Here is a 113,647-nt window from a genome sequence, read left to right as displayed (position 1 = left end):
TGACCGGATGCGTCCGCTGGCGTTCCTCACCCGGGCACGTGCCACCCACGTCCGCGTGGCGCCGCGCTTCATCGACCTGGCCCGAGCGGAGCGGGTCGGCTCGGCGAACCCCGTCTCGCTCCGGGTGTGGGGGTCGGGTGGCGACCGTCTCTCGCACGGCCAGGCCGAGCACGTCTTCGGCTTCGGTGTGCCCACGCTGGTCAACACCTACGGGACCAGCGAGACGGCCGGTTTCGCCAGCGCCGCGGCGTTCGACCGGTCGGATCACCTGACGTCGCGACATGGCTCGGTGTCCATCGGTCGAGGGAGGGTCGGACCGTGGCGGACCGCCATGGTCCAGGAGGGCGACGGCGACGACGTGACGGAGATGCTCGCCGTCCGGTCGCCGCACCTGGGTGAGGGGTATCTGCTGGGCGGTCCCTCGAACGACCTCGGTGGTGATCCCGTCTATCCGCGGTGGGAGACGGACCGGGTGGTGACGGGCGACCTGGGCTGCACGGCGGGCGACGACCTGGTCTGCCTGGGGCGGTCCGGACGGCTGGTCAAGCGCAGCGGGGTGTTCGTCAACCTCGACGACGTCGACCGGGTGCTGCGCGAGACCACCGGGATGGACGCCATCACCGTCGCGATCCGCACCGGCGAGCTGGTGACCCTGGCGGTGCCGGCAGGAGACGGTGACGTGGACGAGGAACGGGTCGGCGACCTGCTCGCCGCCCACATGTCTCCCGACTCCCGCCCCGACGTGCTGGTGCGCGTCGACGGGATACCGCGGCTGGCCAACGGCAAGACCGACCACGCCGGCGCGCTGCGGCTGGCTGAGGTCGCGGCCGCGGGTTCTTGATGAACTCGCGGAACGATCTGATACCAAATTCTGGCTAAATCACTGATTCCGCCACACTCCTGGGTCTGGTGTGACGTATGTGTTCCGTTTGATGGTGTGCGGCTTTGTCGCGGTCACGGGGTGTGCCTTACTGGCCGGACGGGGATGGTCCACGTTGTCGCACGGAAAGTTGCTTCATGTTCCGACACGAACGTCAGCACGCCCGCACCCGATCTGAGGCCTTGGCGCTCGCAGCTGTCGCTGCACTCGTTGCGGCGGTGACCGTCGAGGCGACGCCGTCGCCGGCGGTCCCCGGCACGGAGCCCCGGGCCGTGGCACCCGTCACTCTGTTCGGTGCCAAGGCGCCGACCAAGGTCGCGAAGGACCCGGACGCCAGGTCGGTGGAGCTGGGACTGCGGTTCAAGGTCCTCCGCAAGGGAAAGATCGCCGGCTCGCGTGTCTACAAGATCGCCCAGGGCGCCGGGACGACCCCGAGGCGGGCCTCGCTCTGGAACGCCGACGGCGAGCGACTCGCCACGGCCCGCATCGCTCCCCGTCGCGGCCCCGGCTGGGTGGACGTGGAGTTCCCGCGCAAGGTCGTCGTCAAGCCCGGCACCATCTACACGGTCTCGGTCTTCGCGCCGAAGGGTCGCTACGCCGTGACCAAGGGCGGACTCAAGAAGCAGCGGTCCAACGACTACCTCCGCACGGTGCGCAAGGCAAGCAGCGTCTATCGCTACGGCGCGAAGTCCACGTTCCCGACGCGCAGCCACCGTCACTCCAACTACTGGGTCGACGTCCTGTTCAGCCCGACGACCATCGGGGAGACGACGCCCACGCCCACGCCTTCGCCGACGCCGACTCCCACCAGCACGGGCTGGCCCGACGCCACCAACACGGGCGTGCCGGCGGGCACGGCGCTGACCACCTACACCGGGCCGATGACCATCACCCAGGCCGGCGCGGTGATCGACGCCAAGACCATCGCCGGCAGCCTCACCGTCGCCGCGCCCAACGTCACCGTCTCGCGCTCCTCCATCGTGGGCACCGTGGGCGTCGCCTCCGGGGGCAGCCTCACCATCAAGGACACGATGATCGACGCCGGCAACAAGGAGGGCACCGGTCTCGGCGAGACCGACTTCGTCGCCGAACGCGTGCACATCGTCGGTGGCAACCGATCGATCAACTGCGCTGAGGACTGCACGGTCAAGGACTCCTACGTCCACGGCCAGTTCAAGGACCTCTCGGGCTACTACCACGAGTCCGGGATCCGCATGGGGATGAACTCCCAGATCCTCCACAACACGATCGCCTGCGACGCCCCCGACGTCCCGCCGGAGGCGGGTTGCTCGGCCCCGCTGACGGGCTACGGCGACTTCGGTCCGGTCCAGAACAACCTCATCCAGAACAACCTGTTCAAGGCGACCCCGGCGTGGTTCTGCGCCTACGGCGGCTCCTCGGCCGGCAAGCCCTACTCCGGCCAGGCCCGCAACATCCGGTTCATCGACAACGTGTTCGAGCGCGGCACGACCGGCAAGTGTGGACGCGGTGGTCCAATCACCGACTTCGACCGCAACGCACCCGGCAACGAGTGGACGGGCAACACCTACGACGACGGGGCGGTAGCCCGACCCTGAGCCCGTCCGACCGCCTCCACCTCTGCGTGCTCCTGCCCAGGATTGGGCAGGAGCACGCGGCGATCCGGCCCTAGGCTGGCGGCATGCAGCCCGGGGTCCTCTGCGTGTCGCGCGGTGTTGCCGCCCCCACTGCCGGCGAGGTGCGCGAGGCGCTCGCGGTGGCGCGCATCGGCGAGGCGGACCTCCAGGAGACGGGTGGCCTGCTCGTCGCGACGTGGGGCGGCCTCCGCCTCGACGGCACCGGCTACGCCGCGCTCGCCCGCGTGGCACGACGGCGCGAGCGCCAGCTCACCGACGCCGACGTCGTCCGCCTGCTCGAGGCCGAGGACCTCGCGGGTCTCGCCGAGATCCTGCCCCCCTTCGGTGCCTTCCGCCGGATCTCGGACGACGAGGCGGTGGCCGTCACCGACGCGCTCGGGTTCCGCCACCTCTACCACGCGCAGTGGGACGGCTGCGCAGCGCTGAGCACGTCGGCTCGCGTCCTGGGGTCGCTGGGGGGGCACGGCGTGGACCGGGAAGCGCTCGCCGTCCAGAGCCTGCTCGGTTGGCAGGTCGGTCAGAGCACCTTGTACGCCGGGGTCACCAAGCTCGCCCCCGGCCACCTCGTACGCCTCCGTTCCGGGCGAGTCGAGCTCGAGGACGGCCGGCCGGCCCCGATCGCGCCCCTGGACCTCGACGATGGGGTGGCCGCTGCCACCGACATGCTGCGCACCCACCTCACGGCCTATGTCACCGATCATCCCGACGCGACGCTGCAGCTCACGGGTGGCCAGGACTCCCGGATCCTCCTCAGCGCGGTCCCGCCGGAGCTGCGCCGCGGGCTGCGCGCCATGACGCTGGGCGTGCCGGGCTCGCCCGACGCCGCGATCGCTGGGGAGATCGCCGCCCGCACCGGGCTCCGGCACCAGGTCGAGAAGCTGGAGAGCCTCGACGGCCTGAGCGCCGAGGAGGCCCACGCGTTGGCGGTCGAGGCGAGCCTGAGACTCGAGGAGATGGCCGATCCGCTCGCGCTGGCGGCCCTGACCGTGGTCGAGCAAGGCTTCGACCAGGGGCACCGCATCGCAGGGCTGGGGGGAGAGGTGGCCCGCGGCTTCTACTACCTGGGGCCCTCGCGGAGCACGGCAGTGACGCGTGCGCGGGTGGCCCGCCTGGCCGGGTGGCGGATGTTCGCCAACGAGGGCATCGATCCCGAGGCCCTGGTGTCACCGCTGCGCGAGGCCGCCGAGGACGTGGCCGTCGACCGGATCCACCGACTGATGTCCGCCACCGGCAAGGAATGGCTCGCCGCCACCGACGACTTCTACCTCGAGCAGCGCATGCAGCGCTGGGCTGGGGTCACCGACACCGCGGTGTGCACGGACCGGTCCGTGGCCAACCCGATGCTGGACGACCGATTCATCGCCATCGCCCAGGCCATGTCGCCGGCGAGCAAGCGGCGGTCGGTGTTCCTCGCCCGTCTCCAGATGTCCCTCGACCCCGAGCTCGGCAGGGTGCCTCTCGACGGCCGGCCACCGCCGGAGGCGTTCGCCAGACCCGGGCTCGCCACCACGGCGCGAGCCGCGCGGACGGTGTCCCGCAGGGCTGTCGCCAAGGCGCGACAGCGCCTGTCGAGCACCACCCGGCCGCCCGCCGGCGGCGTGGTGCTGGCCAGGCGCGTGGTGGAGCACTGGCGCCGACATCCCGATCTGCTCGACACCGCCCGCGAGCACCAGGTGCTCGACGACGCCTGGCTCGACCGGCTGGTCGGCGGCGAGATGGACCCGGCGCCCAGCACCGTGGCGTACGTCCTCAACCTCTCCACGCTGCCGCCTGCATCCGGCTGCTAACGCACGACGGTGGCCGACCACGCCTGCTCGATGAGCAGGCGCGGAGTCGCGTCCGGGGTCGTGTCGACCGCCCAGGTGTCGGTCACGCCGGGCTCGTCGGTGCGCGGCATCCCGTAGAGGATCGTGTCGTCGTCGAGCCACTCGACCTGGTCGTCGAGCCCGCGCGGCCCCTCGACGAGCAGCGTCCGCTCGCCCGTGGCGAGGTCCTGGACCGCGACCTGCCACACGACCCGGCTGCCCGGGTCGACGTCGACCTTGAACGCCACCCGGGTGCCGTCGGGGGAGATCGAGGGGCACTCGGCGTCGGACGAGATCGAGGTCAGCGTGCGCTCGGCGAGGTCGCCCTCGACCAGCCACGTGCGCCCACCCGTCGCGACGGTCGCGTAGAACGTCTCGTCGTCGGCGAAGGTCACCCCCCACACGTTGCGGTCGACCGGGTTGACCCGGCGGCCGTCGACCACGAGCTGGAAGTCCTCCAGGTTGCCCCACCGCTCGTCGCCGTCGACCGCGTGGACCTCGGTGGCGGTGGAGAAGCCGGTCGACATGTAGGAGTGCCCGGCCACGAAGACGGTGGAGGCCACGAGGGTCCCGTCGGGACTGAGCCGCGTGCGGCTCGGGATGCCGGGCAGGTCCTCGCGCCCGACCTCCCGCCAGTCCGCGTCGAACGTGCGCGCCTCGAAGGACGTCGTGACGCCGGGGTCGGTGACCAGGCAGGACGCGCCGGTGCTGCGCGCCGCGACGCGGTCGCACGAGACGTCGGTGAACGCCCGGGGTCCGTCGGGGTCGTCGAGCGGCACGACCGCCACGACGCCGTACTCGCTGTCGGTGCCGGTGTGGCGGAAGACGATCCGCGGTCCCGTGGTCACCGACGTGATCGGCGCCTGCTCGGCGTCGGGCTCGGCCGCGCGCTCGGCGCGCACCTCTCGCCGCTCGACCACGACATAGCCGGTCGCGGCGACCGCGAGGAGCACCGTCAGGGCGACGAACGCCAGCACGCGCGCGCGGACGCTCACGAGGTGACCGCCGCGCCGTCCAGTCGCGCGACGCGGGTGGCGGCGGCGAGGACGGCCACGGTGAGCAGCGCCGCGACGGTCGCCATGGCGCCTGCGGGGCCGAGCAGCAGCCACAGCACGCCGAAGCCGGCCGAGGCGAGCATCCGGGCCAGGGCCACCACGGTCTGGGCCGCGGCGATGCCGCTGGTGCGGGCCTGCACGGGCACGAGCCGCCCGGCGATCGCGGCGATGACGCCGTCGGTCGCGGCGTAGAACGTGCCCAGCAGGACCAGCGTGCCGACGGTGGCGGCGGCGGTCGAGGTCGGGAGCACGGCGCACAGGTAGGCCCCGACGAGGGCCAGGTGTCCCACGACCAGGGTGCGGGCCCGCCCGACCCGGTCGGCCAGGCGCCCGATCGGCACGGCGAGCAGCAGGTAGGCCACGTTGGTGCCGACGTAGAACAGGGGGAACCAGGTGACGTTGATGCCGCCGTGGTCGAGCAGGGCGAGGTAGATGAACCCGTCGCCCACCGTCAGCAGGCCCAGCACCGCGGCGACCGCGAGCAGCGGACGCAGCCGCGGGTCGGTCAGGTCGCGCCATCGGAAGGGCGGCGGCGTGGGCCCGGTCGGGGCCGCGTCGCGCCGGGCGCGCACGTCGGGGCCGAGCAGCCCCAGCAGCGCCACGCCGGCCAGGGCGAACGCGAGGGAGACCACGAGCACCACCGAGTAGCCGTCGGGCACGAGCACCAGCAGGCCGAACGCGATCAGCGGGCCGAGGGCCGCGCCGATCGTGTCGAGCATCCGGTGCACGCCGAAGGCCCGCGCGAGGTGCTCGGTCGGGGCCGCGGTGCTGATCATCGCGTCGCGCGGAGCGGTGCGGATCCCCTTGCCGATCCGGTCGGCGGTCACGACGGCCGCGATCCCGGCCGCCCCGCTGGCGAAGAGCAGGAACACGCGAGCCACCGCCGAGAGGCCGTAGCCCAGGAACGCCACCCACTTGGGACGGTCGGAGGCATCGGCCAGCCACCCGCCCCCGAGGCGCACGAGCGCGCTGACGCCCTGGTAGAGGCCGTCGATGAGCCCGTACGCCACGGGCGTGAGGCCGACGACGACCGTGAGGTAGAGCGGGAGGATCGCCGAGACCGACTCCGACGACACGTCGGTCAGCAGCGAGACGATCCCCAGCGTGACGACGACCCGGCCGACCGGCGGCCGGGTGGTGGCGGTGCCGGTCGTGGTGCCGGTCGTGGTGCCGGTCGTGGTGCCGGTCGTGGTGCCGGTCGTGGTCGCGCCGGCCGCCGGCCGGTCGCGGAGCGAGATGTACACCGGCTCATCCGCGCCCGGCGCGCAGCGAGGCGTGGAGCGAGTACGTCGCCCCCGACCCGCGCGGGGTCACCGTCACGGTCACGATGCTGCCGCCGCGCCGGAAGGCGGCCGCCTGCGAGCCGGCGACGGCCGGCGGCGCGGCCGTCTCGACCAGACCCCGGCGAGCGAGGCGGGTGCGGTAGGCGAGGAGCACCTGGGACGCGGACAGCGCGGTCGACGCGACCAGCCCGACCTGGAGGCGGTCGCCCGAGGGCGAGACGCTGCTGCTCTGCACCGCCGCGGAGCGGGTGGGGCGCAGGGCGGCCGGGAACCGTCGCACCAGGCGTCCCCGCGCGCTCGCCGCCCGCGGGAGGGGCGACGTCACGAGCGGCGCGGGGTCGGCCGGCGGGAGGAGCTCGGCGAGGCCGGTGACCGGAGCCTCGGGCGCCGGCGGCCCCTCGGTCCCGGGGCTCGCGCCGTCGCCGTCGCCGTCTCCGGGCGGGTCGGGTGCCTCGTCGCCGGCGTCGCCGGCGACGCTGCTGTCGCTGTCGCCGGTCGTGGCAGCCCCCGAGCCGCCCGGCCCTCCGCCCGACTCCCCGTCTGCGTTCCTGTCTGCCTCCCCGTCCGCCGTGCCAGCGGACGGCGAAGGCGAGCCGGCCGAGCCCGTCGCGGCCGGGGACGAGCCGGGCGCGTCGTCGGGAGACGTCGCATCGGCGCCGCAGCCGCCGAGGACGAGGACGAGGCAGGCTGCGACGCCGAGCCCGGCGTTGCGCGATCGTCTGGTGTTCATGGACTGGCGACCCCCACGGTCGTTGGTGGAACGAAAGGTCGCGTGATCAGTAGGCGCCGCGGTGCCCGAGCACGGCGCTCACGGTGCGGACGAGGATCGAGAGGTCGAGGCGCAGCGACCAGTTCTCGACGTACTTCAGGTCGAGGCGCACCGACTCCGCCCAGGTGAGGTCGGAGCGACCCGACACCTGCCACAGGCCCGTCACTCCCGGCTTGACCACGAGCCGGCGCCGGGGGTCGACGTCGTACTGGGCGACCTCGCACGGCAGCGCCGGACGGGGACCGACCAGCGACATGTCACCCCGCACGACGTTCCACAGCTGGGGCAGCTCGTCGAGGGAGTAGCGGCGCAGCCGGCTGCCCAGCCGGGTGATCCGCGGGTCGTGGGCGATCTTGAACAGGACGCCGTCCTTCTCGTTGTCGTCGGCCAGCCCGGTCCGCACCGACTCGGCGTCGACCCCCATCGAGCGCAGCTTGAGCATCGTGAACGGCACGCCGTCGCGCCCGATGCGCTCCTGGCGGAAGAACGCCGGTCCCGGCGTCTCGCGGCGGATCGCCACGGCCAGGACCGCGATCAGCGGCAGGGCGAGGACGAGGGCGACGAGGGCGAGCGTGCGCTCGACGAGGTCCTTGAGCACCCGGCGCGGGCCGTGCAGCGCCGGCTTGCCGACGTGGAGCACGTCGAGGCCCGCTGTCGACATGACGCGGGTGCGCTGCGGCTCGACGTCGAGGAGGCCCGTGCCCAGGAAGAGCTCGGTGCCGACCTTGCCCAGTGACCAGTGCAGTCGTCGCACCTCGACGGGTGACAGGCGCGCTCCGGGCAGCACCACGAGCGCGTCGGCGCGGTGGTCGTCCGCGGCCGCCGAGGACGACTCGAGGCCGACGTAGACGGGCACGTCGCCCTCGATCGGTGTCGCCGAGGCCCGGGTCAGGCAGGCGGCGACCACCTCGTGGGTGCCGCTCGCCCGCAGCTGCGCCGCGGCCTCACGGACCGCGCGCGGCTTGCCCGCGAGCACGACGCGGGGCCGGGAGCGTCCGGGGCCGACGAACGGGACGGCACTGGCGACGGTGAGTCCCGCGACGAGCACGCCCAGGGACGCGGGGTGGGCGTCGCCGAGCCACGGCGACGCCGCCAGCGCGAGGACGGCGGTGCGACCGCCGGCGCCGAGCACCACGGCGAGCCGCTCGGACCGCGCGTGGCCCAGGGCCTGGTGGCGGTAGCGGCCCGACATCGCGAGCGCGGCCGGCCACACGACCGCGATGCCCAGGGCGGCGCCCAGCCCGACCCTGCCCAGGGCCGACCAGCCGACCGCGAGGGCCACACCGAGTGCCAGGTCCAGGGCCGGCGCCGGCCACGAGCGACGCCTCGACGCCCGACGGAGGACCGTCTCGGCGACTGGCTCCGCGACCGGGGCCGCCAGGGGCGGCACCATGGCGATGCTGCGCGGGCGGGGGACCGGGCTCGCCAGCACGCCTCCGTCCGGTGTGACCACGTCGGACACGACCTGCGTCATGCTCACCATCCCCCTCCGGGACACCGCCCAAGGCACCCCGTTTGCTGACCTTCCCGTGAGCCTAGGAAGGACCGCCGCCGGGGGCATGCCGCAAATGAGCGAAAGCGGTGCGCGCCCGGGAGATACCCATTCGGAGGGATGGGCACCGCGCCGGGGCCGGCCCTACTCTCGAGGAGGTGCACCAGCACTGGTTCGCATCTCTCGGGCCAGCCCCGCACTGGCCACTCCGGTGGCCGCTGGCGTGACGCGGAACCCCACGCTTCGTCACCTGGAACCGAGCGAACCAGTGGCGGCGGCCGAGGTCCCCCTCCTCGGCCGCCGCAACCGCGCGCACGGGGGGGTCTGCTGGGTCAGGCGCCGAGCTTCCAGCCGACCTGGTTGGCCATGCCCACGGCCGCCAGCTGCGAGGAGACCTCGAGCTTGCCGAGGATCGACTTGACCTGCGTACGGACCGTGGCCTCCGACACCACGCTGTCCTGGGCGATCGAGCGCACCGTACGGCCCTCGATGAGGGCCCCCAGCACCTGCCGCTCGCGCGGGGTGAGCAGGTCGAGGCGGCGGCGTACGTCGTCGTGCACCTGGCGGTCGCGCGCCCAGGCCTCGAGGAGCGACTCGAGCTCCTCGCGGGTGACGACCGGCAACCCCTGGTGCAGTCGTCGCACGGTCGCGAGCGCCTGCTGCAGCGCGCCGCTCTTGGAGAGCACCTTGCGCGCCCCCAGCCGCATGCACGCACCCCACCGGCCGATGTCGTCCGACGCGGTCAGCACGACCACGTTGGCGTTGGCCCGGGCGAGCGGCGCCACGAGGTTCATCCCGTCGCCGAACCGCCCCAGGTCGAGGTCGAGCAGGACCGTGCGGGGGTTGGCCCGCAGGGCCAGCGATCTCAGCGTCGCCATCGAGCCGCCCTCCTCGGGGGGCTCGAGGCGGCGTACGTCGTAGCCCTCCAGCGACAGGGCGAGCTCGAGCGACTCCGCGAACAGCACGTGGTCGTCGATGATCAGCACGCGGTGCTCACCGCGAGATGCGCCCGGCACGGTCGTCCTCCATCCTCAGGTCCGTGGTCAGGCCCTCGGTCAGGTCCTTGGTCAGGTCCTTGGCCAGTTCGTTCGCCAGCCCGTTCTCGGCCGAGCCGCGAGCCGCGGGCAGCGAGATCACGAACGACGACCCGGCGCCCTCGCGCTCGGCGAGCCGCAGCGACCCGCCGGCCTCGGTCATCAGCCGCTGCGCGACGTTGAGGCCGATGCCCTCGCCACGCGAGTCTTTGCCGCGGCGACCCCAGTCGAAGATCTGTGGACGCTGCTCGAGGGGGATCCCGCGGCCGAAGTCGGTCACGGTGATGTCGACGGTGTCCTCGTCGCGGCGCGTGACCTCCACGACGCTGGCGTCGGTGCCGCCGTGCTTGACGGCGTTGTCGACGAGGATGTTGAGCACCTCGGCGAGGGCGTCGAAGCGCGCTCGGACGACCTCGGACGTCGCGTGCAGCTCGACGCGGCGGCCCTTGAGCCGCTGGAGGTCGAGGATCTGGGCCAGCGCGTCGTCGAGGCGCAGGTCGGCGGTCGAGTCGCCGGCGCCGGTCAGCATCCGCTCCATCCGGTCGAGCTCGCGGCGCACCGAGGCCCACAGGCGCTCGCGGGTCTGCGGAGAGATGTCCGCCCGGTCGAGCAGGGCCGACCCGGAGACCAGGCCCGCGACCGTGCTCCGCAGCTCGTGGAGCCGCTCGCGCTGCTCGCGGGTGGAGTCGACGAGCACGTGCTCGAAGGAGTCGAGGCGGCGCCGCTCGTCCTCCAGGCTGCGGCGCAGCCGCGCCCAGGCGATCCCGAGCCAGGCGGCGCCGATGGCGGTGCGCGCCGCCCACAGGGCGGCGTCGAGGGCACCGCCGGCGAGCCCGGCCGGCGGGACCAGCTGGCCTGCGACGACCACGCCGACCGTGGCCAGCAGCAGCAGGCGCAGTGCAGTGGACGCGACCCGCTGCTGGAGCACCAGGACGGCGGCGAGCAGGTGCGTGGCGATCAGCACGCCGATGAGCAGCTGCATCGCCGGCGACGACGGCTGCATCCGCGGGAACTGCAGCAGCAGGTGACCCGCGGCGACGAGCCCGAGGCCCAGCCCGATGACGAACGTCTCGTCGACCACCCGCCGCACCCGCTCGGGTGCCAGGAGCGGCACCACGACGCCGAGCATGCCGACGAGCGCGGCGACGAGCAGGGCGAGGTGCATGCTCGACCCGTGCGGCGGCGGGTCGTGGAGCGCGATCAGCGTGACGGCGAGCGCCTGGCCGGCGACGAGCGCCCCGGTCGCCACGATCCACCCGGCCACCGCCCCGGCGTGCCTGCGCCAGGTGACCATGGCTGCGCACCCGGCTGCGGCGACGAAGACGCCGCTGACGACGCCTTCCCCGAGCGTCGGCACCGTCGTCGCCGACGGCGGTGCCCACCACGGGTGGTCCGACCCCGATCCGATCCAGACCAGCACCAGGAACGAGGCGAGCCCCGTGATCCCCATGCGGACCCAGTGACGCAGATCCCCCCTGCAGAACCCCAACATCGTGCTCCCCCTGCGATACGACTTCGGTCCACGCCGATCGATCACGGTGGGCGTTCCCGGCGCCCTGCGAGATCGACGTGGTTGGTGTGTGAGTGCACTCCCTCCACGAGAGTGCGACTGTGGCGCGAGGGGGTCCGACGATTGTGTGAGCCCTCCCCCATATCGGGCAACGCCGGTCTGGTCCGCCGTTCGCAGGAGTCCTGCAGGCTTCGTCAAGGAGCCGTTCAGGTCGCCGTCAGAGCGGATCCAGCGGGCATGGATTTCCCTTCAAGCGGGTAGGCGTCACCCACGCTGCTTCCCGCCTCCCCAATTCGGTGCACGTTGGGTGGCGAGGGACCTTTCCTCGCCCCGGCCCGGACAGGCTGGGAGGCGCGACCAGCGCGAGGGAGGCGTACATGAGCGTGGCGGGTCCGGTGTGGGTGCTGTCCCCGCACCTCTTGGTGGCGCAGGCGATCACCGCCGCGCTCGGCTCCGTCGGTGTGCCTGCACGCACCCGCCGGTGGGAGTCCGTGGACGGAGAGGCGACCTCCGACGACTCCGAGGAGCTCGGTCCAGCGGTGTTCGTCGCCGTGGTGGACGGTCTTGACAATCCGGAGGTCGTCGCCCATGTCGAGGCGCTGGCGCGCCGACGAGCCGGTCGGGTCGTGGTGGTGACCTCCGCCGAGGCCTCCGTGCGATGGGGTGGACTCCTGGCCGATGACACCGTCGACGTGGTGACCGTGTCGACCTCGGTGACCCAGCTCGCCGACGTCGTACGGCGACTCGTGGCCGGCGACTCGGCGATGGACCCGGACAGGCGGGCGGTGCTCCGCGCCGCCTACGCCCACGACCTCGACCGGCGCCGGCAGGCACGCGCCCAGCTCGAGACGCTCTCGCCCCAGCAGCGGCGCGTCCTCGAGCTCCTCGCGTCCGGGCGGCGGGTGGCCGAGGTGGGCGTCGAGATGGGGGTCGCGGAGGGCACCGTCCGCAGCCACGTCAAGGCGCTGCGCGCCAAGCTGGGCGTGTCGACGCAGCTCAAGGCCGTGGCGACGTTCCACCAGGCCTACCAGTCGTACCCGGGCTCGAACGCGGGCTCGGAGCGCGAGCCGGAGTCGGGCTCGGACTCGGACTCCGGCTCGGACTCGGGGGAGGTGCCGCGAGCCGAGCCGGCCGCCGAGCCCCGAGCGGCGGGGGAGGTGCGCGTCACGGTCGAGGCGGTGCCGGACCCTCGGCGGGGGACTGCGGACCGGGCGCCCCCGGCCCTGGTGCTCCTCCGTCGCTAGGCTTCGGTCCATGACCTCACCCCACGTCGAGCACCGCTCCGCCCCCCTCGCCGCGGGGGCCGCAGCATGATCGACCCCGCCACGCTCGACGACCACGCCTTCGCCGCCTGGGCGGCCGAGCGCGCCGGCTCGGTGCTGCTCGACGTGCGCGCCGGCGCGGCGGCCGAAGGGCTGGAGGGCAAGGCGCTCAAGGACGCCGGCGACGCCGCGGCCCAGGCCGAGCTCGACCGCGTCCTCACCCTGCACCGACCGGACGACGCGGTGCTGTCGGAGGAGGCGGCCGACGACAAGTCGCGCCTCACCGCGCGTCGCGTCTGGATCATCGACCCGCTCGACGGCACCCGGGAGTTCTCCGAGCCGCCCCGCGACGACTGGGCGGTCCACGTGGCGCTGTGGGAGGACGGCGACCTCGTCGCGGGCGCGGTCGCCCAGCCCGCGCTGGGGGAGACGTTCAGCACCGGCAGGCCCAGCGTGGTGCCCCCGCGCACGTCGCAGCGTCCCCGCATCGCGGTCTCCCGCAGCCGCCCGCCCGCCTTCGTCGAGGCGCTGGCCGCCGAGCTCGACGCCGAGCTGGTGCCGATGGGCAGCGCCGGCGTGAAGGTGATGAGCGTGGTGCGTGACATCGCCGACGCCTACGTCCACGCCGGTGGGCAGTACCAGTGGGACAACGCCGCCCCGGTCGCCGTCGCGCGGGCGGCCGGCCTGCACTGCAGCCGCGTCGACGGCTCGCCGCTGGTCTACAACGCCGACGACACCTCGCTGCCCGACCTGATCGTGTGCCGCCCCGAGCTGGCCGACGAGATCGTCGACTTCGTCCGCCGCCACGGCACCGACTGACCCGCTGCCTCGGGTCGAGGGGGTCGATCGGATCGAGGGCGTCAGTGCGCCAGCTTGAGCCCGACGATGCACCCGACCAGCCCGGCCAGCAGCAGGGCCTTGACCACCGAGAACGACTCGGTGCCGGTGAGCATCGCCACGACCACGGTCAGCACGGCGCCGATGCCCACCCACACGGCGTACGACGTGCCGACCGGCAGGGTGCGCATGGCGTAGCCCAGGCCGGCCATGCTCATCGCGAGCGCGACGAGGAAGGTCGCGGTGGGCAGCGGACGGGTGAGCCCCTCGGAGCGGCCGAGCGCGGTGGCCCACACCGCCTCCAGGACGCCGGACAGGACGAGCACCAACCAGGCCATGGCCATCTCCTCGACGGCCGTCTTGTCGCTGTCCGGGTACGGCTCCCTCGTCCGGTCGCCCGCGGTCGGGGCACGGCCCACGGTGTCATGCCGGGGCGAGGCGGGCAACTCACCCCGAAAGCCGGTTGCGGGAGGTCGCGCCCATTGCCAGTGTGGGCGCCCATGACCTCCTTCGTCTCGCACACGACCGTCGACTGTCACGACGCCTACGAGCTCTCCACCTGGTGGAAGGCGCTGCTCGGCTACGTCGACGTGGCCGACGACCCCAACGAGCCGGGCCACGAGGAGTGCATGATCCTCGACCCCGACACCGGCCACAGCATCCTGTTCCTCGAGGTGCCCGACGCCGACCTGCCCCCCAAGCGGACCCACTTCGACCTGCGCCCGCGCACCGGCACCCGCGACGACGAGATCGAGCGGGTCCGTGGCCTCGGCGCCACCGAGGTCGCCGACCACCGCGGCGAGTGGGGGCCGGGCACCGGATGGGTGGTGTTCGCCGACCCGGAGGGCAACGAGTTCTGCATCCTGCGCTCGCAGGCGGAGGCGGACGCCGCGCCACCCCCGCCTGCGTGAGCGACCAGGCTCAGGTGGCCAGCGCGTAGGCCGCGCAGCCGATCATCTCCATGCTCACCGTCAGCCGGTCCATGCTGATGTTCTTGTCGATGGTGTCCTCGGGCGAGTGGTAGGGCGGCTCGAGCAGGGCCGGCGTCGCCTCGCCACGCCAGGAGAAGTTGGCCGAGGCGATGCCGACCTCCTGGAACGACTGGTGGTCGCTGGCCCCGCGCTGGGTCACCGGCGAGATCTGCGGCTCGTAGCCCAGCCGTCGCGAGGCGGCGGTGATCTGGTCGGTGGTCGCGTTGCCGGCGCCCGAGAACGACAGCTGCCAGTAGCGGGTGGCGGGGCTCCAGCTGGTGCCGACCATGTCGTTCTGGAACACGCCGCGGATGCGTCCGCGGTCGGTCGTCGAGAGCTGGGCGACGTGGTGGCGCGAGCCGATGAGGCCCTGCTCCTCCGAGCCCCACAGCGCGAGGCGGATCGTGGCGTCGACCTTGGGCAGCTTGCGCAGCACCCGGGCGAGCTCGAGCGTGAGCACGGTGCCCGAGCCGTCGTCGTTGGCTCCGGGGGCGCCGATCACCGAGTCGTAGTGAGCGGAGATGTAGACGAGCGGGCCGCCGGCGCGGGCGCGACCGGGGATGTCGGCGAGGACGTTGTTGCTGGTCAGGCCGCGGTGCGAGGTCGTGCGGATCGTCAGGCGCAGCGGGCGCACCGCGAGCTCCTCGCGCAGCAGCCGCTTCTGCACCTGCGCGACGCCCAGCACGGGGATCGTCGCGACGGGCGTCCACGGCGGGGCGCTCGACCCCGTCGTGGGCACCAGCCGCGGCGAGGAGGCGGAGGCGCGGCGGGGATACTCCAGGTCGGCGGGCAGGAGGATCACGGCCGCCGCGCCGCGTCGCTGGGCCTCGAGCACGAAGGCCGCGCGCAGCTCGACGCGAGTGGCGGGGGTGGCGTCCTGGGCGTCGTCGGCCAGCACGACCGCGCCGGTGATCGCCGCCGGGTCGGCGGGCCACGCGGGTGCGGTCGCCGCCTTCACGTCGACCACGCGGCCGGTGACCGGGGCGCGGTCGAGGCCGGCGTCGGGGGACGCGCCGGCCTGCCAGCTGATGTCGTCGGCCAGCTGGCGGTCGGGGTCGCCGATGTCGGCGAGGAACTTGTCGGCGACGGCGAACGGCTCGAGGCGTACGTCGCGGCAGCCGGCGCTGCGCAGCGAGGTGAGGGCGAACTCGGCGGCGGCCCGCTCCGAGGCGGTGCCGCCGATCCGCGGGCCGATGCGCTCGGAGAGCACCCGCAGGTCGGACAGCGCGCGGGAGGGGCGGATGCCCTTGACGACGAGGCGGTCACGGACGGCGAGGGAGGGGCCGCGCACCGCTCCGGGGCGGGTGGCGTCGGCGGCCCAGGCGGGCTGACCCGCGGCGACGATCGCGACGCCTCCGGCGGCGCCGGCGAGGAGCTTGCGCCGTGTCAGCGCCGCGGCGGGCTGGCCGGACGGGGTGGGCTGGGTGGGCTGGGTGGGCAGGCTGGACTGGTCTGATCCCGAGAAGTGGTTCATGGAAGGCGAACCTATGTGTCCGACAGTCGAACGGTAAAGGCACGATCCACGATCCGCGCCCGACGGCGCGGCACGGGGGTCAGGAGACCCAGGTGCGCCAGCGGAAGCTCGCCGGGAGGTAGGCGGCGTCGCCCTTGGTCTGGAACGACCAGAACCACGTCCCCTTGCGACGGGGGAGGTCCAGGCGGTACCTGCCGCGGTCGTCGGTCCGGATGACCCGGTAGCGCGTGTAGCCGGAGTACTGCTTGCGCGAGACCTTGACGACGATCTTCTTCTGCACGTAGCGGGGCCGGACCTTGCCCGTGATCGCGAACCCGCCGGAGGGGCGGGTGATGGACCGGGCGACCTGGACGGTGAACTCGTCCGACTCGCTGGAGGTGTAGCCGTCGTCCTGGGAGGAACCTGCCTTGTCGCCGTCGTAGGCGACCTTGTACGAGGTGTTCATCCGCGGCCTGACGCCGGTGAAGTCGAGCAGGGGCGAGGAGTTCGTCGCGATCTCGCGCCACTCGTCGGACGTGGCCCGCTTGGCGAGGAGCGTCGTCGTGCCGTCGGTCGGCGCGGAGCCCGACTCGCTGTCGACGTCGACGTCGACGTCGATGTCGATGACGTCCCCGAAATCGATCACCGTCTCGCTCGGCACGGCGACGGTCGTCGTCGACTCCGGGTCAGCGGCGGTGGCGGGGGCGGCGACGGCGGTCATCGTGCCGACCAGCGCTCCTGTGACGAGGAGTCGGGCGGTGCCGCGGTGGGAGGACATTCTCGCGCCCCTCGGTGGTTCGGGATGGGCCGCGAGCCAGCGCCGCCCTCGACGGGCGACGCTGGCTCACGTGGTGAAGCTGGGCGGTCAGGCCCGCTCGGCGACGGTGCGCGCGAGAGGAGCCTTGTAGCTGTAGGTGTACCAGACCTCACTGTAGGCGAGGAACTTCGAGTTCCCCGGCACGGTGATCTTGAAGTAGAGCCGCTTGCCGCGCTTGGCAGCAGGCAGGCGGACCTGGAACTTGCTCTTCTTGTCGGTCTTGACCGTCTTGAACTTCTTGTACTTCTTGCCCTTCTTGATCTGGATCTTGACCTTGCTCTTCTTGTAGTCCGGCTTGACCTTGCCCTTGATCGTCAGGCGGGCCTTGGCCTTGCCGATGGTCACGTTGCGCGCGACGCCGATGGTGAAGGGCGCGGACTCGGCGGCCGCGTAGTTGTTCTGGGAGGTCGAGGTGGCGGCGTAGCCGTTGTAGACGACCTTGTACTGGGTGTTGGCGGCCGGCTTGACGTCGTAGAAGGAGCTCGACGCGTAGGTGCCGGTGGCGACGGGCACCCACGCGGCCGCGCCGGCCTCGAGGGCGTAGAGGGTCGAGTTGCCGTAGCTGACGCTGCGGCCGTCGGAGCCGGTGACGGTCACGCTGACGGACAGGTCGTCGCCGTACTTAACGGCGTTGGTGCTGGGCGTGGCGGTGACCGTGGCGGTCAGGTTCTCGGTCGCGCTGCTGGGTGCGGCGACGGCGATGGGCGCGAGGCCGAGAAGGCCGGCCGTGACCGTGCCTGCGATGAGACGAGTGATGCGCATGTCCCCGTGTGTTCCTCTCAGGTGAAGTGCTGACACGCCCGGCAACGCCGGGCGTTGACGTGCTTGCTACCCGTGGGGCGTACGGGACAAACCCCTCTCCCCGTCCGCGTGTCCGGCAGCCCCCGTAGACTTTCATCCTCCCCCCCCCTCTCGGACCACAGGGGGGCTCTTACGCGTGCTCTCGAAGGGATCTCCGGTGTCGTCCACGCCCCTCGCCGCCGTCGCCCGGCGCGTCGTCGCCGCTCCCACGCTGGGCGGAGCACTGGCCGACGCCGGGGTGCAGTCCGCGCTCGACCTGACCGGCCCCGCGGCGGTGCGGCCGTTCGTGGTGCACGGGCTGGTGGAGCGCGGGCGCACGGTGCTCGCCGTCACGGCGACCTCGCGCGAGGCCGAGGACCTCGTCGAGGAGCTGGCCGACCTCGTCGACCCCGCCTCCGTGGCCTACTACCCGAGCTGGGAGACGCTGCCCCACGAGCGGCTGAGCCCCCGCAGCGACACCGTCGGACGCCGCCTCGCCGTGCTGCGGCGCCTGCGCCACCCGGGCTCCGACGTCGCCAACGGCCCGCTCAAGGTCGTCGTGGCCCCCATCCGCAGCCTGCTCCAGCCGCAGGTCGCCGGCCTCGCCGACATCGAGCCGGTCGAGCTGGCGCCGGGCGACAACCGTCCGCTGGAGGAGGTCGTGCGCGGCCTGGCCGACGCGGCCTACTCCCGCGTCGACATGGTCGAGCGGCGCGGGGAGTTCGCGGTGCGCGGCGGCATCGTCGACGTCTTCCCGCCCACCGAGGAGCACCCGCTGCGCGTGGAGTTCTGGGGCGACGACGTCGAGGACATCCGCGCCTTCTCCGTCGCCGACCAGCGCACCCTCGAGACCGTCGAGCGGCTGTGGGCGCCGCCGTGCCGCGAGCTGCTGCTGACCGACGACGTACGCCGGCGCGCCGCCGAGCTCGGCCAGGCGCACCCCCAGCTGGTCGAGCTCACCGACAAGATGGCCGCCGGCATCGCGGTGGAGGGCATGGAGTCGCTGGCGCCCGCGCTGGTCGACTCGATGGAGCTGCTCGTCGACCTGATGCCGGCCGACACCACGGTCCTCGTGCTCGACCCCGAGCGCGCCCGCACCCGCGCCCACGACCTGGTGGCGACCAGCGAGGAGTTCCTCGGCGCCTCGTGGGCCGCGGCCGCCGGCGGTGGCACGGCGCCGATCGACCTCGGCGCGGCCTCCTACCGCGAGGTCGCCGACGTCCGGCTGCACGCGCTCGGGCTGGGCCACGCGTGGTGGACGGTGAGCCCCTTCGGGATCGACACCGACGACGTGGTGCCCGACGCCGCGACCGCCGGGGTGCCGAGCCGCACCCTGCCGGTGCATCCCGCCGAGGCCTACCGCGGCGACCTCCAGCAGGCGGTCGACGACATCCGCGGCTGGGTGAGCGACGACGTCGACGTCGTCGTGGTGCACGCCGGCCACGGCCCGGCGCAGCGGTTCGTCGAGCTGCTCGGCGAGAACGACATCGCGGCCCGCCTCGTCGAGGAGGAGGAGACGGCGGGGCCCCACGTGGTCACCGTGACGTGCGGCCACCTCGTGCACGGCATCGTCGACGACGAGGCGCGCGTCGCGGTCCTCACCGGCGACGACCTGTCCGGGCAGAAGGCCTCGACGCGCGACATGCGCAAGATGCCGGCGCGGCGCAAGAAGCAGATCGACCCGCTCGAGCTCAAGGCCGGCGACTACGTCGTCCACGAGCAGCACGGCGTGGGCCGCTTCGTGGAGATGAGGCAGCGCGAGATCAGCGGCGCGGTGCGCGAGTACCTCGTCCTGGAGTACGGCCCCAGCAAGCGCGGCGGCCCCAACGACATGCTCTACGTCCCGGCCGACACCCTCGACCAGGTCACCCGCTACGTCGGCGGGGAGAACCCCAGCCTCGACCGCCTCGGCGGGGGCGACTGGACCAAGCGCAAGAACAAGGCGCGCCGTGCGGTCCGGGAGATCGCCGCCGAGCTGATCAAGCTCTATGCCGCCCGCCAGGCCACCAAGGGCTACGCCTTCGGGCCCGACACCCCGTGGCAGCGCGAGCTCGAGGACGCCTTCCCGTTCACCGAGACCGCCGACCAGCTGACGACGGTCGAGGAGGTGAAGGCCGACATGCGCCGTGTCGTGCCGATGGACCGCCTGGTCTGCGGCGACGTGGGATACGGCAAGACCGAGATCGCGGTCCGCGCGGCGTTCAAGGCGGTGCAGGACGGCAAGCAGGTCGCGGTCCTGGTGCCCACGACCCTGCTCGTCACCCAGCACCTGTCGACGTTCTCGGAGCGGATGAGCGGCTTCCCGGTCGAGATCCGCGCCCTCTCGCGCTTCCAGACCGACAAGGAGGCCAAGGAGGTCGCCGCGGGCCTCGCCGACGGCTCGATCGACATCGTCGTGGGCACCCACCGCCTGCTCAACCCCGACATCGTGGTCAAGGACCTCGGGCTCATCATCGTCGACGAGGAGCAGCGCTTCGGCGTCGAGCACAAGGAGCAGATGAAGCGGATGCGCACGTCGGTCGACGTGCTGTCGATGAGCGCGACGCCGATCCCGCGCACGCTGGAGATGGCGGTGACCGGCATCCGCGAGATGTCCACGATCACCACCCCGCCGGAGGAGCGGCACCCGGTGCTCACCTACGTCGGCGCCTACGAGGACCGCCAGGTCGTCGCGGCCGTGCGGCGCGAGCTGCTGCGCGAGGGGCAGGTCTTCTACATCCACAACCGGGTGCAGTCGATCGAGAAGGCGGCGGCCCGCATCCGCGAGCTGGTGCCGGAGGCGCGGGTCGCGACCGCGCACGGCCAGATGAACGAGCGCCAGCTCGAGCAGGTCATGCTCGACTTCTGGGAGAAGCGCTTCGACGTGCTCGTCTGCACCACGCTGGTGGAGTCGGGCCTCGACGTGTCCAACGCCAACACGATGATCATCGAGCGTGCCGACACCCTCGGCCTGTCCCAGCTGCACCAGCTGCGCGGCCGGGTCGGCCGCTCGCGCGAGCGCGCCTACGCCTACTTCCTCTATCCCGCCGAGAAGCCGATGACCGAGACCGCCCACGAGCGGCTCGCCACCCTGGCCCAGCACTCCGACCTCGGCGGCGGCATGGCCATCGCGATGAAGGACCTCGAGATCCGCGGCGCGGGCAACCTGCTCGGCGGTGAGCAGTCGGGCCACATCGCCGACGTCGGCTTCGACCTCTACGTCCGGCTGGTCGGCGAGGCGGTCGCCGACTTCAAGGGCGGGGGCGAGGAGGAGCTCGCCGAGGTGCGCATCGAGCTGCCGGTCGACGCCCACCTGCCCCACGACTACATCCCCAGCGAGCGCCTGCGGCTCGAGATCTACAAGCGGCTGGCCGAGGTGCGCACCGACGCCGACGTCGACGAGGTGCGCGCCGAGCTGGTCGACCGCTACGGCACCCCGCCGGAGGTGGTCGAGTCGCTGCTCGTCGTGGCCCGGTTCCGGGCGCGCTGCCGCCAGGCCGGCGTCCGCGAGGTCACGGTGGCCGGCAAGTACGTCCGGTTCGCGCCGGTCGACCTGCCCGAGTCGCGCGTCGTACGACTCCAGCGGCTCTACCCCCGCAGCGTCGTCAAGGCCCCCGTCAGCACGATCCTCGTGCCGCGCCCGCAGGGCACCGGGTTCCCCGTGCGTCCGGTGGCGGGCGTGGCCCTGCTTGAATGGGCCCGAGGCGTGATCGACGAGGTCGTCGCCCCGCCCGCGCCCGCGGCCAGCGGCGCCGCCCCCGCAGCATCGACCAAGGAGTGACCCCGTGAGCAAGACCCGCCTGATGACGGCCGCGACGACGGCCCTCGCAGGACTGCTGCTGACCGGCTGCGGCGGGATCAGCCCCGGCGTGGCCGTGCAGGTCGGCGACGAGGAGATCACGACCCGCGAGGTCGACCGGGTGACGGCCAACTACTGCACCGCGGTGGGCGACCTCGACACCGAGGTGCCGATGGGCTTCGTGCGCCAGTACGTCGTGCAGCTGCTGACACTGCGCGCGCAGGTGTCGCAGATCGCGGACGAGTACGGCGTCGAGCCGGGCTCGGGCTACTACAACGACGTCGCGCAGCGCCAGGGCACGGCCGCCACCAAGCCCGAGGAGGTCCGCGACGACTTCGTCGAGCTGGCGTCCGCCTCGGCGTACGCCCAGGACGTCCTCGAGCAGGTCGGGCGCGAGGTCCTCGAGGACGAGGGCACCGAGGACCCGTCCGTCGAGCAGGCGACGGACGCCGGCATCGAGGTCTTCAACGCGTGGCCCGAGACCCACGACCTCGAGATCGACCCGCGCTACGGCCTGCGCAGCGTCGAGGGGGTGCTCTCGCCGGTCGACACCAACACCTCCGTGGCGGTGGGCGACTTCGCGAAGTCGGGGCTCGCGACCGAGCCCGACCCGGCCTTCGCCTCGTCGCTGCCGGTCAACCAGCGCTGCGGCTGAGGCCATGACGGGCGGCGCTCCCCAGGGCACCGACGGCGCCGAGGGCTCCGCGCTGGAGGCCTTCGCCGACCAGATGCGGGTGCTCCAGCGCGAGTGCCCCTGGAAGCGCGAGCAGACCCACGCCTCGCTGATCCCCTACGTGCGCGAGGAGGCCGAGGAGGTCGTCGAGGCGATCGAGTCGGGCGACCCGGCCGCGCTGTGCGACGAGCTCGGCGACCTGCTGCTGCAGGTGGTGATCCACGCGGTGATGGCCGAGGAGGCCGGCGAGTTCACCCTCGACGACGTGGCTCGCGGGGTGATCGCCAAGATGGAGCGCCGCAACCCGCACGTCTTCGGCGACGCCGTCGCGACCGACACCGCCGAGGTGATGCGCCTCTACAACGCCGCGAAGGCGGCTGAGAGGGCCGAGAAGGCCGAGTAGGCCAGTCAGGGCGCGGTGGTGAGCCGGCGGGCCACGAGGCGGCCGGCGACCCCGATGGCCAGGACCGCCAGCCCGGCCAGGACCGAGCCGAGGGGGAGCGCGGCGGCCATCGCGACGCAGCCGGCCATCCCGGCCACCTGCAGGGCGCGCGGCCAGCGGCGGTGCTCGGCGGGCTGGCGCAGGGCCGCGAGGTTGGCGACGGCGTAGTAGACGAGCACGCCGAACGACGAGAAGCCGATCGCGCCGCGCAGGTCGACGAGCAGCACCAGGGCGACCACGGCGGCACCGATGACGACCTGCGCCGTGTCGGGGACCCGGTGTCGCGGGTCGACGGACGCCAGGTGGCCGGGCAGGTCGCGCGGCGGTGGCGTCGGCGACCGGCACCGCGGACGTGACCAGGGCGGCGCCGAGGACGTGCACCAGCGCCAGGGCGACCAGCAGGTAGAGCACGACGGCGGTGCCCAGCGCGACGAGGATGGCCCGGCCGAGGACCTCGGCGCAGAGCGTAGGCACCCCCGGCCGACGCCGGCCACCCGTTCGGACGCCCCGGCGACGTCGGGGTCGGGCGCGACTAGGCTGGCGGTCGAGCACGACGTTCACCTACCGACGTTCCCCTACCGACGTTCCCCAGGAGTCCTCCATGTCGATCATCGCTGCTGTCGGTGCCCGTGAGATCCTCGACTCGCGCGGCAACCCCACCGTCGAGGTGGAGGTGCTGCTCGAGGACGGTGCGTTCGGTCGGGCGGCCGTGCCCAGCGGGGCGTCGACCGGCGCCTTCGAGGCGGTGGAGCTGCGCGACGGCGGCAAGCGCTACCTCGGCAAGGGCGTGCAGAAGGCCGTCACCGGTGTCCTCGACACCATCTCCGGGGCGATCGTCGGGCTCGACGCCGACGACCAGCGCCTCGTCGACCAGACGATGCTCGACCTCGACGGCACGGCCAACAAGGCCAACCTCGGCGCCAACGCGATCCTCGGCGTCTCCCTCGCGACCGCCAAGGCCGCCGCGGAGTCGGCCGGGCTGGCGCTGTTCCGCTACGTCGGCGGCCCCAACGCGCACCTGCTGCCGGTGCCGATGATGAACATCCTCAACGGTGGCGCCCACGCCGACTCCAACGTCGACGTCCAGGAGTTCATGATCGCGCCGATCGGCGCGCCGACCTTCCGCGAGGCGCTGCAGCACGGCGCGGAGGTCTACCACGCACTCAAGTCGGTGCTGAAGAAGAAGGGCCTGTCCACCGGGCTCGGCGACGAGGGCGGCTTCGCGCCCGACCTGGCGAGCAACCGCGCCGCGCTCGACCTGATCGCCGAGGCGGTCAAGGCCGCCGGCTTCACCCTCGGCAAGGACATCGCCCTCGCGATGGACGTCGCGGCCAGCGAGTTCCACGACAAGGGCTCCTACACGTTCGAGGGCAAGAAGACGACCACGGACGCGATGGTCGACTACTACGCCGACCTCGTCGCCGCCTATCCGATCGTCTCCATCGAGGACCCGCTCGACGAGGAGGACTGGGACGGCTGGAAGGCGATCACCGAGGCCCTGGGCACCCGGACGCAGCTGGTCGGCGACGACCTCTTCGTGACCAACGTGGAGCGCCTGCAGCGAGGCATCGACGGCGGCCAGGCCAACGCGATGCTGGTGAAGGTCAACCAGATCGGCTCGCTCAGCGAGACCCTCGACGCGGTCGAGCTCGCCCACCGCGCGGGCTTCCGCAACATGATGAGCCACCGCTCGGGCGAGACCGAGGACACCACGATCGCCGACCTGGCGGTGGCCACCAACTGCGGCCAGATCAAGACCGGTGCGCCGGCCCGCTCCGACCGCGTCGCCAAGTACAACCAGCTGCTCCGCATCGAGGACGAGCTGGGTGACGCGGCTCGCTACGCCGGCCGGGGTGCCTTCCCGCGATTCGGCGGCTGAAGCAGGCACACTGGGCGCCATGCCTTCCCAGCGCCGTACGCCTCGGGGCGGGCCCGGCGGCCGCAACGGGTCGCGCGGACCGAGGCAGGGCAACAGCACGCGCCCCGGGTCCCGCGGCTCGCGCCCGCGCGGCGCGGCGGCGCGGACGACGTCCGCCCGCCCGGGCGAGCCGGGCGGTGCCGCGGCGCGCCCGGGCCCGGCGCGGCCGGCCGCGCGGCGTCCCCGCTTCACCGGCCGCGCGGCGGTGCTGGTGCTCGTGCTGGCGGTGCTGACCGTGTCCTACGCGTCCTCGCTGCGGGCCTACCTGCAGCAGCGCTCCCACATCGGCGACCTCAAGGCGCAGATCGCCGAGCGGGAGGCCAGCATCGACGACCTCGAGCGCGAGAAGAAGCGCTGGGACGACCCGGCCTACGTCAAGGCCCAGGCCCGCGCCCGGTTCGGCTACCTGATGCCCGGCGAGGCCGGCTTCGAGGTGACCGGGCCCGACGGCAGGCCGCTCGAGGCGCAGGCCTCCCTCAACGACCCCGACGACGTGATCAAGACGGTGCCCACGGCCTGGTGGACGACCGCCTGGGAGTCCATGGAGCTCGCCGGCAACCCGCCCCCGCCCGAGCAGCGCCCGGCCGACCTGGTCGACGGCACCACCGACGGAACGAAGCAGTGAGCGACGACGCGCCGACCCCCTCGCCCGAGCAGCGCATCGACCCGGCCGACGAGGCCGCCATCCGCGCCCAGCTCAAGCGCCGCCCGCGCGGCATCGACTCCGTGGGCCACCGGTGCCCCTGCGGCAACCCCGACGTGGTGACCACCGAGCCGCGGCTGCCCAACGGCACGCCCTTCCCCACGACCTTCTACCTCACCTGCCCGCGGGCTGCCTCGCGCATCGGCACCCTCGAGGGCTCGGGCCTGATGAAGGAGATGCAGGCCCGCCTCGGCACCGACGAGGAGCTGGCCGCTGCCTACCGCCGGGCGCACGAGCGCTACCTCGAGGCCCGCGCCGAGGTCGCCGAGCGGGCCGGGCTCGACGTGCCCGAGATCGAGGGGATCACCGCGGGCGGCATGCCCGACCGGGTCAAGTGCCTGCACGTGCTCGCCGCGCAGTCGCTGGCGATGGGTCGCGGGGTCAACCCCCTCGGCGACGAGGTCCTCGACCTCCTCGGCGACTGGTGGTCGGCCGGGCCCTGCGTGAGCGCCGACTGACGCGAGCCGCCGGACGCCCCGATCCGGGGCGGCACAATGACGCCATGACCGATCCCGGGCTCGTCGCCGCCGTCGACTGCGGCACCAACTCGATCAAGCTGCTCGTCGGACGCGTGCTCGACGGCGGCCGGCTCGACGTGGTGCTGCGCGAGTCGCGCGTCGTACGCCTCGGGCAGGACGTGGACCGCACAGGCGTGCTGGCCGACGAGGCCCTGGCTCGCACGCTCGCCGCCATCGACGACCTGGCCGCGATGGTCCGCGGCCAGGGCGTGGCCCCGGAGCGGGTGCGCTTCTGCGCCACGTCGGCCACCCGCGACGCCGCCAACGCGGGCGTGTTCGCCGACGGCGTGCGCGCGCGGCTGGGTGTCGAGCCGGAGGTGCTGTCGGGCGACGAGGAGGCCGCGCTGGTCTACGCCGGCGCGATCGCCGCCCAGGACCCGGTGCCGCCGGCGCCCGTGCTCGTCGTCGACATCGGCGGCGGGTCCAGCGAGCTCGTGCTGGGCGGGGGCGAGGAGCGGCAGGCGGTGTCGATGGACATCGGCTCGGTGCGCCTGCACGAGCGCCACCTCCACAGCGACCCCCCGACCGCGGCCGAGGTCGCCGCCTGCGTCGCCGACATCGACCGGCACCTCGACGACTGCGGCGTCCCGCTCCAGCGGGCGCGCACGGTCATCGGCACCTCGGGCACCATCAAGACGATCGCGTGCGGCGTGCTCGGCCTGGCGGGCTACGACCGCGACGGCTTCGACGGGGCGGTGCTGCCCAACGCCACGACGACCTCGTTCGTCGACGACCTGGTGGCGATGACGGTGGCCGAGCGGCGCACGCTGCCCTACATGCATCCCGGTCGTGCCGACGTGATCGGCGCCGGTGCGCTGATCTGGAGCCGGATCCTCGACCGGGTGCCGGTGACCGAGCACGTCGTGTCCGAGGCCGACATCCTCCACGGCATGGCGGCGGCGATCGGGCGATGAGCGAGCCGGTGCTCCTGCCGCACCCCGTCGTGGGCGGCGCGTTCTCCAGCCCGGTCGCGCCCGGCACCGGATGGCCCGACGACCCCGCCGCCCCCGACACCCCGGTCGCGCGCGACGCCGACGACGTACGCCGTCTCGCGAGCGACGTGCCGCTGGCCGAGCTCGACGCCCGGGTGAGCGTCTGCTCCGCGTGCCCGCGCCTGGTCGCCTGGCGCGAGGACGTCGCGGTGGCGAAGCGGGCCTCGTTCGCCGACCAGCCCTACTGGGGGCGGCCCATCCCCGGCTGGGGCGACCCGGAGCCCGCGCTCCTGGTCGTCGGCCTGGCCCCCGCGGCCAACGGCGGCAACCGCACCGGACGGATCTTCACCGGCGACCCCAGCGCCGACTGGCTCTTCGCCAGCCTGCACCGCACCGGGTGGGCCGCGCAGCCGACGAGCGAGCACGCCGGCGACGGGCAGCGGCTGCTGGGCGCCCGGATGGTCGCGACCGTGCGCTGCGCACCGCCGGACAACAAGCCCACCGCGGTCGAGCGCGACACCTGCGCGCCGTGGATCGCCGCCGAGCTGGCGCTGCTGCCGACGGTGCGGGTGGTGGTGGCGCTCGGTGGCTTCGGGTGGGACGGCGCGGTGCGCTCGCTCGTCGCGGCCGGTGCGCCGGCGCCGGCGCAGCGCCCGCGGTTCGGCCACGGTGCCGAGGTGGTGCTGGGCGGCGTGACCCTCCTCGGCTGCTACCACCCCTCGCCCCACAACACCTACACCCGCCGGCTCACCCGCGAGATGACCGACGAGGTCTTCGAGCGTGCCCGCGAGCTGACCGACGCCGCCGGCTGAGAGGATGCGCGGCGTGACCCTCCACGCCATCACCGTCCTCGGCCACGACCGCCCCGGCATCATCGCCGAGACCACCGGCAGGCTCGCCGGGCTGGGCCTCAACCTCGAGGACTCGACGATGACCCTGCTGCGCGGCCACTTCGCGATGATGCTGGTCTGCGAGGGCTCGGCGCCCGACGCCGAGATCGAGCAGGCGCTCGCGCCGCTCACCGCCGACGGCAGCCTGACCGTGACGGTCCGCGAGGTCCCCACCGAGCACCGGGCGGCCGGCGACGGCACGTCGTGGGTGCTGTCGGTCCACGGCGGCGACCGGCCCGGCATCGTGTCTGCCGTCGTCGCGGTCATCGCGGGCGTCGGGGGCAACATCACCGACCTCACCACCCGGCTGGCCGGCGACCTCTACCTGCTCGTCGCCGAGGTCGACCTCCCGTCCGGCGCCGACGCCAGCGCCGTGGAGCGCGAGCTCTCCCGGGTCGCGGCCGACCTCGGTGTGGGGGTCACCCTCCGCGCCGCCGACACCGACGAGCTCTGAGCACGCGAGCGATGGTCGTCAACACCCGGGTCCTGGAGTGGACCGAGACCGACCTCGGCGTGGCCGGGGAGCTCCGCGAGGTCGTCCGCGCGCCCGCCGCCGTGCTGTCGACGGTCGGCGAGAGCGTCGACCCGACCTCGCCCGACGTCGTCCGGCTCGCCGCCGACCTGGTCGCCACCATGCGGGTCTCGCCCGGCTGCGTCGGCCTGGCCGCGCCGCAGGTGGGGGTGGGCGCCAAGGTGTTCTGCGTCGACGTGTCCGCGCACCCCAAGACCCGGGCGCACCACGGCACCTTCGTGCTCTGCAACGCCGAGGTCGTCTCGGGCAGCCGCAACGAGAAGGCCCGCGAGGGGTGCATGTCGGTGCCGGACCTCACCGGCGACGTCAAGCGCGCCAGCCGGGTCGTCGTACGCGGGCAGCTGCCGGGCACCGGCGAGGAGGTCGAGATCGAGGCCGAGGCGTTCGAGGCGCGGGCGCTGCAGCACGAGATCGACCACTGCGACGGGCTGCTCTTCCTCGACCGCGCGGCCGGCGCGCACGCCGTCTACGCTCGCAAGACCTACCTCTGACCTGGCTCCAGGTCGCCGCCCCGGTATCCCAACCGGTAGAGGAAGCGGTCTTAAAAACCGCACAGTCTGGGTTCGAACCCCAGCCGGGGCACCACCAGGTCGCGATCGGGCTCCAGGTCGTGCCTGCGGCGGATCACCGGCGGAAGCGGAGCCAGACCAGCGCGGCGACGTACGCCAGTCCGCCGATGGCGCCGAGGGTGACGTAGGGCTGTCCGTCCCGCCCGAGGGCGACCTCCACGACGAATCCCACCAGGACCGCGACGAGGACGACCATCCCGCTGACGAGGGACGCGTCGCGGTCGATGCTGTTGATGCGTTCGTCCCGGCGATCGAGCAGTCCCTCGACGGTCTCGCTGCGCATGCTGAGCAACCAGGCCCCGACGGCCACCGCCGTCATCAGGGCCAGGCCGCCCCACGCGAAGGCCGTGTCGCCGCCCATGAGGCCTGCGACGAGGTAGGCCACACCGATCGCGACTGCGACGGTCGGGATCGTCCAGCGCCTGCGCTGCGTGACGTCAGTCGTCGTCATGGAAGAGCTCCTCTACTGCGGTGTCGAAGAATCGGGCGAGGCTGACGGCCAACGGGAGGGACGGGAGGTAGCGCCCCGTCTCGATCGAGATGATGGTCTGACGCGAGACGCCCATCGCCTCCCCGAGCTGGGCCTGCGACAGGCCGCGCTCGAGCCGTACCTCGCGGACGGTGTTGCGCACGACGTAAAGGGTGCTTGACATGACCAGAGTTGTCAAGGTCGCTTGACATCGCGCGCCAACCTGAGAAGTTGCTGTGAGGGGAACACTGCGGTCCGTGCCCGCGTTTCAACCGATGTCACCCCGGCTAGAGTGGCGTGACACCACAGGCGTCGTCACCGCGACGGCGCCCACCCTCCGGAAGCTCCGGGGGCGGCCTCCAAGGAGAGACCATGAAGAGCAACAACCCTGTTTTCGCCCGTTCCGAGGAGTTCAACCGCGCCTCGTCGAACGCCTACGGCAACCAGACCTACGCCGGCGGCGGCTCCGCCTACCCCGGCTACGGCGACGCCGGCACCGACCCGTCGACGTGGGGCACCGGCGCGCCCGGTCAGGTCGACCAGGGCCGGATGACCGTTGACTCGGTGGTGCAGAAGACCGCCATGTCGGTGGGCCTCGTCTTCGTGACGGCGTTCCTCACCTGGTGGTGGATCGGCGACATGGTCACGACCGACTCGTTCGGCCGCACCGTGGCCGACAGCGACGCACTGGGTCAGGCCAGCCTGCTGGCCATGCTCGGCGCGGGCGGCGCGTTCCTGCTGTCGCTGGTCAACAGCTTCAAGCGCGTGATCAGCCCCGCCCTGGTCCTGGCCTTCGCTGCCGCCGAGGGTGTCGCCCTCGGTGCGATCAGCAAGGTGTTCGACGCCCAGTTCGGTGACGGCATCGTCACCCAGGCCGTGCTCGGCACCTTCGCCGCCTTCATCGGCACGCTGGCCGCCTACAAGTTCTTCGACATCAAGGTCGGCGCCAAGTTCCGCACCTTCGTGGTCGCGGGCATGCTCGGCATGGTCGGCCTCGGCCTGCTGTCCCTGGTGCTCAGCCTCTTCGGCGTCCAGACCGGCCTGTTCGGCTTCGGCACCCTGGGCCTGGTCATGTCGATCGTCGGCCTGACGCTCGGTGTCTTCATGCTGATCCTCGACTTCGACTTCGTGGAGAACGGCGTCGCCGCCGGCCTCCCCGAGCGCGAGTCGTGGCGCGCGGCCTTCGGCCTGACCGTCAGCCTGGTCTGGATCTACACCAACCTGCTCCGGATCCTCGCGATCCTGCGTGGCGACTGATCCGCTGAGCCGCACCACCTGAACCACACACCACGGCCCGCCCGAGCACAGCTCGGGCGGGCCGCGGTGCGTCCGGAGGCTCAGTCCTGGCCGGCGGAGCTGCTGCCGGCTCAGCCGCTGGCGGGGGAGGTGCCGGCGGGGGAGACCCCGGCGGTGTCCTCCTCCTCGTGCTCGCCCGGCGACTCCGCGTCGGGGGTGGGGCGGCGCCGGCGGTGCCGCAGCTCGACCCAGCGACCGCGCAGGCCGCGCTGGGTGCCGCCGACCTCGGTGCCGTCGACCTCCGTGCCGGGCGTGCGCGCGGCACGCACGGCCGCGGCCGCGACCGGGAGGATGCCCTCGCGACGCCGCGGCTCGGGCATCGCCTCGTCCTCGGGCAGCAGGTCGAGGGCGGCCAGGCACGAGGGGACCAGCACCGACGCGAGCTGCTTGTAGCCGTCGGCCGAGGGGTGGAACCGGTCGGGACCGAAGAGCACCGCGGGAGCCGCGTCGAACTCCGGGCCGAGGATGTCGCCGAGCGAGACGGACCGGCCGCCGTTCTCCACGACCGTGATGGTCTGCGCGGCCGCGAGGCGCCGCGACCACTCGCGGGCGATCTGCTTGAGCGGCGGCGGGATGGGGCGGATGGTGCCGAGGTCGGGACAGGTGCCGACGACGACCACGATGCCCGCCTCGCGCAGGCGGCGTACGCCCTCCGCGAGGTGGCGCACCGACGCGGACGGCAGCACGGTGTTGGTGACGTCGTTGGCGCCGATGAGCACGACGGCGAGGTCGGGGTGGGTGCCGATCGCGGCGTCGACCTGCTCGCCCAGCGCGCTCGACTGGGCGCCCACCACGGCGAACGAGCGCAGGTGGACCCGGCGGTCGGCCTGGGCGGCGACGCCGGTGGCCAGGTGGGCGCCGGTCGTGTCCTCGACCCGCTCGACGCCGTAGCCGGCAGCGGCCGAGTCGCCCAGCAGGGCGATGCGGATCGCCGGCCCGGGACGGCCGCGGCCGTACCAGCCGGTGGCGTCGGGCGGGATGTCGGTCGCGTTGCCGATGATCCGCCGCGCGAACCTCGCCTCGGCGACCAGGACCCCGTAGAGCCCGGCGCCGAGCACGGACAGCCCGCCACCGCCCAGGGCGGCGGCCGATGCCAGCTTGCGTGCTGCTCCTGTTGCCCCCACACCCTGATGCTACGCAACGGCAGTGACGGTCTCGGGCGAACGGCGGGCTAGATTGGCCGGGTGCAGTACGTGAACTCGCTCCTCGACCTCATCGGCAACACTCCGCTCGTCCGGCTCGGCCGGACCCTCGACCTCCCCGAGGGCGCGGCCGCCCCCCTGGTGCTGGCGAAGGTGGAGTACCTCAACCCGGGCGGCTCGGTGAAGGACCGCATCGCGTCCCGGATGATCGAGGCCGCCGAGGCGTCGGGGGAGCTTCAGCCGGGCGGCACGATCGTCGAGCCGACCTCGGGCAACACCGGCGTCGGGCTGGCGATGGTGGCCCAGCAGAAGGGCTACCACTGCATCTTCGTGTGCCCCGACAAGGTCAGCGAGGACAAGCGCAACGTGCTCAAGGCCTACGGCGCCGAGGTCGTGGTGTGCCCGACCGCCGTCGCGCCCGAGCACCCCGACTCCTACTACAACGTCAGCGACCGCCTCGCCTCCCAGCCCGGGGCGTGGAAGCCCGACCAGTACTCCAACCCCCACAACCCGCGCTCGCACTACGAGACCACCGGCCCGGAGATCTGGGAGCAGACCGACGGCCGGATCACCCACTTCGTGACCGGCATGGGCACCGGCGGCACGATCAGCGGGGTGGGGCGCTACCTCAAGGAGCAGAACCCCGACATCCAGGTCGTCGGCGCCGACCCGGCCGGGTCGGTCTACTCCGGCGGCACCGGCCGTCCCTACCTCGTCGAGGGCGTGGGCGAGGACTTCTGGCCCGACACCTACGACCGGGGCGTGGCCGACCGCGTCATCGAGGTCTCCGACGCCGACTCGTTCGCCTTCACCCGGCGCCTGGCCCGTGAGGAGGCCATGCTCGTCGGCGGGTCCGCCGGCATGGCCGCCTTCGCCGCCCGCCAGGTCGCCCACGAGCTGGCCGCCGAGGGGCGCACCGACGCCGTGGTCGTGGTGCTGCTGCCCGACTCGGGCCGCGGCTACCTCACCAAGGTCTTCAACGACGACTGGCTCGGCCAGTACGGCTTCGCCACCGGCGCGCAGGCCGACCACCGCACCGTCGGCGAGGTGCTGCACGGCAAGGCCGGCCGGCTGCCCGACCTGGTGCACACCCACCCCGGCGAGACGATCGCCGAGGCCGTCCACATCCTGCAGGAGTACGGCGTCAGCCAGATGCCCGTCGTCCGGGCCGAGCCGCCGATCGTGGCGGCCGAGGTCGCCGGATCGGTCTCCGAGCGCACCCTCCTCGACGCGCTCTTCACCGGCAACGCCAAGCTGACCGACCAGGTCGAGGACCACATGTCGGAGGCGCTGCCGACCATCGGCTCGACCGAGGCCGCCGCCGACGCCGTCAAGCTCCTCGAGCACGCCGACGCGGTGCTGGTGCAGGAGGACGGCAAGCCCATCGGCGTGCTGACCCGCCAGGACCTGCTCACGTTCGTGGCCTCCTCGTGAGGCGGCTCGCTGCCACCGTGCTGTCCCTCGCGTGCCTCGGCGCGCTGGGCGCGTGCGGCGACGACGTCAACACCGGCACCGACCCGGTCGAGGTCGAGGTCGGCGAGGCCTTCACCTGGAACGGCTTCAGCGTCGAGGAGGGCTGGAAGCTCACCGGCGTCAAGCGGTCGACGGGCGCTGAGGAGGTGACCACCCCCGAGGTGAGGGGCACGATCACCAACGCCTCGGACGAGGAGCGGGCAGCGCTCTTCGAGATGGTGTTCTCCGCCGACGGGGCGCCGGTCGCGACCCTCAACTGCTCGGCCGCCACCATGGAGCCCGACCAGTCGCAGGAGTTCGTCTGCCCCGGCCTGAGCGCCACCATGCCCGAGGACTACGACGCCGTCGTCGTGCAGGAGTTCAGCCGAGACACCACCTCCAGCTGACGTGGGGGCTCGACATGGGTGACCTCTCCGCCGAGGTCGTCCTCTTCCTGGTGCTGGCGGCGCTGGTCGCCGGGTTCGTCGACGCCGTCGTCGGCGGCGGTGGCCTGGTGCAGCTGCCCGCCCTGCTGATCGGCCTGCCGGGCGCCTCGGTGGTCCAGATCGCGGCCACCAACAAGCTGGCCTCCTTCTGCGGCACGTCGATCAGCGCAGCGACGTACGTGCGGCGCATCCGGCCCGACCCGCGCACGTTCCTGCCGCTGATGCTGGCCGCCGGCCTCGGGTCGGCGGGGGGAGCGCTGGTGGCCTCGATGCTGCCGCGCAGCGCCTTCGACCCGATCATCCTCGTGGTGCTGGTGGTCGTCGGCGGCTACGTCCTGATGCGCCCCAGCGTCGGCGAGCTGACCCGGCTGCGCTTCCAGCAGGGCCGACACCTCGCCGTCGTGGCCCTGACCGGCCTGACCATCGGGTTCTACGACGGCGCCATCGGCCCCGGCACCGGCTCGTTCCTGGTGTTCGCGCTGGTCGGGCTGCTGGGCTACAACTTCCTCGAGGCGTCCGCCAAGGCCAAGCTCGCCAACTGGGCGACCAACCTGGCCGCGTTGGCCGTCTTCATCCCCCAGGGCGCGGTCATCTGGGACCTCGCGCTGGTCATGGCGGCTGCCAACGTGACCGGCGGCTACTGCGGCGCCCGGCTGGCGATGGCGCGCGGCGCGCGCTTCGTCCGGGCGTTCTTCCTCGTCGTGGTGTCGGGGTTCGTCGTGCGACTCGGCGGACAGCTGCTCGGCTGGTGGTGACGGGATCGGCGGATGCGCCCGGTAGCCTCCATCAGGTGGGAGCGGTCTCGGCAGTCGACGGGTTCCAGCGTCGGCATCCCGTGCTGGGCTTCCCGATCGCCGTCGTCTACAAGTTCTTCGACGACCAGGGTCCCTACCTGGCGGCCGCGCTGACCTACTACGCCTTCATCGCGATCTTCCCGCTGATGCTGCTCGGCACCTCGATCCTCGGCCTGGTCCTGCGCAACGAGCCGCAGTGGCAGGAGGCGATCCTCAACTCCGCGCTCTCGCAGTTCCCGATCATCGGCGACGAGCTCGGCCGGCCCGAGGGGCTGCAGGGCTCGGTCACCGGTGTCGTCGTCGGTGGGCTCGCCGCGCTCTACGGCGCGATGGGGCTCGGCCAGGCGCTGCAGAACACCCAGCACGTCGCCTGGTCGGTGCCGCGCAACAGCCGTCCCAACCCGTTCTACGCCCGGGTCAAGACGCTGCTGCTGCTCCTGACCGCCGGCCTCTCGCTGCTCGCGGTGACGATCGTGTCGACCATCGCCAGCACCACCGACCTGTTCACCGAGGTCATCGGCGGCGCGGTGAAGGGGCTGCTCCCGCTGCTCACCGTGCTGCTGGTCGGCACCGGGTTGACCTACCTCTTCCGCTTCGCCGCCACCGGCCAGCACTCGTTCTGGCGGGCGGCGCCGGGAGGGTTCACCCTCGCGGTGATGTGGCAGCTGCTCCAGATCGGCGGCGCGGCCTACGTCGACCGCACGCTGGTCAACACCACCTCGATGACCAAGACGTTCGGCCTCGTCCTCGGCCTGATCGGCTTCCTGTGGATCGGCGCGGTGATGGCCGTGCTGGCCACCGAGATCAACGTGGTGCTCTCGCGCCGGCTGTGGCCGCGGGCCCTGCTCACGCCGTTCACCGACAACGTCGAGCTCACCGATGCCGACCGCACGGCCTACGCCCTCTACGCGGGCATGCAGCGGCACAAGGGGTTCGAGGAGGTGGTGGTGCGCTGGAAGCCCGGCCCCACCGAGAGTCCTGCCCAGAATCCCACCGAGGGTCCCACCGAGAGTCCCGCCGCCGAGCCCGACACGACCGACGAGCCGTCGCAACGCCCGGCGTGACGTCCTACCTCACGATCGCGCGCGACGCGAGCGCGATGGTGGAGGACCGCGGCTCGCGCTTCCTGTGCACGCTGCGCCGGGTGTCCACCGAGGACGAGGCCCGCGCGCTCGTGGCCGCCCTGCGCCGCGAGCACTGGGACGCGCGCCACCACTGCTCGGCGTTCGTGCTCGGTCCGGACGCCGCCGTCCAGCGCTCCTCCGACGACGGCGAGCCGGCGGGCACGGCGGGCGCCCCGATGCTGGAGGTGCTCCGCGGGGCCGGGCTGAGCGACGTCGCGGCGGTGGTGACCCGGTGGTTCGGCGGCACGCTGCTGGGCGCGGGCGGCCTGGTCCGGGCGTATGGCGACGCCGTGCGGGGTGCGGTGGCCGAGGCCGGGGTGCTGCGCCGCTCGCTGCTGACCGAGCTGGCGGTCGACCTCGACCACGCCGACGCGGGCCGCGTGGAGGGGGAGCTGCGCGCACGGGGCGTCGCGGTCCTCGACGCGACGTACGACGCGCAGGTGCGGCTGCTGCTGGCCGCCCCGCCCGGTGAGGTCGAGCGCCTCGACGAGCTCGTCGCCGCGGCCACGGGCGGCCGGGTGCGCCCGGTCGCGGTGGGGGAGCGGTGGGTCGACGTCAGCGCGTGACGTCCCGGTCGATCAGCGAGTCGCTGCGGTGGGGTCGCCGAGCCACGCGGCCTCGAGCAACGCCGTCAGGCTGGCGGTGTCGGTCGGACCCGGGTGGTTCTGGATCAGCCGGGTGACCCCGCTGGCCATGTCGGCGAACCGCGGCAGGTCGGCGCGCTCGACGCCGATGTCGGCCAGGCTGGCGGGGATGCCGATGTCTGCCAGCAGCTGGACGAGCCAGGGCACGAACGCGTCCGCGGCCTCGCTCTCCGAGGAGCCGTCCACCTCCAGTCCGCACACCCTCGACAAGGTGGCCAGCCGGTCGCCGATCACCTCGCGCGCCGCGACCAGGGCGTAGGGCAGCAGCAGTCCCACTCCGAGGCCGTGCGGCGTGTGGGTGGCTGCGCCGATCGGGTACTGCAGGGCGTGCGGGGCGCCGTTGCCTGCGTGCGAGAACGCCAGCCCGGCGAGCACGGACCCGTAGGACATGTCCGCCCGGGCCACCACGTCGTTGCCGTCGCGGACGGCGCGGCGCAGGCTGCGGGCGATGCGCTCGGCGCCCTGGAGCGCGTAGTGGTCGGTGATCGGGTTGCGGCCGAGGAAGACCTGCTCCACCAGGTCGCGCGGTTCGTGGGCACGGGGGGCGGCGATGTAGCTCTCGACCGCGTGGCAGAACGCGTCGATGCCGGAGTACGCCGTGGCGGTCGCGGGGCACGAGTAGGTGAGCTCGGGGTCGACGACGGCGAAGTCGGGCACGATGTGGACGCTCGAGACACCGACCTTCAGCTCGCGCTCGGGGTCGGTCAGCACGGACACGGGGGTGAGCTCGGAGCCTGTGCCGGATGTCGTGGGCACGGCCACGAGGGGCATCGTCGGTCCGGGCACCCGGGACTCGCCGTAGTAGTCGCGCGGCGCTCCGCCGTAGCGGTGGATGACCCCGACGATCTTGGCGAGGTCGATGACCGTGCCGCCACCGATGGCGAGCAGCACATCCGCGTCGACCTGGGCAGCGGCGGCCACCGCGAGGTCGACGTCCGTGAGGGGCACGTCGGGCGTCGCGTCGGCGAAGACCGCCACCGTGGCGACCCTGGCCTGCACGGCGGCGATCAGCTCGGCCACCCGCGGCTGGGCGAGGAGGACGCGGTCGGTCACGATGAGGACGCGCGAGCCGCACTCGGCCACCACCCGCGGGACGTTCTCCGCGACTCCCTCGCCCACCATCAGCTGGCGTGGTCCACGAACGGTCTCGAGCATGTCAGTGCCTTTCGGAGAGGTCGGCTGCGATCTGTTGGGCGGTCGCCCAGGTCCCCTGGGCGACCGGGACGCCGGCAGCGAGGTTGGCGGCGCGGGTGGCCCGGGCTCGGTCGCCGGGGACGAGGACCCGGTCGTGCCCCGGCGCCGGCGTGGTCTGCCGGAGCGTGGCGAGGTAGTCGGCGACCGGAGCGGTGCCGGACCCGAAGACCGCCGGGTCCATGGCGATGAAGAGGTCGCCCTTGGTGGACGGATCGGTCGGGTCGAGGGTCCCGCGCACGTCCTGGCCGAGCGCCGTGCGGGTCAGGGTCGCGACCAGCACCTCGAGCATGACGCCGAGGGCGTAGCCCTTCGGGCCCCCGAACGGACTGATCGCCCCGTCGACCGCGGCGGCGGCGTCCGTGGTCGGCACGCCGTCGGCGTCGACAGCGTCCCCGGGCGCCAGCGGCAGGCCGCGGGCGGCGTGGTCGAGGACCTTGCCGCGCGACACCTGGCCGGTCGCCATGTCGAGGACGAGCGGGTCCTCGCCCGGCACCGGCACCGCGACGGCGAGCGGGTTGGTGCCGACCAGTGCCTGGGTCCCGCCCCACGGGTGGACCAGGGCCTCGCTGGTGGTCAGCGCGATGCCGACGACTCCTGCCGCGGCCATCGCCTCGACGTAGGGCGCAAGCATGCCCAGGTGGTTGGCGTTGCGGACGGCGGCGACCGCCACCCCGCTCTCGGCGACCCTGCCGAGCAGCTCCTCGGTGGCGCGCCGGGCGATCGGGGGACCGAGCCCGCCGTCACCGTCGACGACGAGGACCGACTCCGTGACCCAGGTGCTCGTGGGCCGGGCGTCCGCCCGTGCGGCACCGCTGCGCAGCCGTTGGGCGAGCATGTCGAGGCGGCGGAGGCCGTGGGAGGCGTGGCCGCGGAGGTCGCCCTCCAGCAGCAGCTCCGCCTGCTCGCGCGCCGCCGCCTCCGGCACCCCGAGGGCGGTGAGGACGCGCGTGGACACGTCGCGGTGCTCGCTGACGGGCACCCGGAGCAGGTCGGTCACGGCAGGTCGACCGCCGCGTAGGTGACCTCGAGGTACTCGAGGATGCCCTCGTGCGACCCCTCCTTGCCGATCCCGGACTGCTTCACGCCGCCGAAGGGGGCCGACGGGTCCGAGATCAGGCCCCGGTTGATGCCGAGCATCCCGGTCTCCAGGCCCTCGGTGAAGCGGAGCGCGCGCTGGAGGTCCCGGGTGAAGACGTAGCCGACCAGGCCGTGCTCGGTGTCGTTGGCCTTCGCCATCACCTCGTCGTCGGAGGTGAAGGAGATGATCGGCGCCACCGGGCCGAAGATCTCCTCCTCCAGCAGCCGGGCGTCCTCGGGGACGTCGACCAGGACCGTCGGCGGGTAGAAGTACCCCGGGCCGTCCGGGCGCTCGCCGCCCACCAGGACCTTGGCGCCGCGCTCGACGGCGTCGGTGACGAGGCCGTCGATCTTGGTGACCGAGGCCTCGTCGATCAGCGCCCCGACGTCCGTGCCGTCCTCGAGCCCGTGGCCCATCGACAGCGCGCCCATCCGCTCGGTGAAGCGCGCCGTGAACTCCTCGCGCACCGGCTCCTCGACGTAGATGCGGTTGGCCGCGATGCACGACTCGCCGATGTTGCGCATCTTGGCCACCATCGCGCCGTCCACCGCCACGTCGAGATCGGCGTCGGCGCACACGATCAGGGCCGCGTTGCCGCCGAGCTCCATGGAGGTCCGCAGCACGTTGTCGGCCGCCTGACGCAGCAGCAGGCGGCCGACCTCGGTCGAGCCGGTGAACGAGACCTTGCGGGTCCGCCGATCGGCGAGGAGCGCCGAGACGACCTCGCCGGAACGCTCGGTCGTCACCACGTTGACGACGCCCGGAGGGACGCCGACCTCCTCCATGATGCGGGCGAGGAGCAGCATCGTGAGGGGCGTCTGCCCGGCAGGCTTGGTGATCGTCGTGCAGCCAGCGGCCAACGCCGGAGCGATCTTGCGCGCCCCCATGGCCAGGGGGAAGTTCCAGGGTGTCACGAAGACACACGGGCCGACCGGCTTCGGCACGGTGAGGATGCGGTAGCCCCCGGCGGGAGCGGTGCTGTAGCGGCCCTCCACGCGCACCGCCTCCTCGGCGAACCAGCGGAAGAACTCCGCGCCGTAGGCCACCTCGCCACGGGCCTCGGCGAGCGGCTTGCCCATCTCGAGCGTGATGAGCCGGGCGATCTCCTCGGTCCGGTCGGTCAGGGCCTGGTAGGTCGCGGTCAGCAGCTCCGAGCGCTTGCGCGGCGGTGTCGCTGCCCAGGCCGCCATCGCCTCCGTCGCGGCATCGAGGGCGGCGAGGCCGTCCTCGGGGCCGGCGTCCGGGACCTCGGCGATGATCGCGCCCGTGGCCGGGTCCTCGACGTCGAACGTCGCCCCGTCGGCGGCGGCGCGCCAGGTGTCGCCGATCCGGAGCCGCCGGTGCTCGGCGGCCAGGACGTTCATGGGGTCACTCATTGCCGTCTCCTGTGAGGTGCTGGTGGTGTGCGTGGGTGCCCGGGTGGTGTCACCCGGGGCAGGGCAGGACTGGGGATGCGGGTCACACGACCTTGCCGGGGTTGAGGAGGCCGAGCGGGTCGAACGCTTCCTTGACCCGCCGCTGCAGGCGCAGCCCGACGCTGCCGATCTCCTGCTCGAGCCACGGCCTCTTCAAGGTCCCGACGCCGTGCTCGCCGGTGATGGTCCCCCCGAGCTCGAGCGCGAGCTGCATGATCGCGCCGAACGCGGCCTCGGCCCGGGCTGCGGACGCGGCATCGCCGCGGTCGAAGACCACGTGGGGGTGCATGTTGACGTCACCGATGTGTCCGGGGCACAGGATCCGGACGTCGTGCTCGGCGGCGATCCCGGCGATGCCGTCGAGCAGGTCGACGAGCCTGGCCCGCGGCACGGCGACGTCGTCGACGAAGCTCGCCCCGACGTGCTCGACCGCGGGGTTGATCATCCGGCGCGCGGCGAGCAGCATCTCCGACTCCTCCGCGTCGCTCGCGACGGCGACGTCGGTGGCGCCGAGCCGCTCGCACAGCTCGCCCATGGCCGTGACGTCGTCGGCGGCCAGCGGCCCGCGGTCGGACTGCAGCAGCAGCATGGCCTGCGCCGACTCCGACAGGCCCATGTCCCGGTAGGCCTGGATGGCGGCGATGGAGGGGCCGTCGAGGAACTCGAGCAGGGAGGGCCGGATGCCCGACGACATGATCTGCATGGCGGCCTCGAGCGCAGGTGGCACCGCGTCGAAGAGCGCGACCATCGTCAGCGCGTCCTCGGGAGCCGGTCGCAGCGACACGGTGGCCTGGGTGATCACGCCGAGCGTCCCCTCCGAGCCCACCAGCAGCTTGGTCAGCTCGTAGCCGGCCACACCCTTCACCGTGCGCCGGCCCGTGCGGATGACCTCACCGTCGGCGAGCACGACCTCGAGGCCGCGCACGAAGTCGCCGGTGACGCCGTACTTCACGCAGCACAGGCCGCCGGCGTTCGTGGCGATGTTGCCGCCGATCGTCGACTCCTCCCACGACGACGGGTCGGGCGGGTAGTAGAGCCCGGCGTCGAGGGCAGCACGCGACAGGACCGCGTTGACGACACCGGGCTCGACGACGGCGACCTGGTCGAGCGGGTCGATCTCGACGATCGCGTCCATCCGGGCCAGCGAGAGCAACAGGCAGCCGTCCACGGCGTTCGCGCCACCGGAGAGGCCGGTGCGCGCTCCCTGCGGGACGACGGGCACGCGGTGTCGGGTCGCCCACCGCATGACGACCTGCACCTGCTCGGTCGTCCGTGGCCGCACCAGGGCCAGCGGCGTCCCGGCCGGGCACAGGTCCGCGCGGTCGCGGCGATGGTTCTCGACGGTCACCGGTTCGACGACCACCACGTCGGCGGGCAGCGCCGCCATCAGCTCGTCGAGCGCCGCGCCGCTCATCGGGCGTCGTCCCACGGAAGGGCGAGGAGGTACTCGTCTCGCAGCCGCTGGTAGATCCGGCCGTTCTCGCGCAGGCCCTCGACCTTCTCCTCGTCGAGCTCGCCGCGCACCTTGGCCGGGACACCCGCGAGGAGGGACCGCGGAGGTGTCTCCCGGCCCTCGAGCACGACTGCTCCCGCGGCGAGGAGCGACTCGGAGCCGACCCGCGCCCCGTTGAGCACCCGCGAGCCCATGCCGACCACGACGTCCTCGCCGATCGAGCATCCGTGCAGCACGACGCCGTGGCCGACCGAGGTGTTGCGGCCCACGGAGAGGTGCAACCCGTCGTCGGTGTGGAGGACGGAGTTGTCCTGGATGTTGGCGTCCGGTCCGACCTCGATCGTGCCCTCCTCCGCGCGGAGGACGGAGCCGAACCAGATGCTGGCTCCGGCGCGCACCGTCACGCGGCCCACGAGCACCGCGGTGGGCGCGACCCAGGCGCCCGGCTCGACCACGGGCGCCACGCCGCGCAGCGTCACCAGCAGCGGACCGCCCCTCATGCGCGGGTCCCGGTGACGGCGGGGGCGGTGGGGTGCTCGACGAGGTCGGGGGCCAGCTCGGCCAGCAGCCGCAGGACGAGCTCGGCCCGGCGGACCCGCTCCCGGCCCAGGTCCACCGCCACGCGGGCGAGGTGTGCCCCGACGGGGTAGATGTGGGGGGCGTTGCGCACCCCCAGCTTGAGGTAGACCGGCGCGGCCACCCGCACGACCTCGGCCACCTCGTACATCCGGACGCTGCCGCCCTGGTCGTCGGGGACCTCGAGGTACATGTCGATGGGTGCGGTCGTCGCCGCCCGGATCTCGGCGAGCTGCGCGATGGTGAGGTCGGTGGACACGTTGAGGCTCGTGGCGCCCGCCCGCTCGTAGAGCGCCGCCGTGGGTCCGTTGCCCAGCGGCATCAGCACCGAGGTCTTGAGGACCAGGTCGGCCGGGAGGTCGCCGGCGGCCTTCATCCGGCCGAGCAGCTCGAGGACGCCGAGGTCACCGACGAGCAGGCTGCGCACGCCCAGGTCGCAGGCGCGGACGGCGTCGGCCAGCGAGGCGCCGACCGCCGCGTTGCCGCGGGCGGCGCCACCGACGGCGGCCGAGACCTTGGCCTGCGCGCCGGTGTCCCAGGCGCCGCGCGGACCGAGGAAGAGGCAGACCTCGACGTCGTGGTCGCGGGCGAGCTCCACCATCGCGGTGATCTCGTCGTCGGTGAGCATCATGATGCCGCTGCCCTGGGAGATGCGGTCGATGGGGACCCCGCGGGTGGTGGCCTCCTCCAGCACCGCCGCCATCACGGCCGGCCCTTCACAGCTCGGGATCTCGATGCGGTACCGGCGCCCGTCGGGGAACCGGCCCGCCGACTCCGGCTCGCCGGTCACCACCGGGTGCCCGAGGCCGGCCACCAGCGTCCTGATCTGGTCCAAGGTCATGCGTTGCTCCCTGAGGGGTCGTCGAGCTCGATCGTGGCGGCGCCGGTCGTCGTGATGTCGCCGTCGCCGTTGCGTGTCCAGAGCGAGAGCTCGACCGTGGAGCCCTCCCGCCGAGTCACTTCGCCGCCGCAGGCCACCGCCTGGTCGCGGAAGTCCATCCCGCGGTAGGAGACCTCGAACGAGGTGACCCGGCCCCGGCCTGCGAACCAGTCGTCGACGAGCTGTCCGAGCCATGCCGCCTTCAGCAGCCCGTGGACGGACAGCTCGGGGTGGCCGCGCTCGTGCGCGAAGGGCAGGTCGTAGTGCATCTCGTAGAAGTCACCGCTGGACCCGGCGTACTGGACGAGGGTGCGCAGCGAGGCGGTGTGGGCGCGTTCGAAGCGCTCGGGCGTGGCGTCGGTCATCGGCGGATCCTCGTCCCGATGTGGCGGACGGCGACCGTGTCGTCCGGGCGGACGAACTCGGTCTCGAAGGTGAGCACGGCCAACGTCCCGCTGCGGCCGTGCTTCTCGCTCACGGCCGTGAAGGTCAGGCGAGAGCGCAGCTCGTCCCCGAGGGTGAGCCGCGGCCCGGCGTACTCGAAGCGGTCACCGCCGTTGATCCAGCCGAGCCCGTAGGCCTCGGCCGCCGGCATCGGCGGGGGCTCGGACAGGAAGCAGGCGCAGATCGTCAACGGGACGTCGGTGCCTTGTGGGTCCAGGCCGAGGGTGCGGCGGTAGTCGGCGAGGTGTCGTCGTTCGATCACGTCGACGCGCTGGGGGCCCTGCCAGCCCACGGCCTCGCGGAGCCGGGTCAGCGCGGGACTGTCCGTGCCCGCCTCCGCGGGCCTGCCGGCCGCCATCACGCGCCCTGCCCGGGAGCGTCGTCCGGCGTGTCCGGAGCGTCCTGAGCGGACGACTCCAGCTGCGCGCGGACCTCTGCGAACCAGGCCTCCGACTGGGGCGAGTTCCCGCCGAGGAGCTCCTCGGCATCGAGGAGGAAGGTGCGCTGGCCGTGGTCGCGGAGCACCTCGAGCAACCCGTCGCGGTCCCCGGCCACCGCGAGGTCGAGCAGGGGTCGGTGTCGGACGGCATCCTCCGCGATGGACTCCAGGCCGGCCCGCGCGCGCCGGTTCATCGCCATGCAGAGCTGCATCTGCAACGACAGGGACCGGTAGGTCTCCTCGATCCGACTGTGGCCCGCCAGCCCCACGAGGGCGAGGTGGAACGCGAACGCGTGCCTGGTGTGCTCCTCCTGGTCGACGCCGGTGGTGGCCTCGAGGTCGGCGTAGGCGGCGCGCAGCCGGTCCAGACGGCTCTGCTCCACCACGGGGACGCCGAGCTGGACGGCGAGCGTCTCGAGCTCGGCGCGCAGGGTGTAGATCTCGTAGATGTCGTGGGCCGTGAGCGGCCTGACGATCGCACCGCGCCGGGGCGCCTGCACGATCAGACCCTCCTGCTCGAGCACGGCCATCGCCTCCCGCAGGGGCGAGCGACTGACGCCCAGCTGGGCGGTCAGGGTGTTCTCCGGGAGTCGGTCGCCGGGCAGCAGCTCACCGCTGAGGATCATGGAGCGGAGCGCCTCGGCGGCGAGCACGGACATCGTGGGTGGCGCGGCGATGCGCCGTTCGGCGCCCGCAGGTTCCTGGTGTGGACTCATGACTCACCCTCTCGCACGATCCGGTCGGCACGGCGGTCCGACCGTGTGCCGCAGCCCGGCCGCGACGGTCGCGGCAGTGCGGCATTTCACATGAATTCCCTTGTGATGCTTGCCACAGCGGCTGATGTTCTGTAGACAGTATTCCGTCGCGGGTCGACAAGGCAAGGCCTCTCGCGGGCCGGTCGGACACCCGGACGCCAGGATTCCGCCGCTTCCAGAAGAGATCGGACAGCCGATGACCACCCCCGCATCACCACCCACCACGAAGGGATCCGGGCCGCTCGACGGCATCGTTGTCCTCGAGGTGGGGGCATTCATGGCTGCCCCGTTCGCCACGATGCACCTCGCCGACCTCGGTGCCCGGGTGCTGAAGGTGGAGAACCCGGCCACGGGCGGCGACCCGGTGCGTGCCACCGGCCCCTTCGTCGCCGGTGAGAGCTCCCCGTTCGCCCGGCTCAACCGCAACAAGGAGTCGGTCGGCCTCGACCTGAAGCATCCCGACGGGCTGGCGGCGTTCCGCCGGCTGGTCGAGGGCGCGGACGTCCTGGTGGAGAACCTGCGGCCGGGCACGATGCAGCGGCTCGGTCTCGGCTACGACGAGCTGCGACAGCTCAACCCGCGCCTCATCTATGCCTCCGCCTCGGGCTGGGGGCAGGACGGACCCCTGGCCATGCTGCCGGGGCTCGACATCATGGCGCAGGCCCGCGGCGGGCTGATGAGCATCACCGGGACCGCCGACGGTGACCCGGTGAAGATCGGGGTCCCGATCTGCGACCTCGTCTGCGCGATGTACGTCTCGATGGCCGTGCTCGCCGCCCTCCGGCAGCGCGACATCGACGGCGAGGGCCAGCACCTCGACGTCTCGCTCCTCGAGGCCGGGGTCTCGTTCGCGATCTGGGAGGCGGGCAAGTACTTCGCGACCGGCGAGGTCGGTGCCCCGCTGGGGTCCGCCCACCAGAGCACCGCCCCCTACCAGGCCGTACGCACGTCCGACGGCCACGTCACGGTCGGCGCGGTCACTCCCAAGACCTGGGAGGCCTTCTGTCGCGCACTCGACCTCGGCGCGCTGCTCGAGGACGAGCGCTACGCGAGCGCGTCCGACCGGCACGCGCACCGACCCACCCTCATCCCGTCCATCGAGGCCGTCACCGCCACCCTCACCACCGACGAGGTCATCGAGCGGCTCGACGCGGCCGGTGTGCCCTGCGCGCCGATCGCGAACTACGAGCAGGTCTTCAACGACGACCACCTCAACCAGCGTGGCTACTTCTGGGACGCCGAGCACCCGGTCATGGGATCGGTCCGGCAGCTCGGGTCACCGATGCGGATGTCTCGGACACCGGCACGGCGCGGCAACGCCGGGCCCCTCCTCGGCCAGGACACCCGCGCCGCGCTCGAGGAGGTGGGGGGGTTCTCGGCCAGCGAGGTCACCGCACTGGCCGAGGCGGGCGTGGTCGTCGACCCCATGCGCCCCGGCCCCCCGCCGCACCGCCCGGCCGGCTCGCCGCAGCCGCCGACCGACTGATGCCCTGCCCCCGCCGACCTTCCCGCACCCACGCCCCGACCCACACGAGGAGAACGACCCGATGACAGAGCTTGCCCCCGGCACCGAAGGCGTCCTGGTGCGCACCGTCGAGACGCAGCACACCACCCGGCGCGGCCGCTTCGACATCTTCTCCACCCCCAACCTGGTGCTCCTCCTCGAGGAGGCCGCGATCGAGGCGCTCGCGCCGTACCTGCGCGACGACCAGGCCAGCGTCGGCACCAAGGTCGAGCTCGCACACACCGCGGCCACGCTGCTCGGGCAGACCGTGACGGCGACAGCCACCGTCACCGAGGTCGACCGCCGTCGCGTCGTCTTCTCGATCAAGGTCGTCGACGACGTCGAGGAGATCGGCTCGGGGACGCACGAGCGTTTCATCATCGACGTGCCCGGTTTCGAAGACCGCCTCGCCCAGAAGTCCTCCCGTCTCGGCTGAACACCACCCACCCCTCTCAGCGTCACCCATTGAAGGAGCTCCACGTGAAGCCCACCATCCGTACGACCTTTGCGGCCGCCGCCGTGCTCAGCCTGCTCACCGCCTGTGGCGGAGGCGGCGGCAGTGACGCCGACGGGGAGTTCACCCTCGACGGCGACGTCACCATGCTCATCCCGTTCGCCGCCGGCGGCGGCAGCGACCTCGCCGGCCGGGCCACGGCCGCCGCCATGGAGGCGGCCAACGACGACCTCAACATCAACGTCGAGAACCGCGACGGAGGCTCGGGCGCCGTCGGGTACGCCCAGCTCCAGGGTCAGTCCGGCAACGAGCAGTACCTCCTCGCCTCGGAGACCGCGTTGCTCGCGCTGCCGCTGAGCGGCGTCGTCAAGTGGACCTACGAGGACTTCACGCCGATCATGAAGATCGCCGACGACTTCACCCTGATGGTGACCCGTGCAGACGCTCCCTACGAGACCTGCGCCGATGTCGTCGACGCGGCCAAGAGCGACCGGATCGTGGCCGGGATCAGCGGGGCCACCGGCCTCGACAACGTCGTGTTCACCCTGACCGAGCAGCAGACCGACGTCGAGTTCGACCGGGTCTCGTTCGAGTCCGGCGGAGAGCTCACCGCCGCGCTGCTGGGCAAGCAGATCGACATCGCCTCCCTCAACCCGGGCGAGGTGATCGGGCAGCTCGAGTCCGGCGACATCAAGGCCCTGTGCGCCTACGCCGACGAGCGCTACGAGTACGACGAGCTGAAGGACATCCCGACCGCGAGCGAGCAGGGCATCGACGTGTCGTTCGCGCAGTTCCGCGGCGTGCTCGCCCCGGGGGACATCAGTGACGCGGCCAAGGACTACTGGGTCGAGCAGATGGAGGCGGCCATCGAGACCGACGAGTACACCACCTACATCGAGGACAACTTCCTCCAGGCCAACGCCGCCGGTGGCGACGAGTTCTCCACCTACCTCGAGGAGAACAGCTCCCAGCTGGCAGAGGTCATGGGCGAGTGAGCGCTCCAGCACGCCGGATCGCGGTCGAGGAGGCCGTCGCGTACGGCTTCCTCACCGCGATCGGCGGCTACGCCACGTTGACCGCGTTCGACTACCCCGCCTTCACCGAGGGCAACCGGATCGGACCGGGCCTCCTGCCGGCCGTCTTCGGCGGTCTCATCACGCTGATCTCGGCCGGGCTGCTCGTCTCGACGTTGACCGGACACCGGACTCGGCACGACCACGGCCTGGCCGAGGTCGCCCAGTCGGTGGCTCCGGACAGCCTTCCCGCGTCCGGGCCGGCAGCCGACACCGGGTCCGACGTCGAGAGTGCCGACAGTGGCGTCGACATCTTCGGTCGGACGGCGGCGCAACGGATGCGACAGCTGCAGATCGTGACCGTGGCGTTGGTGGTCGCACTCCTGCTCGTCCCCGTGGTCGGCCTCCTGGGCGCCCTGGGGCTGTTCAGCCTCTTCGCCTCGATCGTGGTCGAGCGCCGTCCCTGGCTCTCGTCGGTCATCATCTCGGCGGTGTCCGTGCTGGTGATCTACCTCGTGTTCTCGGTCGTCCTCAACGTTCCCCTCCCAGCCGGCGCTATCGGGATAGGTGGTTAGCAGATGCTCGACAACCTCATGCTGGGCTTCCAGACGGCGCTGACCCCCGAGAACCTGCTCTGGTGCTTCGTCGGGGTCTTCATGGGCACCGTGATCGGCGTCCTCCCCGGACTGGGATCCACCACCGGCGTCGCCGTGCTGCTGCCCCTGACTCTCGCCTTCGAGCCAGTCACGGCGGTGATCATGCTCGCCGGCATCTACTACGGCTCGCAGTACGGCGGCACCATCACGTCCGTCCTCATCTCCACACCGGGCGAGGCGGCGAGCGTGGTGACCACGCTCGACGGCTACCAGATGGCGAAACAGGGACGCGCCGGAGCAGCGCTGGCCATCGCGGCCATCGGCTCGTTCGTCGCGGCGATCATCTCGCTCGTGCTGCTCATCCTGCTGGCTCCGCCGTTCGCCCAGTGGGCGTTGAAGTTCGGCCCGCCGGAGATGATGGCCGTGATGGTCCTCGGCCTCGCGACGATCATCAGCTTCGCCGGCGACAACCGCCTGCTCGGCCTGCTCATGGCGCTCGTGGGACTCCTCATCGCCTGCGTCGGCGTCGACACCGGCAGCGGCACCGCCCGCTACACGTTCGACTCCATCTACCTGCTCTCGGGCATCCCGTTCGTGGAGGTGATGATCGGTCTCTTCGCGGTCGGCGAGGTGTTGAACCAGATCCATGAAGGAGCCGCGCGGCCCATCCGGGCGGGCTTCAGGGAGCTGATGATCACGAAGGCCGACCTGCTGCGGTCCCGTGGCGCCATCCTCCGCGGCAGCTTCCTCGGCTTCGCGTTCGGCGTCCTGCCGGGTGCCGGCTCGACGCTCGCCTCGTTCATGGCCTACGGCATCGAGAAGAACGTGTCGAAGAACAAGGCCGAGTTCGGCAAGGGCGCGATCGAGGGCGTCGCCGCCCCTGAGGCCGCCAACAACGCCGCGGCGAACGCCAACTTCGTGCCGACGCTGACCCTCGGCATCCCCGGCGGTGCCACGACTGCCGTGCTGCTCGGTGCGTTCCTGATGAACGGCATCCGGCCCGGGCCGCTGCTCTTCGACGAGCAGCCCGAGCTGGTGTGGGGCCTGATCGCCTCGTTCTTCATCGGCAACGTGATCCTGCTGCTGCTCAACCTGCCCCTGGCGCCGGTCTTCGCGCAGATCCTGCGCGTGCCCTACGGGTACATGTACCCGCTGATCCTGCTCACCAGCTTCATCGGCGCGTACTCCGTCACCAACAGCATGTTCAGCGTCTGGGTCGTGCTGATCTTCGGGATCGTCGGCTACTTCATGAAGCGGCTGGACCTGCCGATGGCGCCGCTGGTGCTCGGCCTGGTGCTCGGCCCGCTGTTCGAGAAGGCGCTGGTGCAGACCTCCGCCATGGGTGACGGCAGCCTCGCCATCATCTTCGAGCGGCCGATCGTCATGGTCGTCCTCGGCCTGGCACTGCTCCAGGTGGTCGCGCCGGCCATCTTCTCCCGTCTGCTCCGTGGCCGCCGCGCGGCGGCCACCGAATCCGTCCAGTGACCCCGGAGGTACCCCCCGACATGAACGACGCCCCGCAGCTGCTCGTCGAGCAGGACGGCCCCGTCCTCACCGTCACGTTCAACCGCCCGCGCCAGCGCAACGCGATGACGTGGGAGATGTACGAAGGACTGTTCGACGCGTGCGAGCGCGCCGACGCCGACGCCGAGATCAGGGTCATGGTGCTGCGCAGCAGCAGCGACAAGGCCTTCATCGCCGGCACCGACATCAGCCAGTTCGCCGACTTCACCGAGGGTGAGCAGGGCGTCGCCTACGAGGAGAAGATCGCTCGCATCACCAACCGGCTGGAGGACGTGGACGTCCCGACCGTGGCGGCCATCCAGGGCTTCTGCGTCGGTGGTGGCCTCGGCCTGGCGAGCGTCTGCGACCTCCGGATCGCCACCCCCTCGGCGCGGTTCGGGCTGCCCATCGCCCGGACGCTCGGCAACTGCCTGTCGATGAACAACTACTCGATCCTGATCCAGCAGGTGGGTCCGTCGGTGGCCCTCGACCTGTTGCTGCGGGCGCGGCTGCTCACGGGCGAGGAGGCGCACGCCTCGGGATTCGTGGCCGAGCTGTGCGGCGAGGACGAGCTGTCCTCTGCGACCGACGGCGTGGTGCAGACCCTGCTCGGTCACGCCCCGATCTCGATGTGGGCGGCCAAGGAGGCGGTCCGCCGGTTCCGCCGGATGACCATCCCGGAGGGCGACGACATCGTCGCGCGCGCCTTCGCCAGCGAGGACTTCCACCGTGCCGTCGCGGCCTTCGCCGCCAAGGAGCAGGTCGAGTGGCAGGGCCGATGACGACCGAGGTCGCCGGCCCGCTGGCCGGCACCGTGGTGCTCGACCTGTCCCGGGCGCTCGCCGGTCCACATGCGGCGATGATGCTCGCCGACATGGGGGCCCGGGTGATCAAGGTGGAGACGGCGACCGGTGACGACTCCCGAGGCTGGGGGCCGCCGTTCGTCGGGCCGGAGGACGACCCGGTGTCGACCTACTACCTCTCGGCCAACCGCAACAAGGAGTCCGTCCGCCTCGACCTCAAGACCCCGACCGACAGCGCGACGCTGGCGGCGTTGGTGGCCAAGGCCGACGTGCTCATCGAGAACTTCCGTCCCGGCGTGCTCGACCGGCTCGGGTTCCCGGTCACCCGCCTGGCCGAGATCAACCCACGACTCGTCGTGCTGTCCATCAGCGGGTTCGGGCACGACGGTCCGGAGGGTGGCCGCGCGGGCTACGACCAGATCGCCCAGGGTGAGGGCGGGCTCATGTCCCTCACCGGGCCGGACCCGCAGCACCCCACCAAGGTCGGCGTACCCATCGCGGACCTGCTGGCCGGGATGAACGGCGCGTTCGGCGTCGCGACCGCCCTCGCCGCGCGGGAGCGGACCGGACGCGGCACCGTGGTCCGGACCTCGCTGCTGGCGGCCATCGTGAGCGTCCATGCCTTCCAGGGGACCCGGTGGACCGTGGCGGGTGAGGTGCCGCAGGCCAGTGGCAACCACCACCCGGCGATCGCGCCGTACGGGTCGTTCCGGGCGGCCGACGGCATGATCCAGGCCGCTGTCGGCAACGACCAGCAGTGGCGCGTGTTCGCGGGCTGCCTCGGCCTGGACCCGGACGACCCGCGCTTCACCACCTCGCGGCTCCGCGTCGACCACCGCCCGGAGCTGATCGAGGCGATCGAGGAACGGCTCGCCACAGCGCCGGCGGACACCTGGCTGGCCCGCCTCGACGAGGCGGGCGTCCCGGCGGGCCGGATCCGCACGATCGACCAGGTCTACGAATGGGACCAGACGATCAGCCAGGGCCTGGTGGTCGAGGTGGACCACCCCACGCTCGGACCCGTCCGGCTGCCCGGGCCCCCGCTCCGCTTCGAGAGCCCGGAGGGGGAGCCGGCGGGCCGGACCAGCCACAGCCCGCCCCCGCTGCTCGGCGAGCACGACGACGCGATCCGCGCCTGGGCCGCCGAGAGCCCCTCGGTCGGCCAGTGACGGACGGACCTCTCCCATGCACCTGATCCGCTACGCCGAGCGCGCCACGTGGCGCGAGCGCGTCGGCGTCCTCGTCGACGACGACGTGCTGCCGCTGCCCGACGTCTCGGGCTTCGCCGAGCTGCTCCGGCGCCCGGTGGCCGAGATCCAGAGCCTGGTCACCCGACCGCCGGCCGGCGAGGCCTGCTCGCGTGACGACGTCCTGCTGCTCCCGCCGGTCGACGGCCGCATGGAGGTGTGGGCCGCGGGGGTGACCTACGAGCGATCGATGGATGCCCGGATCGAGGAGACCACCGCGTCCCAGGACGTCTACGCGCGGGTCTACGACGCCGAGCGGCCGGAGCTGTTCTTCAAGGCCCCCGGCTGGCGCACGGTCACCGACGGTGAGCCGATCGGCGTCCGGCCCGACGCCGCTCTCACCGTGCCCGAGCCCGAGCTCGCGATGCTCGTCACGGCCGGCGGCGAGATCCTGGGCTACACGATCTGTGACGACGTCTCGTCGCGCGACATCGAGGGCGACAACCCGCTCTACCTGCCGCAGGCGAAGATGTATGACGGCTCGTGCGCGATCGGGGCGCTCGTCCGGCCGGCCTGGGAGGTGCCCGATGCCCACGCGCTGGGGATCCGCCTCGTCGTCCGGCGAGACGGCCGCACGCTGCTGGACGAACGCACGAGCACCGCGCGCATGCACCGTCGGCTCGACGACCTCGTCCTCCACCTGGGCCGGGCCCTCGCGCTCCCGGACGGGGCGGTGCTCGCGACCGGCACCGGCATCGTCCCGGACCTCGACTTCACGCTCCGTCCCGGGGACCTCGTCGAGATCACGATCGACGAGATCGGCACCCTCAGCAACCCGACGGCCCCGTCCTCCACGATCCAGTGGCTCTCGTCGGCCGCCGACGACCCCTCACGCAGGGAGGCGCTGAGCCGCACCGGACGTGGTGGCGACGACGCTTCTCGGATGCACTGAACGCTTGACGACACGCGACGCACGATGACCGAGGAGACCAGCATGACCATGGCCCCGCCTTTCGGCACGACCGGCGCTGCCTCGGCGCAGGCGCCCCTGGCCCCGGGGGAGGACGCCGCGCAGGCAGCCGTGCTGCGCTCGATCTCGCAGCGCGTGCTGTGGCTCTCCGCCGCCATCGTCGACGCGGCCAACCGCGGCCGGCCCAACAGCAGCGGCGTGAAGGTCGGCGGGCACCAGTCATCCTCGGCGTCCATCGTCGACATCATGGTCGCACTGTGGTTCCACACCCTCGGTCCCACCGACCGGGTCTCGGTGAAGCCCCACGCCTCCCCGGTCCTGCACGCCATCAACTACCTGCTCGGCGACCTCGACCCGGCCTACCTGACGACGCTGCGGTCGAAGGGCGGCCTGCAGAGCTACCCGAGCCGGCTCAAGGACCCCGACACCGTCGACTTCTCGACCGGATCGGTCGGCATCGGCGCCACCGCCGCGTTGTGGGCGGCCGTGTCCCATCGCTACGCGCGCTCACACTTCCCGGACACGCCCGAGGCAGGCCGCTTCGTCAGCCTCCTCGGGGACGCGGAGCTCGATGAGGGCGCCATCTGGGAGGCCGTCGCCGACCCCCAGGTCGCCTCGCTCGGAGAGCTGCTGTGGGTCGTCGACCTCAACCGCCAGTCGCTCGACCGGATCGTGCCCGACATCCAGATCGAGCGGTTGCACGGCATGTTCGCCGCCGCCGGGTGGCAGGTCGTCACCCTGAAGTGGGGTCGGTTCATCTCCGAGCTCTTCGAGCGTCCCGGGGGACAGGAGCTGCGACAGCGACTCGAGGCGATGCCGAACGAGGAGTACCAGCGGATGCTGCGCGTCCCGGACACCGGCGTCGCCGAGCGCATCCTCGCCGCGCAGGAGTCGCCGGCACTGCGCGACCTCGTCGAGAGCCTGAGCCCCGAGGACCTCGCTCACGCCGTCCGAGATCTCGGCGGGCACGACCTGTCGCTGCTCGTCGACACGTTCGACGGTGCCGACGACCACCGCCCCACGGTGGTCTTCGCCTACACGATCAAGGGCCGCGGGCTGGCGACCGAGGGCCACCCCAACAACCACTCCGCCCTGCTGACCGAGCCGCAGATGCGGCAGCTCGCCGAGGCCTGCGGCACCGACCTCGCCGACCCCTGGGCGACCTTCCCCAGCACCTCCGACGCCGGCCGCCTGTGCGCCCGGCGTGCCGACGAGCTGCGCCGCCCCGCGCTGGCCAGCACCCCCGCGATCGCTGTGCCGACCTCGCTGGGGCACCCGCACCGCAAGCCGGTCTCCACCCAGGCGGCGCTGGGACGCCTGCTCGCCGACCTCGTCCGCGACGCCCCCGACGTCGCCGCCCGGATGGTGACCTGCAGCCCGGACGTCGCCTCGTCCACCAACCTGGGCGGGTGGATCAACAAGACCGGCGTGTGGTCCGTGCGGGAGCGCCATGACTGGTTCGCCGACGACCGCGAGCGCGTGCTGCGGTGGTCCGAGAGCGAGGCCGGACAGCACATCGAGCTCGGCATCGCGGAAGTGAACCTCGTCGGACTCCTCGGCGAGCTGGGCACCACGTGGTCGCGCTGGGGCGAGCGACTCATCCCGATCGCCACGATCTACGACCCCTTCGTCAGCCGCGCGCTCGAGCCGTGGTCCTACGGGATCTATGCCGGCGGGCAGTCCATCCTCGTGGGCACTCCCTCGGGAGTCACGCTCGCGCCGGAGGGCGGGGCGCACCAGTCCATCACCACGCCTTCCATCGGCCTGGAGCAGCCCGGCTGCATCGCCTGGGAGCCGGCGTTCGCCTCCGACCTGGAGTGGACGTTCCTCCACGCCGCCAGCCGGGTCGGCATCCCCGGCGGGACCTCGTCCTACTTCCGCCTCTCCACCAGGCCGCTCGACCCGGCGCTCGCCCGGCTGCCCGAGGAGCCGTCGCTCCTCGAGCGCCGCCGACGCCAGGCCATCGCGGGCGGCTACCGCCTCAGCGCCCACCCCGCCGGTCGCGACGACGTCACCCTGGTGGGCGTGGGTGCGATGATGCCCGAGGTCATCGCGGCAGCCGAGGTGCTGGCCGACAGTGGGGTCACCGCCGGCCTCGTGTGCCTGACCAGTCCGGACCTGGTCTTCAGGTCCTTCCAGCAGCACGGTGTCCGCGAGGCGGGCGACGGCGACATCGTCGGGGAGATCTTCCCGGCGCACGCCCCGGCACCGCTGGTCACGGTCCAGGACGGCCACCCCCACACCCTGTCGTTCCTCGCCGGGGTGCGTGGCGACCGCATCCGTTGCCTGGGTGTGACGGACTTCGGCCAGTCGAGCAGCCTGGCCGAGGCGTACGCCCTGCACCAGATCGACACGTCCGACATCGTGGACGCGGCCCTCGGCATCGTCGGCAGGTAGGGCCGACGCGGCGTCGCCTCCGCAGCTCGCCGCCCCCGCCGTGGTCGGCGTCAGCGCGTGACGTCCCGGTCGACCTCGCCGTCGACGTAGCACCACCGGCCGGCCCGGCGCTCGAACCGGCTCACCTCGTGCACCTGCCCGCCCTCGTAGGTCGCGACGAACTCGACGGTGTCGCCCTCGGCGGCCACGACCCGCAGGCCGGTCCACCGCGTGCCGGGGTCGGGACGGACGTCGTCGGGGCGGGTGCGCGGGTGCCAGGTGCGGAAGAGGTGGTCGGCGTCGCCGGTGACGAAGGCGGTGTAGCGCGAGCGCATGAGCTGCTCCGGCGTCGCCGCCTGGGCGACGTTGGCGAGCAGCGGACCGCAGCAGGCGTCGTAGGTCGCTCCGGACCCGCAGGGGCAGGGGGTGGGCAGCACGCCGCGAGGATATCGACATCGTTTGACTTGCGGTGTAATCATGTAATGCATGAAGAACGATGAGAGCCGTCGCGGTCGCCGCGGCGGGTGGCAGGTCGCGGACCTGCCGGACGCCTCCGACGCGTCCGAGTGGTTCCACGGGCGGCTGCCCGAGGCATGGTTCAGCGCGGTCGACGTCACCGTCGACCGCGAGGAGGTCCTCGTCGTCGGCACCCTGTCCGGTGCCGACGACCTCAGCGGTGCCGAGGCGGAGGGCCGCATCGGCCGCTTCCGCGCCGAGACGAAGGAAGAGCGCATCGAGATCGCGCGCGAGGCCCAGGCCCGCTACCAGCGCAAGGTGTCGTGGGGGGTGCGGATCGGCGACACCGAGGCGCTCTTCACCCACGTCGCCGCGCCGGTGATGACCCGGCTGCGCCAGCCGGAGCGGCGCGTGCTCGACACGCTCGTCGACGCCGGCGTCGCCCGGTCCCGCTCCGACGCGCTCGCGTGGTCGGTGCGGCTCGTCGGCGAGCACGCCGAGGAGTGGCTCGAGCAGCTGCGCGACGCGATGGCCGAGGTCGACAAGCTGCGCGGCGAGGGACCGGTGCTCTGAGCGGCCGCTAGGGTCGCGTGCCATGACGATCGAGCGGCCCGACCCGCCCTTCAGCGCCGACGAGACCACGATGCTGCGGTCCTTCCTCGACCACTTCCGCGCCACGGTCCGGCTGCAGGCCAGCGGGCTCACCGACGCGCAGCTCGACCAGGCGCTGGCGCCGAGCGACCTGACCCTGGGTGGGATGCTCAAGCACCTGGCCTACGTCGAGGACTGGTGGCTCTCCTACCACCTCGCGGCCAACGAGCCGGCTCCGCCGTGGGACACCGCCCCGTGGGGCGACGACCCCGACTGGGACTGGCACAGCGCAGCCGGCCAGACCCACGCCGAGCTCGACGGACTGCTCGCCGCGGCCATCCGGCGCTCCGACGCCTGTCTCGACGCCGCGCTCACGGCTGACCCCGACCCGGGCCGCCCCGTCGCCCGCCGGCGCCCGCCCGAGAAGGGCGAGACCGTCACGATCCGCTGGGTCCTCGTGCACATGGTCGAGGAGTACGCCCGCCACGCCGGCCACGCCGACCTCATCCGCCAGTCGATCGACGGCGCGACCGACGTATGAGCGTGCCCACCGGCGTCCGCGAGGCCACCGACGCAGACTGGGCCGCGATCTGGCCGATCTGGCGTGAGGTCGTCGAGGCCGGCGAGACCTATGCCTACCCGCTCGGCGCCACCTCCGAGCAGGCGCGGGGCTGGTGGTTCGACGGCAGCCGGGTGACCGTCCTCGAGGAGGGCGATCGCGTGCTCGGATCCGCCAAGATGGGCCCGAACCGCCCGGGGCGTGGCGCGCACGTCGGCACCGCGTCCTTCATGGTGGACGCGGCGGCCCGCGGCCGCGGCATCGGGCGGCGGCTCGCCGACGACATGGTGGCCTGGCACCGCGGGCAGGGCTTCGCCGGCATCCAGTTCAACGCGGTCGTCGAGACCAACGTGGCCGCCGTCCGCCTGTGGCAGCAGCTCGGCTTCGAGGTCGTGGGCACGGTGCCGCGTGCCTTCGACAGTGCCAGCCACGGCAGGGTCGGCCTCCACGTGATGTACCTCGACCTGGCCCGGCCCCACGTGTCATCGCGTCCCTGAGACGCCGCGGACCTCGGCGTCGGGGGAGACCCGCACCGGGGTGCCGTCGACGTCGACCGAGTTGCCGGTGACCTCGATCGCGCGTCCGGCCTCGACGTCGATGCCGTTCGCAGGGCCGGTGACCCGGTTGCCGGCGATCAGCACGTCGGTGGCGACGCCGGCGCCCCGGCCGTCGGTGCCCTCGTCCTCGGTCACCACGATCGCCCAGAAGTCGGCGTCGCCCCCGGCGACGGAGTTGTCGCGCACGACCGTCCCGGGTGCGTTGCGCAGCTCGATGCCCACCGCGGAGCCGCGGCTGCCGACGATGTCATTGTCCTCGACGAGGGTGTCCGGGGTGCCGAGGATGACGAGCACCCCCTGGAGGTTGCCCACCAGCCTGTTGTCGTGGACCCAGTTGCCCTCACCGCTCGCGTCGTGCCGGTGCTTCTCGCCTCCGGAGTTGCCCAGTGCCACCGCGGCGGCGGGGACGTCGGTGACCGTGTTGTCGCGGATCTCGTTGAGGTACTCGCCCTCGCCGTGCAGGTCGATCGCGTCCAGCACACCCCCGTCGATGGTGTTGCCCGCGATCAGGTTGTTGTGCGTGGGGAACTGCAGCAGGATGCCGTGCCGCAGGTGCGTGCCGTCCAGGTGGTTGTCCACCACCACGTTGTGCCGTGAGTCGTCGCCGGCGTCGGGGTCGCGCTGGTCGGCCATGCCCTCCACGGCGATGCCGTAGCCCGACCCGCCCGGGCCGACGCTGGTGGCGTCGGCGACCCGGCAGCCGGTCACCGTCACCTCGCGGGTGCCCTTGAGGGTGATGCCGTGGCGCTGGAACAGCTCCACGGAGACGTCCTCGACCAGGATCCGTCGGCTGCCGTCGCCGATCTGCACGCCATACATGGGCCCACCTCCCGGGCCCTCGTCGTCGGGGTCGGTGCCGAGCGCCCCGGTGTGCTCGGAGCTGATGGTGAGACCCGCGACGGCGGCGTCGTGCACGCCCATCGCACGGACGACGGCGCTGTCGTCCTCGCCGTCGAGCGACGTGCGCAGCACGGTGGCGCCCTGCCCGGCCCCGCGCAGCCGCACGCCGTCGGGGAGCAGCAGGTTGGCCTCCGCGTCGTCGGGGTCGGTCGACCGCAGGTCGTAGACCCCGGCGGGGAGGACGACCTCGTCGCCCGCCCCTGCGGTGGCCAGCGCCTCCCGGATGGCCGGGGCGTCGTCACCGGTGCCCGGCTCCGGGTCGGCGTCCAGCTCCGTGACGTCGTACGACGATCCGGTCGGCGGGTCCGGCACCGGGACGTCGACGGGCGTCCCGTCGGTGGCGACCAGCCCGGCCCGCGGACCCGTCGGGGAGCCGGTGGTCGCCTCGGGCGTCGGGCGCGCGGGTGCGGGAGCGTCCCCGGTGCAGGCGCTCAGGGTGAGCACGAGCAGCCCCAGGGCGATCCCGCACCGGCGACGCATCGGCACAGCCGGCCCAGCTCGTTCCCGCTCGTCGCCGGCCTCTGCGACTACCTCCTCCTGGCCTTCTTGACCCGGATCACGAGCGTCCGGGTGGCTCGCTGCGAGACCTCGGACCCGAGGTAGACGAGCTTGACCTTGCGCTTGCCCGCCTTGAGCCGCGAGATCCTGACCTTCGCGATTCCGCGTCGGTCGAGGGTGGCGCGCCCGATCACGCCCCCGCCCTGCCGGACGCGGACCTTGCCTGCGGCGGGCTGTCCGCCCGAGACGACGGCGAACTTGATGCGCGCCCGGGTCTTCGTCGTCACCCGCTTCGGGCGCACGGTCGGCTTCTTGATCCGCGACGGCGCCTTGGTGCTCGAGGGGGTGGTGGCCAGGTCGCGGAGATCCACCGTCCGTCGCAGCGGGAGATCCTCGGACGAGCCGCCGACGAAGATCGTGAAGTCGCCGTCCGGCGTCCTCCACTCGCCTTCCGCCCACAGCTTGAGGTCGTCGGGATCGTCGGGCACGTAGTAGGAGAACGGGTGATTGGACGCCTTGGCGTCCAGGACCACCGTGACGCGGTTGCTCTCACCGGGGGCGAGGCTGACCTTCTGGAACTCGACGAGGCGGTTGAAGTTCTCCCGGGCCTCACGTGGCAGCCTCAGATAGACCTGCGAGGCCTCCTTGCCGGCGACGTCGCCGGTGTTGGTCACGGTGTAGCTGACCCTCAGGCCGGTCGTACGCCGGTCCTGGCGGATCTTGGCCACGTCGAGGTTGCTGTAGCCGAAGGTCGTGTAGGACAGCCCGTAGCCGAAGGGGAACAGCGGCTGGGTGCCGGTCGCCTGGTACCACCGGTAGCCCATCTTGAGCCCTTCGGTGTAGCGGACCACCCGCTGCGGCGCCCCGGGGATCGGGTCGCGACCGATGCCGCCGTCGACTCCCGTGTCCTCCTGGTAGCCCGGGTACTGCTCCTTGGTCTGGTAGGCCGCCTCGCGGTCGGTCCGCCCGAAGGTCACCGGGAGCTTGCCGGAGAAGTTGGTGACCCCGAAGAGCGCGTCGGCCACGACGTTGCCGTCCTCCTGGCCCGGGTACCACGCCTCCACCAGGGTGTCGACCTTGTTGATCCAGGGCATGTTCACCTGCCCCTGGGTCTTCAGCACCATCACCGTGTCGGGGACCGCGTCGAGCATGCGGGGGATCAGCTCCTGCTGGTCGGTGCCCTGCACCGTGGGCAGGTCCAGGTCGGGGATCTCGTTGCCGGCACCCGAGACGTTGCCGCCCGGGTTCTCGTCCTGGTAGTTGCTGTTCTTGTCCCACGTCTCGCGGGCGACGTCGCCGACCATCAGGATGGTCACGTCGGACCTCTGGGCCAGGGCGATGGCGTTGCCGATGTTGGTGGCGTTGTTGTAGGTGACCGTGGCGTCTCCGGCGCCGAGGCTGCGCAGCGTGTTCTGCAGGCCCTCCTGGGGCGTGACCTCGTACGGCGCGTTGACGGAGATGTTGCGCGTCCGGTCACCGCTGCGCGGCGGCAGGGTCGCCTCGCCGGCGAACCACTTGGGGCCGATCAGCGCCACGGAGTCGATCGCCCTGGCGTCGAGCGGCAGCTGCTTGCGCTCGTTGCGCAGGAGCACCAGGCTCTCCGCGGCAGCGTCCTTGGCGACCTGCGCGTGCGGACCACCCTTGGCCAGCTCGTCCTGGAGCTGGTCCCAGCCGAAGGACGTGGCCGGGTCGTCGAAGTCGCCGAACTGGAACATCTTGATGTAGCGGTCTCGGAGCATGTCGTCGATGTCGGCCTCGGTGACCTGGCCGGCGGCGATCGCTGCCTTCACCAGGTCGGGCGCGTACCACTCGGGTGCCTCGTCGACCTCGACGTCGGTGCCGGCGAGGATCGAGGGCACCGTGCTCTGCTGGGCGCGCCGGTCGGAGAACACGTAGCCGTCGAAGCCCCAGTCGTCCCGCAGGGTCTGGCGCAGCAGGGGCGCGCTCTCGCAGTTGTAGCTGAAGTTGACGTAGCCGTAGGCGCACATCACGGAAGCGACCTTGGCGTCCTTGACGGCCATCTCGAACGGCAGCAGGTAGAGCTCGTGCATCGCCCGTGAGGGGACCCGGATCGCCGCGGTCCACCGCTCGAACTGGAACTCGGAGTCGTTGGCGACGAAGTGCTTGGCGGTCGCCTGGCTCACCCCGCGCGCCTGGATGCCGCTGATGATCTTCGACGCGAGCACGCCGGTCAGGTAGGGGTCCTCGCTGAAGAACTCGTTGTTGCGCCCGCCGTAGGGCGTGCGGATCAGGTTGAGCACCGGTCCCCACAGCACCTGGTGGGCCCAGGCCCGCAGCTCCAGGTCGAGCACCTGGCCCCAACGGTCTCCGAGGGGTCGGCTGAACGTCGCCGCCGACGAGATCTGGGCGGGCAGTGCCGTCGCGGTCGGCTCCGGGAGGCAGTCGCCCCCGCGGATGCCGGTGCCGCCGTTGGCCATCCGGAAGTCGGGGATCGCCAGCTCCGGGATGCCCTCGATGTGGCGGCCGATCTGGGTGAAGTCGCACCCCTTGCCGTTGTCCGGGACGCCGTCGTCGAGGTCGTCGTTGTAGAAGGGCTGGTTGAAGATCTGCTGGAGCTTCTGGTCGAGCGTCATCGCGTCCAGCAGCAGCTCGGTGCGCTGCGTCGGTGAGAGCGCGGTGTTCATCCAGGGGAGGTCCGCCTGTCCCGCAGCCGACCGTTGGATGCCGAGGGTGGCCCCCGTGGTCACGACCACGAGGGCGAGCGCGGAAAGCGCGCTGATGAGTGTCTTCTTCATGAGCTACGTCCCCGATCGTTGGCGTGACGTGGATCACTCAGCATGCGCCCGCCCCGGAGGGACAACAAGGACGCCCACGCAGCGTCCGGCACGGTCCGGAGGAGACCGTCCGTGACCTCAGGAAGACAGTGGGAAACTGGGCATCACGGGCGCAGGAGTACGCAGGCCGAGGCTGCCTCAACCACTCGCGGGGGGATCTTGTCGAGGTGGGTCGCCCCGGCGCTCACGGGTCCGGCCAGCGTACGTGTGTGTGGTCCGCGCCGCGCATCTGGTGGAATGTCCGCATGTCCGAGCCGATCCGCGTCTTCCTCCTCGACGACCACGACGTCGTCCGTGAGGGTCTGAAGTTCCTCCTCGAGCAGCAGGAGGACATCGTCGTCGTGGGCCAGTCCGCGACCGCGACCGAGGCGACCGCGCGGATCCCCGCCCTGCGGCCCGACGTCGCCGTGCTCGACGCCCGGCTGCCCGACGGGTCGGGCATCGAGGTGTGCCGGGCCGTGCGGGCGGTCGACCCGTCGATCAACGCCCTCATCCTCACGTCCTACGACGACGACGAGGCGCTCTTCGCCGCCATCATGGCGGGCGCGTCCGGCTACGTCCTCAAGGAGATCCGCAGCTCCGACCTGGTCACCGCCGTGCGCCACGTCGCCTCGGGCCGGTCCCTCATCGACCCGGCCATGACCGCGACCGTGCTGGAGCGGATCCGCAAGGGCCCCGACACCCCCGATGAGCTGAGCTCGCTGACCGACCAGGAGCGCATCCTGCTGGGCCACATCGCCGAGGGCCTGACCAACCGGCAGATCGCCGAGCAGATGTTCCTGGCCGAGAAGACGGTCAAGAACTACGTCTCCAGCATCCTGTCCAAGCTGGGCCTCGAGCGGCGGACGCAGGCCGCCGTGCTGGCCTCCAAGCTCCTCGGTGGCGCCACGCCCTGAGGTCCCTGGGTGGTGGGGACCTTGGTCCCGGCCGATCATGGACGTCCTCCCCTCCACGCGACCCCGCCCCTCGGCGGACAGTAGAGGTACCGGAAGACATCCGGAATCGTGAACCGAGGAGGAGATGACGATGAGCGTCATCCACCGCCAGCACCACATCAGCACCGAGGGCGTCACCACCTCCGAGACCGAGGAGGTCACCCGCCCGGGCTTCGCCCGCGCCCTCGCCGTCCTGCGGATCGCCTTCGGAGTGACCTTCCTGTGGGCCTTCCTCGACAAGACCTTCGCCCTGGGCTTCCACACCGGCTACGACCAGGCAGGCAACCTCGACCGCTTCGGCCCCGCCGCCTGGATCAACGGCGGCAGCCCCACCGAGGGGTTCCTGTCCTTCGGCGTCCCGGCCGACAACCCCTTCCACGGGTTCTTCACCTCCCTGGCCGGACACGCCTGGGTCGACTGGCTCTTCATGGCCGGCCTGCTCGGCATCGGCCTGACCCTGCTGCTCGGGATCGGGATGCGGATCGGCACCGCTGCGGGCGCCCTGATGTACGCCTTCATGTACCTCGCCGCGTTCCCGCTGGAGAACAACCCCATCGTCGACGACCACCTCATCGGCGTCATCGTGATGGTCGTCCTCGCCCTCGGCGCGGCCGGCATGACCTGGGGCCTGGGCCGCTGGTGGAGCAACACCGCACTGGTCCGCAGGTTCCCCATCCTCCGCTGACACCCACCCACACCACACAACCCGGACCCGGCGCCCACAGCGCCGGGTCCTCTCGCGTGTGGGTCACTGCAGCGGCACGCGCCACACCAGCAGCGTGCCGCGCTCGCCGACGCGGGACAGCTCCAGCGTGCCGCCGAGGTCGGCCGCGCGGCGGCGCGCGTTGCGCAGGCCGCTCTCGATCATCTCGTCCGGCAGGCCGACGCCGTCGTCGGTCACCCGCAGCTCGAGGCGGTCTCCCGCGACGACCACGTCGACCTCGGCGGCATCGGCCAGGGCGTGCCGGGCGACGTTGGAGACCGCCTCGCGGAGCACGGCGACGAGCTGGGAGCCGATCTCCGGCGGGACGGCCGTGTCGACGGGCCCGGACGTGCGGACCACCGGGGTGAAGCCCAGCACCGGGACGTACTCCTTGACGAGCTTGCGGATCGCGGCGCGCAGCGAGTCGCCGCGCCGGTCCTGGAGCTCGAAGATGGTGCCGCGGATCGCCTTGATCGTGTCGTCGAGGTCGGCCACCGACTTGTCCAGCCGCTCGGCGATCGCGCTGCCGCCGTTCATCGCCGCGATGCCCTGCAGCTGCAGGCCGGTCGCGAAGAGGCGCTGGATGACGATGTCGTGCAGGTCGCGGGCGATCCGCTCGCGGTCGGAGATCAGCGCCAGCTCCTGACGGTCGGCGAGCGCCTGGGTGCGGTCGAGGGACAGCGCCAGCTGGTCGGCGAACCCGGCGAAGAGGTCACGCTCCTGCACGTCGAGCAGGCTCGAGCCGGGCTCGGCGACCGCGACGAGCGCAGCGACGGGGGCGAGGTGGGAGCGCAGGGGCACGACGACGAGGGGCACGCCGTCGGCGCCGGTCGTCACGACCGCGGCGCTGCTGCCGGGCTCGACGGCCGCCCGCGCGGCGGACATCATGTCGGTGATCCGGTCGGCATCGGCCGTGGCGTCGGGCGCGAGGCTGATCGAGTCGTGCTCGGGGTCGAGCGAGGAGAGCAGCGCCACCGCCCGCGCGCGGGAGACCTGGCGTGCGGTCGAGACGATCTGCGGCAGCACGGCGTCGAGGTCCACGGGCGGCTGGAGGAGCTCGGCGAGCTCGGCCGAGGCCTCCAGCCACTGCCGGCGACGCTCGCTGACGGCGAACGAGCGTGCGTTGCTGATGACGTAGCCGGCGGTGCGGGCGAGCTCCTCGACGAGCCGCTCGTCGGCCTCGGTGAAGGGGCCGCTGCCGGCCTTCTCGGTGAGGTAGAGGTTGCCGAACACGGTGCCCCGGATGCGCAGGGGCATGCCGAGGAACGTCTTCATCGGTGGGTGGTCGGGTGGGAAGCCGACCGACGCGGGGTGGGCGCTCAGGTCGGCCAGCCGCAGGCCCGAGGGGTCCTCGATGATCACCCCCAGGATCCCGCGTCCGCGGGGCAGGTCGCCGATCAGGGCGCGGGTGCGCTCGTCGATGCCCGTGGTGATGAACTCGGCCAGGTCGCCGTCGCTGCTGAGGACGCCGAGCGCACCGTAGCGGGCACCGGTCAGCGCGGTCGCCGCCTCGATGATGCGGGTGAGCACGCTCGTGAGGTCGAGGTCGCTGGAGATGGCCGTGACGGCCTCGAGCAGCGAGCGGGCGTCGTCGCCGAGGTCGGAGGAGGGTGGGGTGGGGGTCACGGGCCCCAGTCTGCCGTCAGGCGAGCCGGCGTACCGGCAGGTGCTGCCACGGGTCCCATCCGTCGCCGAGCTGGCGGCCCGTCACCTCGGTCCACGCGATCCGGACGATGAGGTTGCGCTGGCCGGTGGCCCACGGGCGCGGCTGCCACGACCGGGCGATCTCCGCGAGCTCGTCCTGGTCGTCGACGAATCGTCCGCGTCCGCGCACCACCACGCTCCAGCCCCGCTTGAGCTCGTAGTCGAACTGGTCGACCTCGAAGCACAGCTGGGCGTCACGACCGTAGGTGCCGAGCAGGCTGTAGGCCGTGGTGCGGATCAGGATGGACTCGTGGTCCACGGCGTAGTTGACCGGCAGGATGTGCGGCCCGGTCGGAGTCGTGACCGCGACCCGGCCTGCGACGCCGGCAGTGAGCAGGCGGGTGCAGTCCTCCCGGGACAGGTCGTGCGTGGTGTGCATGGGTCCTCCTTCGGCTCGACTCCCAGCCTCGCCCGGCCGGGTCGTCCTCAGCAGGGCCGAAGGTCCCGCGCGTCAGGGTCCGGAGTTGGTGATCAGCGCGCCGGTCGTCGGCTGGTAGGGGTTGAGGCCCTTGTCGATCGCGTACTGCCGCAGGTAGCCCTCGCGGCCGAGCACCTTGATCCGCTCGGCGATCTTCGCCGCCTCGGCGCGCTCGACCTCGACCTGCGCCTGCGCCGCCTTCACCTGCGCCGCGGCCTCGGCCTCCTTGGCCTTCGCCCGCGCGACCGCCTCCTGCTGGGCGACCAGGGCCGCCTTCACCGACTCCGGCGGGACCGGCTTCTGCAGGGTGATGGCGAAGTTGGTGAAGAACTCCTCGTCGCCGTCGATCTGGCGCCCGACGAGGTCGGGCATCTGCTCGAGGACGTCCTGCTCCCACTGCGCCTTGACGTTGGGGTCGGTGTAGAGCTCGGTGTAGGTGTAGTTCTGGCTGGCGCGGTCGATCGCGGTCTCCAGGGGCCGGCTGATGTAGACGCTGAGCATCGCCAGCCACCCCGCCGAGCCGTTGCCGTCGGAGGAGTCCATGTAGGCGGCGTAGCGGTTGCCGATGAGGTCGTGGAACTTCTGCAGGGTCCGGCAGTCGGTGTTGAGCAGGAACGCGGCGACGCCGTCGACCGACATCTCGATGCCGTCCTTGCTCACGAACGTCACCGCAGCGCGGTCGCCCTGCTGGCCGAAGACGTAGTTGCGCTGCGAGGACGGGTAGGAGTAGTGCTTGTCGCCCGGTCCGTGCCAGGCCCGCTGCGAGCTCTCCACGCAGTCCTGGAACCGGCGGGGGGTGAAGGCGCCGTCGCTGTAGTGCAGCGCCACCTGGTCGGGGCCGGTCGAGACGGTGGTCGGCCGCACGACGACGAGCACAGCGAGCAGGACGGCGACGACCAGCCCGAGGCCCAGCAGGACCTTGCCGGCGCGGCCGACACGCTGTGAGACGGGGGCGATGGAGGGCATGGCGGTCCTTGGGTGCGGTGGGTGGGCGATGGGCGGGCGGTGCGTGCGTGGGTGGGTGGGCGAGCCGGGGTTCAGGCGCCCGGGCCGGGCAGGCCGCGGCCCTTGCGGTGCCGCTGGGCGATCTCGTCGATGACGATGGTGGACAGCTCGGGGGAGACGTCGCGGTGCTGCCAGGCGAGCTCGCGCAGCTGCTCGATGAACGCGTCGCGCTCGGCGAGCTCGGCCGGGTCGGTGGCGAGCGGCGCGGCGGGCGCCGACGTACGACCGAGCCAGTAGGCCACCGGCACGGCCACGACGACCAGCAGGACGAGCAGCGTGACCGCGGGCATGGCGGCATCCTGCCCTGTCGCGACCGGTTCGACCCTCGGTACGCGCCGATCGGGGGAGCTTCTTCCGGGCGTCTTCGAGCGCACTCGACGTTGACGGACCTGCGTAGCGTGGAGGACGTGACGCACGCAGCCCAGCAGACCAGCCAGCACCCCGAGCCCAGCACCCTCGGCCAGCTCCGCGAGAGCGGCCACCGGCTCAAGCCGCTGCGCCAGGAGCTGCGCGACAACCTCCTCGCGCGGCTGCGCGCCGGCGAGGACCCGTGGCCCGGGCTGCACGGCTTCGACGACACGGTGATCCCGCAGGTCGAGCGGGCGCTGCTGGCCGGTCATGACATGGTGCTGCTCGGTGAGCGCGGCCAGGGCAAGACCCGGCTGCTGCGCTCGCTGGTGGCGCTGCTCGACGAGTGGACACCCGTGATCTCCGGGTCCGAGCTGGGCGAGCACCCCTACGAGCCGGTCACGGTGACGTCCCAGCAGGCGGTCGCGACCTACGGTGACGACCTGCGCATCTCGTGGCGTCACCGCGACGAGAGGTATGCCGAGAAGCTGGCGACGCCGGACACGTCGGTGGCGGACCTGATCGGCGACGTCGACCCGATGAAGGTCGCCGAGGGACGCCACCTCGGCGACCCCGAGACGATCCACTTCGGCCTGATCCCGCGCAGCCACCGTGGGATCGTGGCGATCAACGAGCTGCCCGACCTCGCCGAGCGGATCCAGGTCGCGATGCTCAACGTGATGGAGGAGCGCGACATCCAGATCCGCGGCTACGTCCTCCGGCTGCCGCTCGACGTGCTGGTGGTCGCCAGCGCCAACCCCGAGGACTACACCAACCGCGGACGCATCATCACCCCGCTCAAGGACCGCTTCGGCGCCGAGATCCGCACCCACTACCCGCGGCAGGTGGAGGAGGAGATCGCTGTCATCGAGCAGGAGGCCGACCTCGTCGCCGCCGTCCCGCCCTACCTCCTCGAGGTGCTGGCACGGTTCACCCGCCACCTGCGCGACTCGCAGTCGGTCGACCAGCGCTCCGGGGTCAGTGCGCGCTTCGCGATCGCGGGCGCCGAGACCATCGCCGCCGCGGCCCTGCACCGCGCCACCACGCAGGGCGAGGACGAGGCCGTGGCTCGCGTCGTCGATCTCGAGACGGCGGTCGACGTGCTCGGCGGCAAGATCGAGTTCGAGACCGGCGAGGAGGGCCGGGAGACCGAGATCCTCACCCACCTGCTCCGCACCGCGGTCGCCGAGACGGTGCGCGCCCACCTCGCCGGCATCGACCTGCGCCTGCTCGTCGAGGCCATCGAGGAGGGGGCGATGGTCAGCACCGGCGCCCGGGTGGGGGCGCGCGACTTCCTCGCCGGTCTCCCCGTTCTGGGGGAGTCCGACCTCTACGACGCGGTGTGCGACCGGCTGGGGGCCACCAACGACGGCGAGCGCGCCGCCGCGATCGAGCTGGCGCTCGAGGGCCTCTACCTCGCGCGCAAGATCGGCAAGGACACCGAGGCCGGGGAGACCGTCTATGGGTGAGGCGGCCGGCGAGACGCGGGGCGACGGGTTCATCACCCACGTCATCACCCACGACATCAGGCTGCGCCCCGGCACGACGGCCGACATCCCCGCCTTCCGCGCCCTCGGCGAGGCGGTCGTGCCGGCGACCTACGGCCCGATCGACGCGGCGTACGCCCAGCGGATGCTCGACGAGTGGTGGGTGCCCGAGGTCTTCGAGCGGTCGCTGGCGCGCAACGCGCACCTCGTCGCCGAGGTCGACGGCCAGGTCGTCGCGATGGCCGCCTTCGGCCGGCTCTCGCAGTCGCACCGGGACTTCCCCCACGTCACCGGCGACCGCGAGGTGATGTGGAAGCTCTACGTCCACCCCGACCACCAGGGTCGCGGCATCGGCGGCCGCCTGCTGGCCGAGGTCGAGGCGATGGTCGAGGGCGACGTGCTGTGGCTCGAGGTCGTCGACGGCAACCAGCAGGCCTACGACTTCTACCGCGCCCACGGCTTCACCGAGGTCGAGCGGGTCACCGACCGCGACTGGCCCGACGACGTGTGGCTCCGCAAGGAGCTGGGCAGGGGACCGCGGTGAGCCGCTTCCGCAAGTACGACGGCGGCGACCCGCTGGCCCCGCCGGTCGACCTGGCCGAGGCGCTCGACGCCATTGGCCAGGACGTGATGGCCGGCTACTCGCCCGAACGGGCGATGCGTGAGTTCCTGCGCCGCGGCGGCACCGACCGGGCCGGGCTCGACGAGCTCGCCCGGAAGGTGGCCGAGCGTCGGCGCGAGATCCTGCAGCGCAACGACCTCGACGGCACGATGCGCGAGGTGCGCGAGCTCCTCGACCGGGCGGTCCTCGCCGAGCGCGGCCAGCTGGCGCGCGACATCACCATGGACGACGGCGACCGGGCCTTCCGCGAGCTCATGCTCGACAACCTGCCGACCTCCACGCCGGCGGCGGTGAGCGAGCTGTCGTCGTACGACTGGCAGTCGTCGGAGGCGCGCGAGGCCTACGAGGAGATCAAGGACCTGCTCGGTCGCGAGCTGCTCGACCAGCGCTTCGCGGGCATGAAGCAGGCGCTCGAGGGCGCCACCGACGACGACCGGGCAGCGGTCAACGAGATGCTCTCCGACCTCAACGACCTCCTCGAGAAGCACGCCGCCGACGGCGTCACCGACGACGAGTTCCGCGACTTCATGGACAAGCACGGCGACTTCTTCCCCGACGACCCGCAGGACATGGACGAGCTGCTCGACTCCCTCGCCCAGCGGGCCGCGGCGGCGCAGCGGATGCTCAACTCGATGACGCCCGAGCAGCGCCAGGAGCTGATGGAGCTCTCGCAGCAGGCCTTCGGCTCGCCGCAGCTGATGGAGCAGCTGGCGCGGATGGACGCCAACCTCCAGGCGTTGCGCCCCGGCGAGGACTGGTCGGGCTCGGAGAGCTTCGAGGGCGACCAGGGAATGGGCCTCGGCGACGGCACCGGCGCGCTGCAGGACCTCGCCCAGCTCGACGCGCTCGCCGACCAGCTCGCCCAGTCGCACCACGGCGCGCGGATGGACGACGTCGACCTCGACGCGCTGGCCCAGCAGCTCGGTCCCGACGCGGCGGTGGCCGCCAGGACGCTGCAGGAGCTCGAGCGCGCGCTGCGTGACAGCGGCTACCTCAAGCGCGGCTCCGACGGCGAGCTGCGGCTCTCGCCCAAGGCGATGCGCCAGCTCGGCAAGGCGCTCCTGCGCGACGTGGCCGAGCGGATGAGCGGGCGCTCCGGCGCCCGCGAGACGCGCACGACCGGCCTGGCCGGCGAGCCGTCGGGCGCGTCGCGGCGCTGGGAGTTCGGCGACACCGAGCCGTGGGACGTGCCGCGCACGATCACCAACGCGGTGCTGCGTGACGGAGGCTCGTCGCCCGTGCGGATCCAGGTCGACGACATCGAGGTGGTCGAGACCGAGGCGCGCACCCAGGCGGCGGTCGTGCTGCTGGTCGACACGTCGTTCTCGATGGCGATGGACGGGCGATGGGTGCCGATGAAGCGCACCGCGCTGGCGCTGCACCAGCTCATCCGCTCCCGCTTCCGCGGCGACGACCTCCAGCTGATCGCGTTCGGCCGGCACGCCCAGGTCATGGAGATCGAGGAGCTCACCGCCCTCGACGCCCGCTGGGACAAGGGCACCAACCTCCACCACGGGCTGCTGCTCGCCAACCGGTTCTTCCGCAAGCACCCCAATGCCCAGCCGGTGCTCCTCGTCGTCACCGACGGCGAGCCGACCGCCCACCTCGAGCCCGACGGCGAGGTGTGGTTCTCCTACCCGCCCCACCCCCTGACGATCGCCCACTCGGTGCGCGAGCTCGACGCCGCCGCCCGGCTGGGCGCCCAGGTGACGTTCTTCCGCCTCGGCGAGGACCCCGGACTGGCGCGCTTCATCGACTCGATGGCGCGCCGGGTGGACGGCCGGATGGTCAGCCCCGAGCTCGACGACCTCGGGGCCGCGGTGGTCGGGTCCTACCTGGGCTCGCGGGCTCCCGGGTCGTCCTACCGCGAGCAGTTCGGCGAGTGGTACGGCGGCGGGCGGGGCTTCTGGGTCTAGCCGCCCGCGGCCTCCAGCATCCGCAGCAGCTCGGCGCCCATCTGCTCGATGACCGCCTGCAGGGCCTTGGCCGGACGCACCATGACGGTGAAGTCGACGATCTGCCCGGCGTCGTCCCAGGTGATGATGTCGACGCCGGAGACCTGCAGGCCGCCGACGTCGGTGCGGAACTGGAGCACCGCGGAGTCCGCGCCGAGCCACTCCCGCTCGTAGGTCAGTCCCGGACCCAGCACGGTGAACGCGGCCGTGAGGTAGCCGACGACCGTGTCGCGACCCTCCTGGGGCGTGTGCACCGCCGGACTGCGGAAGACCGCGTCCTCGGCGATGAGGCCGGGGAGCCCGGCGGGGTCGCGACTCTCGACGACGGCGTGCCAACGGGCGAGGGCGGCGGCGGCATCCATGCGCGTCATGGTGCCACCCGGTCACGCGATCCGGGCCGATCGCGCGGCGTCAGTCGTCGAAGCCCGGCAGCGACTCCTCGAGGATCTCGCGGAAGGGCGCCGTGGCGCCGAGCTGGCTGAGCAGGCCGATCGCGCCGAGCCAGGTGCGGTGGATGAGCAGGTAGGACGACGGCAGGTTGAGCCGGGTGGCCAGCGAGAAGGACTCGGCCTGGGAGTCGTTGATCCGCTCGAACTGCTCGCGCATCCAGTCGCGGGTGAAGGCGAAGCGCTCCTGCGCCGCGGGCTCCACGAACGGCCCGAGGTAGTCGAGCAGCATCGCCGGGTCGACCTCGATCCCGTCCTTGATGAACCCCTCCTCGCGCAGCCCCGCGACGAGCGACGCCTCGTCGGAGTCGAGCGCGATGCGGATGAGCCGGCCCATCGCCTCGGGGAGCTGGCCCTGGGGGAGTCGGGCGACGGCGCCGAAGTCGAGCACACCGAGCCGGCCGAGTCCGCCGTCGGGAGCCGGGATCACGCGGAAGTTGCCCGGGTGCGGGTCGGCGTGGAGCATGCCGGTGCGCTGCGGTCCCTCGAAGAGGAAGCGCACGAAGAGCTCGCCGTAGTGGTCGCGCTCCTCCTGCGTGCCCACGCGGATGACGTGGGCGAGGGAGTGGGCGGAGTCGAGCCACTCGGTCACCAGCACCTCGGTGCCCACGGCGACCACGGCCGGCACCACGATGTCGGGGTCGTCGGCGAACGCGTCGGCGTAGGCCGCCTGCGCCTGCGCCTCGAGCTCGTAGTCGAGCTCGTCGGCGGCACGCTCCTGGAGCTCGGCGACCAGCGGCTTGACGTCGATGCCGGGGAAGACGGGCGCGACGCCGCGCGCCACGCGGGCGATCTGGCGCAGGTCGGACATGAGCGCCTCGCCGGCGCCGGGATACTGCACCTTCACCGCGACGTCGATGTCGTCGTCGTCCGGGTCGTCGCGCCAGCGACCGCGGTGCACCTGTCCGATCGAGGCTGCCGCCGTGGGTGCGCCGTCGAGCCAGACGAGGCGGTCGGACCAGTCGGGGCCCAGGTTGGTGGTGAGCTGTTCGCGCACGGTCGCGGTGGGCATGGGCGGCGCCGAGTCCTGGAGCGCGGTGAGGTGCTCGCGGTAGGGCGCGGCGACGTCCTCGGGAAGGGCCGACTCCAGCACGCTGAGCGCCTGGCCGAACTTCATCGCCCCGCCCTTGAGCTCGCCCAGCGTGCGGAACAGCTGCTCGGCCGTGCGCTGCTGCACCTCGGTGAGCACCGCGTCGGCCGACTTGCCCCCGAGCCGCTTGCCCAACCCCATGGCCTGGCGGCCGGCATACCCGAGCGGGAGTGCGGCGAGGCGGGCCGTGCGGGCGGCGGCCTTGCGGGGGAGGTCGGTCATTCCCCCATTGTCCCCGGCCGCGCAATCGCGTTGCGCCGTGACCTGCCGCCGGTCCGCTCGTTGACACAGGTGACGAGAGCGCGACCCGTCAGGAGGAAGCCACCGCGGCAGGGGGGCGGTGGCGGAGTGCGGGCGAGGGCCGTGGGGTCCCCCGCCCGCACCCCACCTTTCCGCCCCGGGACGGCCGGACTGCTGGCAGGGTGGGGCGATGGAGATCGACTTCGCCGGCGAGGTGGTCGAGTGGCGCGGCCCTGCGCCGTTCGTGTTCGCGGCCCTGCCTCCGGACGCAGCCGGGCTCGTCGACGAGGTGAAGGCCGACGTCGTCTACTGGGGCGTGGTCCCCGTCCGCGCCCGGATCGGCGACACCGGCTTCGCCACCGCGATGTTCCCGCGAGAGGGCACGTGGTTCCTGCCGCTGAAGGTGGCCGTCCGCCGCGCCGAGGGCATCGAGCTGGGGGAGGTCGTCGAGGTGCGGCTGCAGGTCGGCCGCGACTGAGCCGCGGCCGCGGGGGTGCCGCCGGGGCGCCGGGCACGTAGCCTCGATCGGGTGCAGCGACTCGTGCTCGGCGTCGTCGTGGCGGTGCTGGCCACCCTGGTCGCACCCGCCCCTGCCCAGGCCCGGAAGGATCGCAGCGACGCGATCCCGTACGGCGTGATTCCCTACTCGGGCGTGCTGATCGGCGTCAGCGAGCCCTCACTCGTCGACCATCGCGTCCGCGTGAAGTTCAGGCGGGTCGGTGGGCGGGGGCAGCGCCATGTGCGGGTGGGCGAGCGGCACAAGCTGCCGGGCACCTTCCGGTGGAGTCGCTACCGCTACACCGACGTCGTCGAGCTCGGCGTCGGTGAGAAGTTCATCTTCACCACCGAGGGCGCGCTGCCCTGCGCGCCGGCCAGGGATCCGCTCGGGATCGTGGTCGAGATGAAGGTCAAGATCCCCGGCAAGCCCTGGCCGAGCTGGCGGGTCTACAGGCGTGCGGACCACCTCCTCCACGACTGCGCGGTGTCGTCCTCGTGATCTCGGACCGGCGCTCAGCCGGCCGGGCTCACCGAGCCCCACGCGGGGCGCACCCGTCCCTCCTCACCGATCCGACCGTCGCCTGGTGACGACGCTGCTCTCGCCTGCCGCGGCCTGTGCGGGTCCCGGCTCGTGCCTAGCGTCGTGGGCTCGAGCAGCTGAGCGGAGGAGCGTGAGGTGGAACGACTAGCGCGAGCGTGTGCGCGCCGACGGTTCGTGGTGCTGGCCGCGTGGGTGGTCCTGGTGGTGGCGGTGTCGGTGCTCTCGGGAGCGGTGGCCGGGGAGACCAGCGACGACTACGCCCTGGCGGGCTCGGAGAGCGAGCGTGCCGCCCAGATCCTGCAGGAGGCCGGGTTCGACGTGGGCGCCGGGACGCAGGCGCAGCTGGTGTTCCGCGTCGACCAGGCGGACGATGACGGCCTGCGCGCCGAGGTCGACGCGGTCGCCGACCGGGTCCGGGACGAGGTCCCCGAGGCGCGGGTGGTCAGCCCGTACGAGCCGGAGGGGGCCCGCCAGCTCTCGCCGGACCGGTCGATCGGCTACGTCGCCGTCGACCTCCCCCGCATGGACGCGGCGGAGCTCGCCGACGTGCAGGAGACCCTCTCGGGCATCCGCGAGACCTCACCCGACCTGCGCCTCGAGGTCGGCGGGATCGCGGTCGAGCAGGAGGCCGAGGGCGGCCCGCCGAGCGAGCTGATCGGCATCCTCGCCGCCGTGGTCATCCTGCTGTTCGCCTTCGGCTCCGTCATCGCCATGGGCCTGCCCATCCTGGTGGGCGTCATCGGAGCGGCGAGCGGCATCGCGGCCGTCGGCATCGGAGCGCGGTGGGTGGACATGCCGAGCTTCGCGGCACCGGTGAGCGCCATGATCGCGATCGGGGTGGGCATCGACTACGCGCTCCTCGTCGTGACGCGCTACCGCGAGGCGCTCGCCGGCGGCGAGGAGCCGGCCGAGGCCGTCGTGTCGGCGCAGGCCACCGCCGGCCGGTCGGTGCTCTTCGCCGGGGTCACCGTCGTGATCGCGTCCCTGGGCCTGGTGCTGATGGGCCTCGAGCTCATCACCGGGGTGGCGCTGGGCATCGCGGTCTCCGTGCTCCTGACGATGCTGGCCGCCGTGACGCTGCTGCCGGCGATGCTGGCCGTCGTCGGGCGCCGCATCGACCGGTACTCGATCCATCTCCGCAGGCGGGGTGGCGCAGCGGCGGACGGAGCGGCCGACGGAGCGATCGCGCGGAGGTGGAGCCGGCGGATGCAGCGCCACCCGCTGCCGTGGGCGTTGGCGTCCACCGCCGTGCTGCTGGTGATGAGCATCCCGGTCCTCGACATGCGCCTCGGCTTCTCCGACGCCGGCACCAAGCCGCCGAGCGACACCGCCCGGCGTGCCTACGACCTGATGGCGGAAGGGTTCGGCGCGGGCTCCAGCGGCCCCCTGGTCGTCGCGGTCCGGACCGGCGAGGGGTCCGGGCCTGCGGTCCTCGACCAGCTGCAGGAGGAGCTGGCAGGCACGCCCGGCGTCGCCGCCGTCAGCCCCCCGGCGGTGGGGGAGGGCGGGGACGTGGCGGTGCTCCAGGTCGTCCCCGGGACGGGACCGCGAGACGAGCGCACCACCGACCTGGTCCACCGCCTGCGGGAGGACGTCGTCCCCTCGATCGTCGCCGGGGAGGACGTGGAGGTCGCCATCGGCGGCACGACAGCGGCGGCCGTCGACTTCGCCGACTACACCGCCGAGCGCCTCCCGGTGTTCCTCGCCGTGGTGCTCGGTCTCGCCCTCCTGCTCCTGGTGGCGGTGTTCCGCGGGATCGCGGTCGCCGTGAAGGCCGTCGTCGTCAACCTGCTGTCGATCGGCGCTGCCTTCGGGGCGACGGTCGCGGTCTTCCAGTGGGGGTGGGGGGTGGAGCTGCTCGACCTGGGGGCCAGCGCGCCGGTGGAGGCCTGGGCACCGATGATGCTGATCGCCATCGTGTTCGGCCTCTCCATGGACTACGAGGTGTTCCTCCTCTCGCGCATCAAGGAGGAGCGTCACCGCACCGGCGACAGCTCCGCAGCGGTCGTGGAGGGCCTGGCCCGCACGGCACGGGTGATCACGGCTGCTGCTGCGATCATGATCTGCGTCTTCGGCAGCTTCGTCCTCGGCAGCAGCAGGGAGCTGCAGCTGTTCGGCTTCGGGCTGGCCTTCGCCGTCCTCGTCGACGCGACCCTCGTGCGGATGGTGCTCGTGCCCTCGGTGATGCAGCTGCTGGGCGACCGGGCCTGGTGGCTGCCGCGACCGCTCGACCGCGTGCTGCCCACGCTCGACATCGAGCCGCCGGAGCCCCGGCAGGGGGAGCCGGCATGACCGGCGTCCCCGTGCCCGAGGTGCGCCCTCAGTCGACGGTGGGGTCGACCAGGCCGGCGCGGTGGGCCAGCACCACGAGCTGGGCGCGGTCGCGCGCGCCGAGCTTGGTCATCAGCCGGCTCACGTAGGTGCGGGCGGTCTCGGGGCTGAGGAAGAGGGCGCGGCCGATCTCCTCGTTGGACAGGCCCAGGCCGACGTGGGTGAGGATCTCGAGGTCGCGCTCGGTCAGGCCCGCCAGCTGCTCCTCGCGGCTGCGCCTCGTCGGGAGCCGCGCGATCCGGTCCATCATCTGCCGCAGCACGCCGGGCGCCATGTCCGCCTCGCCGGCCGCCGCCCGCCGGACGGCGCGCCGCAGGTCCTCGGCGTCGATGTCCTTGAGCAGGTAGCCGTCGGCCCCGGCGGCGAGCGCCGCCACGACGTCGTCGTCCTCGTCGAACGTCGTCAGGACCAGCACGGCCGCGCTCTTGAGGGACGGGTCCCGACGGATCTCGCGGATCGCCTCGTGGCCGTTCATCGTGGGCATCTGGAGGTCCATCAAGAACACGTCGGGGGAGTGCTCGCGCCCCAGGGTGAGGGCCTCTCGCCCGTTGCGGGCCTGTGCCACCACGGTCAGGTCGTCGGCCACGTCGAGGATGGCCCGAAGCCCTTCGCGCAGCAGTCGCTGGTCGTCGACCAGGAGCACCTTGATCACGTCGCCGCCTCCCAGGGGATCGTGGCGTGGACGCGCCAGCCGCTGCTCGCGGTGTCGACGGTCAGGACGCCGCCCAGGTCCGCGACCCGCTCGCGCATGCCGCTCAGCCCGTGTCCCAGCTCGACCGGCGCGGTCCGGTGGCCGGCGCCGTCGTCGCAGATGCTCACGTCCACCGTGTGCGAGCCCGCGCAGGAGACGCGGACCTCGATGCGGCGGCCGGAGGAGTGCTTGAGCGCATTGGTGATCCCCTCCTGGGCGAGGCGGTAGATCGCCGCGCCGACGGGCACCGGCACGGCGACGTCCGGCACGTCGACGCGTACGTCGTAGCCGGCGGCGCGCGGTGCCTCGGCGAGGTGACGGATGTCCTCCAGGCCCGGCCCGGCCAGGCTGGCGTCCTGCTCGCGCAGCACCCGGACCGTCCGTCGCAGGTGCGACAGGGCCTCCGAGACCGCCGTCCTGACCATCGTGAGGCTCTGGTCCCTGCGCTCGGGTCCCACGTCGCGCTCGAGGGCCAGCCCCGCGTAGATCGACGCGACCGTCAGCGAGTGACCGATCGAGTCGTGCAGGTCGCGGGCCAGCGTGAGGCGGTCGTCGCGCTTCGTCACCTCCGCGTCGAGGTGGCGCTGACGCGCCAGCAGTCGGGTCACCTGGTCGCGCCTCAGGCGCAGCTGGCGGGTGGTGCGCAGGCTGTGGCCGAGGGCGATCACCGCGGCCATGAGCGCGACGTGGGACGCGAGCTCGTAGGCGAGGACGTAGGCCAGGTTCTGGTTCGAGGCGACCCGGTAGCCAGTGGACCCGAGCAGGGTCACGGCGCCGGTCGCCACCGCGGCCCGCGTGTGCCCCATCTCGGCCGCGGAGAAGAGGGCGGCCGCGACCGGCACGGCGACGCCCATGGCGGGGAATCCGGCCGCGTGATAGCTGAAGTAGCCGATCGTCGTCAGCACCAGCACGAGCAGCGGGTGGGCCCGCCGGATCAGCATGAGCAGCCCGAGGCCCACCGTCCACACGTAGGCCAACGGGTTGATCGGTCCCGTGAATCTGCCGCCCTGCCCCGAGGTGACGATCGTGGCCAGGATGACGATCACCCCGACGGCGAGCAGCACGTCGACCTTGCGGGCGTTCACCTCGCACCGTCCATTGCTCGATGCTAGGACGACATCGCGTCGCGCGGCGTCGCTCGCAGGCGACTCTCTCGATGGACACGAGCGGACGGGTGTCGCCTCCCGTCGATGGGCGCCCGTCCTCGGCGTTCCTACGGTGGGGGACGTGAAACCATCCCCCGCCTCACCAGCGGTCGGACGCCTCGCGCGGGCCGAGCGGAGCGCGGCCGTCGACCTCGTCGCCCGAGCGATGGTCGACAACCCGCTGCACGTGGCCGCCTACGGCGACGACCCGGACGTGCGCCTCGTCGCGCACCGCAGGCTCGTCGGCGGCGCCATCGGTGTGATGGACGCGCTGGACGTTCTGGCGCTGAGGTCCCGCGGCCGGGTCGTGGGGGTCGCCGGGATGGTCCCGGCCGGTCGCTGCCGGCCCACGGCGCGACAACGGCTCCGGCTGCTGCCGGTCCTGGCGAGGCTGGGACCCCGGGCCGGACGTCGGGTGGCGGGCTGGCTCGGGGAGTGGTCCCGGCACGACCTGCGCGAGCCGCACGTGCACGTCGGTCCCGTCGCCGTGCATCCGGACCTGCAGGGACGCGGGCTCGGCACCCGCCTCATGGCGGCCGTCTGCGCGGAGCTCGACTCCTCGGGGCTGCCGGGCTACCTGGAGACCGACAAGGCCGCCAACGTGCCCTTCTACGAGGGCTGCGGCTTCGAGGTGGTGGGTTCGGCCTCGGTCATCGGGGTCGAGAACTGGTTCATGCGTCGCCCCTCCGCGGCGCCGGTCCAGACCGCCTGACCTCCCGGGGGCAACCTCGGGGCCGGACCGTGCGTCTCCCTCTCGTCCCGCCCGGGCACCTGACATGAGAACGGACACCCCATGCGTACGACCCTCCTGAGCACCGCGGCCCTGGCGGTCGCCGCCCTCGCCCTCAGCCCGCTCGCCCCGGCCGGCGCCGCGGTGATCGACGTCACCGACCCCGCCGACCTCGGCCACGGCGTCGACCTCCGCGCGGTGCGGGTCGAGCACAAGGCGCGCAACATCGTCGTGACGACCACCCACGCCAACCTGCGCAAGACCTGGCGCAGCGGCTCCTCGGGATCGGTCTTCCTCGACACCGACCCCGCCGACCCGAGGCCCGAGTACGTCTTCGCCAGCGGCTACTTCGACGGCACCGACTACCAGCTGCTGTCGGTCGACGGCTTCGCCGCCAAGAAGTGGGGCGAGCCGGTCGAGGGCAGCTACCGGCTGCGCATCGACTACGACCGCGAGCAGGTGCGGATGCGGGTCGCCCGCGCGGCGCTCGGCTCGCCGGATCAGGTCCGCGTCGCCGTGCACGTGGCAGGGACGCGCCCCGACGGCTCGAACGCCGGCACGGACTGGCTCGGCGAGCCGCGCAGCTTCACCGACTGGGTCGCTCGGTAGCCGGCGCTACGTGACGACGCGGACCTCCTGGGGCCAGCCGCACCCCTCGGCGATCTTGCCGGCCCACAGCTTGGCCGCATCGATGTCGGGCACGTCGACGATGGTGATCCCCCCGAGGTATTCCGTGCTCTCGGTGTAGGGCCCGTCGGTGATGGTGATGGTGCCGCTGGTGGCGTCGGCAGTGAACGCCTCGGCCATGTCCTCCTCGAGGCCGCCGGCGAAGACCAGGACCCCGGCGTCCTTCATCTCCTCGATGACCGCCTTGCTCGGCGCCACCCGGCCCTGGAACCACTCGGCAGGGTGGTCGCCCACCCAGTGCTGCTGGAAGTAGATGGCGTACTTCGTCATGTCGATCCTCCTCCTGCGGCCGCCCCGTGCGGCCGGTCACCACTCTGACGGACGAGCAGGGCCGAGATCGACAGGCGTCAGTCGGCCAGGAGCGCGAAGGTGGCGAGCGCGTGCACCAGCGTCCTCCCCTCCTGCTCGACGTCGGCCTCGCAGACGGTGAGGCTGTCTCCGCGCTTGCGCACCCGGGCGGTGACTTCGAGGGGCCCGGGCCTGCCGGGGCGCAGGTAGGTGAGGGTGAGCTGACTGGTGGCGGGGGTCTCGCCGTCGACGGCGCTCCGGATCGCGGCGCCCATCGTCGCGTCGACCAGGGTGGCGAGCATGCCGCCGTGGACCGTGCCGGCCGCGTTGAGGTGCCGCTCGTCCGCCTCCACCGTGAGCGTCGAGCGTCCGTCCGTCGCCTCGGGGGTGTCTGCGCCGATCGTCGCCAGGAAGTCGTGCTGGGTGTGGGTCACGTGTCGCCGTACCCCTGACCCGGCGCTTGATCCCCGCCCCCCGCGCGCGCGGGCGCCGGGCTCAGTGGTCGTGGTCGGCGCCTCCGAGCTCGACCGGGTCGTCGTCGCCCGGCTCCACCACGACGAACTGGCCCATCATGCCGTCGTCCTCGTGCAGGAGCAGGTGGCAGTGGAACATGTAGGGGCGGGTGGGGTCGGCGTAGTCGTCGAAGCGCATGATCAGGTCGTAGGTGCGCAGCGGCTCGAGGTAGACGGTGTCCTTGAGCCCGGCCAGCTCCGGTGGCGGCGGTGAGCCGTCGATCGCGAGCACCTGGAACTGCACATCGTGCACGTGGAAGTTGTGGGGGAACAGGTTGCGGCTGTGCACGCTCCAGACCTCGACGGCGCCGAGGTGGGCGGTCACGTCGACGCGATCCATCTCCATCTGACGGCCGTTGATGTCACGACCCTCGAGCTCGAACGTGCGCCGGACGTCGGCACTCGACTCCTCCAGCCGTTCGATCGCGGCCAGGGTGCCGGGGACGAAGACCCCGGCGTCGGGCCGGGCGGCCACCCGGAACTCCACGAGGTCGGCCTCGTCCTCGGCCCCGAACGCCTGGGGGGCGGCGACGTCGCCGAGCTCGGCCCCGAACGTGCGCAGGTGCACGGTCTCCCCGGCCTCGAAGGTGACCACCAGCTCGGCCCGCTCGCCCGGCGAGAGCCGGACGGTCTCCACCGCGACGGGCGCCTCGAGCAGGCCGCCGTCGGAGGCGACCAGCTGCACGGTGCGCCGGTCCGACATGCCGATGTCGTAGGTGCGGGCGGTCGACCCGTTGAGCAGCCGCAGCCGGGTCCGGGCGGCGGAGACGGTGAAGGTGGCGCCCGCGACGCCGTTGGCGAGCATGAGGTTGCCGAGCAGGCCGATCTCGTTGCCCCCGTCGTCGAAGACGAGGCGTCCGTCGACATCGATCAACTTGTCCTGCACGATGATCGGGACGTCGTCGACCCCGTACGTGCTGGGCAGCGCGGGGCCCTCAGCGCCCGCGTCGTCGAGGACGAACAGCCCGGCGAGACCGCGGTAGACGTGCTCCTCGGTCTCCCCGTGGGGGTGCGGGTGGTACCACAGGGTGGCGGGGGCCTGCCGGACCTGCCAGGACGGGCTCCACGTCCCGCCGCCGGCGGCGATCGGCTGGTGCGGGCCCCCGTCCATCTCCGCCGGCAGGTGCATGCCGTGCCAGTGGACGGTCGTCTCGACGTCGAGCTCGTTCACCACGTCCACCCGCACGTCCTCGCCGACGGCCGCCCGGAGCGTCGGCCCGAGGTAGCTGCCGTTGAAGCCCCACGTCGGGGTCCGCACGCCCGGGCGGAACTCGTGGGTGCCCTGCTGGATCGTCAGCGAGAAGACGCGCGTCCCGTCCTCCAGCCGGGAGTCGGCCAGGGGTGGGATCGGGAGCGGGGTGTCAAACTCGACGGGCGGCTCCCAGACGTCCGGTCCGCCGCACGCGCTGGCGAGGGTCGTCACCGCGAACCCCGCGAGCCCGGCCTCGAGCAGCCGCCGGCGGGTCAGGCGGACCGGCCGCCGGCCGGGGAGGCGAGGGGGACGGGACGGGCTGGGGCGGTGTGGACGCGACATCTCCTCGAGGCTAGGGACGACCGCGCCCGCGGCCATGCGGGCAGGGGCGACACCTGCCTCGCTCCCGGGCGACTGTCCAACCGCGGGTCCCGTACGCGTCGCGTCCCGGCGTCCGTGGTCACGCTCTGCGGGGACTCCGCCGCCCGCTCCCGCTCCGTAGCGTCGCCCCATGAGCCCTGCACCCACTCCCTCGCGCTCCGCGCTCGTCGTCGGGGCGGGCGTCGGCGGCCTGACGGCGGCCGTCGCCCTGGCCGCCCGCGGCTGGCACGTGCGCCTGGAGGACGTGCGCGACACCGTGGACTCCCGCGGGGCCGCGCTGGGCCTCTGGCCGGCGGCCTGGCGTGGCCTCGAGGACGTGCACGTCACGCCCGGACTCGGCGAGGCCCACCCCTACCGGGCCGCCACCATCCGCTCGGTGGACGGGCGGGTCATGGGCCACCTGCCGCTCGGGCGCATCGAGAAGAGGGCCGGCGCGCCCGTGCGCCTGGTGACGCGGCCGGCGCTGATGGCCGAGCTCGTGTCCCGCGCCCGGGCCGCAGGTGTCGACCTCGCCCTCGGGACGGCGTTCGGCGGACCCGACCGGATCACCGGCCACGACGTGGTGATCGGGGCCGACGGCATCAACAGCGTCGTACGTGGTCACGTGGCGGGTGTCGTGCGCCCGCGGAGCCTGGGAGCCGAGGTGTGGCGGGGGTCCTGCGACGGCACCGTCGGGCACTGGGGCGAGATCTGGGGGCGCGGGATGTTCGCCGGCGTCACGCCGGCCGGGACCGGCCGGACCAACTGGTACGTGCCCGTCGCCGACAGCGCGCCCGTGTCCTCCTTCCGCGACCTGCAGGACCGGCTCGCCGGGTGGCCGGCAGAGATCAGGGACGCCGTCGCCCGGACCGACCCGCCCGCCCTGCTGCGGCACCCGCTCCACGACCTGCCGCCCCTGCCGGCCTACTCGCGCGGCCGGCTCGTCCTGGTCGGCGACGCCGCGCACGCGATGGCGCCCAGCCTGGGCCAGGGCGCGTGCCAGGCCGTCCTCGACGCCCTGACCCTGGCCAGGCTCCTCGACGAGGACGACGTGGTCCCGGCGCTCGTGCGCTACGACCGGGTGCAGCGGCCCGTCGGCGAGCGGCTCGTGCGCCGGTCCAGGCGGCTGCTGGCGCTCCAGCTGTCGCCGCGGTGGTCACCGGTGCGCGACCTCGCGCTCCGCGTCACGGCCCCGGTGAGTCCGCGCTGGGCGTGACGGCGGAGTCGATCCACGGCGTCACGTCCGTCCTCCCCAGTGGATGGTCCGGGTCGGTGCGCCCTCCCTACGGTGCCGTGATGGATGACCAGCACCTCCACACCCACGATGACGAAGGAGCACGATGATGCGCGCGACCTACCGGATCCTGTCCGCCGCCCTCCTCGGGTCGGTGGCCGTCCAGATCTTCCTTGCCGGGCGCGGGATCGGCACCGGCTCGTTCGCGCCCCACCGGGGGTTCGCCTACGGCGTCCTGGTGCTCGCGCTGGTGACGACGGTGGCGGGGCTGGTGGCCCGGGCGCCCCGGCGCGCGGTGTCGTGCACCGCCGGCGCGTTCGCCCTGATGTTCCTGCAGCCGGTGCTCGTCCACCTGGGCAAGTCGGCGGGAGCCGACGCCGGCGGCGGCCTCTTCTTCGGGCTGCACGCCCTCAACGCCGTAGTGATGGTGTCCCTGCTCGTCGTCGCCCTGCGCCAGCCGTCGCCCCGGGGGCGGCCGACCGAGGAGAAGACGGCCCGGGCGCGGGAGGGTGCCGCGTCGTAGCCACTTGTCAGGCGTCGTCCTCCCGACGGGGGCCGGGCGGGAGCCGCCAGAAGTCCCCGTCGAGCCCCCGCTCGTCCAGCAGGGCCTGCTGGTGCTCGCGTGTGGGGCGCCGGAAGTCGGGGTCGAGCCGGTCGGCGTACCAGTCGCGGGCGAGGTCCCACACCGTGACGGCGGACACGACCCGTCCGCGGCCCGGTGCGTGGGCCGCCGTCCACCGGTCGGCGTGGTCCCGCGAGCAGAACATCCGGATCGCCGAGCACGTCGCGACGACGTCGTCCCACCACTCGGGCGCCGGTCGCGGGAAGCGGACCACGAGGTGCTCCGGGGGAGGGGTGGCCGGGCCGGCCGGGACGGACAGGGAGGCGGAGCAGTGCGGGCAGGTCGTGTCGACGCGTACGTCGAGGCCGAGGGCGGCACTGATCCCGAAGGAGTCCCACGCACATCCGCCCCACCACCGTCGGTCGTCCCCCTCGCCGAGGGGGGTGACGACGAACCCCATCGGGGAGGCGGCGAACGGGTGCGCCATCCGGATGGAGTCGCCGGCCCCGTCCAGGACCAGCAGGTGGGCGTCCGCGAGGTCGCCGAGCAGCTCTCGCACCTGGCCGGGCGGCGCAGCGGTGCTGCGGGCGAGCTCGGCAAGCGTCGGGGCCCGCCCCTCCCGCGCGAACGCCTCGAGCGCGAGCAGGCGCAGGCGGCGGCCCTCGGCGCTGCTCGTCGGGTCGGGTCGACCGTGCTGCTCCATGGACGGTCCTGCGCTTTCGTCGTCGTTGCCGGTCTCACGAGCCGACCCCGCCGACGCTAGGTCGTCCGCACGACTCCCGGAGTCGTCGTGGGGCGACCTGCGCGTCGCAGCCGCGCGTCCCTGCGCTTCGTCGGGACCGACAGCCCTCGGCATTCGTCGTTCCGGGGTGAGGCCGCTCCAGTACGTTCCGGGCATGAGAGCGATCGTCCAGAGCGGCTACGGATCTGTCGACGACCTCACCCTGGGCGAGGTGCCGGTGCCGGAGCCGGCCCCGGACGAGGTGTTGGTCAGGGTCCGGGCGGCGTCGGTGCACCCGGACGTGTGGCACGTCGTGGCCGGCCGACCCGCGGTGCTCCGCCTCATGGGCTCCGGGATCAGGACGCCTCGCGAGCAGGTGCCGGGGACCGACGTCGCCGGGGTGGTGGAGGCCGTGGGCAGCGCGGTGACCCGGTTCGAGCCGGGCGACGAGGTCTTCGGAGAGACCGTTCGCGGTGTCCAGTGGCGCAACGGCGGGGCGTTCGCCGAGTACGCCACCGCCCCTGAGGAGGGGGTGGCGCTCAAGCCGTCCAGCGTCAGCTTCGAGGAGGCGGCCGCCGTGCCGACCGCCGGCCTCATCGCGCTGAGCAACCTGCCCCGACGTCGGGTGCCGGCCGGGTCGAGAGTCCTGGTCAACGGCGCCGCGGGCGGCGTCGGCGCGATGGCCGTGCAGCTCGCTAAGGTGTACGGCGCCCACGTCACCGGGGTCGACCACACGAGCAAGCTCGCCCTCGTGGGCTCCCTCGGCGCGGACCGGGTCATCGACTACACGTCCGAGGACTTCACGCGTAGCGGCGAGCGGTGGGACCTCGTCTTCGACGTGCCCGGAAACCACTCCTTCCGGGAGATCCGCCGCGCACTCGACCCGCGAGGCAGCTACGTCCTGATAGCGCACGACGCGTTCGGCGCGACCGGGCACCGCTGGCTCGGCAGCATCCCGCGCGTGCTCGGACTGGTGGCACGCTCGGCGGTGTCCCCCCAGTTGCGCGGCGGGTCCTTCGCAGCACCCGACAAGAGGGCGCTGATGGGCACGCTCGCGGGCTACCTGGAGGCGGGCCAGCTGCGGGTGGTGGTGGACCGGACCTTCCCCCTGGACCAGGCGGCCCGAGCGATGCGCCACCTCATGTCCGGCCAGCCGGTGGGACGAGTCGTCCTCCGCATCGACGACTGAGGCACGGCGTCGATCGCCGCAGCTGCTCCTCAGGCGGTCTCGGGGAACTTCACGCCCGTGTTGGCGTGGCAGCGGTAGCCGAAGGGGTTCTTGGCCAGGTACTGCTGGTGGGGGTCCTCGGCGTAGTAGTACGGCGTCTCGCTGGCGGGGCGGATCTCGGTGGTGATCTCGCCCAGGCCGCGGCGGGCGAGCTCGTCGCCGTAGACCTTGGTCAGCTCGCGGGCAGTCTGCTCCTGCTCGGGGGTGGTCCAGTAGATCGCCGAGCGGTACTGGGTGCCGACGTCGTTGCCCTGGCGCATGCCCTGGGTCGGGTCGTGGATCTCGAAGAACTTCTTCAGCAGGTCGGCGTAGGAGACGACGGAGGGGTCGAAGACGACGCGGATCGCCTCGGTGTGGCCGGTCTGTCCGCTGCAGACCTCCTCGTAGGTCGGGTGGGGGGTGCTGCCGCCGGCGTAGCCGACCGACGTCGACCAGACGCCGGGGATCTGCCAGTAGACCTCCTCCGCGCCCCAGAAGCAGCCCAGGCCGAGGATCGCGACCTCGTGCCCCTCGGGGACCTCGTCGCTGACGACGGGGGTGTGCAGCACCACGTGCTCGCCCAGGGTCCAGGGCTGCTGCTCACGCCCCGGGAGCGCCTGGTCGGGGGTGGGCAGGGTGGTGGGCTTGCCGAAACCGAACATGGCTCCAGTGTCGCTCGCGAGGCAAGGGCCGCGCTGTGGCAGGCGGCGCGTACGTGGTTCTACGCGGTCTAGACGTCGTGCTGTCCCCGATGTGCCCTCCCGCGCCGGGGGAGGACCGTGAGGTCTCCCAGCTCATCCTGCGCAAGGGAGATCCCTGATGTCCTCACGTCGATCAGTCAAGCAGCTCCTCGTGGGCGCCCTCGTCGGTGTCGTGGTCGGGGGCGGCCTGATGGCCGTCACCCCCGCCGGCGCCGAGGTCAGCAGCGCGGTCGCCACGCAGTGGAAGAAGGTCTGGAAGAAGGAGCTGCGGCCCCTGGCCGACAAGCGCTACCGCACCAAGAAGCAGAGCGACGCGGCCTACCAGCCGAAGGGCTCCTACGAGCCCGCCGGCTCGGGCTACTCCAAGGGTGAGAGCGACGCCAGGTACGCCGGCGCGGGGGCGTCCTACACGAAGGCGGAGAGCGACGCGCGGTACGCCGCGGCGCCCGGCCTCCTCCGCGGCGTCTACCTGCACCAGGTCGCGCCGGGCACGACCCTGCTGAGTCAGTCCGTCGACTTCGGCTTCACCCTCGCCACTCCGCCGGAGGCGCACTACATCGGAGTCGGGGCCCCGGTGCCGGCAGGCTGCTCGGGATCCGTGGCGGCCCCCAACGCGGCGCCCGGCCACCTGTGCGTCTTCGAGAGCGGCTCGGCCAACGTGGGCGGGAAGGACGTCTTCAACCCGGGGACCGTGACCGCTGGGTCCGCCGCCTACGGGGCGACGATCGTCGGCTCGCAGACGAACAGCGCCACCACGGCGTGGTTCCGCGGGACCTGGGCGATGCGCCCGGGCTCGCCCGTCGTGAGCGCGGGCTTCGCTGCGTCGGCGCCCGCAGCGGTGAACCGCGGCGTCGAGGGCGACGCCGCGGCTCCCTGAACGACCAGCAGGACGGCACCACACCCAGCTCCGCAGTCCCCGGGCGGGGCCCCATCCCCGCGCGGGGACTACGCTCGCCGGGTGACCCAGGAACGCGCCAACAAGGCCGGGTTCGAGACGCGTGCGATCCACGCCGGCTACGAGCCCGACGCGATGACGGGGGCGGTCAACCCGCCCATCTACGCCAGCAGCACCTACAAGCAGGACGGCGTCGGAGGACTGCGCGGCGGCTACGAGTACAGCCGCTCCGCCAACCCCACGCGTACGGCACTCGAGGGCGCGCTCGCGGCCGTCGAGGACGGCGAGCGGGGCTTCGCCTTCGCCTCCGGCCTCGCCGCGGAGGACGCGATCATCCGGGCGCTGACCCGGCCCGGCGACCACGTCGTCATCCCCGACGACGCCTACGGCGGCACCCACCGGCTGTTCGACAAGGTCGCCAAGGTGTGGGGCACCGACCACAGCTCGGCGTCGGTCGCCGACACCGAGGCCGTGGCCGCGGCGATCGAGCCCGGCCGCACCAAGCTGGTGTGGGTGGAGACCCCCACCAACCCGATGCTCACCGTCGGCGACATCGAGGCGCTCGCGCGGGTCGCCCACGACTCCGGCGCGCTGCTGGTGATCGACAACACCTTCGCCTCGCCCTACCTCCAGCAGCCCCTGACGCTGGGCGCCGACGTGGTGGTGCACTCCACGACCAAGTACGTCGGCGGGCACAGCGACGTCGTCGGGGGAGCGGTGGTGGTGCGCGACCTCGAGCTCGCCGAGAAGATCGGCTTCCACCAGAACGCCATGGGTGCGGTGGCCGGCCCCTTCGACGCGTTCCTCACCCACCGCGGCCTCAAGACCCTCGGCGTGCGGATGGACCGCCACTGCGACAACGCGGAGCGGATCGTCGACTTCCTCGACGGCGACGAGCGCGTCGACCAGGTGATCTATCCCGGTCTCGCCGCGCACCCCGGCCACGAGGTCGCGGCCCGCCAGATGAGGCGCTTCGGCGGGATGGTCTCCTTCCGCGTCGCCGGCGGCGTCGAGCGGGCCCTGGCCGTCTGCGAGCGCGCCGAGGTGTTCACCCTCGGGGAGTCCCTCGGCGGCGTCGAGTCGCTCATCGAGCACCCCGGGAGGATGACCCACGCCAGCGTCGCGGGCACCGACCTCGAGGTGCCCGACGACCTGGTCCGGCTGAGCGTCGGCATCGAGAGCGTCGACGACCTGCTCGCCGACCTCGACCGCGCCCTGGGCTGAGGCGTGCCCCCTCCCGACGCGGCGGAGACCCGCGTCGTCTGCGTCGACTTCGGGTCGACCTTCACCAAGGCGGCGCTGGTCGACGCCGCGACGGGGGAGCTGCTCGCGACCGCGAGCCACCCCACCACCCTCCCCGACGCCGGGGGTGACGGCGACGTCCTCGACGGCTACGACGCCTGCCTGGCGGCGCTGGCCGAGCAGGACCCCGGTGCCATCGATGCCGACGTCCTCGCCTGCTCGTCGGCCGGCGGCGGGCTGCGGATCGCGGTCGTGGGCAACGAGGAGCTGGTCACCGCCGAGGCGGGCCGGCGGGTCGCCCTCTCCAGCGGCGGCAAGGTCGTGCTCGTCCTGCACGGCGGCCTCGACGCCACCGGGCTCGAGCGGCTCCGGGCCGCCGAGCCCGACGTCGTCCTGCTGGTCGGCGGCACCGACGGCGGCAACGCCGAGGTGCTGGAGGGCGACGCCCGGTTCCTGTCCGACGTCCCGTGGCCGGGACCGGTCGTGGTGGCCGGCAACGTCGAGTCGCAGCCGGTGGTCGCCGAGCTGCTCGCCGCCTCCGGCACGCCCCACGTCCTCGCCGACAACGTCGTGCCGCGCATCGGGGTCCTGGCTCCCGACGGCGCGCGCCGCGCCATCCGCGAGATCTTCCTCAGCCACGTCATCGGCGGCAAGCACCTCAGCAGCCGCACCGACGCGCGCGGGCGCACCTTCACCGACATGGTGCGCGGCGCCACGCCCGACGTCGTGCTCACCGGCGTCGAGCTGCTCGCGCGCGGCCTCGACGACGAGCACCCGGGCGCCGGCGACGTCGTGGTCGTCGACGTGGGCGGCGCGACCACCGACGTCCACAGCGTCGTCGAGCTCGACCCGGAGGACAGCGGCCTGGCCCGCGAGGTCGTCGCGACCACCCCGGTGACCCGCACGGTCGAGGGCGACCTCGGCATGCGCTGGTCGGCGATCTCGACGGTCGAGGCGGCCGGCCGCGACGACCTGCACGAAGCCGCCGTACGCCGTCGCGAGCGCCCCGACCTCCTGCCCGACAGCGACGCCGAGCAGGAGGCCGACCTCGCCATCGCCGCGGCCGCGGTCCGGATCGCGCTCGAGCGCCACGCGGGGCGGAGCAAGGTCGTGGTGAGCCCCGAGGGCCGGGTGGTCGAGCGCAGCGGGAAGGACCTCCGCGAGGTCGACCTGCTCGTCGGCTCGGGCGGGGCGCTGCGCCACGGCGGGCCCGACGCCGTACGACGCGTGCTGGTGCCGGCCACCGGCGACGCCTTCGAGGGCGGCTGGCAGCTGCCCCGCGCGCCACGCGTCGTGGTGGACCACGACTACGTCCTCGCGGCCGCCGGTCTGCTCGCCGCGGACCACCCGGTCGCGGCACACCGACTGTTGGGTGGTCTCAGGGCCACGGGGGGATCGGTAGCGTGAGCGACGTGAGCGATCACGGCAGGCCCGCGTCCGACGTCCCCGGCGACACCGAGGTCGAGTCGGGGCGACGCCGCTTCTTCGCCGCGCTGGCTCGCGAGGAGGACGGTCTCGCCGAGCGCATCGTCAGCCAGTGGGCGCAGGGACGCGCCGAGCGCCGGTCCGAGCCCGCCTTCACCACCGGGCCGTCCAACTTCAGCCGCGCCCAGGTGCCGTGGGGGCTCGACCTGGCCGCGGCGTGGTCCTGGCGCCTCATCGTCATCGTGGTCGCCGGTCTCGGCCTGCTCTGGACGCTGCGCTACTTCGCCGTGATCACCCTGCCGATCGCGATCGCGCTGCTGTTCGCGGCGATGGCGTCGCCGCTCGTCGTGTGGCTGCGGCGGGTCGGGGTGCCACGTGGGCTCGCGACGGGCATGGTCATGATCGTCGGGATCGGCACCGTCGCCCTGCTGCTCACCTTCGTCGGCCAGCAGGTCGCGCAGGGCGCCAGTGACCTCGCCGACTCGGTCGTCACCGGCCTCGGCCAGGTCCGCGACTGGCTGCGCACCGGGCCCCTCAACGTCTCCGACTCCCAGCTCGACGGCTACATCAAGCAGGTGCAGTCCGCCGTCTCCGGAAGCACCGGCGCCGACGGCGTGGTCACCCGCGCCACCGAGGTCGGCACGGCACTCGGACACGTGGTCGCGGGCTTGTTCATCGTGCTGTTCTCCACCTACTTCTTCCTCGCCGACGGCGAGCGCATCTGGTCGTGGCTGGTCCGCCTCGCCCCGCGGGCCGCGCGCGAGCGCGTCGACGCCTCGGGACGGGTCGCCTGGGTGTCGCTGACGCAGTTCGTGCGGGCCACGGTGCTGGTGGCGCTCGCCGACGCCATCGGCATCATGATCGTGGCCTACTTCCTGCAGGTGCCCTTCGTCGTGGCCATCGGCGTGCTCGTCTTCCTCGGCGCGTTCGTGCCGATGATCGGCGCCACCGTGGCCGGCACGGTCGCCGTGCTCGTCGCGCTGGTCGACCAGGGCCCGTGGACGGCGCTGCTGATGCTCGGCGGCGTGATCCTGGTGCAGCAGGTGGAGGGCCACGTCCTGCAGCCGTTCCTGATGGGCCGCTTCGTCTCGCTGCACCCCCTCGGCGTGATCGTGGCGATCGGGTGCGGCGTGCTGGTCGCGGGCGTCGCCGGCGCGCTCATCGCCGTCCCCCTCGCCGCGGCCGGCAACGCGGTCGCCCAGCACCTCGCGTCCTACACCGAGATCGGTGAGGAGGACCACGACGAGGCCCTCGACGAGGACATCGGGCCACCGCCCACCGAGGCCGACGAGGTCCCCGACGACGACAGCCCGCTCGCCGGCCCCGAAGCGCCCGACCCCGACGAGAAGGACCCGTCATGACCGCCCCGCAGGTCTCCCTCGCCGACATCGTCGCCGCGCGCGAGATGCTCGACGGCGTCACCGTGACCACGCCCATGGAGGAGTCACGCTGGCTCTCCGCGCTGGTCGGCGGCCCGGTCGCGCTGAAGTGCGAGAACCTCCAGCGCACGGGCTCATTCAAGTCACGAGGGGCCTACGTGCGGATGGCCCGCCTGTCCCCGGAGGAGCGGGCCAACGGCGTCGTCGCGGCCTCCGCCGGCAACCACGCCCAGGGCGTGGCGCTCGCCGCCGCCAAGCTCGGCATCCCCGCGACCGTCTTCATGCCGGAGGGGGCACCGATCCCCAAGGAGAACGCGACCCGCGGCTACGGCGCGGCGGTGGTGTTCCACGGCCGCTACCTCGAGGACTCGCTCGTCGCAGCCCGCCGGTTCGCCGAGGAGACCGGGGCGGTGCTCATCCACCCCTTCGACCACGCCGACATCGTGGCCGGGCAGGGCACCCTCGGGCTCGAGGTGCTCGAGCAGGCGCCCGACGTACGCACGGTGCTGGTGCCGACCGGCGGCGGCGGGCTGCTCGCCGGGGTCGCGATCGCGATCAAGGCGCTGCGCCCCGACGTCCGGGTGGTGGGGGTGCAGGCCGAGGGGGCGGCCGCCTACCCCGGGTCGCTCGCGGCCGGGTGCCCGGTGCCGCTGGAGTCGATGAGCACGATGGCGGACGGCATCGCCGTCGGGATGCCCGGCGACATCACCTTCGCGGCCGTGCGCGACCACGTCGACGAGGTCGTCACGGTCTCCGAGGAGTCACTCTCGCGTGCGCTGCTCGCGCTCGTCGAGCGCGCCAAGCAGGTCGTCGAGCCGGCCGGCGCGGCCGCCGTCGCGGCGCTGCTCGACAACCCGGTCGGCTTCGAGACGCCGGCGGTGGCGGTGCTCTCGGGCGGCAACATCGACCCGCTCCTGCTCGGCAAGGTGATCCGCCACGGCCTCGCCTCGGCCGGGCGCTACCTCTACCTGCGCGTGTGCATCCCCGACCTGCCGGGCGGCCTGGCGTCCCTCCTCTCCGAGGTGGGCGCCGAGGGTGCCAACGTGCTCGAGGTGGCGCACGAGCGGCTCTCACCCTCGCTGCACCTCAACGAGGTGGAGGTGCGCATCCAGCTCGAGACGCGCGGCGAGCCGCACGCCGCGCACCTGGTGCAACGGCTGCGCGAGCGCGGCTACCGCGTCGACTCCTGAGCGGGCCGGTCAGGCCCTGTAGGGCTCCGCGTCTTTCCTCGGCGTGGGTCGGTCGGAGTCCCCGCTCGAGCGGGGACTCCGACACCTGGAGGCGGTTGCAACCCCCTCCAGGTGTCGGACTACCCCACGGAGCTGGCCGGAGCACGTGCGGAGCGCAGCAGCAACGACCGCAGTGCGGCCGGGCCGCGGCAGCGGGCACCACGGGAGTACGCGCCACCGCCCGCCTCGGTGCGCCGGGGTGGCGGGCGGTGGCGACGCGCTCAGGCCTTGTAGGGCTCCGCGTCCACGATCGTGACGCTGAGCTCCTTGCCGTTGGGCGCGGTGTAGGTGACCTCGTCGCCGCGCGAGCGGCCGTTGATCGCCGCGCCCATCGCGGACTGCGGGGAGTAGACGTCGAGCTCGTCGCCCTCGCTGAGGTTCTCGCGAGCACCGAGGAGGAACTTCTCGTGGTCGCCGCCACCGAAGTCGACGGTGACGACCATGCCGGGCTCGACCACGCCGTCGTTGGGCGGGGTCTCGCCGACCTCGGCCTTGCGCAGCATGTCCTCGAGCTGGCGGATGCGGGCCTCCTGCTTGCCCTGCTCGTCCTTGGCGGCGTGGTAGCCGCCGTTCTCCTTGAGGTCACCCTCGTCGCGGGCGGCCGAGATGCGCTCGATGATCTCCTGGCGCTTGGGTCCCTTGAGGTCCTCGAGCTCGGCCTGCAGCTTGTCGTAGGCCTCCTGGGTCAGCCAGATGGTGCCCTGGTCGGTCATGTCGGTGCTCCTGCTCACGTGGTAACTGGACGAGGGTGTGCCTCAGCCGCCCTGCATGGGGTCGGTGTGGTGGGTCTTCCGTCCGATCGGAGTGGGCGCGGCGACGGACGTCGGCCAGCGCACCCGGACGGGCAGAACGCTCAGGTTAGCAAGACTGGCGCAAAAGTGCAGGCCGACGGTCAGCGCGGCCGGGGCTGGCCGGGCGCGGTGCAGCCGAGCTTCTCGACCGACGTCGCCCGGCGCTCGGTGCGGATCACGACCTCGTTGACGCCGTCGACGGGGGTGAAGGCCAGCTCGCCGACGGCCGTCTTGTCCTCCGCGAGCGCGCGTACGCGGCAGCTCGCCTGCACGCCGTCCTCGAGCTCGACGTCGACGCGGGCCCGCACCTCGTGGTCGTCGGTCACCTCGAAGGTGACGACGTCTGAGCGGACGTCGGGGCTGCCGTGGAACCACGCCGCCCACCCCAGCCAGGTGAGCCCGACGACCGCCAGGACGACCGTCAGCGCGATGGCCACGGGTCGTCCCCAGCGGGCCGGGGCGCCATAGCGATCGCTGAGGTCGGTGAGGTCGGTGGTCACGCACAGAAGGGTAAGTCCCCCCTCCTAGACTCCTCGCATGGCCCAGCCCCCCGCAGACCGGCACCCCCGCGAGACGCCCCGCGCCGGTCTCCGACTCATGCACGTGCACGCCCACCCCGACGACGAGTCGAGCAAGGGCGCGGCGTCCACGGCGAAGTACGTCGCAGAGGGTGTCGACGTCCACGTCGTCACCTGCACCGGCGGCGAGCGCGGCTCGGTGCTCAACGCCAAGATGGACCGCCCCGAGGTCTGGGACAACATCACGGAGATCCGTCGCGAGGAGATGCACCGCGCCCGCGACATCCTCGGCATCCGGCAGGACTGGCTCGGCTTCGTCGACTCCGGCTGGCCAGAGGGCGACCCGCCGCCGCCCCTGCCCGAGGGCTGCTTCGCCCTGGTGCCGCTGGAGGAGGCGACCGAGCGGCTGGTGCGCCTGATCCGCGAGTTCCGCCCCCACGTGCTGACGACCTACGACGAGCGCGGCGGCTACCCGCACCCCGACCACATCCGCTGCCACGAGGTCTCGGTGGCCGCCCACCGCGCGGCCGGCGACCCCGACCGGTTCCCCGACGCGGGGGAGCCGTGGCAGCCGATGAAGCTCTACTACCACCACGGCTGGAGCTGGGCGAAGACCAACGCCCTGCACGAGGCGATGCTCGCCCACGACCTCGAGTCGCCCTATGCCGAGCGGCTGGCCACGTGGAAGCGCGAGCCCGACTGGGACGACCGCATCACCACGCGGGTGCCGTGCGGCGACTACTTCGGCGTGCGTGACCAGGCCCTGCTCGCCCACGCCACCCAGATCGACCCCGACGGCATGTGGTTCGCGATCCCGCGCGAGATCCAGCAGAAGGTCTGGCCCACCGAGGACTACGAGCTGGTCGAGTCGACGGTCGAGACCTCGCTGCCGGAGGACGACCTGTTCGCGGGGATCCCGACACCCGCTCCCTAGGGGGGAGGTGGGACACTGGGGGCATGCTCGACCTGCTGATCGTCCTCCTCGAAGACCCCACCCCCGAGCCGACCGAGGTCAAGGCCGGCCCGCTGGGCTTCGCGGTGTGGATCTTCATGATCCTCGCGGTCGTCGTCATCGCGTTCAGCCTGGTCAAGCAGCTGCGCAAGGCGCAGGCGGCCAAGGACGCCGGCGTCTACGGCGACGAGCCCGCGCAGCGCGACGCGACGGACTCCTCCGCCGCCACCGACGAGCGCTGACCCACCCGGCCGCTCACCCCTGCCGCCGACCCGACCGTCGGCTCGGCAGCCACCAGTTCCACTGCCCGAGCAGGGTCATCGTCGACGGCAGCAGCAGGCCGCGTACGACGGTCACGTCGAGGAGCACGGCCACGCTCATGCCCACGCCGATCTCCTTGACCGCGACGAGCTCGCCCATCGCGAAGCCCAGGAAGACGATGCCGATCGCGACGGCGGCCAGTGTGACGATCGGGCCCGAGGCCGTGATGCCCTCCAGCACCGCGCGGTCGTTGACCGTGCGCGGGTCGACGGGCCGAGCGCGGCGGCGCGTCGGACGCTCCCCGGCGGCGGCGTCCCACGCCTCGCGGATCCGGGCGACCAGGAACACGTGGTAGTCCATGGACAGCCCGAACGCGAACATGAACAGCAGCAGCGGGGTGGTGACGTCGAGGGCGCCCCACGGCTCGAAGCCGAGCACGGAGGAGCCCCACCCCCACTGGAAGACCGCGACGACCACGCCGAGGGTCGCGCACAGCGAGAGCAGGTTGAGCAGCACCGCCTTGACCGGCACGACCACCGAGCGGGTGAGCAGCCCGAGCAGGAGCGCCGTGAGCAGCACGACCACGGCGACGGCCAGCGGCGCGCGCTCGGCGAGGGCGTCGCGGGTGTCGACGAGCTCAGCGGTCGGACCGCCCACCAGGACGTCCGAGCCGAGGTCGGCGGCGCGCAGCCGCCGGACCAGGTCCTGGGCGAGGGGCCCGTCGTAGTCGCCGGCCCCGTCGGGCTCCGGCTCCACGACCAGCCGGCTGAGGTCGCCGGGCACGGGGTCGAGCAGCATCACGTCGGCCACGCCCGGCAGGCCGACGATGCGGGCCATCGCGTCGGCCGTCTCCTGGGACGTGTAGGGCGCGTCGACCAGCACCGTGACCGGTGTCGCGACCTGCTCGGGGAAGCCGCGCTCGATCGCCGACTGGACCTGCCGCGGCTCGCTGTCCGCGGGCAGTGAGCGGGCGTCGGAGTTGCGCAGGTCGAGCGACAGCAGGGGTGTGCTGAGCAGGAGCAGCAGGGCCGTGGCGCCCAGCAGGACCGGCCACGGTCGGGCCAGCGCGAGCCGGGCCAGCCGCGGCAGGAGCGCGTGCGCGCTCGGGGTCCCGCCGAGCACCCGGCGGGGCGCCGGGGCGGCGATCCAGGGGTGGGCGACCGCGACCAGCGCGGGGGCGAGGGTGAGCCCGGCCAGGGTCGCCGCCGCGACGGCGACGAGACCGCCGACGGCCATGGGGGAGAGCGCCGGATCGCCGACCAGCAGCAGGCCCGCCAGCGCCGTGCCGACCGTCAGGCCCGAGACGAGCACGGTGCGTCCTGCCGTGGCCAGGGTGGTGCCGAGCAGGTCGGCGGTGCCCGTGCGTCCCGGCGCCGCGGCCCGCTCCTCGCGGAAGCGTCCGAGCACCAGCAGGGCGTAGTCGACGGCCAGTCCGAGGCCCAGCAGCGTGACGACGTTGACGGCGTACTCGCTCACCGCGCTGACCCGCGCCAGGCCGGCGAGCGCCAGCAACGCGACGGCGACCGTGCCGAGCGCGGTGACCACCGGGAGCAGGCCGGCCACGAGACCGCCCAGGACGAGCGCCAGCACGACGAGCAGCACGAGCACCGCGACGCCCTCGCCCCGCGCGGCGTCCCGGATCGCCTGCTCGGCGAAGGCCTCCTCGGCCAGCAGTGGGCCGCCCACGAGCACCTCCGGCACGGCGACCTTCCGCAGCGTGTCCTCCACCCGCTGGACCGCCGCCCGGGCCCGCTCGTCGTCGACCGTGGGATCGATCTCCACGGTGACGACCGTGCCGGTGCGGTCGGGCGCCACCAGGTCCTGGGCCCCGGTGGTCCACGGGTCGCGCACCTCGACGACGTCGGGCAGGTCGCGCACGTCGTGCAGGACGCGGCTGGCCTGGTCGATGAGGTCGATGCCGTAGATGTCCGCCCCGGACAGCACGGCGACCACGAGCTCGCCCTCCGGGTCGTCGGCCGCGAGCCGCCGCTCCAGCTGCGCCGACTCGGCCTCGGCGCGCAGCGGGTCGGGGGTCCGCGCGAGGTCGAAGACCGATCCCCCGAGGACCGCGCCCGCGACGGCCAGGGCCGCCCACGCCGCGAGGACGACACGTCGCCACCGGTGGAGCAGCCGTCCGAGGTCCGCGAGCACGAGCGCGACTGTAGCCACCCGCCGCGCTTCTGACGATTGCCGGTCAAAAGTTGTTCACAAGGCGTCGGATGCGCCCTAGGGTGAGCCACGTCACAGCTCTCCCGGCGTGCGTCGTGCCGTCGGGCTCCCAGGAGGTCCCGGTGTCGAAGTCCGTCGTGCTCCACCCGCGCTCGCGCGCCGCCCGCACCGGCTCACGTCGCCGTTCCCGCTGGGGCGCCGGCGCCCTGGCCGTCACCGTGGCGGCCGGCCTCACGGCCGCGATGCCGAGCGCGTCGGCGGTGCCCCCGGGCGACGAGGCGGGGGTGACCATGCGCGCCTTCCAGCTCGGCCAGTCGATCTCCGAGCTGTGCACGCTCAAGTCGGGGCAGACCCCCAACGTCGACCAGCTCGAGCCGGTCGTCGACTGGGCGAGCCCGGCCGACTTCGGGGGCCTCGAGGACAACTTCGTCGTCGAGGTGCTGGCCAACCTCTCCATCGAGGAGCCGGGGACCTACGAGTTCCGGCTGGTCAGCGACGACGGCTCGCGGCTCACCATCGGCGACCAGGTCGTCGTCGACCACGACGGTCTGCACGGCGACACGGCCAAGGACGGCTCGATCACCCTGGGCGCCGGGGCCCACCCGCTGCGGATCGACTACTTCGAGGCCGGCGGCGGCGAGCGCCTGACGCTGTCGTGGCGCAAGCCCGGCGAGCCGGGCTTCACGGTCGTTCCCACCTCCGCCCTCAGCACCGAGGCCAACGTGACGCGGGTGACGGCCCCCGGCTTCAAGTACTGCGAGGGCCAGAGCGACTCCGCCGGCGACGGGCTCCAGCTCGACGGCCTCAACCCCGCCTACGACCTCGTCGACCTGCGCCCCGCCGGCTTCGAGCCGCAGGTCACCGGCCTGGAGTGGGACGGCGACGACCTGCTCGTCCTCACGTGGGGCGGCAACGGCAACGACCAGGGCAACGTCGAGCTCGGCGAGCTCTGGCGCCTCGAGGGGGTCGAGGACGCGACCTCCCCGGCCGACGTCACCCGCACCCGGATCGCCGGCGAGCTCAAGGAGCCGCAGGGCATCGCGGTCGTCGACGGCGAGATCTACGTCTCGGAGAAGACCGGCCTGGTCAGGCTCACCGGCGAGGACCCCCAGGGCGTCTTCCAGACCCGGGACGAGATCGCGGACTACCCGTTCGACGGCAACTTCCACGAGTTCGGCTTCGGGATGCTCTACCGCGACGGCAAGTTCCACGTGAACCTGTCGGTGTCGATCAACCTCGGCGGCGCGACCACGGTGCCCCAGGGCTCCCACGACCGCGGCACCCACATCACCATCGACAGGGAGACCGGCGCGATCGACGTCGTCGCCGGTGGCCTCCGCACCCCGCACGGCATGGGCTGGGGTGCCGACGGCGAGATCTTCGTGACCGACAACCAGGGCGGCTGGCTGCCCGCGTCCAAGCTGCTGGAGATCAAGCCGGGCGAGTTCTACAACCACTACACCACCGAGCCGGACGGCAGCCCGGGTCGCTTCGACGACCAGCCGGTGACCAAGCCGGTGCTGTGGATGCCGCAGAACGAGATCGCCAACTCCCCGAGCACCCCCATCGTCGTGGAGGAGGGCCCCTACGCCGGCCAGATGTTCATCGGCGACGTGACCTACGGCGGCCTGCAGCGCGCCGACCTGGAGAAGGTGGACGGCCGCCACCAGGGCGCGCTGTTCCGGATGACCCAGGGACTCGAGGCCGGCGTCAGCCGCGTCCTCGCCGCCCCGGGTGGCTCACTCATCGTCGGAGGCCTCGGCGCCGGCGGCAACTGGGGCCAGACCGGCAAGCTGCGCTACGGCCTGCAGAAGCTCGACCTGAGCGGTGACGTGCCCTTCGACATGGCGTCGATGGACGTCGTCGAGGGCGGCTTCGAGATCACCTACACCGAGCCGCTGTCGGCGCAGACCCTGACCGACCTGGCGTCGAAGTACCAGCTCGAGCAGTGGCGCTACCGCGCCACGGCGCAGTACGGCGGCCCCAAGCTCGACGAGGAGAGCCTCATCGTCACCAGCGCGACGGCCAGCGACGACGGCCGCACGGTCACCCTCCAGGTCGAGGGCATGAAGCCCGACCGCGTCGTGCACCTGCGCTCGCCGCGCCCCTTCGACTCGGCGTCCGGCGAGACGCTGTGGAGCACGGAGGCCTGGTACACCCTCAACAGCTACCCCGGCTACGTCGCGCCGGACCCGGAGCCCGCTCCGGACGGCATCTACGAGCTCGAGGACGGCGACCTGTCCGGCACCGCCGGGGTCGCCACGGAGCACGCGGGTTACACCGGCTCGGGCTTCGTCGACGGCATCCAGACGGTCGGTTCGGGCACCGCGGTCGAGGTGGTCGCCCCGAGGGCCGGCGCCTACGACCTTCAGATCCGCTACGCCAACGGCCCCAACCCGCAGCCCAACCAGGCCAAGAAGATGAGCCTCTACGTCGGCGAGGAGCGCCAGCAGATCACGCTGCCGCCGTTCGCGGACTGGAAGACCTGGGGCACCCTCACCACGCGGGTGACCCTCCCGGCCGGCGCCACCCGCGTCGAGCTCGCCTACGAGCAGGGCGACGACGGCAACGTCAACCTCGACCACCTGAAGGTTGTGGACCCGACCGGGGGCCGCGTCGAGGCGGAGGACGGCACCATCACCGGTGACGGCAACCGCGTCCAGACCGAGCACGCCGGCTACAGCGGCACGGGCTACGTCGGCGGCTTCGAGAACGACGGCACGGCCGTGACCTTCGACGTGATCGCGACGCGGGCCGGCTACCACGCGATCAAGCTCGGCTACGCCAACGGACCCAACCCGCAGCCCGACCAGACCAAGGCGATGTCGCTCTACGTCGACGACGTCTTCGTCAAGAAGCTGTCGCTGCCGCCCACCGGCATGTGGAAGGACTGGGGCAGCATCGAGGACCAGATCGAGCTCGAGGCCGGGCTCAACGTCGTACGCATCCAGCGTGACGCGGGCGACAACGGAAACGTCAACCTCGACTACCTCGACCTCGGTGCCCGCTCGGCCTGCGCGCCGGGCGAGACGCCCGGTGCCGACGACGAGTTCGACGGCGACACCCTCGACACCTGCCGGTGGAGCACCGTCCTCAACAAGACCTCGAGCGGCGTCGCCGTGACCGAGGGGCACCTGCGCATCAACGCCCAGTCCGGCGACCTGTCCAGTGGCGCGGTCGACGCCAAGAACGTGATCCTGCAGGACGCCCCCGCCGAGGGCAGCTGGGCGGCCACGACCCAGTTCACGATGACCGGCACCGACGACTACCTCCAAGGTGGTCTGGTCGCGTGGACCGACGCCCGCAACTACGCCAAGCTCGTGGCGATGGAGAAGCCCGAGGGCACGTGGGTGCTCGAGCTGGGCCGCCGGATCAACGGCGAGATGGTCTACGCCAACGCCGACCTCCCCGGCGGGACCGCACCCGAGGACCTGCAGCTGCAGATGGTCTCGACCGGCTCCGCCGTCCAGGGCCGGTGGTCGACCGACCAGGGCGCCACCTGGACGTCGATGGGCTCGGGCTACCCCTCGACCGGTCTGGTCGACCCGAAGATCGGTGTCGCCGCCTACAACGGCACCGGCAGCCAGGTCGGCGAGTTCGACTGGTTCCGCGTGAGCGGCGACCCGGTCGTCGAGCCGGACACCTGCGCGCCCACGACGGCCGACCCCGGCTACCGGATGCTCTTCGACGGCACCGCCGAGAGCCTCCAGGACTGGGACATGGCCGGTCCCGGGCTGTTCACCCGCGAGGCCGACTGCTCGCTGAAGACCAACGGCGGGATGGGACTGCTGTGGCACTCGGAGCCGCTGGAGGGTGACTACTCCCTCCAGCTCGACTGGAAGCTGACCAAGGACGACAACGGCGGCGTGTTCGTCGGGTTCCCCGATCCCGGCAACGACCCCTGGGTCGCGGTCGACAACGGCTACGAGATCCAGATCGACGCCTCCGACCTGCCCGACCGCACGACCGGTGCCGTCTACACGTTCCAGGGCGCCAACGCCCAGCGGGACTCGGCGCTCAAGGGCCTCAACGAGTGGAACCACTACGAGATCCGGGTCGAGGGCAAGCGGATCCGCGTCTACCTCAACGACGTGCTCGTCAACGACTTCACCAGCCCCGAGGCGGAGGACAACCGCCTGACGTGGCCCAGCTACTTCGGGCTGCAGAACCACGGCGGCGGCGAGAACGTCTTCTACCGCGACGTGCAGGTCAAGGAGCTCGCCGACCCGGAGAACGTGCCGTCGACGGTGACAGTGACGGCACCCGCGCAGGTCGAGACCGGCGCGAAGGCGCGGGTCGAGGTCGCGGTGACCTCGGCCGCGCCGGAGGCCCCGACCGGCGAGGTGGTGCTGTCCGTCAACGGCAGCGACCTGCCGCCCGCGCAGCTCAAGGAGGGGAAGGCGACCATCGAGGTCGGCCCCTTCCAGGCCGCGGGCACCGTCGAGCTGGTGGCGTCCTACGCCGGTGACCTGGCGGTCGACGCCGGGCGCGGCAGCACCCGGCTCGAGGTGGTACGGCCGACCCCGCCCGTCGTCCCGCCCGTCGTCCCGCCCTCGGTCGATCCCGTGGTCGCGGTGAAGAAGGGCGGCAAGGTCGACGCGACGCGCGACCGTCGCCGGGCCAGGATGGTGCTGAGCTGCGGGTCGGCTCCCTGCGAGGGCAAGGTCGTGCTGCGCACCCGCGGCGCGACGGGCACGCGCCTCGGCGCCGGCGCGTTCGACCTGGACGCGCGGGAGAAGGGCACCGTCACCCTCCGGCTCACCCAGCGGGCGCGTGCGCTCCTGGGCAAGAAGGCGACGGTGAAGGCCGTGCTCGTGGTCCGGCACGAGGACGGCTCCACGCAGCGCGTGAAGGTGCGCCTGACGCGGTGAGCGTGCCGGGTGGTCGGGCGCGGATCAGCGCCTGACCACCCGCACCAGGCAGTCGCGCGCCGTGCGGCGATCCTCCCCGCGGTGGGCCTCCGCCGTGGTCACCGCGCGGTCGACACGCTCGGCGCGCACCACCTCGACGTCCAGTCCGGAGAGGTCGTCGACCACGTCGGCCGCCGTCATCAGCACCGCCGGGTCCTGCGGCCCACCGGTCCCCTCGGTGAGGTTGGTCGAGTCGTGGGCGACGAGGAGGAACGTCCCGCCGGGCCGCAGCATGGTGACCGCGTTGCGCACCGCCCGGCGGCGGTCGGCGGCCGGGAGCTGGAGGTAGGCCACGACCACCAGGTCGACCGGGGCGGGCGGCTGCCAGGTGGTGGCGTCGGCGCAGACCCACGTCACGTCGAGGCCCTCGGCCAGCCGGGCGCCCTTGTCGAGGGCGACCTGCGAGAAGTCCACCGCGGTGGCCGACCAGCCGTGCGACGCGAGCCAGATCGCGTTGCGCCCCTCACCGGCGCCGAGGTCCACCGCGGTGCCGGGCGGCAGGTCGGCGAGCTCGGCGGCCACGAGCCGGTTGGGCTCGCGTGACCACACCAGCTCGCTGGCCGCGTACCGCTCGTCCCACGCCTGTGCGTCCATGGGGTCAGCGTAGATCCGTCGGGCCTCTCGTCTTCTGCGGCCGCCACGTGAAGCACCCGGTCAGCGAGCGACCGTGGTCGCCACCCGCAGCACCCGCGCCTCCTCCGGGCCCAGCACCGGCAGCGCCACCCCCGCCTCCTGTAGCGCCCTGCCGGGCAGCTCGACACCATCGGGCGCCCAGGCGTCGGTGAGGTCCGCCCCACCGGGCGGTGGCGGGAGCTGCTCGGTGAGGCGGTAGATGCGGGCAGGGTCCAGGCCGGTCGGCCGCAGCGGCGCGAGGTGCTGGGTGGCGGTCGCGCCGACGGTGGCCACGACGTACCACGCCTCCGAGCGATCGGCGGCGACCACGCCCGTCACCATCACCGACGGGTCGGGGTGGTCGGGGTGCACGAGCGTGCCGGTGCCGATCAGCGGGCGGACCTGCTTGTGCAACGAGATCCAGGACCGGAGCTCGGCGAGCCCGGCGTCGTCCACGCGGGTGAGGTCCCACTCGACACCGAAGGAGTGGAGGAGCGCGGTGGCCGCCCGGTAGCGCAGCGCGTGCGTACGCCCGGTGGTGTGCGAGGTCGGCCCGCCCACGTGTGAGCCCATCAGCTCCGGCGGCACCAGGAGCGAGGTCCACCGCTGCAGGTGCTGGCGTTCGAGCGGGTCGATGGTGTCGCTCGGCCAGATGCGGTCGGCGCGCGTCAGCACCTCGGCGTCGACCCGGGCGCCGCCGGACGAGCAGGACTCGATCTCCAGGGCCGGATGTGCCTCACGCAGCTCGTCGAGCAGCCGATAGGCCGCCACGGTCTGTCCGTGCACGGCGGGACGGCCCTCGTGGGTGGCGTCGGTGAGGTCGCGGTTGTGGTCCCACTTGAGGTAGGCGATGTCAAGCTCGTCGAGCAGGGCCAGGAGGGCGGCGCGGAGGTCCGCGTAGGCCGCGTCGTCCTGCAGGTCGAGCACCTGCTGGTGGCGCCACTCGGGCGGTGGCGTCGAGCGGCCGCGCAGCACTCGCTCCGGGTGGGCCTGGGCCACTCGGGAGTCGAGGTTGACCATCTCCGGCTCGACCCACAGACCGAACTCCATCCCCGCCCCGGTGACGTGCTCGACCAGCGGCCCGAGCCCGTGGGGCCACACCGCCGGGTCGACGCTCCAGTCCCCGAGCGCGGCGGTGTCGTCGCGACGTCCGAGGAACCAGCCGTCGTCGAGGACGAAGCGTTCGACGCCGACCGACGCGGCCACGTCGGCCAGCTCGGTGAGCCGGCCCAACGACTGGTCGAAGTAGACCGCCTCCCAGGTGTTGGCGATGACCGGCCGCTGGCCGCGGGCTCGCGGCGTGACGGCGCGGAGGTGGGCGTGGAGCCGGTGGCTGAGCGGGTCCAGTCCGGCACCGGACCACGAGGCGAGGAGGCGGGGGGAGTGGTAGGTCTCACTCGGCGCGAGGACCACCTCGCCGGGGCTGAGCAGCTCGCCGCCCCCGAGCAGGCACTCGCCTTCGGGGGTGCGCTCGGCGTACGTCGTGTGGTTGCCGCTCCAGGCCGTGTGCACCGCCCACACCTCCCCGCGACTGAACGAGAAGCCGGGTGTGCCGGCGACCATCAGCAGCGTCGCGTCGTGCCCGGTGCGCCCGCGACGGCCGTCGCGGCGGTGCGTGCCCTGGACCCAGGGGTGCCGTTGTGGCGTGCGTTCCCGGCACCAGCGGCCGGTGAGGTCGAGGAGCTCGCCGGCGCGGGCCGGCACGGGCAGGGACGTCAGCACCGACGCCAGGTGGAGATCGCCGTCGGCGGTGTTGGTGACGCTCGTGCGGGCGTGCAGCAGGCCGGCGTCGTCGAGGACCAGGTCGACCGTCACCGACCACCCAGCCTCGTCGTCGGTGGAGGTGCAGACGAGCCGCCCGTCGGCGAGGCCCACGTCCCAGGCGACCAGGCTCGGAGCGGCGGCCGTCGCGCTGCCCCCGACGCGGTGCCCGCTCAGGCCGGGGGTGCCGGAGAAGCCGCGCGTGCCGTCGGGCACCAGTCCGGTGCGGCGCGGCAGGTCGTACGACGATCGCGGGACGCCCGGCGCGCCGGCCGCCACCAGCGCGGACAGGGCGGCGGCGTCGAGATCGCCCAGGGCGGTGCCCCAGTGCAGAACGGCCGGAATGCCTCCGGCGTCGCGGCCGACCACGACGCTGACGCCGCCACGGCTGAGGTGGACCGGGCCGTCGCCGGGCTGATCGGTGGGTGGGAAGTCGTCGCTCATCGGTGGCCGGCTTCCAGGTCGTCGGGGTCGGCTGGGTCCACGACGACGACCTCCGCCACGTGGTCGGCGAGGGCGGCGCTGGCGTGGGCGGAGAGGCCGGAGTCGGTGACGAGCACGGCCGCCTCGGACAGGGCCGCCATGCTGCTGAGTCCCACCACGCCCCACTTGCTGGAGTCGGCGAGCACGATGAGCCGGCGCGAGCGCTCGATCATGGCGCGGTTGGTCTCCGACTCCAGCAGGTTGGGCGTGCTGAAGCCGGCCCGGACGTCCATGCCGTGCACCCCCATGAAGAACGCGTCGACGTGGAGGCTGCGCAGCGAGGAGACCGCGACGGGACCGACCAGGGCGTCGGAGGGTGTGCGGAGGCCGCCGGTGAGCAGCACCGACGTGGTCGCCTCTCCGGTGCGGTGCAGGACGTCGGCGACCCACACCGAGTTGGTGACGACGGTGAGGTCGGGGACGCGCGCGATGTGATCGGTGAGGACGTGCGTGGTGGTGCCGGCCGACACGGCGATCGCCATCCCCGGGTTGACCAGGCCGGCCGCGGCGGCCGCGATGGCCTCCTTCTCGCTGCGGCGCTGCACCGACTTGGCGGCGAACCCGGGCTCCGCCGACGAGGGCTCGGCCACCGCCAGGGCACCGCCGTGCACCTTCTCCAGCAGGCCGTCGCGGTGCAGCGCGACGAGGTCGCGCCGGACCGTCATGTCGGAGACCCCGAGGAGCTCGACGAGGTCGGTGACGCGCACCGTCCCGTCGCGGCTCAGCTCGGCGAGTATGCGTCCGCGGCGCTGCGCAGCCAGCATCAGGCGCCTCGTTCCCGTGCGGTGGTGTCCTCCCGCACGACGGCGACCCCTCCGGCGGGCACCACGAGGCTGCCCGCGACCGGTGTGCCGGTCAGCAGCTCGACGCCGTGCACCGGGACGTCTGCCCGGTCGGGGCCGTGGTTGAGCACGAACAGCCACTGCGCGTGGTCGCCGACGCGCCGGGTCACCTCGACCAGCGGGCCGGCGCCGGGCAGGCGCTCGATCCCGGTCTCGGTGACCAGCCGCTCGACCAGGCGATCGGTGCCGTCGGCGTCCAGGCGGGTCGCGACGTACCAGGCCGAGCCGGCGCCGACCTCTCGCCGGGTCACCGCGGGCAGGCCGGCCGCTGGACCGCCGAGGTGGGTGGCGACGGCCTCGGCCCCGACCAGCTCGAGGTCCTCCGCCCAGGTGTCGGCGGTGACCGTCCCGGTCCCGAGACCCTCCACCTGCACCGTCTCGCCCGACAGCAAGGGGAGGAACTCGGTCGTACGCACGCCGAGCAGGTCACGGAACGCGCCGGGGTAGCCCCCCAGGCGGATGTGGTCGTTCTCGTCGACGATGCCGCTGAAGTAGGTGATCACCACGGTGGCGCCGGCCTCGGCGGTGGCCGCGATCGCGGCGGCGTGCTCGGCGGAGACGAGGTAGAGGGTCGGCACGACCACGAGGCGGTAGCCCGACAGGTCGGTGCTCGGGTGGACGACGTCGACACCCACGCCGTACGCCGACAGGGCCCGGTGGAGGTCCTCGGCCCGGTCGCGGTAGCTGACGTCGACGCTGGGGTGGGAGTCCAGCTGGCAGCCCCACCACGCCTCGTAGTCGAACAGGATCGCGGTCTCGTTGCGCGGGGTGCTCCCGGCGGCCTCCTCGATCGCATCGAGGACGCGCGAGAGCTCAACGACCTCCCGCCACTGCCGGGTGTCGGTGCCCGCGTGCGGGAGCAGGCCGGAGTGGAACTTCTCCGCTCCCGCCCGCGAGGCCCGCCACTGGAAGAACAGCACGGCGTCGGCACCGTGCGCGACGTGGGCGAGGCTGTTGCGGATCATCTCGCCCGGTCGCTTGGCCCGGTTGCGCGGCTGCCAGTTGACCGCGCTCGTGGAGTGCTCCATCAGCAGCCACGGCCGTCCGTGCGCGGTGCCCCGGGTGAGGTCGGCGCTGAAGGCCAGCTCGCGGTGGCCGCCCTCCTCGGCGGCGATGAGGTAGTGGTCGTTGGAGACGACGTCGAGCTCGCGGCCCCACCGCAGGTAGTCCATCTCCATGGTCTGACGCATCACCATGAAGTTGGTGGTGACCGGGACGCCGGGGGAGAGGCGATGGAGCACGTCGCGCTCGACGACGAAGTTGTCGAGGAGCTGGTCGGAGGAGAAGCGCAGGAAGTCCAGCTGTTGCGTCGGGTTGGCGTGGGCCGGGGCCAGCCGCGGAGGCAGCACCTGCTCGAAGTCGTCGTAGCGCTGGGACCAGAACGCCGTACCCCAGGCGTCGTTGAGGCGGGCCACGTCGTCGGCGTAGCGCTGCCGCAGCCACGTGCGGAACGCCGCCGCGCTGACGTCGCAGTAGCAGCGGGCGTTGTGGCAGCCGAGCTCGTTCGAGACGTGCCACAGCGCCAGCGCCGGATGGTCGTGGTAGCGCTCGGCCAGGGCCGTGCAGAGGGCGACTGCGTGCTCGCGGTAGACGGGCGAGCTCGGGCAGAAGGCCTGTCGTCCGCCGGGGAACAGGGTCCGGCCGTCGTGGGTCACCGGGAGCATCTCGGGGTGCCGGTGCGTCAGCCACGGCGGGGGCGACGCGGTGGCCGTCGCCAGGTCCACCGCGATCCCGGCGGCGTGCAGCGCGTCCATCTGCTCGTCGAGCCAGGCGAAGTCCCACGTGTCGGGGCTCGGCTGCAGCCAGGCCCACGAGAACACGCCGAGGGTGACCAGGTCGACCCCGGCCTCCCGCATCAGGCTGCGGTCCTCCTCGTGGGCGGCCACGGGCCACTGCTCGGGGTTGTAGTCGCCGCCGAATGCGAGTGGGGGCAGGGGTGTCGGCATGCGGCTACTGTGACGAGGCTCACGCGGCGAAGTCAACGTCCGTCGGGGTGGATATCGGTTCGGAAATGTTCGAAGCGGTCCGAATCGGACGGACTTCGGGGTTGACGGTGCTGTGTCGCTCGTCACATGCTGTGGCTCCTTGTTGGGTATTGTCTCGAGGAGGCCGTCGTGTCCCGCACCCCGTCCAGCGCCGTACCCCGTTCCGCCGTCGCCACCATGACCGCCACCCGGCGCTCGATCCTGCGCGGTCTGGCGCTCAGCGGCCTCGCGGTCGGTGGGGCCAGTGCGCTCGCCGCCTGTGGCGGCGACGACTCCGGGCCGTCGAGCGGCTCGGGTGCCACGGTCAAGTTCGGCATCAACGAGGCCGAGGGCGTGGGCCCGGCCTACGACCGGCTCGCGGCCATGGCCGAGGCGTACACCAAGGAGACCGACACCAAGGTCAGCCTCAACGCGGTCGACCACAACACGTTCCAGGAGAGCATCAACACTTACCTGCAGGGCACCCCCGACGACGTCTTCACCTGGTTCGCCGGGTTCCGCATGGCGCAGTTCGCCGAGAACGGGTTGATCACCGACCTCAGCGACCAGTGGCCCATCGACGGGCTCAACGACTCGTTCAAACAGGCGGCGACGGCACCCGACGGCAAGCAGTACTTCGTCCCCGTGCAGTACTACCCGTGGGCGGTCTTCTACCGGAAGTCGGTCTTCGACAAGAACGGCTGGGCACCGCCGGAGACCAACGACGACTTCATGGCGCTCATGGAGGACATGCAGGGCAAGGGCGTCACCCCGTTCGCGTTCGGCGACAAGGACGGCTGGCCCGCGATGGGGACCTTCGACATCCTCAACATGCGGCTCAACGGCTTCGACTTCCACATGAGCCTGATGGCCGGTGACGAGGCGTGGGACGGTGACGAGGTCAAGCAGGTCTTCGAGACCTGGCGCACGCTGCTGCCCTACCACCAGGCCGACCCGCTCGGCAGGACCTGGCAGGAGGCGGCCACCGCCATGGGCAAGGGCGAGTGCGGGATGTACCTCCTCGGCACGTTCGTCGTGGACGCCCTCGGCGAGAACGGCGAGGACCTCGACTTCTTCACCTTCCCCGAGCTCGACGCCTCGATCGGCTCGGATGCCCTCGACGCCCCCATCGACGGCTTCTGCGTCGCCTCCGCCGGCAAGAACCAGGAGGCCGGAAAGGCGATGGCGAAGTGGCTTGGCAGTGCCGCCGCCGCGGACGCGGCCAACAGCAACGCTGACGCGCCGTTCATCGCTGCCAACGAGGGCGCGAGCACCTCGACCTACAGCGACCTGCAGAAGAAGTCCGCGGAGGTTGTGGGAGCCGCGGCCAACATCGCGCAGTTCATGGACCGCGACACCAACGCCGACTTCGCCAACACGGTGATGATCCCCTCGATCCAGGCCTTCCTGAAGGACCCGGACGACATCGACGGGGTGACGGCCAGCATCCAGGAGCAAGCCACGTCGATCTTCGGCTGAGTCATGACCCACATCGACGAGGCGCCGCCGCCGGCGCAGGCTGGGGCCGGGGCGCCACCCCGGGGCCGGGAGAAGAAGCTCCGCGGCACGGACAGGGCGACCGTCATCGTGATGGTGACGATCCCGCTGCTCCTCGTCGTGCTGCTGGTGTGGGTGCCGGCCCTGCTGTCGGTCGTGCTGTCCTTCGGGAAGTGGAACGGCTTCGGCGATCTCGACACGATCGAGTGGGTCGGCGTCCAGAACTACCACGACATCTTCACTATCTACCCCGCGTTCTGGCCGGCGATCCGGCACAACCTGATCTGGCTGGGCTTCCTGTTCGTCTTCCCGACGATCCTCGGCATGGTGCTCGCGGTGGTCCTCGACCGGGAGATGAAGGGAAGCCGGTTCTACCAGACGGCGTTCTACATGCCCGTGGTGCTGTCGCTGGCCCTGATCGGGTTCATCTGGCAGCTCTTCTACTCGCGCGACCAGGGCCTGATCAACCAGGTCTTCAACAGCCAGGTCGACTGGTACGGCGACCCCGACATCAACCTGTGGGCCGTGCTGGTCGCCACCGCATGGCGACACACCGGCTACATCATGCTCATCTACCTCGCGGGCCTGAAGGGAGTCGACGCCAGCCTGCGTGAGGCGGCCGCGGTCGACGGCGCCGGCGAGGTGAAGACCTTCTTCCACGTCATCTTCCCGGTCATGCGTCCGATCAACCTGGTCGTGGTGGTCATCGTGGTCATCGAGTCGCTGCGCGCCTTCGACCTCGTCTGGGTGATCAACAAGGGCCGCAACGGGCTGGAGGTCATCGGCGCCCTCGTCGCGCAGAACGTCGTCGGCGAGGCGACGCGCTACGGCTTCGGCTCGGCGCTCGCGGTGATCATGATGGTCATCTCCTCGGTGTTCATCACCCTCTACCTGCGGACCGTCTTCCGCGAGGAGCGCTCCCGATGACCTACGAGACCCCGGTCGCCACCGCGCCCACCCCGCTCGGGTCCGTGCCGGCCCGCACGGAGGGTGGGGTGTTCAGCAAGCGCCGCGGTGCCGTGGCGACGGTCATCGTCGCCGTCCTGGCCCTCGTGTGGCTGTTCCCGCTGCTCTGGGCGCTCATCAACTCGTTCCGGGAGTACGAGTACACGCAGGCCAACGGCTACCTGTCCTTCGGGGGGTGGACCACCAGCAACTACGAGCAGGCGTGGGAGCAGGGCAACTTCGGGCGGCACATGCGCAACTCGCTCCTCATCACCGTCCCGGCGGTGGTCCTGACGTTGTGGCTCTCGTCGATGGTGGCCTTCGTGCTGGCCCGGTTCAGCTATCGTTTCAACCTCGCGATGCTGGGCGTCTTCCTCGCCGCCAACCTGCTCCCGCCGCAGGCGTTGCTCATCCCCGTGTTCCGAATGTTCCGCGAGATCCCGCTGCCCTACTTCATGAGCGACTCGGAGTCGATGCTCAACAGCTTCTGGGCGCTCATCCTCGTCAACACCGCCTTCCAGCTCGGCTTCTGCACGTTCGTGCTGAGCAACTACATGAAGACGCTGCCCCACGAGATCTACGAGTCGGCCGAGCTCGACGGGGCGAGCGTGTGGCGGCAGTACTGGCAGCTGACGATGCCCCTCGTCCGTCCCGCGCTCGCCGCGCTGGCCACCTTGCAGGTCACCTGGGTCTACAACGAGTTCTTCTGGGCGACCGTGCTCATCCAGCAGGGCGACAAACTGCCCGTGACGTCGGCGCTCAACAACCTGCGCGGGCAGTTCTTCACCGACACCAACCTGGTCGCGGCGGGGTCCATCATCGTCGCCCTGCCGGTGCTGGTGGTCTTCTTCGCGCTCCAGAAGCAGTTCGTGTCCGGGCTGACGCTGGGTTCCACCAAGGGCTGACCACCCTCCGACGGTTCATCAAGGTATGTCGCTGGACCTGCACCTCCCATGGTGAGCTCGCCGAGGGAAGTGCGGGTTGGGCTGCATACCTTGATGAACCGTCAGCACGGGTCAGCGGGTCAGCGGCGCACCCAGGCGCCGGACCGCATCACCCGGACCACCCCGAGCCCGGCGTCGAGGACCACGAGGTCGGCGCGGCGGCCGGGCGCGAGGGCGCCCACGTCGTCGAGCCCCCACGCGGCGGCCGGGACGGTGCTGGCCGCGCGTACGACGTCGACCAGCGGCAGGTCCGCGGTCCGGACGGCGAACCGCACCGCTGCGTCCATGGTGAGCGTCGAGCCGGCGATCGCGCCGTCGCCCGTGCTGTCGGCCAGCCGGGCGATGCCGTCGCGCACCTCGATGTCCATCGGGCCGAGGCGGTAGTCGCCGTCGGGTGCCCCCGCCGCCGCCATCGCGTCCGTGACGAGGATGCAGCGCCCGGGCGCCGCCGCGAAGGCGGCACGCAGCACGGCGGGGTGCAGGTGGACCCCGTCGGCGATCAGCTCGACGGCGGCGGTCGAGTCGAGGAGCGCCCCGGCGGCCCCGGGCTCGCGGTGGTGGAGCGCTCGCATGGCGTTGAAGAGGTGCGTGCCGACACGTGCACCCGCGTCGAGCGCGGCGCGCGCCTGGTCGTACGTCGCGTCGGTGTGCCCGATCGCGACCACCACCCCCGCCGCGTCCAGCCGGCGCACGGCGTCGAGCCCGCCGGGCAGCTCGGGGGCGAGGGTGACCATCCGGACGGCTCCGTCGCCGGCGGCCAGCAGCGCCTCGACGGCGGCGGGGTCGGGGTGCGCGAGGGCACCGGGCTGGTGGGCGCCCGAGCGTCGCGGGCTGAGCCAGGGGCCCTCGAGGTGGATCCCCGCGAGGTGGCCGGCCGCGACCAGCCCGGCGAGCTCGCGTACGGCGGCCGCCATCCGGTCGGTGGTGTCGGTGACCAGGCTGGCGGCCATCGAGGTGGTGCCGTGGGCGAGGTGGGCGGCTGCGACGACCTCGGCGGCGTCGGGCGTGCCCGCGTCGAACGACGCGCCGCCCCCGCCGTGCACGTGGATGTCCACGAAGCCGGGCGCGACGGTGACGTCGCCGAGGGCGACGTCGGGGGAGCGGGGCGGCGGGCCCTCGCCCACCTCGACGATCCTCGCCCCCTCCAGGAGCAGCCACCCCGGCGCGAGGACCCGCGCCGGGGTGACCACCTGGGCTGCGCTGACGATCACGTCAGGCCTTGTTGTCCTGCACGAGGATCGACCCGCCGCTGGCGGGGTCCGTGTCGTCCTCGCGCCCCGGCGTCTTGAGGTTCCACTTGCGGATGACGAAGCGGAAGCCGAAGTAGTAGACGGCCGCGTAGGCCAGACCGATCGGGATGATCAGCAGTGGCCTGGTCGCGATGTTGAAGTTGAGCACGTAGTCGAACAGGCCGGCCGAGAAGCCGAAGCCGTCCTTGATCCCGAGGGCGTTCACGAGAGCCATCGACGTGCCCGTGAGGAGGGCGTGGATGACGTAGAGCGGGAACGCGACGAACATGAACGCGAACTCGAGCGGCTCCGTGACGCCGGTGAGGAACGCGGTCAGCGCGGCGGACAGCATGATGCCGCCGACGAGCTTCTTGTTCTCCGGGCGCGCCTCGTGCCAGATCGCCAGCGCGGCGGCCGGGAGGGCGAACATCATGATCGGGAAGAAGCCGGTCATGAACGCACCGGCGGTGGGGTCGCCGGCGAGGAAGCGCGCGATGTCACCGTGGTAGACCTCGCCGTTGGCGGAGTACTCGCCGAAGATGAACCACGGCGGGTTGTTGAGGATGTGGTGCAGGCCGAGCGGGATGAGCAGCCGGTTGAGGGTGCCGTAGACGAACCCGCCGAGCACGGCGTTGTCGGTCACCCACTCGCCGAGGCCGGTGATGCCGGCGTCGAAGGCGGGGTAGACGAAGCTCATCAGGACCGAGACGACCAGCATCGCGAACGCGGTGATGATCGGCACGAAGCGGCGCCCGCCGAAGAACGCGAGGTAGGGCGGCAGGGTGATCCGGTGGTAGCGCTGCCACAGCCACGCGCTGACGAGGCCGGAGACGATGCCGCCCAGCACCCCGTAGTTGATCAGCTCGTCGCCCTCGAGGATGACCGGCGACATCGCGTCGCCGACGCCCTTGAAGACGAGGTAGCCGACGACCGCCGCGAGCGCCGTCGAGCCGTCGGACTTGCGGGCCATGCCGATCGCGATGCCGACGGCGAAGAGCAGCGGCAGGTTGGCGAACAGGGCGTTGCCGGCGGCTCCGATGACCGCGGCGACGTTGTCCCAGCCCAGGCCGTCGGCCCCGAGCAGGTCGGGCTGCCCCAGCCGGAGCAGCAGGGCTGCCACGGGGAGGGCGGCGATCGGGAGCATCAGGCTGCGCCCGAACCTCTGGACCGGCGCGAGGTTCCACCTGCGCTTGTCCGACGTGGTGCCGCTCGACGCGGCTTCCTGGGTGGTCATCAGGATCGTTCCCTTCTCGTGGTGCTGTCGGTGCTGCTCGCGCGTGGATCCGCGCGGAGGCTCATGTGGACCTGGTAGTGGTCTCCGCGGTAGCGCGAGACGACGTGCTCGACGGGGCGCCCGGCGGCGCTGGAGACGCGACGGAAGACCAGGAGCGGGGTGTGGACGGGGGCCTCGAGGCGACGCGCGGTGGCCCCCTCGGCGCTCTCGCCCCACACGGTCTGCTCCGCGTTGTCGATGACGAGGCCGTAGCGCTCGGCGAAGAGGGTGTAGAGCGAGCCGGTGAGGTCGGCGGTGTCGAGGCCGGGCAGGAGGTCGGTGGGATACCACCCCTGCTCGATCGCCATCGGGCGCCCGTCGGCCAGGCGCACGCGGTCGATGCGCCATGCCGTGCCCCTCTCACCCAGCTGCAGTGAGCCCACCACGTCACCGGGCGGCCGCTCCTCGTCGACGAGCATCAGGCGCGTCGAGGGCACCAGCCCGCGACGGCGCATGTCCTCGGAGAACGACGCCAGGTGGAGGTGGCTCTCCACGCGCGGCGCGGCGACGAAGGTGCCCTTGCCCTGGATCCGGCGGAGCAGCCCGCCGGCCACCAGGCTCTCGATCGCCCTGCGGACGGTCGCCCGCGAGACGTCGTACGTCGCCATCAGCTCGCGCTCGGACGGGATGGCCGTGTCAGGGCCGAGCTCGCGGGTCGCCAGGTCGGCCAGCACGTCGCTCAGCTGGGCGTGCTTGGGCCGGGGGCCGTCGTCGATCCTGCGGGCCATCTCCACCTCTCGACGCCGGGCGCCTGCATTGGTACGGTCTGGTCCGTACCAGTTGGGAGGATGGGTCCCGGCGCCCCCGTTGTCAAGGACCGCTCATGAGCACAGCACCGACGCGCATGGCCGCCGAGATCGCCGAGCAGCCGGCGGCTGCGGCGCGCACCCTCGAGCACCTCGTGCCGCTCCAGCCCCGCCTGCGCGAGCTCGCGGAGGACAGGCGCCGCGTGCTCCTCGTCGCGCGCGGGTCCAGCGACAACGCCGCGATCTACGGCCGCTACCTCCTCGAGGTCGCCGCCGCGGTGCCGGCGGCGCTGGCGGCCCCCAGCGTGGCCACCCACTACCGCTCGCGGCTCGACCTCTCGGACT

Annotated in this window: 108 protein-coding genes, 1 tRNA gene and 1 riboswitch (2 of these 110 only partly in view); of the genes, 60 read left to right on the top strand and 49 right to left on the bottom strand. The window is 72.6% G+C overall.

The genetic code is table 11. The features are described from left to right. From JX575_RS15805 to JX575_RS15785, 3 genes are all read left to right on the top strand, one after another. Positions 1-841, top strand: the 3' portion of a protein-coding gene (locus JX575_RS15805) for an AMP-binding protein (RefSeq protein WP_186339042.1). It extends 587 nt beyond the left edge of the window; the window shows 841 of its 1,428 coding nt (coding positions 588-1,428); its start codon lies off the left edge, out of view; the stop codon is at positions 839-841. Between the two features lie 311 nt (positions 842-1,152). Further along, a complete protein-coding gene (locus JX575_RS19705; protein ID WP_186339041.1) occupies positions 1,153-2,457 on the top strand; it encodes a DUF4082 domain-containing protein in 1,305 nt (434 codons plus the stop codon). 83 nt (positions 2,458-2,540) lie between these two features. Beyond that, positions 2,541-4,283 carry an asparagine synthase-related protein gene (locus JX575_RS15785; protein WP_186339040.1) on the top strand — a complete coding sequence of 581 codons (1,743 nt, stop codon included), beginning with the start codon at positions 2,541-2,543 and terminating at the stop codon, positions 4,281-4,283. On the opposite strand, the gene JX575_RS15780 is transcribed toward JX575_RS15785, so the two are convergent. The 6 genes from JX575_RS15780 to JX575_RS15755 all read right to left on the bottom strand — a co-directional run bounded on the left by JX575_RS15780 (position 4,280) and on the right by JX575_RS15755 (position 11,384). Then, positions 4,280-5,296 carry a PD40 domain-containing protein gene (locus JX575_RS15780; RefSeq protein WP_186339039.1) on the bottom strand — a complete coding sequence of 339 codons (1,017 nt, stop codon included), beginning with the start codon at positions 5,294-5,296 and terminating at the stop codon, positions 4,280-4,282. The genes JX575_RS15785 and JX575_RS15780 overlap by 4 nt on opposite strands. Further along, positions 5,293-6,600: an MFS transporter gene (locus JX575_RS15775; protein WP_241005200.1), complete on the bottom strand. Its 1,308-nt coding sequence runs from the start codon at positions 6,598-6,600 to the stop codon at positions 5,293-5,295. Before JX575_RS15775 ends, JX575_RS15780 begins: the two co-directional genes overlap by 4 nt. Before the next feature lie 4 nt (positions 6,601-6,604). Beyond that, positions 6,605-7,369: a hypothetical protein gene (locus tag JX575_RS15770; protein ID WP_186339038.1), complete on the bottom strand. Its 765-nt coding sequence runs from the start codon at positions 7,367-7,369 to the stop codon at positions 6,605-6,607. A 46-nt stretch (positions 7,370-7,415) separates the two neighbouring features. After that, a complete protein-coding gene (locus JX575_RS15765; protein ID WP_206054420.1) occupies positions 7,416-8,882 on the bottom strand; it encodes an exopolysaccharide biosynthesis polyprenyl glycosylphosphotransferase in 1,467 nt (488 codons plus the stop codon). Between the two features lie 350 nt (positions 8,883-9,232). Further along, positions 9,233-9,916, bottom strand: a complete 684-nt coding sequence (locus tag JX575_RS15760) for a response regulator transcription factor (RefSeq protein WP_186339037.1) — start codon at positions 9,914-9,916, stop codon at positions 9,233-9,235. Continuing rightward, entirely contained in the window at positions 9,894-11,384 is a 1,491-nt protein-coding gene (locus JX575_RS15755; RefSeq protein ID WP_186339036.1) for a HAMP domain-containing sensor histidine kinase, read from the bottom strand. The genes JX575_RS15760 and JX575_RS15755 overlap by 23 nt, the downstream gene beginning before the upstream one ends. A gap of 437 nt (positions 11,385-11,821) precedes the next feature. Here JX575_RS15755 and JX575_RS15750 point away from each other — a divergent pair, with 437 nt between their 5' ends. Together JX575_RS15750 and JX575_RS15745 are read left to right on the top strand one after the other, a co-directional pair. Further along, positions 11,822-12,688 carry a helix-turn-helix transcriptional regulator gene (locus JX575_RS15750; RefSeq protein ID WP_186339035.1) on the top strand — a complete coding sequence of 289 codons (867 nt, stop codon included), beginning with the start codon at positions 11,822-11,824 and terminating at the stop codon, positions 12,686-12,688. 66 nt (positions 12,689-12,754) lie between these two features. Further along, positions 12,755-13,525 (top strand): 3'(2'),5'-bisphosphate nucleotidase CysQ, encoded by a 771-nt coding sequence (locus JX575_RS15745; RefSeq protein WP_186339034.1) that lies wholly within the window; start codon positions 12,755-12,757, stop codon positions 13,523-13,525. Positions 13,526-13,566: 41 nt separating this feature from the next. On the opposite strand, the gene JX575_RS15740 is transcribed toward JX575_RS15745, so the two are convergent. Further along, positions 13,567-13,881, bottom strand: a complete 315-nt coding sequence (locus tag JX575_RS15740) for a multidrug efflux SMR transporter (RefSeq protein ID WP_186339033.1) — start codon at positions 13,879-13,881, stop codon at positions 13,567-13,569. 12 nt (positions 13,882-13,893) lie between these two features. Then, positions 13,894-13,958, bottom strand: a riboswitch (guanidine-III (ykkC-III) riboswitch). 85 nt (positions 13,959-14,043) lie between these two features. Here JX575_RS15740 and JX575_RS15735 point away from each other — a divergent pair. After that, complete coding sequence (locus JX575_RS15735) at positions 14,044-14,454, top strand: VOC family protein (RefSeq protein WP_186339032.1); 411 nt, start codon at positions 14,044-14,046, stop codon at positions 14,452-14,454. A 10-nt stretch (positions 14,455-14,464) separates the two neighbouring features. Here JX575_RS15735 and JX575_RS15730 read toward each other — a convergent pair whose 3' ends face one another. The 3 genes from JX575_RS15730 to JX575_RS15720 all read right to left on the bottom strand — a co-directional run bounded on the left by JX575_RS15730 (position 14,465) and on the right by JX575_RS15720 (position 17,546). Further along, positions 14,465-15,988: a M28 family peptidase gene (locus JX575_RS15730; protein ID WP_186339031.1), complete on the bottom strand. Its 1,524-nt coding sequence runs from the start codon at positions 15,986-15,988 to the stop codon at positions 14,465-14,467. A gap of 79 nt (positions 15,989-16,067) precedes the next feature. Beyond that, positions 16,068-16,745 (bottom strand): hypothetical protein, encoded by a 678-nt coding sequence (locus JX575_RS15725; protein WP_186339030.1) that lies wholly within the window; start codon positions 16,743-16,745, stop codon positions 16,068-16,070. A gap of 87 nt (positions 16,746-16,832) precedes the next feature. Then, entirely contained in the window at positions 16,833-17,546 is a 714-nt protein-coding gene (locus JX575_RS15720) for a hypothetical protein (RefSeq protein ID WP_186339029.1), read from the bottom strand. Between the two features lie 196 nt (positions 17,547-17,742). Here JX575_RS15720 and mfd point away from each other — a divergent pair, with 196 nt between their 5' ends. The 3 genes from mfd to JX575_RS15705 are packed head-to-tail and all read left to right on the top strand — an operon-like array spanning position 17,743 to position 22,418. Then, entirely contained in the window at positions 17,743-21,324 is a 3,582-nt protein-coding gene (mfd, locus tag JX575_RS15715; RefSeq protein ID WP_186339028.1) for a transcription-repair coupling factor, read from the top strand. Positions 21,325-21,328: 4 nt separating this feature from the next. Beyond that, a complete protein-coding gene (locus JX575_RS15710; RefSeq protein WP_186339027.1) occupies positions 21,329-21,997 on the top strand; it encodes a hypothetical protein in 669 nt (222 codons plus the stop codon). Between the two features lie 4 nt (positions 21,998-22,001). Next, positions 22,002-22,418 (top strand): MazG nucleotide pyrophosphohydrolase domain-containing protein, encoded by a 417-nt coding sequence (locus JX575_RS15705; RefSeq protein ID WP_186339026.1) that lies wholly within the window; start codon positions 22,002-22,004, stop codon positions 22,416-22,418. Positions 22,419-22,423: 5 nt separating this feature from the next. On the opposite strand, the gene JX575_RS15700 is transcribed toward JX575_RS15705, so the two are convergent. Beyond that, the gene (locus tag JX575_RS15700; RefSeq protein ID WP_186339025.1) at positions 22,424-22,696 is read right to left on the bottom strand and encodes a hypothetical protein; all 273 of its coding nucleotides are present in this window, start codon (positions 22,694-22,696) and stop codon (positions 22,424-22,426) included. Positions 22,697-23,058: 362 nt separating this feature from the next. On the opposite strand from JX575_RS15700, the gene eno reads away from it, so the two are divergent. From eno to JX575_RS15660, 8 genes are all read left to right on the top strand, one after another. Continuing rightward, complete coding sequence (gene eno / locus JX575_RS15695) at positions 23,059-24,336, top strand: phosphopyruvate hydratase (protein ID WP_186339024.1); 1,278 nt, start codon at positions 23,059-23,061, stop codon at positions 24,334-24,336. Positions 24,337-24,355: 19 nt separating this feature from the next. Next, the gene (locus JX575_RS15690) at positions 24,356-25,000 is read left to right on the top strand and encodes a septum formation initiator family protein (RefSeq protein WP_206054419.1); all 645 of its coding nucleotides are present in this window, start codon (positions 24,356-24,358) and stop codon (positions 24,998-25,000) included. A 35-nt stretch (positions 25,001-25,035) separates the two neighbouring features. Continuing rightward, entirely contained in the window at positions 25,036-25,536 is a 501-nt protein-coding gene (locus JX575_RS15685) for a DUF501 domain-containing protein (RefSeq protein WP_206054665.1), read from the top strand. A gap of 44 nt (positions 25,537-25,580) precedes the next feature. Continuing rightward, positions 25,581-26,510 carry an exopolyphosphatase gene (locus JX575_RS15680; protein WP_186342709.1) on the top strand — a complete coding sequence of 310 codons (930 nt, stop codon included), beginning with the start codon at positions 25,581-25,583 and terminating at the stop codon, positions 26,508-26,510. Continuing rightward, positions 26,507-27,340: a uracil-DNA glycosylase gene (locus tag JX575_RS15675; protein WP_186342710.1), complete on the top strand. Its 834-nt coding sequence runs from the start codon at positions 26,507-26,509 to the stop codon at positions 27,338-27,340. The genes JX575_RS15680 and JX575_RS15675 overlap by 4 nt, the downstream gene beginning before the upstream one ends. Positions 27,341-27,353: 13 nt before the next feature. Continuing rightward, positions 27,354-27,872 (top strand): ACT domain-containing protein, encoded by a 519-nt coding sequence (locus tag JX575_RS15670; RefSeq protein WP_186342711.1) that lies wholly within the window; start codon positions 27,354-27,356, stop codon positions 27,870-27,872. Between the two features lie 11 nt (positions 27,873-27,883). Then, positions 27,884-28,441 (top strand): peptide deformylase, encoded by a 558-nt coding sequence (gene def / locus JX575_RS15665; RefSeq protein WP_186342712.1) that lies wholly within the window; start codon positions 27,884-27,886, stop codon positions 28,439-28,441. A 17-nt stretch (positions 28,442-28,458) separates the two neighbouring features. Further along, positions 28,459-28,535: transfer RNA gene (locus JX575_RS15660), tRNA-Leu, on the top strand. Positions 28,536-28,574: 39 nt separating this feature from the next. On the opposite strand, the gene JX575_RS15655 is transcribed toward JX575_RS15660, so the two are convergent. Together JX575_RS15655 and JX575_RS15650 are read right to left on the bottom strand one after the other, a co-directional pair. Continuing rightward, entirely contained in the window at positions 28,575-28,970 is a 396-nt protein-coding gene (locus JX575_RS15655) for a hypothetical protein (RefSeq protein ID WP_186342713.1), read from the bottom strand. Then, complete coding sequence (locus tag JX575_RS15650) at positions 28,957-29,172, bottom strand: helix-turn-helix transcriptional regulator (RefSeq protein WP_222129838.1); 216 nt, start codon at positions 29,170-29,172, stop codon at positions 28,957-28,959. The genes JX575_RS15655 and JX575_RS15650 overlap by 14 nt, the downstream gene beginning before the upstream one ends. 188 nt (positions 29,173-29,360) lie before the next feature. Here JX575_RS15650 and JX575_RS15645 point away from each other — a divergent pair, with 188 nt between their 5' ends. After that, positions 29,361-30,245, top strand: coding sequence for a Bax inhibitor-1/YccA family protein (locus JX575_RS15645; RefSeq protein WP_186342714.1), 885 nt, complete (start codon positions 29,361-29,363; stop codon positions 30,243-30,245). A 110-nt stretch (positions 30,246-30,355) separates the two neighbouring features. On the opposite strand, the gene JX575_RS15640 is transcribed toward JX575_RS15645, so the two are convergent. Beyond that, on the bottom strand, positions 30,356-31,408 hold the full coding sequence (locus JX575_RS15640; protein WP_186342715.1) for an SGNH/GDSL hydrolase family protein: 1,053 nt from the start codon (positions 31,406-31,408) through the stop codon (positions 30,356-30,358). A gap of 60 nt (positions 31,409-31,468) precedes the next feature. On the opposite strand from JX575_RS15640, the gene JX575_RS15635 reads away from it, so the two are divergent. Genes JX575_RS15635 through JX575_RS15615 form a run of 5 tightly spaced genes read left to right on the top strand, consistent with a single transcriptional unit; the run spans position 31,469 to position 35,808 of the window. After that, the gene (locus JX575_RS15635) at positions 31,469-32,860 is read left to right on the top strand and encodes a cystathionine beta-synthase (RefSeq protein ID WP_186342716.1); all 1,392 of its coding nucleotides are present in this window, start codon (positions 31,469-31,471) and stop codon (positions 32,858-32,860) included. A gap of 17 nt (positions 32,861-32,877) precedes the next feature. Next, the gene (locus JX575_RS15630; protein ID WP_186342717.1) at positions 32,878-33,285 is read left to right on the top strand and encodes a hypothetical protein; all 408 of its coding nucleotides are present in this window, start codon (positions 32,878-32,880) and stop codon (positions 33,283-33,285) included. 14 nt (positions 33,286-33,299) lie between these two features. Beyond that, positions 33,300-34,079, top strand: a complete 780-nt coding sequence (locus JX575_RS15625; RefSeq protein ID WP_186342718.1) for a TSUP family transporter — start codon at positions 33,300-33,302, stop codon at positions 34,077-34,079. A gap of 35 nt (positions 34,080-34,114) precedes the next feature. Next, positions 34,115-35,182, top strand: a complete 1,068-nt coding sequence (locus tag JX575_RS15620) for a YhjD/YihY/BrkB family envelope integrity protein (RefSeq protein ID WP_186342719.1) — start codon at positions 34,115-34,117, stop codon at positions 35,180-35,182. Beyond that, entirely contained in the window at positions 35,179-35,808 is a 630-nt protein-coding gene (locus JX575_RS15615) for a YigZ family protein (RefSeq protein WP_186342720.1), read from the top strand. The genes JX575_RS15620 and JX575_RS15615 overlap by 4 nt, the downstream gene beginning before the upstream one ends. 12 nt (positions 35,809-35,820) lie before the next feature. Here JX575_RS15615 and JX575_RS15610 read toward each other — a convergent pair whose 3' ends face one another. The 9 genes from JX575_RS15610 to JX575_RS15570 form a co-directional block, all read right to left on the bottom strand. Continuing rightward, the gene (locus tag JX575_RS15610; protein WP_186342721.1) at positions 35,821-37,041 is read right to left on the bottom strand and encodes an iron-containing alcohol dehydrogenase; all 1,221 of its coding nucleotides are present in this window, start codon (positions 37,039-37,041) and stop codon (positions 35,821-35,823) included. Between the two features lies 1 nt (position 37,042). Further along, on the bottom strand, positions 37,043-38,077 hold the full coding sequence (locus JX575_RS15605; RefSeq protein WP_186342722.1) for an Ldh family oxidoreductase: 1,035 nt from the start codon (positions 38,075-38,077) through the stop codon (positions 37,043-37,045). Continuing rightward, positions 38,074-39,534, bottom strand: a complete 1,461-nt coding sequence (locus JX575_RS15600; RefSeq protein ID WP_186342723.1) for an NAD-dependent succinate-semialdehyde dehydrogenase — start codon at positions 39,532-39,534, stop codon at positions 38,074-38,076. Before JX575_RS15600 ends, JX575_RS15605 begins: the two co-directional genes overlap by 4 nt. Before the next feature lie 82 nt (positions 39,535-39,616). Beyond that, positions 39,617-40,987, bottom strand: coding sequence for an FAD-linked oxidase C-terminal domain-containing protein (locus JX575_RS15595; RefSeq protein WP_186342724.1), 1,371 nt, complete (start codon positions 40,985-40,987; stop codon positions 39,617-39,619). Beyond that, a complete protein-coding gene (locus JX575_RS15590; RefSeq protein WP_186342725.1) occupies positions 40,984-41,526 on the bottom strand; it encodes a gamma carbonic anhydrase family protein in 543 nt (180 codons plus the stop codon). The genes JX575_RS15595 and JX575_RS15590 overlap by 4 nt, the downstream gene beginning before the upstream one ends. Then, the gene (locus JX575_RS15585; protein WP_186342726.1) at positions 41,523-42,443 is read right to left on the bottom strand and encodes a U32 family peptidase; all 921 of its coding nucleotides are present in this window, start codon (positions 42,441-42,443) and stop codon (positions 41,523-41,525) included. Before JX575_RS15585 ends, JX575_RS15590 begins: the two co-directional genes overlap by 4 nt. Continuing rightward, positions 42,440-42,847, bottom strand: coding sequence for a MaoC/PaaZ C-terminal domain-containing protein (locus tag JX575_RS15580; RefSeq protein WP_186342727.1), 408 nt, complete (start codon positions 42,845-42,847; stop codon positions 42,440-42,442). The genes JX575_RS15585 and JX575_RS15580 overlap by 4 nt, the downstream gene beginning before the upstream one ends. Continuing rightward, positions 42,844-43,284 carry a MaoC family dehydratase N-terminal domain-containing protein gene (locus JX575_RS15575; protein ID WP_186342728.1) on the bottom strand — a complete coding sequence of 147 codons (441 nt, stop codon included), beginning with the start codon at positions 43,282-43,284 and terminating at the stop codon, positions 42,844-42,846. Before JX575_RS15575 ends, JX575_RS15580 begins: the two co-directional genes overlap by 4 nt. Further along, the gene (locus JX575_RS15570) at positions 43,284-44,081 is read right to left on the bottom strand and encodes a GntR family transcriptional regulator (RefSeq protein WP_186342729.1); all 798 of its coding nucleotides are present in this window, start codon (positions 44,079-44,081) and stop codon (positions 43,284-43,286) included. Before JX575_RS15570 ends, JX575_RS15575 begins: the two co-directional genes overlap by 1 nt. Positions 44,082-44,316: 235 nt before the next feature. Between JX575_RS15570 and JX575_RS15565 the strand changes: the two genes are divergently transcribed. The 9 genes from JX575_RS15565 (at position 44,317) to JX575_RS15525 (ending at position 54,547) form a co-directional block, all read left to right on the top strand. Beyond that, positions 44,317-45,606, top strand: coding sequence for a CoA transferase (locus JX575_RS15565; protein WP_186342730.1), 1,290 nt, complete (start codon positions 44,317-44,319; stop codon positions 45,604-45,606). A 61-nt stretch (positions 45,607-45,667) separates the two neighbouring features. After that, entirely contained in the window at positions 45,668-46,060 is a 393-nt protein-coding gene (locus tag JX575_RS15560) for a hotdog domain-containing protein (RefSeq protein ID WP_186342731.1), read from the top strand. Positions 46,061-46,104: 44 nt separating this feature from the next. Beyond that, on the top strand, positions 46,105-47,073 hold the full coding sequence (locus JX575_RS15555) for a tripartite tricarboxylate transporter substrate-binding protein (protein WP_206054418.1): 969 nt from the start codon (positions 46,105-46,107) through the stop codon (positions 47,071-47,073). After that, positions 47,070-47,666 (top strand): tripartite tricarboxylate transporter TctB family protein, encoded by a 597-nt coding sequence (locus tag JX575_RS15550; RefSeq protein ID WP_186342732.1) that lies wholly within the window; start codon positions 47,070-47,072, stop codon positions 47,664-47,666. Before JX575_RS15555 ends, JX575_RS15550 begins: the two co-directional genes overlap by 4 nt. 3 nt (positions 47,667-47,669) lie before the next feature. Then, entirely contained in the window at positions 47,670-49,172 is a 1,503-nt protein-coding gene (locus JX575_RS15545; RefSeq protein ID WP_186342733.1) for a tripartite tricarboxylate transporter permease, read from the top strand. Positions 49,173-49,192: 20 nt separating this feature from the next. Beyond that, positions 49,193-49,972, top strand: coding sequence for an enoyl-CoA hydratase (locus JX575_RS15540; RefSeq protein WP_186342734.1), 780 nt, complete (start codon positions 49,193-49,195; stop codon positions 49,970-49,972). Further along, entirely contained in the window at positions 49,969-51,162 is a 1,194-nt protein-coding gene (locus JX575_RS15535) for a CoA transferase (protein WP_186342735.1), read from the top strand. The genes JX575_RS15540 and JX575_RS15535 overlap by 4 nt, the downstream gene beginning before the upstream one ends. 16 nt (positions 51,163-51,178) lie before the next feature. Next, positions 51,179-52,132 carry a fumarylacetoacetate hydrolase family protein gene (locus tag JX575_RS15530; protein ID WP_186342736.1) on the top strand — a complete coding sequence of 318 codons (954 nt, stop codon included), beginning with the start codon at positions 51,179-51,181 and terminating at the stop codon, positions 52,130-52,132. Positions 52,133-52,174: 42 nt separating this feature from the next. Beyond that, positions 52,175-54,547, top strand: coding sequence for a pyruvate dehydrogenase (locus JX575_RS15525; RefSeq protein WP_241005198.1), 2,373 nt, complete (start codon positions 52,175-52,177; stop codon positions 54,545-54,547). A gap of 50 nt (positions 54,548-54,597) precedes the next feature. Here JX575_RS15525 and JX575_RS15520 read toward each other — a convergent pair whose 3' ends face one another. Then, on the bottom strand, positions 54,598-54,960 hold the full coding sequence (locus tag JX575_RS15520; protein WP_206054663.1) for a YchJ family metal-binding protein: 363 nt from the start codon (positions 54,958-54,960) through the stop codon (positions 54,598-54,600). A 52-nt stretch (positions 54,961-55,012) separates the two neighbouring features. Between JX575_RS15520 and JX575_RS15515 the strand changes: the two genes are divergently transcribed. The 3 genes from JX575_RS15515 to JX575_RS15505 are packed head-to-tail and all read left to right on the top strand — an operon-like array spanning position 55,013 to position 56,629. Continuing rightward, positions 55,013-55,555: a hypothetical protein gene (locus JX575_RS15515; RefSeq protein ID WP_186342738.1), complete on the top strand. Its 543-nt coding sequence runs from the start codon at positions 55,013-55,015 to the stop codon at positions 55,553-55,555. A gap of 22 nt (positions 55,556-55,577) precedes the next feature. Continuing rightward, a complete protein-coding gene (locus JX575_RS15510; RefSeq protein WP_186342739.1) occupies positions 55,578-56,114 on the top strand; it encodes a DinB family protein in 537 nt (178 codons plus the stop codon). After that, positions 56,111-56,629, top strand: coding sequence for a GNAT family N-acetyltransferase (locus JX575_RS15505; RefSeq protein WP_186342740.1), 519 nt, complete (start codon positions 56,111-56,113; stop codon positions 56,627-56,629). The genes JX575_RS15510 and JX575_RS15505 overlap by 4 nt, the downstream gene beginning before the upstream one ends. On the opposite strand, the gene JX575_RS15500 is transcribed toward JX575_RS15505, so the two are convergent. Continuing rightward, positions 56,615-58,069 (bottom strand): right-handed parallel beta-helix repeat-containing protein, encoded by a 1,455-nt coding sequence (locus tag JX575_RS15500; RefSeq protein WP_186342741.1) that lies wholly within the window; start codon positions 58,067-58,069, stop codon positions 56,615-56,617. The two genes, JX575_RS15505 and JX575_RS15500, sit on opposite strands and share 15 nt — an antisense overlap. 47 nt (positions 58,070-58,116) lie before the next feature. Beyond that, entirely contained in the window at positions 58,117-60,843 is a 2,727-nt protein-coding gene (locus tag JX575_RS15495; protein ID WP_186342742.1) for a glycoside hydrolase family 3 C-terminal domain-containing protein, read from the bottom strand. A 284-nt stretch (positions 60,844-61,127) separates the two neighbouring features. Between JX575_RS15495 and JX575_RS15490 the strand changes: the two genes are divergently transcribed. Together JX575_RS15490 and JX575_RS15485 are read left to right on the top strand one after the other, a co-directional pair. Beyond that, a complete protein-coding gene (locus JX575_RS15490) occupies positions 61,128-61,778 on the top strand; it encodes a response regulator transcription factor (protein ID WP_186342743.1) in 651 nt (216 codons plus the stop codon). Positions 61,779-61,908: 130 nt separating this feature from the next. Further along, complete coding sequence (locus JX575_RS15485; RefSeq protein WP_241005197.1) at positions 61,909-62,502, top strand: hypothetical protein; 594 nt, start codon at positions 61,909-61,911, stop codon at positions 62,500-62,502. Positions 62,503-62,565: 63 nt separating this feature from the next. Here the strand turns inward: JX575_RS15485 and JX575_RS15480 are convergent, their stop codons facing one another. The 4 genes from JX575_RS15480 to JX575_RS15465 form a co-directional block, all read right to left on the bottom strand. After that, positions 62,566-64,146, bottom strand: a complete 1,581-nt coding sequence (locus tag JX575_RS15480; RefSeq protein ID WP_186340441.1) for a GAF domain-containing sensor histidine kinase — start codon at positions 64,144-64,146, stop codon at positions 62,566-62,568. 16 nt (positions 64,147-64,162) lie between these two features. Continuing rightward, positions 64,163-64,603, bottom strand: a complete 441-nt coding sequence (locus JX575_RS15475; protein ID WP_186340442.1) for a pyridoxamine 5'-phosphate oxidase family protein — start codon at positions 64,601-64,603, stop codon at positions 64,163-64,165. A 72-nt stretch (positions 64,604-64,675) separates the two neighbouring features. Further along, positions 64,676-65,608 carry an SPFH domain-containing protein gene (locus JX575_RS15470; RefSeq protein WP_186340443.1) on the bottom strand — a complete coding sequence of 311 codons (933 nt, stop codon included), beginning with the start codon at positions 65,606-65,608 and terminating at the stop codon, positions 64,676-64,678. 71 nt (positions 65,609-65,679) lie between these two features. Beyond that, a complete protein-coding gene (locus JX575_RS15465) occupies positions 65,680-65,937 on the bottom strand; it encodes a hypothetical protein (RefSeq protein ID WP_186340444.1) in 258 nt (85 codons plus the stop codon). Between the two features lie 117 nt (positions 65,938-66,054). Between JX575_RS15465 and JX575_RS15460 the strand changes: the two genes are divergently transcribed. From JX575_RS15460 to JX575_RS15450, 3 genes are read left to right on the top strand one after another with little or no spacing between them, the layout of a single operon-like run. Beyond that, a complete protein-coding gene (locus JX575_RS15460) occupies positions 66,055-67,464 on the top strand; it encodes a sigma 54-interacting transcriptional regulator (protein WP_186340445.1) in 1,410 nt (469 codons plus the stop codon). Beyond that, positions 67,457-68,026 (top strand): GNAT family N-acetyltransferase, encoded by a 570-nt coding sequence (locus JX575_RS15455; protein WP_186340446.1) that lies wholly within the window; start codon positions 67,457-67,459, stop codon positions 68,024-68,026. Before JX575_RS15460 ends, JX575_RS15455 begins: the two co-directional genes overlap by 8 nt. Then, the gene (locus tag JX575_RS15450) at positions 68,023-70,020 is read left to right on the top strand and encodes a VWA domain-containing protein (protein WP_186340447.1); all 1,998 of its coding nucleotides are present in this window, start codon (positions 68,023-68,025) and stop codon (positions 70,018-70,020) included. The genes JX575_RS15455 and JX575_RS15450 overlap by 4 nt, the downstream gene beginning before the upstream one ends. Here JX575_RS15450 and JX575_RS15445 read toward each other — a convergent pair. Then, entirely contained in the window at positions 70,017-70,421 is a 405-nt protein-coding gene (locus tag JX575_RS15445) for a nuclear transport factor 2 family protein (protein ID WP_186340448.1), read from the bottom strand. The two genes, JX575_RS15450 and JX575_RS15445, sit on opposite strands and share 4 nt — an antisense overlap. A 49-nt stretch (positions 70,422-70,470) precedes the next feature. Beyond that, positions 70,471-71,817 carry an AarF/UbiB family protein gene (locus tag JX575_RS15440; RefSeq protein ID WP_186340449.1) on the bottom strand — a complete coding sequence of 449 codons (1,347 nt, stop codon included), beginning with the start codon at positions 71,815-71,817 and terminating at the stop codon, positions 70,471-70,473. A gap of 208 nt (positions 71,818-72,025) precedes the next feature. Between JX575_RS15440 and JX575_RS15435 the strand changes: the two genes are divergently transcribed. The 3 genes from JX575_RS15435 to JX575_RS15425 all read left to right on the top strand — a co-directional run bounded on the left by JX575_RS15435 (position 72,026) and on the right by JX575_RS15425 (position 75,166). Continuing rightward, positions 72,026-72,313: a DUF1905 domain-containing protein gene (locus JX575_RS15435; RefSeq protein ID WP_186340450.1), complete on the top strand. Its 288-nt coding sequence runs from the start codon at positions 72,026-72,028 to the stop codon at positions 72,311-72,313. 51 nt (positions 72,314-72,364) lie between these two features. Next, positions 72,365-72,832 (top strand): hypothetical protein, encoded by a 468-nt coding sequence (locus tag JX575_RS15430; protein WP_186340451.1) that lies wholly within the window; start codon positions 72,365-72,367, stop codon positions 72,830-72,832. Positions 72,833-73,009: 177 nt separating this feature from the next. Continuing rightward, positions 73,010-75,166, top strand: a complete 2,157-nt coding sequence (locus tag JX575_RS15425) for an MMPL family transporter (protein ID WP_186340452.1) — start codon at positions 73,010-73,012, stop codon at positions 75,164-75,166. Between the two features lie 28 nt (positions 75,167-75,194). Here JX575_RS15425 and JX575_RS15420 read toward each other — a convergent pair whose 3' ends face one another. Together JX575_RS15420 and JX575_RS15415 are read right to left on the bottom strand one after the other, a co-directional pair. After that, positions 75,195-75,857: a response regulator transcription factor gene (locus tag JX575_RS15420; protein WP_186340453.1), complete on the bottom strand. Its 663-nt coding sequence runs from the start codon at positions 75,855-75,857 to the stop codon at positions 75,195-75,197. Then, complete coding sequence (locus JX575_RS15415; RefSeq protein WP_186340454.1) at positions 75,854-76,981, bottom strand: histidine kinase; 1,128 nt, start codon at positions 76,979-76,981, stop codon at positions 75,854-75,856. Before JX575_RS15415 ends, JX575_RS15420 begins: the two co-directional genes overlap by 4 nt. 142 nt (positions 76,982-77,123) lie before the next feature. Here JX575_RS15415 and JX575_RS15410 point away from each other — a divergent pair, with 142 nt between their 5' ends. Further along, positions 77,124-77,753 (top strand): GNAT family N-acetyltransferase, encoded by a 630-nt coding sequence (locus tag JX575_RS15410; protein ID WP_186340455.1) that lies wholly within the window; start codon positions 77,124-77,126, stop codon positions 77,751-77,753. Between the two features lie 81 nt (positions 77,754-77,834). Beyond that, entirely contained in the window at positions 77,835-78,380 is a 546-nt protein-coding gene (locus JX575_RS15405; protein WP_186340456.1) for a hypothetical protein, read from the top strand. Positions 78,381-78,386: 6 nt separating this feature from the next. On the opposite strand, the gene JX575_RS15400 is transcribed toward JX575_RS15405, so the two are convergent. The 3 genes from JX575_RS15400 to JX575_RS15390 form a co-directional block, all read right to left on the bottom strand. Then, on the bottom strand, positions 78,387-78,728 hold the full coding sequence (locus JX575_RS15400) for a YciI family protein (RefSeq protein WP_186340457.1): 342 nt from the start codon (positions 78,726-78,728) through the stop codon (positions 78,387-78,389). Between the two features lie 77 nt (positions 78,729-78,805). Next, positions 78,806-79,180: a PaaI family thioesterase gene (locus JX575_RS15395; RefSeq protein ID WP_206054417.1), complete on the bottom strand. Its 375-nt coding sequence runs from the start codon at positions 79,178-79,180 to the stop codon at positions 78,806-78,808. A 61-nt stretch (positions 79,181-79,241) separates the two neighbouring features. Continuing rightward, complete coding sequence (locus tag JX575_RS15390) at positions 79,242-80,792, bottom strand: multicopper oxidase domain-containing protein (protein WP_186340458.1); 1,551 nt, start codon at positions 80,790-80,792, stop codon at positions 79,242-79,244. 169 nt (positions 80,793-80,961) lie between these two features. On the opposite strand from JX575_RS15390, the gene JX575_RS15385 reads away from it, so the two are divergent. Next, entirely contained in the window at positions 80,962-82,026 is a 1,065-nt protein-coding gene (locus JX575_RS15385) for an FAD-dependent monooxygenase (protein WP_186340459.1), read from the top strand. A 127-nt stretch (positions 82,027-82,153) separates the two neighbouring features. Beyond that, on the top strand, positions 82,154-82,567 hold the full coding sequence (locus JX575_RS15380) for a DUF6220 domain-containing protein (protein ID WP_186340460.1): 414 nt from the start codon (positions 82,154-82,156) through the stop codon (positions 82,565-82,567). A 7-nt stretch (positions 82,568-82,574) separates the two neighbouring features. Here JX575_RS15380 and merB read toward each other — a convergent pair whose 3' ends face one another. Next, positions 82,575-83,309, bottom strand: coding sequence for an organomercurial lyase (gene merB / locus JX575_RS15375; RefSeq protein WP_186340461.1), 735 nt, complete (start codon positions 83,307-83,309; stop codon positions 82,575-82,577). Between the two features lie 193 nt (positions 83,310-83,502). Here merB and JX575_RS15370 point away from each other — a divergent pair, with 193 nt between their 5' ends. Further along, a complete protein-coding gene (locus tag JX575_RS15370) occupies positions 83,503-84,516 on the top strand; it encodes an NAD(P)-dependent alcohol dehydrogenase (protein ID WP_186340462.1) in 1,014 nt (337 codons plus the stop codon). A gap of 29 nt (positions 84,517-84,545) precedes the next feature. On the opposite strand, the gene msrA is transcribed toward JX575_RS15370, so the two are convergent. Next, positions 84,546-85,196, bottom strand: coding sequence for a peptide-methionine (S)-S-oxide reductase MsrA (gene msrA, locus JX575_RS15365; RefSeq protein WP_186340463.1), 651 nt, complete (start codon positions 85,194-85,196; stop codon positions 84,546-84,548). Positions 85,197-85,353: 157 nt separating this feature from the next. Between msrA and JX575_RS15360 the strand changes: the two genes are divergently transcribed. The 5 genes from JX575_RS15360 (at position 85,354) to ilvA (ending at position 91,366) form a co-directional block, all read left to right on the top strand. After that, positions 85,354-86,112 (top strand): hypothetical protein, encoded by a 759-nt coding sequence (locus JX575_RS15360; protein ID WP_186340464.1) that lies wholly within the window; start codon positions 85,354-85,356, stop codon positions 86,110-86,112. 81 nt (positions 86,113-86,193) lie between these two features. Beyond that, positions 86,194-87,354 (top strand): cystathionine gamma-synthase, encoded by a 1,161-nt coding sequence (locus JX575_RS15355; RefSeq protein ID WP_186340465.1) that lies wholly within the window; start codon positions 86,194-86,196, stop codon positions 87,352-87,354. A gap of 3 nt (positions 87,355-87,357) precedes the next feature. After that, positions 87,358-88,779 carry a glutamate mutase L gene (locus JX575_RS15350; protein WP_186340466.1) on the top strand — a complete coding sequence of 474 codons (1,422 nt, stop codon included), beginning with the start codon at positions 87,358-87,360 and terminating at the stop codon, positions 88,777-88,779. 5 nt (positions 88,780-88,784) lie between these two features. Then, entirely contained in the window at positions 88,785-90,158 is a 1,374-nt protein-coding gene (locus JX575_RS15345; RefSeq protein ID WP_241005196.1) for an AI-2E family transporter, read from the top strand. Further along, complete coding sequence (gene ilvA / locus JX575_RS15340) at positions 90,155-91,366, top strand: threonine ammonia-lyase (RefSeq protein WP_186340468.1); 1,212 nt, start codon at positions 90,155-90,157, stop codon at positions 91,364-91,366. Before JX575_RS15345 ends, ilvA begins: the two co-directional genes overlap by 4 nt. Positions 91,367-91,626: 260 nt before the next feature. Here ilvA and greA read toward each other — a convergent pair whose 3' ends face one another. Together greA and JX575_RS15330 are read right to left on the bottom strand one after the other, a co-directional pair. Next, positions 91,627-92,118 (bottom strand): transcription elongation factor GreA, encoded by a 492-nt coding sequence (gene greA, locus JX575_RS15335; RefSeq protein ID WP_186341193.1) that lies wholly within the window; start codon positions 92,116-92,118, stop codon positions 91,627-91,629. 179 nt (positions 92,119-92,297) lie between these two features. Beyond that, complete coding sequence (locus JX575_RS15330) at positions 92,298-92,696, bottom strand: DUF4307 domain-containing protein (protein WP_186340469.1); 399 nt, start codon at positions 92,694-92,696, stop codon at positions 92,298-92,300. A gap of 37 nt (positions 92,697-92,733) precedes the next feature. Here JX575_RS15330 and mca point away from each other — a divergent pair, with 37 nt between their 5' ends. Both mca and JX575_RS15320 read left to right on the top strand, forming a co-directional pair. Then, positions 92,734-93,648 carry a mycothiol conjugate amidase Mca gene (mca, locus tag JX575_RS15325; protein ID WP_186340470.1) on the top strand — a complete coding sequence of 305 codons (915 nt, stop codon included), beginning with the start codon at positions 92,734-92,736 and terminating at the stop codon, positions 93,646-93,648. Between the two features lie 23 nt (positions 93,649-93,671). Further along, a complete protein-coding gene (locus tag JX575_RS15320; RefSeq protein ID WP_186340471.1) occupies positions 93,672-93,908 on the top strand; it encodes a hypothetical protein in 237 nt (78 codons plus the stop codon). Between the two features lie 13 nt (positions 93,909-93,921). On the opposite strand, the gene JX575_RS15315 is transcribed toward JX575_RS15320, so the two are convergent. Continuing rightward, on the bottom strand, positions 93,922-96,078 hold the full coding sequence (locus tag JX575_RS15315; protein ID WP_186340472.1) for an MMPL family transporter: 2,157 nt from the start codon (positions 96,076-96,078) through the stop codon (positions 93,922-93,924). Between the two features lie 140 nt (positions 96,079-96,218). Between JX575_RS15315 and JX575_RS15310 the strand changes: the two genes are divergently transcribed. Next, on the top strand, positions 96,219-100,967 hold the full coding sequence (locus JX575_RS15310) for a family 16 glycoside hydrolase (RefSeq protein WP_186340473.1): 4,749 nt from the start codon (positions 96,219-96,221) through the stop codon (positions 100,965-100,967). 24 nt (positions 100,968-100,991) lie between these two features. Here the strand turns inward: JX575_RS15310 and JX575_RS15305 are convergent, their stop codons facing one another. From JX575_RS15305 to JX575_RS15290, 4 genes are read right to left on the bottom strand one after another with little or no spacing between them, the layout of a single operon-like run. Beyond that, complete coding sequence (locus JX575_RS15305) at positions 100,992-101,600, bottom strand: class I SAM-dependent methyltransferase (protein ID WP_186340474.1); 609 nt, start codon at positions 101,598-101,600, stop codon at positions 100,992-100,994. A gap of 60 nt (positions 101,601-101,660) precedes the next feature. Continuing rightward, positions 101,661-103,823, bottom strand: coding sequence for an alpha-galactosidase (locus tag JX575_RS15300; protein ID WP_186340475.1), 2,163 nt, complete (start codon positions 103,821-103,823; stop codon positions 101,661-101,663). Then, positions 103,820-104,626, bottom strand: a complete 807-nt coding sequence (locus JX575_RS15295; RefSeq protein ID WP_186340476.1) for a DeoR/GlpR family DNA-binding transcription regulator — start codon at positions 104,624-104,626, stop codon at positions 103,820-103,822. The genes JX575_RS15300 and JX575_RS15295 overlap by 4 nt, the downstream gene beginning before the upstream one ends. Continuing rightward, positions 104,626-106,650: a beta-galactosidase gene (locus JX575_RS15290; RefSeq protein ID WP_186340477.1), complete on the bottom strand. Its 2,025-nt coding sequence runs from the start codon at positions 106,648-106,650 to the stop codon at positions 104,626-104,628. Before JX575_RS15290 ends, JX575_RS15295 begins: the two co-directional genes overlap by 1 nt. A gap of 168 nt (positions 106,651-106,818) precedes the next feature. Here JX575_RS15290 and JX575_RS15285 point away from each other — a divergent pair, with 168 nt between their 5' ends. From JX575_RS15285 to JX575_RS15275, 3 genes are read left to right on the top strand one after another with little or no spacing between them, the layout of a single operon-like run. Continuing rightward, positions 106,819-108,147: an ABC transporter substrate-binding protein gene (locus JX575_RS15285; RefSeq protein ID WP_206054416.1), complete on the top strand. Its 1,329-nt coding sequence runs from the start codon at positions 106,819-106,821 to the stop codon at positions 108,145-108,147. 3 nt (positions 108,148-108,150) lie between these two features. Continuing rightward, complete coding sequence (locus JX575_RS15280; protein ID WP_186340478.1) at positions 108,151-109,092, top strand: sugar ABC transporter permease; 942 nt, start codon at positions 108,151-108,153, stop codon at positions 109,090-109,092. After that, entirely contained in the window at positions 109,089-110,015 is a 927-nt protein-coding gene (locus tag JX575_RS15275; RefSeq protein WP_186340479.1) for a carbohydrate ABC transporter permease, read from the top strand. The genes JX575_RS15280 and JX575_RS15275 overlap by 4 nt, the downstream gene beginning before the upstream one ends. Before the next feature lie 119 nt (positions 110,016-110,134). On the opposite strand, the gene nagA is transcribed toward JX575_RS15275, so the two are convergent. Genes nagA through JX575_RS15260 form a run of 3 tightly spaced genes read right to left on the bottom strand, consistent with a single transcriptional unit; the run spans position 110,135 to position 113,284 of the window. After that, positions 110,135-111,265: an N-acetylglucosamine-6-phosphate deacetylase gene (gene nagA, locus JX575_RS15270; protein WP_186340480.1), complete on the bottom strand. Its 1,131-nt coding sequence runs from the start codon at positions 111,263-111,265 to the stop codon at positions 110,135-110,137. A 1-nt stretch (position 111,266) separates the two neighbouring features. Further along, positions 111,267-112,517 carry a PTS transporter subunit EIIC gene (locus JX575_RS15265; RefSeq protein ID WP_186340481.1) on the bottom strand — a complete coding sequence of 417 codons (1,251 nt, stop codon included), beginning with the start codon at positions 112,515-112,517 and terminating at the stop codon, positions 111,267-111,269. Then, on the bottom strand, positions 112,517-113,284 hold the full coding sequence (locus JX575_RS15260) for a GntR family transcriptional regulator (protein WP_186340482.1): 768 nt from the start codon (positions 113,282-113,284) through the stop codon (positions 112,517-112,519). The genes JX575_RS15265 and JX575_RS15260 overlap by 1 nt, the downstream gene beginning before the upstream one ends. A 95-nt stretch (positions 113,285-113,379) precedes the next feature. Here JX575_RS15260 and JX575_RS15255 point away from each other — a divergent pair, with 95 nt between their 5' ends. Beyond that, positions 113,380-113,647, top strand: the 5' portion of a protein-coding gene (locus JX575_RS15255; RefSeq protein ID WP_241005195.1) for an SIS domain-containing protein. Its footprint extends 773 nt past the window's final position; 268 of the gene's 1,041 nt are visible here — the first part of the coding sequence; its start codon is at positions 113,380-113,382; the stop codon falls past the right edge of the window.

It is taken from the genome of Nocardioides sp. zg-1228, from assembly GCF_017086465.1.
GTDB lineage: Bacteria > Actinomycetota > Actinomycetes > Propionibacteriales > Nocardioidaceae > Nocardioides.
This window is presented reverse-complemented; position numbering and strand designations above follow the sequence as displayed.

Coding starts and splice junctions, on each gene's coding strand:
- JX575_RS15785 (WP_186339040.1), top strand. CDS start 2,541: ATGCAGCCCGGGGTCCTCTGCGTGTCGCGCGGTGTTGCCGCCCCCACT.
- JX575_RS15770 (WP_186339038.1), bottom strand. CDS start 7,369: ATGAACACCAGACGATCGCGCAACGCCGGGCTCGGCGTCGCAGCCTGC.
- JX575_RS15765 (WP_206054420.1), bottom strand. CDS start 8,882: ATGACGCAGGTCGTGTCCGACGTGGTCACACCGGACGGAGGCGTGCTG.
- JX575_RS15755 (WP_186339036.1), bottom strand. CDS start 11,384: ATGGGGATCACGGGGCTCGCCTCGTTCCTGGTGCTGGTCTGGATCGGA.
- JX575_RS15750 (WP_186339035.1), top strand. CDS start 11,822: ATGAGCGTGGCGGGTCCGGTGTGGGTGCTGTCCCCGCACCTCTTGGTG.
- JX575_RS15745 (WP_186339034.1), top strand. CDS start 12,755: ATGATCGACCCCGCCACGCTCGACGACCACGCCTTCGCCGCCTGGGCG.
- JX575_RS15740 (WP_186339033.1), bottom strand. CDS start 13,881: ATGGCCTGGTTGGTGCTCGTCCTGTCCGGCGTCCTGGAGGCGGTGTGG.
- JX575_RS15735 (WP_186339032.1), top strand. CDS start 14,044: ATGACCTCCTTCGTCTCGCACACGACCGTCGACTGTCACGACGCCTAC.
- JX575_RS15730 (WP_186339031.1), bottom strand. CDS start 15,988: ATGAACCACTTCTCGGGATCAGACCAGTCCAGCCTGCCCACCCAGCCC.
- JX575_RS15725 (WP_186339030.1), bottom strand. CDS start 16,745: ATGTCCTCCCACCGCGGCACCGCCCGACTCCTCGTCACAGGAGCGCTG.
- JX575_RS15720 (WP_186339029.1), bottom strand. CDS start 17,546: ATGCGCATCACTCGTCTCATCGCAGGCACGGTCACGGCCGGCCTTCTC.
- JX575_RS15705 (WP_186339026.1), top strand. CDS start 22,002: ATGACGGGCGGCGCTCCCCAGGGCACCGACGGCGCCGAGGGCTCCGCG.
- eno (WP_186339024.1), top strand. CDS start 23,059: ATGTCGATCATCGCTGCTGTCGGTGCCCGTGAGATCCTCGACTCGCGC.
- JX575_RS15690 (WP_206054419.1), top strand. CDS start 24,356: ATGCCTTCCCAGCGCCGTACGCCTCGGGGCGGGCCCGGCGGCCGCAAC.
- JX575_RS15680 (WP_186342709.1), top strand. CDS start 25,581: ATGACCGATCCCGGGCTCGTCGCCGCCGTCGACTGCGGCACCAACTCG.
- JX575_RS15675 (WP_186342710.1), top strand. CDS start 26,507: ATGAGCGAGCCGGTGCTCCTGCCGCACCCCGTCGTGGGCGGCGCGTTC.
- def (WP_186342712.1), top strand. CDS start 27,884: ATGGTCGTCAACACCCGGGTCCTGGAGTGGACCGAGACCGACCTCGGC.
- JX575_RS15655 (WP_186342713.1), bottom strand. CDS start 28,970: ATGACGACGACTGACGTCACGCAGCGCAGGCGCTGGACGATCCCGACC.
- JX575_RS15650 (WP_222129838.1), bottom strand. CDS start 29,172: ATGTCAAGCACCCTTTACGTCGTGCGCAACACCGTCCGCGAGGTACGG.
- JX575_RS15645 (WP_186342714.1), top strand. CDS start 29,361: ATGAAGAGCAACAACCCTGTTTTCGCCCGTTCCGAGGAGTTCAACCGC.
- JX575_RS15625 (WP_186342718.1), top strand. CDS start 33,300: ATGGGTGACCTCTCCGCCGAGGTCGTCCTCTTCCTGGTGCTGGCGGCG.
- JX575_RS15610 (WP_186342721.1), bottom strand. CDS start 37,041: ATGCTCGAGACCGTTCGTGGACCACGCCAGCTGATGGTGGGCGAGGGA.
- JX575_RS15600 (WP_186342723.1), bottom strand. CDS start 39,534: ATGAGTGACCCCATGAACGTCCTGGCCGCCGAGCACCGGCGGCTCCGG.
- JX575_RS15595 (WP_186342724.1), bottom strand. CDS start 40,987: ATGAGCGGCGCGGCGCTCGACGAGCTGATGGCGGCGCTGCCCGCCGAC.
- JX575_RS15590 (WP_186342725.1), bottom strand. CDS start 41,526: ATGAGGGGCGGTCCGCTGCTGGTGACGCTGCGCGGCGTGGCGCCCGTG.
- JX575_RS15585 (WP_186342726.1), bottom strand. CDS start 42,443: ATGACCTTGGACCAGATCAGGACGCTGGTGGCCGGCCTCGGGCACCCG.
- JX575_RS15580 (WP_186342727.1), bottom strand. CDS start 42,847: ATGACCGACGCCACGCCCGAGCGCTTCGAACGCGCCCACACCGCCTCG.
- JX575_RS15575 (WP_186342728.1), bottom strand. CDS start 43,284: ATGGCGGCCGGCAGGCCCGCGGAGGCGGGCACGGACAGTCCCGCGCTG.
- JX575_RS15570 (WP_186342729.1), bottom strand. CDS start 44,081: ATGAGTCCACACCAGGAACCTGCGGGCGCCGAACGGCGCATCGCCGCG.
- JX575_RS15565 (WP_186342730.1), top strand. CDS start 44,317: ATGACCACCCCCGCATCACCACCCACCACGAAGGGATCCGGGCCGCTC.
- JX575_RS15560 (WP_186342731.1), top strand. CDS start 45,668: ATGACAGAGCTTGCCCCCGGCACCGAAGGCGTCCTGGTGCGCACCGTC.
- JX575_RS15545 (WP_186342733.1), top strand. CDS start 47,670: ATGCTCGACAACCTCATGCTGGGCTTCCAGACGGCGCTGACCCCCGAG.
- JX575_RS15540 (WP_186342734.1), top strand. CDS start 49,193: ATGAACGACGCCCCGCAGCTGCTCGTCGAGCAGGACGGCCCCGTCCTC.
- JX575_RS15535 (WP_186342735.1), top strand. CDS start 49,969: ATGACGACCGAGGTCGCCGGCCCGCTGGCCGGCACCGTGGTGCTCGAC.
- JX575_RS15530 (WP_186342736.1), top strand. CDS start 51,179: ATGCACCTGATCCGCTACGCCGAGCGCGCCACGTGGCGCGAGCGCGTC.
- JX575_RS15525 (WP_241005198.1), top strand. CDS start 52,175: ATGACCATGGCCCCGCCTTTCGGCACGACCGGCGCTGCCTCGGCGCAG.
- JX575_RS15515 (WP_186342738.1), top strand. CDS start 55,013: ATGAAGAACGATGAGAGCCGTCGCGGTCGCCGCGGCGGGTGGCAGGTC.
- JX575_RS15510 (WP_186342739.1), top strand. CDS start 55,578: ATGACGATCGAGCGGCCCGACCCGCCCTTCAGCGCCGACGAGACCACG.
- JX575_RS15505 (WP_186342740.1), top strand. CDS start 56,111: ATGAGCGTGCCCACCGGCGTCCGCGAGGCCACCGACGCAGACTGGGCC.
- JX575_RS15500 (WP_186342741.1), bottom strand. CDS start 58,069: ATGCGTCGCCGGTGCGGGATCGCCCTGGGGCTGCTCGTGCTCACCCTG.
- JX575_RS15495 (WP_186342742.1), bottom strand. CDS start 60,843: ATGAAGAAGACACTCATCAGCGCGCTTTCCGCGCTCGCCCTCGTGGTC.
- JX575_RS15490 (WP_186342743.1), top strand. CDS start 61,128: ATGTCCGAGCCGATCCGCGTCTTCCTCCTCGACGACCACGACGTCGTC.
- JX575_RS15485 (WP_241005197.1), top strand. CDS start 61,909: ATGAGCGTCATCCACCGCCAGCACCACATCAGCACCGAGGGCGTCACC.
- JX575_RS15475 (WP_186340442.1), bottom strand. CDS start 64,603: ATGCACACCACGCACGACCTGTCCCGGGAGGACTGCACCCGCCTGCTC.
- JX575_RS15470 (WP_186340443.1), bottom strand. CDS start 65,608: ATGCCCTCCATCGCCCCCGTCTCACAGCGTGTCGGCCGCGCCGGCAAG.
- JX575_RS15465 (WP_186340444.1), bottom strand. CDS start 65,937: ATGCCCGCGGTCACGCTGCTCGTCCTGCTGGTCGTCGTGGCCGTGCCG.
- JX575_RS15455 (WP_186340446.1), top strand. CDS start 67,457: ATGGGTGAGGCGGCCGGCGAGACGCGGGGCGACGGGTTCATCACCCAC.
- JX575_RS15445 (WP_186340448.1), bottom strand. CDS start 70,421: ATGGATGCCGCCGCCGCCCTCGCCCGTTGGCACGCCGTCGTCGAGAGT.
- JX575_RS15440 (WP_186340449.1), bottom strand. CDS start 71,817: ATGACCGACCTCCCCCGCAAGGCCGCCGCCCGCACGGCCCGCCTCGCC.
- JX575_RS15435 (WP_186340450.1), top strand. CDS start 72,026: ATGGAGATCGACTTCGCCGGCGAGGTGGTCGAGTGGCGCGGCCCTGCG.
- JX575_RS15405 (WP_186340456.1), top strand. CDS start 77,835: ATGCGTACGACCCTCCTGAGCACCGCGGCCCTGGCGGTCGCCGCCCTC.
- JX575_RS15400 (WP_186340457.1), bottom strand. CDS start 78,728: ATGACGAAGTACGCCATCTACTTCCAGCAGCACTGGGTGGGCGACCAC.
- JX575_RS15390 (WP_186340458.1), bottom strand. CDS start 80,792: ATGTCGCGTCCACACCGCCCCAGCCCGTCCCGTCCCCCTCGCCTCCCC.
- JX575_RS15385 (WP_186340459.1), top strand. CDS start 80,962: ATGAGCCCTGCACCCACTCCCTCGCGCTCCGCGCTCGTCGTCGGGGCG.
- JX575_RS15380 (WP_186340460.1), top strand. CDS start 82,154: ATGCGCGCGACCTACCGGATCCTGTCCGCCGCCCTCCTCGGGTCGGTG.
- merB (WP_186340461.1), bottom strand. CDS start 83,309: ATGGAGCAGCACGGTCGACCCGACCCGACGAGCAGCGCCGAGGGCCGC.
- JX575_RS15370 (WP_186340462.1), top strand. CDS start 83,503: ATGAGAGCGATCGTCCAGAGCGGCTACGGATCTGTCGACGACCTCACC.
- msrA (WP_186340463.1), bottom strand. CDS start 85,196: ATGTTCGGTTTCGGCAAGCCCACCACCCTGCCCACCCCCGACCAGGCG.
- JX575_RS15360 (WP_186340464.1), top strand. CDS start 85,354: ATGTCCTCACGTCGATCAGTCAAGCAGCTCCTCGTGGGCGCCCTCGTC.
- ilvA (WP_186340468.1), top strand. CDS start 90,155: ATGACCGCCCCGCAGGTCTCCCTCGCCGACATCGTCGCCGCGCGCGAG.
- greA (WP_186341193.1), bottom strand. CDS start 92,118: ATGACCGACCAGGGCACCATCTGGCTGACCCAGGAGGCCTACGACAAG.
- mca (WP_186340470.1), top strand. CDS start 92,734: ATGGCCCAGCCCCCCGCAGACCGGCACCCCCGCGAGACGCCCCGCGCC.
- JX575_RS15320 (WP_186340471.1), top strand. CDS start 93,672: ATGCTCGACCTGCTGATCGTCCTCCTCGAAGACCCCACCCCCGAGCCG.
- JX575_RS15305 (WP_186340474.1), bottom strand. CDS start 101,600: ATGGACGCACAGGCGTGGGACGAGCGGTACGCGGCCAGCGAGCTGGTG.
- JX575_RS15300 (WP_186340475.1), bottom strand. CDS start 103,823: ATGAGCGACGACTTCCCACCCACCGATCAGCCCGGCGACGGCCCGGTC.
- JX575_RS15295 (WP_186340476.1), bottom strand. CDS start 104,626: ATGCTGGCTGCGCAGCGCCGCGGACGCATACTCGCCGAGCTGAGCCGC.
- JX575_RS15290 (WP_186340477.1), bottom strand. CDS start 106,650: ATGCCGACACCCCTGCCCCCACTCGCATTCGGCGGCGACTACAACCCC.
- JX575_RS15280 (WP_186340478.1), top strand. CDS start 108,151: ATGACCCACATCGACGAGGCGCCGCCGCCGGCGCAGGCTGGGGCCGGG.
- JX575_RS15275 (WP_186340479.1), top strand. CDS start 109,089: ATGACCTACGAGACCCCGGTCGCCACCGCGCCCACCCCGCTCGGGTCC.
- JX575_RS15265 (WP_186340481.1), bottom strand. CDS start 112,517: ATGACCACCCAGGAAGCCGCGTCGAGCGGCACCACGTCGGACAAGCGC.
- JX575_RS15260 (WP_186340482.1), bottom strand. CDS start 113,284: ATGGCCCGCAGGATCGACGACGGCCCCCGGCCCAAGCACGCCCAGCTG.